Genomic DNA, 115,343 nt, shown 5'->3' with positions numbered 1-115,343 from the left:
GAAGAATGTTGCTTATGATGAAACAGATTACGTTTTTTATCTTGATGGGTACGATGTCACTATTTGCGAATGTTTATTCGCAAAATAATGTACTCGACCTGAAAATGGAGGATGCTTCATTAGTAGAAGTTTTTAAAGAGATCACCCGCAAAAGCGGATACGATTTTCTTTACAATTATGACTTGATGGCCTCGAAGGGAAAAGTTACCGTGAACGTGTCCAATGTCCAATTGAATGAGTTGTTGGAACAGGTGTTAAAACCTAGAAATCTAACATACGAGTTCCGAGGGGACTTGATTGTTGTGCGTTCGGAAGTGATTGTTGCCCAAGACTCGGTGAGAAAGAGTCATGTGATTGTGAAAGGTATTGTCCGGGATAAATTGGGAAATGAATTACCCGGTGTCACGATCATGTTCAAGGGAACGAAAACGGGGGTGTCTACGGATGCGAATGGTGTATTTGATTTCCGTTTGATACCGCCTGATACTTTGACCCTAGTATTTACTTTTGTCGGAATGTTGCCGAAAGAACTCCAGATTACAAAGTGGGAAAAGGAGCAGAAATTTATTGTTGTACTGGAAGAGGACAGGGTCGCTTTGGATAATGTCGTGGTAACCGGTTATGGTAACGTACGGAAGTCCAGCTTTACGGGTTCGGCAACGCGGGTCAGCAGGGAGGATATTTTAAAAATATCCGGGCGTAATCTGATTGGGGCTTTGCAGGTGTTCGAACCGTCGTTACGTATGGTACAGAATAATGAACGGGGTTCCGATCCGAATACCATGCCGGAATTTTACCTGCGGGGACGTTCCGGGGTGGCATCTGTCAAGGAATTGGATCAGTTGGGATCGACGGATATATCTCGTTTTGCCTTAACGAATAATCCGAACCTGCCTCTTTTTATCATGGATGGTTTTGAAGTGGGGGTGGAGAAAATTTATGATTTCGACATCAACCGTATCGAGAGTATCACGATATTGAAGGATGCGGCAGCCACGGCTATTTACGGTTCGCGGGCATCCAATGGGGTGATCGTGATCGAGACCGTTGCCCCGAAAGCGGGTGATTTGCAGGTACGTTATTCCGGAAACTTTGCCGTGACGGCTCCCGATCTGAGTAGCTATAATCTGACAAATGCGCGTCAAAAGTTGGCGGCAGAATGGGCGGCCGGTTTGTATGAACCTTGGGGGTATGGTGACCCGGTGATGGAGAAAAACGCATTGATGGGTATGTATCTTGAGAAGCAAGGCCGGGTGTTGAGGGGTGTTGATAATTATTGGTTATCGAAGCCACTGAAAACGGAATTCAATCAAATTCATAGCGTCTATGTTGACGGGGGAGCGGAACATGTCCGGTTCAGCGTGGACTTGCGTTATTCTTCTAACAACGGTGTGATGAAGGACTCTTATCGCGATAATATCGGGGCGGGGTTGACACTGGATTACCGCTATAAAGGATTGCAGATAAGGAATCAGATTTCTTACGAAACGATGAAATCCCAGCAATCGCCTTACGGTTCTTTCCGGGATTACACGAGCAAGCACCCGTATTCTTCCTGGCGGGACGAGGAAACGGGCGAGTTACTTGAGGAAATTGAGGGATGGGGCAACTACCAGCAAATGGCGAATAATCCTTTGTTCGAGGCTCGACTTGGAAGTTTCGACCGGAATCGCTACACGAATTTAACCAATAATTTGTCGTTGAACTGGTACGTGAATCATTATTGGCTCGTGAAAGGGCAATTTGCGTTGAGTTCGAAGGTTGATGATACATCGGTATTCACTGACCCGGAGTCAACTACTTATAAAAATAAAGACCTGACTTACGCCCAACTAGGCGATTTAATGTTGACGGAGACGAAGACTAACAGGTGGAATATGAACCTGTTTACCTCGTACAATCGTACGTTTGGGGTGCATAACGTGAATGCGACCGTCGGTATTAATGCCACGTCGACGAATGCTAAATATATGTCGTCTCACTATCGCGGATTCCCGGATGCGGACAGACATTCCCCCTCGTATGCCCACGAGATTGTGACGAAGCCTACGTGGACAGATAACAAGACCCGCCTGTTCGGGGGATTCTTCTCGGTGAATTATAGTTTGAACAATATTTACCTGTTCGACGTCTCCTACCGTTTTGACGGATCATCGGAATTCGGGAGCGAGAAGAAATGGGCTCCTTTCTGGTCTGTGGGTGCCGGGATAAACTTGCATAATTACGAGTTCTGGAATAATTATTTGCCTTTCATTTCATTGTTTAAACTGAAAGGGAATGTCGGGGAAACGGGAAAAGTGAATTTCAGTCCTTATATGGCAAAACACACGTATCGGGTATTGCTTGAAGAGTGGTACACGACGGGCATCGGTGCCGAGTTGATGTACATGGGGAATAATAACCTGACATGGGAGAAACAGTTGTCGTGGAACGTGGGGACGGAGATACAATTCTTACAGGGGAGGGTGTTGGTGGATTTCGAGGTGTACAATAAACGTACCCGGGATTTGGTGACGGATGTATCTATGCCTTCCTCGTCGGGATTCTCGACGTATAAAGATAATATCGGGGAGGTTGAGAACCGGGGATTTGATGCTGACGTGCAGTGGTATGTCATGAGGCGTTCGGATCTGGATGTCCGTGTTTTCGGGAATATAGCCCATAACAAGAACAAGATATTGAAGATTTCGGAATCCTTGAAACGGTATAACGAACGGGTAAACGAGCATTTTGATAAGTACGTGTACGTGAGTCACTCGATAGGGTCTATCTTAACCAGCGAGTACGAGAAAAATGCAAGTTTGGGAACCCCGGTGATGAAATACGAGGAAGGAGCTTCTCTGAACACGATTTACGGCATGAAGTCTTTGGGTATTAATCCCGCAAACGGGAAAGAAGTTTACCAGAGACGGAACGGCACGATCACGCAGGAGTGGGAAGCTGCCGAACAACAGCCGATCGGGGATGCCGATCCTTGGGCAAACGGGAGTTTCGGTTTCGACGTCAGATATAAGGGGTTCTACGTGAATACGGCGTTCCGCTACGAGTTCGGAGGTGACACGTACAACCACACGCTGGCATCGAACGTGGAGAATGCGAACGTGAGCCAGTATAATGTGGACAAACGGGTGATGACCGACCGCTGGCAGAAGATCGACGACGTGACACCCTTGAAGGCTCTTCAGGACAGGTATTATATCACTCGTCCGACTTCCCGGTTCGTGCAGAAGAATAATTTCGTCACGTTCCAGTCATTGACGGTCGGGTATGACTTTGATCCGCAATTGATTGCCCGTTTCGGGTTGAAAACACTATCGTTGCAGTTCAACATGGAGGATATTGCCACCATTTCAACGGTGAAACGGGAAATGGGGTTGAGTTACCCGTTCGCCCGGACTTTTAACTTTAAACTAACTACAAGTTTTTAAATACAGGAATTATGAGGAAGATATGGATATCGATATTTTGGTCTTTATTTTTACTCGTCTCGTGCGATAATTTTCTGGATGTATCTTCGGATAACGAGGTCGTCGAGGATGAGATGTTCGAGAATTATAAAGGCGTGCGGATGAGCGTGAACGGGATATATAATGCCCTGTCATCCACGGATCTTTACGGGAAAAACCTGACGTGGGGGTTCAGCAGTATTATCGGGCATAATTATGACGAGATGTATATGCCTCTGGATCTGAATGCGATTGCTCAATTTAACTGGGAATCCAGTTACGTGGAACCCATAACGGAAAGTATATGGAAAAAAGCGTATAATATTATTGCCTCTTGTAACAATATCATACGGCAGGTAGAGAAGAAAGATTCTACTTTTTTCGAGTACGGCGAGGTGGAGAAAAATATGGTGCTGGGAGAGATGTACGGCGTGAGGGCATTGTTGCATTTTGAGGTGTACCGCCTCTTTGCTCCGGCTCCCGTGAAAGGGTACAAGGGCAAAACGATCCCTTATTCTAGGGATTACCCGGATCACCAACCGGTACACCGGGATGCCGACGAGGTGTTGGATTTGATCGTGGGAGATATGGAGCGGGCAAAGGGCTTGCTGGCGGTGTGTGATACGGTTTTCTGTGTGTCATGGAATAAGACTTTTTCCGGTCGGACGCAATTGGAAAGTTCCGCCGTGAATAATTTCTTCGCTTGCCGGGGTACCCGCATGAACTTCTGGAGTGCCGCGGGACTGTTGGCACGGATCTATATGTACCGGGGGAACGAGACGAAAGCATACGAGAATGCGAATATCGTTTACCAGATGCATTTGGGAAGATGGTTTCAATGGACTGACTCGTTCTACCAGGGCGATATTGCAGATGTTGAATATATTCACCCGAAACGACCGGAGGAAATCCTGTTGTGTTTCTATAATACGAAAAACTATGACAATTGGGAGGCGTCGCTAGGTAACACGTCTTATTATTTCCGGATGAAGAATATGGCCGATTTGTTTCAGGATGATGAGGATGATTTCCGATTGGTCGGATGGTATGACTGGTATGGAAACGGGCGTTATCTGACATGGATCAGACCGACCGGAACTTCTTATCTGGCGGATGAGGTACGAAACCAGCAAGGACCTTTGCTCCCGGTGATCAGTTTCCCGGAAATGTATCACATTATGGCAGAGTGCCTGATGAACCAAGGGAACGTGAACGGTGCGGTAGGTTTGTTGAATACCTTGCGGGAGAATCGGGGAGTCAAATCCTGGATCGCTACAACGATAGATCCGGATAGTTTGAAGGAGATACTGATGAAAGATATTGTCCGGGAAACGTTGACTTCCGGGCAGACGTTCTTCCTGTTCAAAAGATGGGGGCGAAATATTTACAACGGGATGTCCGACATCGTGATGGATGCGAATAAATGGACGATTCCTTTACCCCAGAGTGAGGTGTCTTATCAATTATAAATTTGAATGTTATGAAAAAATTATACTTGTTTGTCGTATTGTTACTGTGGGTTGCGGCGGCGTGCCAGAGGGATGATATCATGACGTATCATGCTGTCGACTATATCCAGTTTGAACGGAATCTGGCGGATTCTTCGCTTTGTACATTTCTGCCTTGTCCCGACGTGGAGCAGTTGCGTTTTCCGGTTGTCGTGGAGGTCGTGGGACTTACTTCCGCGCAAGACCGGGAGTATAAAGTGGAAGTGATAGATGAATTCACGACCGTATCAGCCGGTAATTATGATTTACCCGAACGTTTTGTGATGAAGGCGAGGACGGTGAAAGACACGGTGTGGATTGTATTCAAGAATTCCCCGGAATTGAAGGAGAAACCCCGGCGACTGACTATCCGGTTGGCGGAAACAGATGGTTTTACCCTAGGGCAAATCGAACACCGGGGAAATATTATCAATGTATCCGATGTCGTGACGAAACCCGACTGGTGGAATGCAATAATAGATTACTATTTCTTGGGTACGTATTCCGATAAGAAATATCGTTTGTTTATCCAGGAAACGGGTATTCTGGATATGAATCCGAATGACTTGAATGAATGTCGCTACTACACATTAATCTTCAAGAATTATTTGAAGAAGAAAAAGGATGCGAACACTCCGGTTCTGGAAGATGATAATAGTGAAATGAACGTGGCATTATCTGCCGGATAACATTAAAAGATGTACGTTATGAAATCAATAATAAGAATTGTTTTGTTGCTGATCGGTGTCCTGTCGATTGGTTGCTACGAAGATAAAGGGAATTATGATCTGGTCGATTATAATAAAATCGAGGAGGTGGTTTTGATTCCATCGTTATCAAATACTGCCGTGTACTTGGGGGATACGGTGCGGATAGCGGTAAGTATGCAATATAAATATCCCGATCGGGATACGATTACCGGATTTGAATACGTGTGGAAAGAGAATTGGGAAGGCGATACGCTGGGAACGTCAAGGGTGTTGGAATATGTACCGGGAGAGGCAAAGTCGTACACGTTCTATTTACATGTTAGGGAAGTAGCTACGGGTATTACGACACGATTCAGTTTTAGCGCCCGGGTCTCCTCTCCATACTCGTCTGGTTGGTTGATTGCCAGCCAACGGGACGGGAAACCCTGTCTGACTTTTATACGGCGGGATTCCCGTAGAAATGAGAGTAACCAGTTGGTGTATTTCTGGACGGATTTCGTGAATATTTACGACGAACTGCACCCGGGAACCCCCTTGAATTCTAATGCACTGGTGGGAGTATCGACTTATCCGGTCAGTTATTCCGGTGATGAGGTTATTGTTTTTCATGAAAGGGGTGAAGGGGAGATTCTGAAGGGAACGGACTTTTCTAAAATGATGAATTTGAAAGATGATTTCATGGGCGGGGTGCTGCCGTCCGGCTTTGAGCCGGTTTCATTCGCTCGGGGTGGTTATTGTGATTATCTTTTGGGCAAGGATGGAGAGGTGTACTGGAGAAGTAATCTAAACGGTTCGTCGCTGGCTCACGAGACTTCTTTTATGGATGTTCCGCTTTATTTCCCGGGAGGATCGGTGATTGACTATTTTGTTGACATGAGGATTTACGAAGCCGAATTTACACTGATGCATGACAAATTAAAAAATCGGATAGTCGGTTGTGCCAATAGTTTTAGTAGCAGTGGAATGTGGAACGGTAAGATGTTGAATATCACGAATACCTATCGACCGGAGGAGTTTGTCAATATCCTGAATATGGAAGGATACAAGTTGATCTATTGCGGGGATTACACGAACGGGAAAAGTTTCGTGAATATATTGAAGGAAGAAAGTTCCGGGAATTATATTTACCAGAATTTTAAATTGATGGGATATACTGCGGATTTCTCGGTTACTGAGGCAAATAGAGAGATTTTTGCGGGAAGTGAATTAATCTCCGATAACACGGTATTCTTCCGGTTGCGCCGTTCCTCTTACCTCTATTTCGGGGAAGGAAGTAAACTGTATTTCTATGATGTGAACTCTAAAAAGGTGAAATTGTACACGGATTTCGGTTCGGGGAATATCACCCAAATTATACAGGATGCAGAAGGAACACGAGTGGGAATCACGCTGGATAACGGGAATTTTTACTTGTGCGAGGCCGTTTCAACAAATGTACTTGGGGCTGAGAATCCTGGGGCCGTTGGTATATTGCATCATCTCTCCGGTTTAGGTGATATTAAGAATATGGTCTGGAAATGGGGAACTTACTCCTCGATGATAGGAAATAGATATTAAAAGAAATTTAGAATTTAGAATGAAAGTTCTTTCCCGAAACTGGTGAGTAACTAAGCTCTCCCTCTGTTTATAGAGGGAGTACCCCGAAGGGGGGAGGGAGTTTTTTTACAATTGGAAATGCAGAATTGAAGATTGAAAATTGAAAATGAAAAGAAGCGTAAGCCTTGTACGGAGGGAATCTAAAATCTGCAATCGTTAAATCTAAAATTAATAAACTCCTCCATCGGCTTCGCCGCCACCTCCTCTATAAACAGAAGAGGAATTGGAATTTGAACTTGAAGCTTTGGGGCTTGTAGCCTGTAAACTTGTAACTCGCAAGTTGATAAATGATGAACTTAAAAAATAGAGGGGTTTCAAACTGATTTTGAAACTCTTGGGATGTTCTGTGCTTGTAAAAAGCAAAGTGTGTTAAAATTGCATGTAAAATTTAAACTGAAAGATTATGAACAAATCATTCTTGATCTCGTTGTTGTTTATCGTGTCGTTCGTACTCGTGTTCGAGAACGACGCTTTCGCGAGAAAAAAGAAAAAGAAAGTGGCAACGCAATCGGAAGTTACAAAACCGACGGTTAAAGAAACTCCTTACCAGAAATTATTCAAGGGAAAGGCTTGTGAAACGGTGAAGGGATTATTTACCATACACAAGACGGATAACAAAATCTATTTCGAGATCCCGTTGGTATTGCTGGAACGTGAACTGTTGTTGGGTTCCACGATTTCCGAAACAACGAATAACTTATTCGGTAGTGTGGGAGAAAAACCGAGCGATCCTTTTGCGGTGACATTTTTTAAGGTCGATTCAACCCTTCATTTGGGTCGGGTAAATACGCTTTACAAAACAGAATTGGAAAACGTGACGGAGCGTTTGAAAGAGAGTACCCGTCCGGCTGCGATATTCAGTAATAAGATACTGGCATATAATCCGGATAGCACGGCTGTCGTGATGGATGTGACCAACTTCTTTTTGGCTGACAATCCGTTGTTTCCGCCATTCTCTCCTTATGCCCCGATCACGGGTAATGGACAGAGGACGATCACAAAGATGTTTAAAAAGGATAAATCTCAGTTCGCTAAGGTAAAGGCTTTTGAAGATAACGCCAGTTTGCAGACGATGCTGACTTATGAAGTTGACGTGCGGGATAAACAGCAGTATTATATGTACAAGTTGCCCTTTTCCACGGTGATGACGTATAGTTTTATTCTTTTGCCGGAAGAACAGATGAGACCGCGTATTGCCGATCCGCGTATCGGGATATTTTATCAAGGGTACTATAATATTGAGAAAGAGCATGGGTTGACCCCTTTGTATTGTGCGCGTCGTTGGCGTTTGGAGCCTTCTGACGAGGCGGCATTCCGGGCGGGAAAGTTGGTGGAACCCAAAAAGCAGATTGTTTTTTACGTGGATAACGCTTTCCCGGAATTTTGGAAGGAGTATATTAAGGAAGGAATCGAGATGTGGCAAAGGGCTTTCGAGGAAATCGGTTTCAAGAATGCTATTGTTGCCCGGGACTTCCCGAAGGATGATCCGGAGTTTGATCCCGATAACTTGAAATACTCGTGTGTGCGTTATTCTCCATCGCCCGTACAGAATGCAATGGGACCTTCGTGGACAGATCCGCGCACGGGAGAGGTGTTGAATGCTTCCGTGTACCTGTATCACAATATGGTACAATTAGTACAGAACTGGCGTTTCTTGCAGACGTCACCTGCCGATCCGGATGTACGTAAAACCGTATTGGACGAGAAGACCACGGGAGAATGTATCCGTTACGTGGTGAGCCACGAGATCGGGCATTGCCTTTCGTTGATGCACAATATGGCTGCATCTGCGGCGATTCCGACCGATTCGTTGCGTTCACCTTCCTTCACGCAAAGGGTAGGGACAACGTATTCAATCATGGATTATGCTCGGAATAATTACGTGGCGCAACCCGGTGATAAGGAGAGAGGCGTGAGATTGACCCCACCGGATTTGGGACTGTATGATTATTTTACGATTAAATGGTTGTACACTCCTCTGCTAGATGTAAAAACATCCCGGGATGAGTTGCCGATATTAAGGGAATGGATCACGGAGAAGTCCGGAGACCCCATATATCGGTACGGAAAGCAACAGATATTTTCGAGGTTTGACCCGAGTTCGGTAGAAGAGGATTTGGGGGATGATCCGGTGAAATCTTCCACGTACGGGATAAAGAATTTGAAATATGTGTTAGCGAATATGAATACATGGGTAGGGAAAGACGATCCGGATTTCACCTTTCAGGATAACATGTATAATGAAGTGATTTACCAGTATATCCGTTATCTGAACAACGTGCTGGCGAATATCGGAGGTCTTTACCTGAGCGAACGTTATGATGGGGATCAACTCCCGAGTTATTCGGTTGTACCCCGGGAAAGACAGAGACAGTCATTGAAATTCGTGTTGAACGAGTTGGAGAATATGAACTGGTTGAACGTAACTGACTTACAGCAGAAAATGGCGGTGAGAAACAATATCTCGGATGTGTTGGAACCCATGGTGTTTAAGGCGTTGATGTATAAGACCGCTTTTGTTGCCTTGAGTGCGGATAAGGATGATAGTAAACGTCCATATACCCCTCAGGAGTTTTTAAAGGATATGGCAGATCATGTTTTTGCCCCGACACGTCAAGGACGGACGTTGACCGTGGCCCAGAAAAGAATGCAGAATGCGTTACTGGGAAGTTTTGTTATGGCTGCCGATATTGCTAGAGCCGGAGGGATGGGGGGATTGACCGCCTTGTCGAATATGATTGAGATTCCGGAAGAGGTGAAACAGAAGAGCCGGCAAACGTATGGAGTTCTTCCGATGGAGATGCTCGGTGCATACACGAATATGGAGCTCGCAATGCGAGCTGATGCATCAGAAGTGATGGGGTTCGATTTCCGGGTGAATCTTAATCCGCAGGTGATTCCGACCCCGGTGGATTATTTGTATTTCGATATGTTGAAACAATTACAATCTTTGGTGAAAAGTCAACTGAATAGCGGATCGACGGATACACGCCAGCATTATCGGTTGTTATTACATAAATTGGATAAAGCGTTGAAGTAGGTTTGAATATTATTAAATAATAGATTATGAGAAATATATTATATCTCTGTTTCCTCGCTTTCTTTTTGCTCGGAATATCGACTCAGGCGGAGGCAAGGAAGAAGAAAAAAAGCGGGAAAGAAATCGCTAAAGAAGAGAAAAAAACGGAATCGTTGACCCCTTATCAGAAACTTTTCGAGGGAAAGAAGGTTGAGACTGCTAAAGGAATAATGACAGTTCATAAGGTGGATGGGAAAGTGTATGTAGAGTTCCCTTTATCCTTGCAGAATAAGGATATGTTGCTCCTTTCTTCCATCGAGAGGACGAGTGATCACGGTGATGGTGCCGTGGGGCAATTCGGTGGTTACCAGATACCGTTTCGTTTTGTACAAAAGGATTCGGTTCTTTTAGCCCAAATGGATTTGCTTGGGCGTCCGATAAATTTTTCGGGGGAGAATAACATGGAATCGGTGCTAGAGAATTCTAATAAAGGAGGGGTTCACATGATGCTCAATGTGTTGGCTTACACGCCAGAACGGGATGCCATTGTGGTGGATATGACTCCCTTGTTTTTGGAAAATTCCAGATATACGACTCCTTTCCATCCGCAAAGTATGAATGCTTTCATGGGCTATATTGCCCGACAATTTGAATTGAAGAGCGAGTGGGCAAGTATAGCGAAAGTCCGTGCCTTTGATCGGAATATCACGGTTACCTGTAATTTGGATTTCGTGGCGAATGGAACCATGATGGGAGGGAAGGTCGGAGAGGCGGATCAGCCTTTATCGGTGACAGTGAACAAAATGTTGGTTTTATTGCCGGAGGAACCGATGCGTCCCCGGATAGCAGATTCCCGCGTGGGTACTTCTTTTTGGACAAAAGGACGAATCAAGAGCGGGAAACATGGGATGGATAACGTTTATTTGACCCGACGCTGGAGGTTGGAACCGGTGGATGAGGCTGCACACCGCCGGGGAGAGTTGGTTGAGGTGAAGAAACCTATCGTGTTTTACGTGGATTCCTTGATGCCGAAAGAATGGCGTCCCGCGATAAAGGATGCATTCGAGGCATGGAATGTTGCTTTTGAGCGAATTGGTTTTAAAAACGTGATTCGTGTAGTCGATTTTCCGAAAGACAATCCGGATTTTGACGCGAATAATATCGAGTACTCGACAATTCGCTATGCTCCCGGTTGGTTGACCGTAGCACCTACCATGCACTTTGATACGCGTACCGGCGAAATTTTGAATGCCTCTCTTTGCTTGTTCGATGGTTTTTTCAGTATGCAGAAAACAATGGAAATCTTATTTACAAGCGGGGCAGATCCGAATATACGGAAAAATCAATTCTCTCAGGAAGAGATAAACGATATGTTGCGGGGAGCTTTGATGCAGGTTGCCGGGATCAATTTGGGATTGGAGACCAATTTGAAGGCCTCCAGTGCTTACCCCACGGACTCTTTGCGTTCCCCTTCTTTCACGCGGAAATACGGTTTGAGTCCTTCTGTTATGGATAATCTGCCGTTTAATTACGTGGCGCAACCCGAGGACGTGAGGAGAGGGGTTTGTATGTCACAAAAACGCTTGGGCGAATGTGATTTTTATACCATCAAATGGCTGTATCAGCCTATTCCGGAGGCTACTTCATTCGAGGATGAAGTCGATGTGTTGGATCGTTGGATACGAGAAGGACGCCGAAACCCGTATCTCAAGTTCGGGCATCTGATGTCTCAGTTTTATGATCCGTCCAGCAATGCTCAGGATTTAGGAGATGATCCGTTGAAAACAACACGTTACTTTTTTGAAAACATGAAACGTCTGACGGGAGGATTCATGGATTGGTTCGGAGAAGATGATGCGGATTATGCCAAGCGGACGCTTTATTATAAAAATATGGTTCAGGTTTGCCAGCAACGTTTGATGGCGTTGGCTACAAATCTGGGAGGGGTATACCAGGAGAATACGTATGCTACCGAGGATATTCCTTCTTTTAGCGTGGTACCTCGTGAAAGGCAAAAAGCAATTGTCCGGTATTTCTTGGATTTGGAGAAGAATTTATCCTGGCTTTCGAACGAGAGGATTGAACGGGAATTGGAAGTCAGTAACCCCGCAAAATATGAAGTAGCCAACAGAATATTGCCCACGTTATTCGGGCGGTTGAATGCAATTGCTTTCACGGCTGAAAAAGGGAGTGAATACACGGTGGAAGAATGTATGGATGATATTTACCGGGATGTGTGGGAAGGAACATTGAAGAATCGGAAACTGACAAGCACGGAGATGTTACGACAGAAACAATTCCTGGTAATCGTCAATGATGCCTCAACCGTGCAAGGAGGGTTCATGGCTGCCGCACCTATGGCTTTTGCGGGAGAGAAACCGGAAATTTTACAGGGGAAGAATCCGTTGATGAACATGACGGATTTGCAGACTTTCGTATATCGGCACGGGACACAGCCATTCTCTCTCTCTACGGAAACCGGATCATGTGATTTTCGTGTTTTGCCGCATGGTGTTGCTAAAAAAGAGGCGATGCCGGCGGAACATTATTTCGCTATGTTATTCCGTGTGCAGGATTTATTGAAAGACGCCGTGGTGAAGAGTTCGGGAGATACAAAAATGCACTACGAGTATTTGTTATATAAGATTAAAAATGCGTTAGATAAAACGAAATAGGAAAGGTGCTATAATGTTTGGGCGGAAAGCCCGGAAAGAAAATTGGTTACCCTTATTTAATGTGTTTAGAAGGTTGTTCAAAATATTCAGGTATAAAATCTGATTTTTGAACGCCTTCTTTTTGTTTCCTGTAAGTTCGGTCAATATGATGTATTTCGTGAGTGTTGGAACTTGTGAATAGCATATCTAAGTGAAATTATGTAGTATGTTAAAATGGGGAAAAACTTTCCGTTTTTTATTCCTGTTCTTCGTATTAAAATGGAATTTTGAATTGTTACATTGAAAAAAAATTTATACCTTGTCAACTCATTTTGACAAGGAAAATTAATCATTAAATAAATAATAAATATGTTTGATAAAAGCGTGTATGTAAATAGAAGAAAGCAACTTATCGACAAGATGAGTGGCGGCTTGGTATTGATACTGGGTAATGAGGAAGCTCCTGCAAATTATCCGTCTAACACGTATAAATTCCGTCAGGATAGTTCTTTCCTTTATTTCTTTGGTTTGAACATGCCCGGGTTTGCCGGGTTGATGGACGTGGATTCCGGGGACGTTTGTCTGTACGGAAACGACGTGGACATGGACGATATTATTTGGATGGGACCGCAACCGAGCGTGAAGGATTTGGCTGCCAGCGTGGGTGTGACTTGTTCCGCTCCTTTCGGTAAATTGGCCGAGGCTTTGAAAGAGGCCATCAGCCAGGGACGCAAGATTCATTTCTTACCGCCTTATCGTTATCACAACATGTTATTGTTGGAGGATTTGTTGGGTATTCATCACTCGCTGATTAAGAATTATTCTTCTTTGGAATTGATCAAGGCCGTGGTGGCATTGCGTTCCGTGAAGGAGGCTTGCGAGATCGAGCAAATTAACTTGGCTTGTAATATTGGTTACGAGATGCACGTGGCTGCTATGAAACACGCGTTGCCGGGACAGAAAGAGCAATATATTGCCGGGTTGATCGAGGGAATTGCCGCCTCTTACGGAAGTCTGGTTTCTTTCCCCGTGATCCTTTCCCAGAATGGAGAGACGTTGCATAATCACGATCATAGCAAGACATTGACCGTGGGACGTATGATGCTGACGGATGCCGGGGCGGAGAATAATATGAATTATTGTTCCGATTTTACCCGTACGGTTCCGGTGGGAGGACGTTTCGATCAACGTCAGAAGGATGTATATAATATTGTATTGGCTTGTAACAACAAGGCGATGGAGATTGCCCGTCCGGGAGTGACGTACCAGTACGTGCATCTGGAAGTATGCAAGATTCTGGCTCAAGGATTGAAAGACCTTGGCTTGATGAAAGGCGATGTGAATGCTGCCGTGGCAGCCGGGGCTCACGCGTTATTCATGCCTCACGGTTTGGGTCACATGATGGGACTTGACGTGCATGACATGGAGGATTTGGGACAAATCTACGTGGGTTATGACGACGAGACTCGTCCGATTGATCAGTTCGGTACTTCTTCCTTGCGTATGGGACGTAAGTTGCAACCGGGATTCGTGGTTACCGATGAGCCGGGTTGTTATTTCATCCCCGCTTTGATCGACCAGTGGAGAGAACAAGGATTGCACAAGGAATTCTTGGTATATGACAAGATCGAGACGTACAAGGACTTCGGTGGAATCCGTCTGGAAGATGATATTTTGATCACGGAGAACGGGTGTAAATGTATGGGTGACCGTCGGGCGCCGATTACCGTGGAAGAGGTGGAAAATACGATAAATGGATAAAAATTATAAAGAACAGATATGAAATTCGTTGTATCAAGTAGTAGTTTTTTGATGCGGTTGCAGGCCGTGAGTAAGGTGATTAGTGGAAAACCTGCGCAACCGATTCTGGATAATATTTTGTTGGTAGCCAAGGACGATACGTTGTACGCCACGGCATCCGACAAAGAAACGACCATGGAGGCCAAGATCGAGTTGGATAACCTGGAAACTCCGGGAAGTATCACGATCCCGGCGAAGTTGTTGCTGGATATTTTGAAAGAGTTTCCGGAACAACCCTTGACGTTTGATATTAACACGGGGACGAACGAGGTAAAGATAATCTCGGATAAGGGAGAGTTTTCCGTGCCGGGAGAGAGTGCCGAGGATTACCCGGTACAATCCGGAATGGACGAGAGTGTGAATACGATTGCAACGAATTGCGGTATGTTGTTGGAGGGGATTACCCGTACGGTTTTTGCCACGGCAAATGATGATTTGCGTCCGGTGATGAACTGTATCCTGATGGAGATGGGACCGGAGAATTTCACGTTCGTGGCTTCGGATGCTCACAAGCTGGTACGTTACAAACGTTTTGACGCCAAGACGGACGGGGATCAGTTCGCGTTGATCCTGCCGAAGAAACCGTCTTTGTTGTTGAAGAATATATTACCGAAGGATGATAGCGAGTTGCGTTTGCAATTCAACGAGAAAATGGCTTGTTTCACTTTCGGAAATTACAAGATGGTTTGTACGCTGGTGGAGGGACGTTTCCCGAACTACAATTCCGTGATCCCGCAGAATAACCCGAAAAAGATCATTATCGAGAAAAAGGAGTTGTATAATTCATTAAGACGGGTTTCCGTGATGGCAAACCAAGCTAGTAACCTGGTGAAGTTTGATTTGAGTAACGGAACGATCGTGATTTCTGCTCAGGACGTGGATTATGCCATGTCAGGACACGAAACGATTACTTGCCAGTACGAGGGAGAAGAGATGGCCATCGGGTTCAAGTCTCCTTTCGTACAAGAGATATTATCTAATCTCAACACGGAATCTTTGGTATTGGAATTATCCGATCCAAGTCGTCCGGGATTGTTCTTGCCTTTCGAGAGCGATAACGAGAATGAGGATTTGTTGATGTTATTGATGCCGATGATGGTTTAATCAGTAAGGCGAATTTCGCCTTACTGATTAAACCGAATTTAAAATTTAGAGTGAAAAAGATTCCGTGATTGCCGATTCGATGATTGGGTGATTAAAATCACTTCATCGAAAATCATTAAATCACTTAATTGCTCAGCTCTAAAATCATTCAATCTAAAATTAGTAAGTTTTGGAATTAAAATTAACCAACCCGATTGTGTTCTTTGATTTGGAGACAACGGGTATTAATATTGCGAAGGACAAGATCGTGGAGATTTCTGTTTTGAAAGTGATGCCGAACGGGAAAGAGGAACAGAAAACGATCCGGGTGAATCCGGAAATGCATATACCGGAACAGGCGTCTGCAATCCACGGAATTTATGATGATGACGTGAAAGATTGTCCAACGTTTAAGGAGATTGCCAAGGATTTGGCACGTTATATCGAGGGGTGTGATTTGGGGGGATATAATTCGAATCGTTTTGATATTCCATTACTGGCGGAGGAATTTTTGCGTGTAGATGTGGATTTCGATATGCGGAAACGGAAGTTCGTGGACGTGCAGACAATTTTCCACAAGATGGAACAGCGTACGTTAAGTGCGGCATATCGTTTTTATTGTAACAAGAACTTGGAAGATGCCCACACGGCTGCTGCCGATACGACGGCCACTTACGAGGTGCTGAAAGCCCAGCTGGATCGTTATAATGACACGCTGGAGAACGACATCGCTTTCCTAAGCAAGTTCTCAACACAGAATAACACGGCGGATTTTGCCGGATTTATCATTTACAATGAAGAAGGGGTGGAGGTATTTAATTTCGGGAAGAACAAAGGGGTTCCCGTGGTGAAAGTACTGAAAGAGCAACCCGGTTATTTTGCGTGGATGTTGAACGGGGAGTTCCCCTTATACACGAAAAAGATTTTGACCGAGATCCGTCTGCGGACGGCAGGGTTAGTGAAGTGACCCGGGAAAGAGTATTCCCAGATAATTAATTATATTCCTGTTTCTCAAAGACGAGGTTTATGCATTCGTGCGTTGCCTGGTCTTTGGGAAACAGGAATTTGTATTTTCCTATTTCTCTCCCACTCCGGTTTGGTCTTCGTTGTATGTTGCGCTAATGATACGAGAGGATTTATGCAGAGTTCACGTGTATTTTCCATGTTGTTTGCTCGCAAGTGACACGGAGAAAGCATGGAGGAACCACGGAGAAACCTAGGCAGAACACTAGCGTAATAATGTATTACGAGCAGTGTGGAATCGGTCGATACATGCAGCCCACTTGTTTCAATATGGTACGCTTTTACTTATGGTGACGTTACAAGGTGTCGTAGTGACGGAAGTAGAAAAATATATTCTAAATGATAAAGTTTTCCTCGACGGTTCATGTCATGGAAAACTTTATCATTTTATTCCCGTATACGAGTCAGATTAAGTGATCAATAGATGGTTAGGGGGCGTATCAGGTCGAGGGGGGAAAACTCTAATTATAAAGTTATTTGTTTAAAATGTAAATATGGCATATTCATTGCTATTTAGCTGAGCAATGGAATGAGAATAATTTGTAATAAATAAGAAGGTTTGTTTTATGGGATTTAAATGGATGGTTTATATTGCGGTGACTCTTTTGTGGAGTGGCTGCAAAGGGAAAAAGGATAACACGTATCAGGATATTGTACGTCCTGTGAGAGTGGTAAATGTCGAGTCTTTGGGAGCTATCAATAAGTTGTATACGGGTGTCGTGGAGGCCGAAGAATACAGTAATCTGGCATTTAAGTTGTCCGGGCCGTTGATCGCAATGAACGTGGATGAGGGGCAGAAAGTGAAAAAAGGACAGGTGATTGCGGCGGTTGACCCGCTTGATTATCGCTTACAGTTCGAGGCGAATAAGGCGGCTTATTTAACGGCTAAATCCCAGTTGGAACGGAACAGAAGGTTGCTTTCCATGCAGGCGATCTCACAACAGGAGTACGAAATTGCGGAGGCTAATTATATAAAAGGTAAATCGGCTTACGAGACGTCAGCGAACACGCTGGAAGACACAAAACTGCGGGCCCCGTTTGACGGTTTTGTGGAGAAAAAATTCGTAGAGAATTACCAGAAGGTGAACCCGGGCGAGTCGATTATCAAGTTGGTTAACCCAAATAAGCTGGCGGTTGGTTTTACATTGCCGGAGACGAGTGTTGACTTAACTCGTACGCCCATGACGGTGACCGTGGAGTTTGATACCTACAAGGGGATATGGTTCAAGGCGAAAGTGAAAGAATTTATTGATGCCTCGCCCGACGGAACGGGTATTCCGGTGAAATTGGTGATAGATGATTCCCGGTTTTCGAGGGATAAGCATAATATATATCCCGGTTTTTCCTGTAAAGTAAATTTGAAGATTGAAACTCCGGTGGAGGATAGTTATATCGTGCCGATGAGTGCGTTGTTCAAGAACTCGACTTCGAACGAGACGTGTGTTTGGGTGTATGACCCGAAGACGGGAACGGTGACTAGCCGGATCGTGGAGATCGGACAGTTGTTTGGGAATGATAAGATCATGGTGCAGAAGGGACTCTCGAACGAGGACACGATTGTCGTGGCGGGAGCGAATTATATAACAGAAGGTCAAAAGGTGAAGTTGCTTAAATAGTTTGATATGATGAATATAGCTAAATATTCGCTGGAAAACACGAAGGTGGTTTATTTCTTTTTGGCCATATTGTTAGTCGGGGGAGTTTTATCTTTCGATCTGCTGGGGAAAAAGGAGGATTCGCCTTTCGTGATTAAAACGGCGGTCATTATAACGAGATACCCGGGGGCTACCCCTAATGAGGTCGAGCAGTTAATCACGGAGCCGATCGAACGGGAAATTCAATCCATGCGGCGGGTACACAAGATCAAATCGGATTCCTATTACGGGATGTCTAAAATACAAATCGAGTTGAGCCCGGCAACACCGCCGGAGGAGATGCCCCAGATGTGGGACGAGTTACGGCGTAAGGTGCTGAATATACAACCTTCACTGCCACAGGGGGCTTCGACGATCAGCGTGTCGGATGATTTCGGTGACGTGTTCGGGATATACTACGGGTTGACGGCCGGGGAGGGCTTTTCTTATCACGATTTGCGGGAGTGGGGACAGAAATTGAAGACTCAGCTTGTTTCCGTGGACGGGGTGCAGAAGGTGGCCTTGTACGGTGAACAGACGGAGGTGGTGAACGTGTTTATCTCCATGTCGAAGTTGGCGAATTCGGGGATTGATCTGAACTCTTTGATACAGACGATCAAGTCGCAGAATTCTCTGATTAACACGGGAGAGAAACGGGCGGGAAATTTGGAATTGAAGATATTGGCCGACGGGACGTACAAAACGCTGGATGATATTCGCAACCAGTTGATCGTGACCCAGACGGGACAACAGGTACGACTGGGGGATATTACCACGATTGAAAAGGGGTACATGGACCCGCCAAGCAGTTTGATGCGGGTGAATGGTAAACGGGCTATCGGCATCGGTATCTCGACCGATCCGGAGCGTGACGTGGTGAAGACGGGGGATAAGGTGAAGGAGCGATTGAGCCAGTTGGAGGAGTTGATGCCCGTGGGAATCGAACTCGTGACTCTTTACCCGGAGAACGAGATTGCACGGGAGGCAAACAATGGTTTTCTGTTGAATCTGGTGGAGTCCGTGGTGATCGTGATCTTTATTATTTTGCTGGTAATGGGTACCCGCGCCGGGTTATTGATTGGTTCCTCGTTGATTTTCTCGATCGGTGGTACGATGCTGATTATGCAGTTTATGGGAGTCGGGTTGAACCGGACGTCGCTGGCAGCCTTTATTATAGCAATGGGCATGCTGGTGGATAATGCCATCGTGGTGACGGATAATGCCCAGATATTGATTAAGAAGGGTATGCGTCGGCGGGATGCTTTGATCAGGGGAGCCACCGTCCCGCAGTGGGGATTGTTGGGGGCCACGCTGATTGCTATATTTTCTTTTTTACCCTTGTACTTGGCGCCTTCTTCCGTGGCGGAGATGGTAAAACCGTTATTTATCGTGCTGGCGGTTTCGCTGGGATTGAGTTGGATTCTGGCGTTGACGCAGACGACCGTGTTCGGTAATTTTATACTGAAGGAGAATTTCGGAGATTCGAGTAAAGATCCTTACGATACGAAGTTCTACCGCAGGTTTGTTTCCGTGTTACGGGGATTGATCAAGCATAAGGTGATCACGATTGTCTCGGTGGTCTGTTTGTTCTTGGTGTCCATGTATATCATGGGGATTATGCCACAAAATTTTTTCCCGAGTATGGATAAACCTTATTTCCGGGCAGATTGTTTCTTGCCGGAAGGGTTCAGTATTCGGGAATCGGAGGATATGATGTCGGATATTGAGGCTTATTTGCTGGAGCAGGATGAGGTGGTGAACGTGTCGGTAACGATTGGGGGATCGCCCTTGCGCTATTATCTGGCAAGCACGTCTTTCGGGCCAAAAGCGAACTTCGGAAATCTGTTGATCGAGGTGGAAAAAAAGGAACAATCTCCGATCGTGGAGGAGCGTTTGAATACTTACGTGCGGGAGAATTACCCGGATATGTTGATCCGTTCCTCTTTGTTCAAGTTGTCCCCGGCGGTGGAGGCCGCCATCGAGATCGGTTTTATCGGGGAGAATATCGACACGCTTGCTGCCTTGACGGAGCGGGCGATGAATATCATGCGAGAATGTGATATGGTGACGGATGTTAGAAGTAGTTGGGGAAATCAAGTTCCCGTTTGGGAACCGGCCTACTCGCAGGAACGAGGACAACGTCTCGGGATTACTCGCCAGTCGGTGGCTTACGCCTTGAAGATTGCCACGAACGGGTTGGCTATCGGGGATTTCCGAGAGAAGGATTTGTTTATGCCGATATTGCTGAAAGAGGATGGGTTTGATAGTAAGAATCTGGATAACATGAAGACGCTGCCCGTGTTTGCCACGCAGGGGTTCACGGTGCCTTTGGCGCAGGTGGTGGATAGTTTTGCCTACGATTATCATTATAACGTGATCAAACGGTATAACCGGGACCGGGTGATGATGGCGCAATGTGATCCCAAACGGGGTGCGAATACGAAAGCGGCTTTCTCGGAAGTGTGGAACAAGGTGAAAAGTATGGATATGCCGGAAGGCTACCGGATGAAAATATTCGGGGAGGACGAGAGTCAGGTGGAGTCCAACGAGGCTTTGGCTGCCAATATGCCGTTGACGTTTATCTTGATGTTTATCGTGTTGCTATTACTTTTTAGAACCTACCGGAAACCGACTATTATATTGCTGATGGTGCCGTTGATTTTTATCGGGGTGGTCTTCGGCTTGCTGGTGATGGGGAAAATGTTCGACTTTTTCGCTTTACTGGGCGTGTTGGGATTGGTGGGGATGAATATCAAGAATGCGATTGTGCTGGTAGACCAAATCGGTATCGAACAGGAGAACGGGTTGGCCCCGCTGGATGCTGTGTTGCAGGCCACGAAGTCAAGAATCGTTCCGGTGGCAATGGCTTCGGGTACGACGATATTGGGTATGCTGCCCCTGTTGTTCGACGCTATGTTTGGCGGCATGGCAGCTTGTATCATGGGGGGCTTGCTGGTAGCCAGTTTGTTGACTATCGTGGTGTTGCCCGTGACGTATTGTTTGATATTCAGGATAAAAGCGGAGTGATTTTGAATTTTAGATTTAATGATTTTAGATTGAACTCCTCCGGCCTTCGGCCACCTCCTCTATAAACAGAGGAGGAGCTGGAGACTCTTCCCGAAGACAGAGAGTATTTCAACTCTCCCTCTGTTTATAGAGGGAGTACCCCGAAGGGGGGAGGGAGTTTATTTTCAATATTCAATTTTTAATTGTATGAAGGTTTTTGTTATTACAATAGGAATTTTATGGATGGCGTTGGGGAGCGGAATAGCGCAGACCTTGACGGTCGAGGAGTACCGGGCGAAGGTGCTGGAGTATAATCAGGACATTAAGCAATCGAGGGAGGCTGTCAAGGCGGCGATATATGCGTTGAAAGGGGTAAAAACGGGATTCTTTCCGAAATTACAATTAAGCGGGAATTATTCGTATCAGATAGAAGACGTGGAATTTATGCAAGGGGTTGATCTGAAACACAATAATTATTCGGCAGAGGCGGCATTGTCGCAGAACGTGTACGCGGGGAGTATGGTACGCAAGCAGCAAGAGGCGGCGAAGTTACAGAAAGCGATTGCCCGTTTGGGGGAAGAGTTGACGACGGATAATATTGTTTACGCGGCTGACGTGAGTTATTGGACGTTGGCGGCTAACGAGAGTCTGCTTTATATTTCCCAAGAGTTCGTGTTGATCGTGAAGGAACTGGACGGGATTGTACAAAAACGTTTTGACGAGGGGGCGATCAGCAAGACGGACTTGCTGATGGTGAAGACCCGCCTGAAGGAGGCAGAGTTGCAAGAATCTACCCGGCAGATGAATTATCAGACAGCGATGCAGTCGTTTAAAATCATGATGGGGGTTCCTTTAGAGGAAAAGTGGGTTATTATTGACTCGATTCAGAAACCGGTGATCGTTCCGGGTTTACAACCGTTGGAAGTGGCTTTGAAACGGAGAGCCGATTACCAGATTGCCGTGCAGGATTTTAATTTGACCAAGCAACAGACCAAGATTATACGTTCCAAGTATCTGCCGCAGCTGGCCGTGGGGGTGAAGGAGACGTGGGGTACGCCATTGATTAATGTTTCCGGTGACGAGAAGTTCGCGACGGTGGCTTTCGCAAAGTTGAGTATGCCTATCTTCAACTGGGGAGAGAAACGCCAGTACGTGAAACAGAATCGTACGATGGAGACAAGTAAGGAGTTAGCCATGAGTAAAGTCGAGGATCAAGTGAAAGAGGAACTGGCAAATGCTTGGGTGAAGTTGAACGAGAACTGGAAACAGGTGGAGATTGCCAATTCCACGTTGGAGATTGCCCGGGAGAATTTGAAATTGAATACCTTTAGCTATAATGAAGGGAAGTTGCCTATTCTGGATGTGTTGTCTTCGCAGGCGACTTGGTTGCAAGCCTACACGAACGTGGTTTCGGCGAATTACCAGTATAAGGTGGCGTATGCGGAATATGTGAGAATTTTGGGAGGACGGTAGGATTTTAGATTTATGAATTATGATTTGTGATTGGTTTTTCACTATCTTTGCTTATGAAATTGGAATAAATAAGATAGAAGATGAATAAACAACTTCAAAATCGAGTAACTTATATCATTTATTGCATAAATGCTTTTGGCGAGCGTTATAGCTTGAGTGCCAAGCAGGCTTTTGCTTATTTGCAACGATTTAAGGGGCTGGCTTTCTTGGAGGAATGTTATGAGGCAGAGCATCAGCTTTCAATATATGATGCGGTAAATGATCTTTCGGTTATTTGTAAACGTAACGGGGGAGGGTTGGAATGATGATTTTGTTTCATGGTTCTAACGTACCGATTGAATCAATAAGATGAGTAATGAAACCCAATTCTTGATAGATTCTTTGGTGGAGCGTCTGACTTTACGGGTGATGGAGGAATATGGACTTTCTATCACGGAGGCTTTAAGTTTAGTTTATAATTCACAGCTTTACGAAAAGATCGTGGATGTAGAAACGGGGTTGTATTATCAAAGTGCATCATACAATTACAATTTACTTCGTCGTGAAATTATGCTGGGTAAAATAGCGTGATATATGCTTAGATAATAAGCTATTATTTTATAGTTTTTCCCTTGTTTTTGTGATTTTTTGGAGATCATGAGAATAGGGGAAAAATTATGCTGTTTTTTTTCGGGTTTAGCGGGGATTTATAGCAAGAAATTGTATTTTTGCAAATCAATGGATAATACGGTATTAAAAGTTTGAGAGATATGACGATAGAAAAAATGCTTACTCAGCAGGTGCTGGAGGCCGTAAAGGCTTGTTATGGGGTTGAATTAACCGAGAAAGACGTACAGTTGCAGGAAACCCGGAAAGAATTTGCCGGTGATTTGACGGTGGTCGTTTTCCCGTTTACCCGATATTCCAGAAAATCGCCCGAGGAAACGGCTAAAGAGCTGGGAGAGTATTTGAAACAAAATATTGAAGAGGTGGAAACCTACAACGTGATCAAGGGATTTTTGAACGTGGTGATTTCTTCCGCTTACTGGATCGAGGTGTTGAATGACGTGGCAAAAGAGGAAAAGTACGGTTATGCGAAGGTGCCTAGCGGGAAGACCTACATGATCGAGTACTCTTCACCGAACACGAATAAACCGTTGCATTTGGGACATATCCGGAATAATTTTCTGGGATGGTCGGTTTCTGAGATTCAGAAGGCAAACGGGCATAAGGTGATTATGGTGAACTTGGTGAATGACCGGGGAATTCATATCTGTAAAAGTATGATTGCGTGGGAGAAGTTTGCCAACGGTGCTACTCCGGAAAGTACAGGAACTAAGGGGGATCACTTCGTGGGAGATTATTATGTGCGTTTTGACAAGGAGTACAAGGCGCAGATCAAGGAGTTGATGGAGCAAGGCAAAACGGAAGAGGAGGCAAAGAAAGAGGCCCCGATATTGTTGGAGGCTCAGGAGATGTTGCGCAAGTGGGAAGCCGGGGACGAAAAGGTGGTTTCCTTGTGGCGGACCATGAACGATTGGGTATTGAAAGGTTTTGACGAGACCTATAAAATGATGGGTATCTCGTTTGACAAAGTATATTTCGAGTCACAGACATACAAGAAAGGACGTGACCTCGTGTTGAAAGGTTTGGCTGATGGCGTACTTTACCGGAAAGATACCGGAAGCGTGTGGGCCGATCTTACCGGTGATGGGTTGGATCACAAGTTGTTGTTGCGGGATGACGGGACTTCTGTTTACATGACGCAGGACATTGGTACAGCATACGATCGTTTCAACGAGTTTAACATGGATCAGGAGATATACGTGGTGGGTAACGAGCAGAATTACCATTTTCAGGTGTTGTCATTGGTTTGTAAGAAGTTGGGATTCGATTGGGCCGACAAGATCAAGCATCTTTCTTACGGTATGGTTGAATTACCGGAGGGGAAAATGAAATCCCGGGAGGGGACGGTGGTGGATGCCGATGATTTGATTGACGAGATGATTCACACGGCTCGTACGACTTCCGAGGAGTTGGGGAAACTGGACGGTTACACGAAGGAAGAGGCCGAGGACGTGTATCGTAAGGTTGCTTTGGGGGCGCTAAAGTATTTTATCTTGAAGGTCGATCCGAAGAAGACCATGATGTTTAATCCGAAGGAATCCATTGATTTTAATGGGAATACGGGTCCATTTATCCAGTATACCTATACTCGTATTAAGTCTGTTTTGCGTAAAGCGGAAGAGGCCGGGGTAAAGATTGTTCCGGGAGATATTCACACGGCATTAACCGAGAAAGAACAAAATCTGGTTAAGCTGATTGCTAAATTGCCCGCAGTCGTGAAGGAGGCAGGGGATAATTATAGCCCGGCGTTGATCGGGAATTATGCTTACGAGCTGGCGAAGGAGTTTAACCAGTTCTACCATGATTATTCTATCCTGAAGGAAGAAAACGAACAAGTGCGTAATTTACGTTTGCTACTGGCACAACAATGTAGCGTGGCAATAGAGAATGCCATGGGTATGTTGGGAATAGAGATGCCGGAGAGAATGTAATGATTTTAGATTTACGATTTTAGATTGTGTGATTCCGGCTACTTGAAACCGGTAGCCGGTAAAAAGATATAAAATATGAAAAAGATTGCACCGAAAGATATAGACAAGAACGTGATCAAGTTGATCGGTCAGGATTGGATGTTGGTGACGGCTGGGGATCAGGTGAAGTTCAACATGATGACGGCTAGTTGGGGATCGATGGGGTATTTGTGGAATAAACCCGTGGTGATGGTGTTCGTGCGGCCACAACGTTACACGTTCGAGTTTACGGAGAAAAAAGATGAGTTTACCTTGTCATTTTTTGACGAGAAGTACCGTCATGCATTGAATGTATGTGGTTCTGTTTCCGGGCGTGACGTGAACAAGGTGCAGGAAAGCGGGTTGACACCCTATTTCACGGAGGCCGGGAATCCGGCTTTTGAGGAAGCAACATTGGTGTTGGAGTGTAAGAAATTATATACTGACTTCTTGAAGGAAGAGGCTTTTCTGGATAAGAAGATCGTGGATAGCCAGTACGGCCAGAAGGATTTCCACAAAGTGTACGTGGCCGAAATTGTTCATGCTTGGGTGAAGGAGTAGCTGATGGATTTATGCACGTATCATAGTCATTGTAATTTTTGTGACGGGAAAGCCCCGGCGGAGAATTTCGTGAAGGCTGCCATCGAGGCGGGATTCCATAGTTACGGGATCTCTTCGCACTCACCACTTCCTTTCGAGACCCGTTGGTCTTTAAGCAAAGGAAACGTGGAGGCTTACCTGACGGAGATAAAACGTTTGCAGGAGAAATACGCGGGGCAGATCGAGCTTTACGTGGGGATGGAAATTGATTATCTGAATGATGATTGGGGACCGGCAGTAGAATATTTTCAGCGTATGCCGCTGGATTACCGCATTGGTTCCGTGCATCTCGTGACCGAGGAACAGACGGGTGAGATCATGGATATGGACGGGAAGTTCGAGGATTTTAGGGAGAATTTGCGTTTGATTTTTCATGATGATCTGAAATATCTCGTGGAGGCTTATTTCAAGGCGTCTTCCCGGATGGTAGAGTTGGGTGGTTTTGACTTTGTGGCGCATCTGGATAAAATATCCATGAACGGTTCACTGATGGATAGCACGTTGACGGAACAGGAGTGGTATAATCGGTTGTTGTGGGACTATATGTCCTTGATAGCGAAGAAAGGCGTCATGGTGGAGGTGAACACGAAAGCATACACGAAGAAGGGGATGATGTTCCCCAATGTGAAGTATTTCAAGTGGTTGAAAGAGTTGAATATTCCCGTGATGGTGAATTCTGACGCCCATTTGCCCCAGCTGGTAAATGACAACCGGGCGTTGGCATTCGAGTGGTTGCGGGAAGTCGGAATAAAAAGCACGATGCGCTTGCATCAAGGTGCGTGGGTAGAAGTACCAATAGATAATAAATAGTGTAATGAATAAATTTCTGATTCTATTAAGCAGTTTGTTTGCGTTGACTTTCTTCGGTTGTAATAACGATGAAGAGGAACTCGATTTGATTGATACATTGGAAAATGAGAAGATCGCTATTCACGAGTACCTGAGTCAAATTACCACGCCGATTCTTTATCTTGAGTATTATAGCGTGCATGGTATGTTAATTGATACGGTTTTTATTTTCAATTACGATAATAGTGGCGAGGTGGCAAAGGATTCGGGATGGGTGTTGATGGATTACGAGAAATTCTATCTGAATGGAGGTAAATTGGATACGACATCTCCCGAACAGGGTGATTCCACGTTTACTTATGCTTTTGGAGGACCGGTACTTTATCGTTATGACACGATCAAGAAATATGATTATGTGGCGGAAGCGTTTCGACATATTAGTGTTGGAAGTATGGGAGGAGAAATGATTGTACCCTCTATTTTGGCCGGAGATAAGAATAATTACGGGAAACCGTTACATTATAAGTTAAAGGCACATAAGCTCATTAACGATGTGAAAGTGAATGAATATGGGTTGATTCGAAGTTATCTAGTAGACATTATGGGCGTGGAGAATGCTTTTGTTGACTTTCCTACGCGAGAAATTTCATCTATTGGAGAGCGGGATACAGTTACTTATACAGCTATTTTGGAGAAAGGAACGGGCGATCGAGATATTCAAGTGGGGGATTCTGTTTTGTTGGAAATGGATTATGGCTTGCTGGATGATGTGGGATTACAGAATCGGGTGTTGAGAAGTATGGGACGTGATTCTATTTATTTCTTGTTTAATGAGACTTGGCAGAAAAATTATCCAACAGGGTTGGTGAAAGGATTACAGCATTTACAAGCTGGAGATTCTGCACATATTATTGTACCTTATGGAATGGCTTATGGTGCGGTAGGTACAACCCGGGAAATAACTTTCCGAGATCGTACTAAACTTAAACAATATTTAATTCCTCCATACTCAACGTTATGGTATTGGGTACGGATTCGTAAAGTGGTTCCACCTAAAACGGAAGAAGAATAGTTTGAAAAATAACAGCTAAATAGAAACGGAAAATGAAAAGTAATTATTGGGTAATGCTGCTTTGCCTTTTGGCAAGCGGATTCATCGGGTGTTCCGATGATGATGGTGACAACTGGAAGAAAACATTTGAGGATGAGCAGGCTAGGATTAAAGACTTTGTGTATAGTAAGGATTCTGATCCGAAGATCTTCAAGTATCAATATATTTACCTGAAAGAGAATATAGAGGATTACGCTTACTTGTTTAATTACCAGAAAGAAGGAAAGAAAGCAACGTATGGTGATTTCGTTTGGATTAATTACACGCAAAAGAGTTTGACGGGGAATATTATTGATTCTTCGGATCCGAGTGTTGCCGTCGGTGCCGGAGTTTCTCCTTATTATACTTTAGGAGGACCGATATTAGTGCAAATGAATACAGATGCGGAAAAATATATCGATCCGTTATCTGATATTTTAATGAATATTCCGGAAGGAACAACGGGAAGTTCAATTATTTCGAGTATTATGAGTCTTTCAACTGCTTTAGTTTATCGGGAATATACCGTGGAGGGTATCGTGAAGGAGGATAATCTACTTGCTTTTGAGAACGAAATGATCAAGCAGTATATCAAAGATAACGATTTAACAGTTTCTGAAACTGTTTATTTGCATGAAGGGGCAACCGACACGATTGCTTTAATTGTCAAGACAAAAGAGAATTTGAGTGGTAAGTCTATTCAAGCGACGGATAGTGTTACCGTGTGGGCGGAGGGAAAGATTTTAGATGAATATAATACTCCTTTACGACAATTCATGAAAATGGAGAGTGATGATGAGGTGAAATGGTTTTTACCGAATATGATAAAGGGAATCTCTTTGACTTTGCCCGAACTTAGAGTTGGGGAAGAGGCTATTATCCTTTTTTCATCTGGTATGGGATATAGCTATAGCGGATTGCGAGAGTATGATGGTTCTTATGTCATCCCGGCTTATTCTACTTTATTGTTTAAAGTAAAGATTATTGATACAAAGGAGAATCCTAAAAAGGAATAAATTATCATGAATATAGATTTGGAAAACACGTTGGCGCTTGCGGTGGCATGGGCGAAAGAAGTTGGGAAAATTCAATACTCTTATTTCAGAAGTGGACATTTGGAACTTGAAACGAAGTCAACGGTACATGATGTCGTGACGAAGGTGGATAAGCTAAGTGAGTCCATGCTGATCGAGCGTATCGGCAAGTGTTTTCCCGATCATAGTGTGTTGGGGGAAGAAAGTGGGGAACATGATGCTCATAGCGACTATCTGTGGGTGGTGGACCCTTTGGACGGGACAAATAATTATAGCCAGGGATTACCCGTATTTTGCGTGTCTATCGGGCTGCAATACCGGGGAGAGACGTTGTTAGGAGTTGTGTATGCTCCCTACTTGAACGAGCTGTACACGGCAATCCGAGGCAAAGGGGCTTTTCTAAACAATGCCCCGATCCACGTTTCCGACAAGACGGAACTCGATCGTTCCGTGCTAGCCACGGGTTTCCCTTACGACAAGGGAATACATCCTGTGAATAATATCGACAATTTAAGTCGTATTCTGCCACATCTGCGGGGAATACGGCGTATGGGATCTGCCGCTTACGATCTTTGTGGGGTTGCAGCCGGGTTTCTGGATGGGTACTGGGAACTGGGTTTGAAACTTTGGGACGTGTGTGCCGGAGTACTTATCGTGCAGGAGGCGGGCGGTCATGTTGAACCCTTCCGGGAGGACCGGGGGATAGCCATACTGGCCGGAAATGCAGGGATCGTGGAGAAAATGAAAGAGTATATAAGTTAAAGGGGACTGGAAAGTCCCTTTTATTTTAGTCTTTAAAATTTGTTCTACATTACTTTACCTCGAAAGTTCTATTTTGGCTCTCATATTTTTGATTTTCTCTCTTCGGATGAGGGAAAGTAGTTGTCTTAGATTGCCTCGCTTGACGGCGACGAAAGAGTGATGGTCTTTGACTTCGATTTTACCAATGTCTTCTTTTTTCAAGTTCCCTTTTTGGCAGAGGAAACCGACGATATCCATTTTGTTGACCTTGTCTTTTTTCCCTTTGCCAATGTAGAGGGTGGACCAGAATGGTTCTGCCGGGGCGGGGTATTTACCGACGGGGTGGTAGGTTTCCGGGATTTCGGTTAGGAAATCCGGGCGGGATTCATCCCTGTCGAGTAGGAGAAAAGCGGTACCGGAGGCATTCATCCGTGCAGTTCGACCGTTGCGATGGGTGAAGGATTCCGGCTTTTCGGGGAGGTGATAGTGGATGATGTATTTTATCTCCGGGATATCCAGACCGCGGGAGGCGAGGTCTGTCGAGATGAAAATGTACGTACTTCCATTGCGGAATTTACACAGCACTCGCTCGCGTTCTTCCTGTTCCATTCCCCCGTGAAAATATTCGTTATTGACACCTTTATCCCACAGGTAATTACTCACTTCTTCCGCCCGTTCCCGATAGTTACAAAAAATCAGGGTAGGACCTTCCTCTAGATCACACAGTAGCTTGTAGAGCGTGTCGAGTTTGTTGTTACCTTCGGTGTACACGCTTTTGAGTGTTAACTTGATCGGTGCGGCACCTTCAAGAAAATCCAACATGAGAGGGTTTCGTAGGCCCGTGAATTTTGGTATCTCGATGGCCGATGTTGCAGAGGTTAAGACTCGCTTTTGCAGGTGTGGCAAGTACGAGAAGATGGTTTCCATGTCTTCTTGAAAACCGAATTCCAGAGCCTTATCGAACTCATCGAGAATGATGGTGGAGATTGAGTTTGTGTCAATTGTCCCCCGGGTGACGTGATCGAGTATGCGTCCCGGAGTCCCGATGATAAGCGTGGGCGTATATGCCAGACTGCGACTTTCCACGTTGATGTCATGTCCCCCGTAACAGCATACCACTTTGAAACCGCTTTTCAGGGAACGGAATACTTGCTCTATCTGCAAGGCCAGTTCTCTTGATGGGGTTAGGATAATGGCCTGTGCTTTCGTGTTATCCGGGGCAAGGTTTTCCAGTAAGGGTAACAGAAAGGCCAGGGTTTTACCAGATCCAGTGGGAGAGAGCAGGATGATGTGATCGGTTTCCCGATGAGCTTTCAGTGAGGCTTCTTGCATCTCGTTCAACGAAGATATTCCAAGGGCTTGAAGGGAAGAAAACATGGTAATTTAGTAATTTTAGATTTTAAATTTTAGATTGGCCCCCTTCTGGTTTCCCCTTTCCAAGGGGGAGGATATGCTGCATTGAAACATTGTAGCGCTCCTTGCGTTCGTTTCTCCCCCTGTGTAAGGGGGAGTTAGAGGGGGGTAGTTTTTCATTCTACATTTTACATTTAAGTATCTAGTGATTTATAATCACCTAATCGGAAATCACTAAATCACTTCATCGATGGGATCACTGAATCATTAGGCAATTCAGTTTTTTCATGATTTTTGGGCGAGAGAATACGACTTTAGCCTGTCGGTAACCTTCGTCCACTATTTTTTCGATGTTATTAAGGTCGAACATGCTGTATCGGCTGATGTGTTTCGGCACGATAACGATGTCACACAAGCGGGTGTCGATATTCATGTTTGACAGAATACCCATGTGGAAGGAGCGTTCGGCTAAGTGGACCATGCTTTTGATGTGATTACAGGGCTCCAACGGGTCGATATGTACGCCGATAACTGTCTCGCATAACTCCCGGATCGGTCGCACGGGTAGGTTCATAAATACTCCACCGTCCGAGTACTGGTGGTGATTGATGGTGACGGGTACGAATACGATGGGTATAGAACAGGATGCTAACACGCAGGGGACTACTTTGCCCGTGCTGAAATGCGTAGGTATGCCCAAGTTCATGTTGGTGGCGGTGACTACCAACGGTATTTGTAGTTCCTCGAAAGTTTCAACATGAATGAACTCGGATAACCTTTTTTCCATTCCGGTCATGGTCATGATTCCGGTTTTGGAGACTAAAGGTCGTGCGAAGTCGAGTAGTTTTCTGTCTTGAAAGAATTTAAGCCCTTCCTCTGCCGAGTGACCGGATGCAAATATAAGCCCGGCTATTGCTCCTGCACTGGTTCCCGAAATGATGTCCGGTTTAATTCCCAGCTCCTGCATCGCCTTGTAAACGCCTAAATGGGCGAATCCTCTGGCTCCCCCTCCACTTAATACCAAACCTAGCTTGTATGGTCGTTTCTGTTGATTATTTTCCATGTGGTTAGTGTGTGTAATAGACTAAAAAAGGGGCTTATGCCCCTTTTTTTATTTTACTGTAGCCATGTGAGCGATTAACTCGATAACTTTGTTGGAATATCCCCACTCGTTGTCATACCAAGAAACGAGTTTCACGAAGTTAGAGTTTAATGCGATACCTGCTTTAGCATCGAAAATAGAAGTGCGGGCGTCACCCAAGAAGTCAGAAGAAACAACGTCTTCTTCGGTATAACCGAGGATGCCTTTCAGTTCGTTTTCAGAAGCCTCTTTCATGGCGGCTTTAATCTCTTCGTAAGTTGCAGCTTTTTCCAGACGGCAAGTCAAGTCAACAACAGATACGTCCAATGTCGGAACACGGAATGACATACCGGTTAATTTTCCGTTCAGTTCCGGGATTACTTTACCTACAGCTTTAGCAGCTCCGGTAGATGACGGAATGATGTTGCCAGCAGCGGCACGTCCACCTCTCCAGTCTTTCATAGAAGGACCGTCTACTGTTTTTTGGGTAGCGGTGGTAGCGTGTACGGTGGTCATCAAACCTTCAACAATGCCGAATTTATCATGCATTACTTTAGCCAGCGGGGCCAAGCAGTTTGTGGTACATGATGCGTTAGATACAATAGTTTGTCCGGCGTAGGTTTTGTGGTTTACACCCATCACGAACATCGGGGTATCATCTTTTGACGGGGCGGACATCACGACTCTTTTTGCCCCGGCTTTTAAGTGAGCTTCTGCTTTTTCTTTCGTTAAGAAAAGTCCGGTTGACTCAACTACATATTCTGCACCCACCTCGTTCCATTTCAGGTCTTCCGGGTTTCTCTCTGCTGTAACACGGATAGCGTGTCCGTTTACAACGAGTTTTCCATCTTTAGCCTCAACGGTTCCGTTGAAACGACCGTGCATGGTGTCATATTTCAACATGTAAACCATGTAGTCGACATCGATAAGGTCATTTATTCCAACGATTTCAATATCGTCTCTTGTCATTGCAGCTCTAAAAACCAGACGACCGATACGTCCGAATCCGTTGATACCAACTTTAATCTTTGACATTTGTTTTTTTATTATTTGGTTAATAATGATGTTAACTCTCTCGTTTAATGTCGTAAACTCACACAAAAGTATGGATAAAAAAATGAAAAACAAAGAACTTTTAGATTAGTTATACGCGAACGTTTTTTTTCTTAAAAAAGTTTGCGCAAACGTTTTAAATATTTATCTTTGCCCAGCAATTGAAGGAAATGTTTTTTGCTTTTATAAGTGTAGTAAATTTATTGTTAGTGTGTTAAAAGAGGCCGACGGGCCTCTTTTTCTATTTAGAGTATTGATCATTTAATGCGTATTAAATTCCTTTTATTTGTTTGATAATTAAAACTCTTTTGGTAGCAGGAGATACTTTGTAGCGATCGTCTATGCGATGGCCGACCACCCAAATGATGTCCTTGCCAGATTGTAAGAGAAGGCAGTCTTTTTTCTGCTTGGCGCTGAATTTCAAGTCTGTGAAAAAGTCGCTCAATTTCTTTTTACTACGTTTCATACCGAGAGGGCAGAACCAGTCACCCATGGACCAGTGGCGTAATACGAGGGGATAAGTGATTTTATCGAGGTCAAAACACCCTGTGTCAAGATCACGGGGAACGATAAAAGAGTCATCGATGTCTTGTTCTTCGAGCCGGAAGATGCTGTCATCAACGTGGTATTCTCCACTATCTGCCAAAAGAGTGCGTTTGTCTTCTTTTTCTAAGATATTGAATAGCCGCCAGTAGATCCTGCCTTTCGTAAGTAAGTATTCTTCGGCCTCGAATTGTTTTCCGGGAATGGCGTCGCTGCTTTCAAGAATATCCTCGATTTGCGTGGCGTTAAAACCATATGGCCGTAGGATCTCGAACAAGAGCGTGTAAGGGGCTGGGGCTGCCAGTGTCTTTTGTATGTCAATAAGGGTTTCCCCGTTTTCCTCGCTAATCACTTCTTCTTTCAAACGGTCGATGCCGTAACGGTAGATTTGCTCCACTTCCTTGAGGGTGTTACAGTTTTCCCGTACCGTGTTGAGGAATGAGGGATTGATGTCCTTGCATACGGGGATGATCATGTGGCGAATTTTGTTCCGCACGTAGTCGAGCGAGTTATTGGTGGAATCGGTACGATACCCCAGTTGGTTTTGCTCGATGTAAGTGATGATCTCCTCCCGGGAACGGGACAGGAGCGGGCGTAGAATGCGATCTTTGACGGGACGAATACCGGTGAGCCCCTTGATGCCGGTTCCGCGACATATATTAATAAAGAGAGTCTCGGCAAGATCGTCGGCATGGTGTCCCACTACAATGTAGTCCATTTTTTTCTTCTGGCGCATTTCTTCGAACCAGTCGTAGCGTAGTTCCCGAGCGGCCATCTCTATGCTGATGCCTTTTTTCTTGGCGTATTCTTGGGTGTCAAAGCGTTTCACGCTCATAGGGATACCGTAGGTTTCACAGAACCGTTTCACGAATTGTTCATCCATGTTTGATTCTTTGCCCCGCAGGTTGAAGTTGCAATGCAAGGCGTGTATGCGTAGATTCAAGTACTTGAATGCGTGGAGTAAAGTGATTGAATCGGCTCCCCCGCTAACGGCAATGATAAATCCCGCTTTCTCGTCAATCTCGTGTTCCTTGAGGAACTGTTTTATCGTATCCAACATAACCTCTCTCTTTAATGAATAGCCTAAATTAGCTATTTTTCCTGAAAGAAGAAGGGAAACACGAATAAAAATGATGATTTTATTTTACCAGAAACGTTGTTCTCCGTTTTGTATCGTGAATACGCGCTCTTCCTTGCCAGCCGTGTGATTGCGCAGCCAATAAACAGCGTTCGATGGAACATTTTCAAAATCAACGGAGTAGTCCGTGGCGATTTTACAACCGAGAGATTGCCAACCACCGAGGTCGAAGTATAATAGCTCGTACTCGTTTCCGGGGTACACGCCGTTCGCATCGTTGCGGGGCAGGTAGATAATTTCCGACACGCTGACGGGGTGATCGAAGTCCACGACGAGCCGATGGGATATTCTTCCATGGGAAAGCGGGTCATTGTCGAAAATGTTGGCGAGGCGGGCTCCTCTACCTTCGGGGTCAATGCTTTTTCCTGTTAGGTTTAGGCCTCGGTTGTCCTTGAATCTCCACTCGGCGAGTTCCACGATCTTGGTATGGTTAAATCGCCAGTAACGGTATTTTTGCGTGGTATCGACCGGAACGATTACGGGTTGCATATTAGGGTTGTGGGTGACACGGTGGATGGTTACGGGGTTTTGGAATGTTGGATCGTTCGATGCTTGAAACCTTGCCCCGACAAGGGCGTTGCCATGGTACACTTTGTTGTGATGTAAAGGATATTTACGAGTGAGGGTGAGTGTCTGTCGTCGTGTCGTGTCGGGACGTAATGTGACGGTTGTCCCGTTTGCCCGCAGGATGAAGGGATAGGCAAAGTTTCGCTGGTATTCCTTCTCGAAATAGACGGGAAAATACACGATGTTGGAACCCATGGCATGAAAGTGGGCTTTGCCTTGTTGCACGTCGCTCCAGTCGACGACCCGGAGTTCTCGCCCGTTGAATATGGCGAGATAAGCGTGTCGTGCCTGCACGGGGACAGTTGCGGTGACCGTAATATCCGAGGTGTGCAGGTATTTGTTGGTGACATCCCGGTTGAAGGGGTTTGTGAAGAACGGGGGAATGTATTCATCCTTTTCGGGAACGGGAATGGGGTTGATCGAGTACGTACGGCGATACACTTTCGGAGCGTTTTTCATCTCTATCTGCCCGGCGAGTATGTCCTTGTTTTTGGTATCCATGACGACCGTCCATTCGTGGAATCCGTTCATGTCGGCCCAATAGGGGACGTGGTCTATGGCTGCGGGAATACCTACCATGCGATATGCCAGTAGTTGTAGTTGGCTAGAAAAGACACATTCTTTAGCCGAGAAGGGGATTCCTGCCAGGTTGTCCTTTCCGGAATCAAGTCCTAGGGCGTGACCGTAAACGATCTGCGCCATGTTGTAGGGGGAGTGTTTTTGGTTATCAAAGTAGCGTCCTGCCTCTTGCAGGCGTTCCCTTAGCCGAGAATCTATGGAATCCCGCCAATAATCGAGGGGTTCATTACCAATCCGGTAAGGTAGTAAATATTCAAGGAAATTTTCAAGAGTGAGGTCTTCGAGCCAAGGACTGTTGGTCCATAGCCGGAAGGCTTGGTCAATTTGGTGAATGAGGTAGTCGGCTTTCACTTGTTCGAGGTCCGGTTCCGCCCTGAGTTGCTGGCGGGAACGGGGATAACGGAGGGGTTGCATGAGGATGACTTTCTTCATCAAGTAAGGGGTCTCCGTACTGTCGATGACTCGTTGGAGTTGCCGAAGGTAGGGGCCGTCGAGGGAATAGTGGCCTGGCATGTTCTCGATAAGGAAAATGGCCGCTTTTAGTTTGAGGCTGTCGCCGGCATAGTGGTCCAGCACTTTTTGGAGTTCCAGCTTGTTGTCCCCGGCAAGTTGCAGGGCTTGTTCAAGCCGGGAGTTAGCTTCCCGGCAGGAATGCAGGAGAGTGAATAAAAACAGATAAAAAATAAGGCGCACGGTCTATTTTTGTTTGCTGGTTAATACTATAATGCAAATGTATTTAATTTATTCAAGAATGATTATTGAAATTATTTTTTATCTTTGTCTAGAACCAAATAAAGAAAAGGTCATGAAAAGGGTATTTGTTTTTGTCGTTTCCTTGTTGGTACTGGGAAGTTTAGCAAGAGTTAACGCTCAGGAAAAGGAGACGCTGGTAAAGGTTGGGGATGATGTTCCCGAATTTGTTGTGGAGATGTTTGACGGGCAAAAGATCAATATTAAAGATTTAAAGGGGAAGATTGTATTAATTAATTTCTGGGCTACGTGGTGTCCTCCTTGTCAAGAGGAGTTGAAACGGGTGCAGAAGGAGATTCTTGATCGCTTTAAAGGGAAAGATTTCGTGTTCTTGGCTATTTCTCGTGAGGAGAGTAAGGAGCAGGTAAAGAAGTTTCGAGAAAGAAATGGATACACGTTCCCTATGGGACTTGATCCGGAACGTAAGATTTATTCGAAGTTTGCCACGGCAACCATTCCTCGAAATTTTATCATTGATAAGAAGGGAAAGATCGTGGAGATTGAGGTCGGTTATACTAAGGAGGCTTTTGCGAAGATGATCGAAAAACTGGAGAGATTGCTGAAGTAGGAATTTTGATTGATGATTTTTAATGGCTCTCGTACTAACTTATAATAATAATTTGTTAGTACGAGAGTTTTTCTTGTTACGTAGAAGTGTAAGTGGGTGGGGCTTGATTAAATGCTTTAAGGAAAGATTGGAATTCTTTTGAGAGGAAGTGGTATATTATTCGTTAAATGTAATATCTTTGTCTTTGAATATAAATAAAGGATCGTTTATTGCGCCCTCTAAATAGAGCTATTTTAACAATTTTATTCATATCTTCCAAAACAACTAGATATAAATCAAACTCATACATCAAAAGCCATCCTTGCAAATAATAATGCAATAAACGATCGTTTTTTGTTATCAAGGATGCAAAAAATAGAGAAGATAAATATACGAAAACAGGGGGTGTTTGATAGCTATTTTCGGCGTTATTATCAAACACTTTGTTACTTTGCATTTAATTATCTGAAAGAGCAAGATGAGGCGGAAGATGTGGTACAAGAGGTGTTTATGAAGCTTTTGGACTGGGATGAAAGTTTTGATAACGAGGAACATTTGAAACATTATCTTTATAAGGCTGTCCGTAATAGTTGTTTGAACCAAATAAAAATGACAGGAATTCGTGCTGATATATTGGAATCTATTCAGAAGAATACCCCGGAGGATGAGAATAATTTTTTCGTAAATGTGGTGCGAGCAGAGGTCTATCAAGAGATCATGGGAGCAATTCAAGACTTACCTACAGAATGTGGAAGGATTTTTAAATTAGCTTATGTGGAAGGTTTCAGTAATGATGAAATTGCCACCCAACTTTCAATTAGTGTAAATACCGTGAAGGCTCAAAAGAATAAGGCGAAAATTCAATTGCGGGAAAAGTTAAAAGGGGTGTATCCAGTGTTGTTATTTTTTGTATAAAAGAGATCGTCTTTTGCGTAATCCTTTTTTGTGAGTTATTTGTGATAGATAAAATTTCTAAAAAATAAAGTTTAGGAAAAAGAATTATTTCTTTTAGTATACATGTATATATAAAAAGGGAAATTCCGAATCGTGGAACCCACCCAAAAGTTTAGTTTATATGAGTACTTGACGAGGAAGGATTCCGTGTTTGACAAGTATGCAAACGTGAAACGGTTTGTGAAATTGGATGGGTGATCTTGGCTTACGTTAATTGAAAATAACGCTTATGGTCTGGTATATCGAAGTGTTGTTGTGCGTACCGGAGGGGGGAGAGGGAAAATCATGGGTAGAGTGGCGCACGAACTTGGAGCGGGTGGGAAAGTACAAGTTGTTTGTGCATATTCCCAGGTTTTCTGCTATGAATATAATGTGTAAAAGTAATTTGTTATCACAATGGGGACACAAGCATATACGAGTGTGTTACCGGAAGCTAGACATGAAATTTCAATCGACACTTCTGATTGCGGGTGGATTTCTTTGGGTGAGTATGAGAGTACCTCCGGAGAGTGTGTTGTCATGTTACATGATACGGGAGATTCGAATCATATTATTATTGGGGATGCGGTAAAATGGGTGTACGTGGGAGAGTGATGATGGATAAAAATGTATAATTTAAAATTATTGGTGTTGATTCTATGTGTAGAGAGACGATTTGTCAATTAAAATTAGCTTTTAGTATGAGTACTGATACGTAATAATCGCTAATTAATGATGTTGAAAAATAGATCAACTCAAAATAAATGTAGTGAGATTTTATGAAAAAAGTTGAGTTTTGCGTAATCCTTTTTTTAAAGTTATTTGTAATAGGGGAAATTTTACAAGAGAGATGAAGAATCCGTTTGAATGTACAAAAGAGTTATTGCGGTATACCCGAGGGGAACTTTCTAAGGAAGAGGAGAAAGAGATAGAACAGGTGTTGTCGGAAGTGAAGGAAATGAATACGTTGGTGGAGGAGCTAAAAGATAAGAACCGAATCGAGCATGAAATGCATGTTATTGCGAAGTTTGATACGGAAAGGGCTTTAAGTAAACTGAAAAATAGAAAACAGGTAAAAAGAAGAGGAATATTATCTTGGATTGCGGCAGCGTCTGTTGTGGTAATTGCAGGAGTTTCTGCTTGGATATTGTTAAGCCAAGAACCGGATGTAGACAATTTGTCCGTAACAGAAAAATTTGAACCGGGTAAGGCTATTGTGACATTAGAGATGGCATCCGGATTAAAATATCGTTTGGATACATTATCTTCTGTTGTTCGTAATAATCGGGTAAATGTTGCTTTTGATAATAATGATGGAGTACTGAAAATAAAAGAGCAAGATTCTTTAGCAGATGGTACTACAAAAGAAATTGGGTATAACACGATCAATGTACCATATGGAGGAACGTATACGGTGGAATTGTGTGATGGAACGAAGGTATACTTGAATTCGGGAACTACATTGGAATTTCCTTCTCGGTTTGACGGAAAAGTTCGCAGTGTAATTTTGAAAGGAGAGGCATACTTTGATGTAGCTCGGAATGTAAGTAAACCGTTTGTCGTGGAGGTGGATGAGATGAAAGTGAAGGTGTTGGGTACATCTTTTAACGTGAAATCGTATGTTGATGAACCAGGGGTTTACACGACATTAGTAGAGGGTAGTGTCGCTATTCTTCGGGATGGGCAACCGGAGAAGAAGATCAAACCGGGAGAACAAGCTTATTATAATAAGGGTGTCGGAACCTTGAGTATTGCTGAAGTTGATGTCAATGAATTCACGTCTTGGAAGGATGGGTTGTTTTATTTCAAAGACATTGCTTTAGAAGAAATTTTGAGAATCGTCTCAAGATGGTACGATCTGGAAGTATTTTACATGAATCAGGGAGCGAAGAGTGTGATATACAGTGGTAAATTGCCAATGTATTCTTCTGTGGAGGATGTGTTGCGGAAGTTCGAGATATCCGGAGATGTACGTTTTGAACTGAAAGGTAGAACTTTAACTGTTTTTGATAAATAAAAACGGGATTGGGCAATCCCGTTTTGTATACCGCTCGTTGGGCGACGAGCAGAATAAATGTTTAATTTAATTGAATTACAAATCTATGAAAAAAAATTGGGATTTGTTGCTGAATTTTTGGCAATATCGGAAATCTAAATTCTTTTTGCGCATGAAAATCTCGATGATTTTATTATTGGTGGGGGTGATGCACCTTTCCGCTAATACGTTTTCACAAACGAAAGTGTCGTTGAATATGAAAGATGCAACAGTGCAGGAGGTATTTTCCAATTTGGAAAAGATGACGAACTATACCTTCCTTTATAAGTTGGATCTTGTTAATAAATGTGGTAAAGTAAATGTTGATGCCACAGATCAGGATTTCAGTCAATTATTGCTGGAGTTATTAAATCCACTAGGCTTGTCTTTTACAATAGATGATCAAGTGGTTGTTATTACTGCAAGTAAGGCCAAAGATGATGTTAAAAAAGAGCTTACTATCAAGGGGCGTGTTTTCATGAAAGATAGTACGGGAGTTCCGGGAGCCACAGTTATTTTAAAAGGAACTTCGACAGGTGTAATTACAAATATGGCAGGGGAATTTACAATCACAATTCCTTATACAGAATCTCCTGTATTGATCTTTTCCTTTTTGGGAATGAAAACTCGTGAAGTTAGATATGTTGGACAAAAGGAGATGATGGTGTTGATGGAAGAAGATGTAAAAGCGATGGATGAGGTAATTGTAACAGGTTATCAACGTATTCGAAAGTCTGATATGGTAGGATCCACGAACTCCGTTAAACGTGAGGATTTGTTTTTTAATGGAACGAATTCAATTGAGCAGATGTTACAGGGAAAACTTCCGGGAATGGTAGTTATGAATACGAGTGGTTTGGTTGGTAAACGTCAGAAAGTTCGTGTTCGAGGAACTTCAACCTTATTAGGTAATCAGGAACCTGTTTGGGTTGTTGATGGAATTATTCAAGAGGATCCATTACCCTTTAAAACACGTGAATTAGATGCTTTGGGTAATATTTCTCAGGACAATTTTGATATGGTAAAAGATTTCGTTGGAAATGCTATTTCTTGGTTGAATCCCAATGATATAGAAGATATTACTGTGTTGAAAGATGCTTCGGCTACCGTTATGTATGGTGTGAAAGCGGCTAATGGGGTAATTTTGATAAAAACAAAACAGGGACAAGCGGGTAGAATGTCCGTTAATTATAGTGGAGATATATCCATTACCCCTCGGTTGACTTATGAAAAAATGAATTTAATGAATTCTAAAGAGCGTGTGGATGTTTCTCGAGAGATTTATGAAAGAGGATTAACATCTGATAACCGTCCGTTGGAATCAATCGGTTATGAAGGAGCTTTAGGGCGCTATTTGGCCAAAGAAATTTCTTATGATGAATTTAATGATGAAGTAAAAAAGTTAGAATCAACAAATACAGATTGGTTTAAATTATTATTTCGAAATAGTGTAAGTATGAATCATAGTTTAAGTATCTCTGGAGGAACAGATAAGATTAGTTATTATGGTTCAGTAAATGCTACAATCAATAGAGGAACATCAATAGGAAATGAAAGTACGTCATATAGTGCTGCTATTGGAATAAATGCAAAGTTTGGAGAGAAGGTTAATTTGGGGTTGAGAATAAACGGTTCGACTTCGGAAACAGATGGTTATTATCAAGTCGATCCTTATAATTATGCTTCAACAACAAGTAGAGTAATTCCTTGTTTCGAAAATGGTGAAAAGTTTTTTTATAAAGATAAGAGCGGTTATCTATATAATATATTGCATGAAATATCTATGACGGGAAATACAAATACCAATCGTAGTATGGGTGTTTCAGCTAGTTTCCGTTGGGATATTTTAACCGGTTTGCAATTTGAAAGTACTTTTGGATTGAATACCTCTAATATTGTAGGAGAATCCTATGCTGATGAACAAAGTCATTATATTACGGAAATCAGAAAGTATGAATTTGGTACGCAACGTCCTGCAGATAATTTGTATCAACGTTCTCCGTTACCTCATGGGGGTGAGTTGAATACTACGGAGGATCGTAATTTCAATTATACATGGAGGAATACATTATCTTATAACTATGTTCTTGCAGAAAAACATCGTTTTAGTTTGATGGTAGGTCAGGAATGTCGAAGTAATAAATATGATGGGGTTGCTTCTACTATTTATGGTTATTTCCCAGGACGAGGAAAATCAGTTTCTTTGCCTCCCACGATAATAAAAAATCAGAATGGAGAAGATCAACGTAATGATTTACTAGATAAATATACAACTGTAGTAACGGATCGTAAATCTAATTATATCGGTTATTTTGCTAGTTTCACTTATGGATTTGATGAAAGATATATATTAACAGCTAGCTTCCGTTCAGATGCTTCTAATAGATTTGGCCAAGATACAAGAAATCGTTTTTTACCTGTATGGTCTATTGGAGGACGTTGGAATGTACATTATGAACCTTGGATGCAAAATCAGCAAGTGATTAGCGATTTAAATTTTAGAGTTAGTTACGGTTGGCAAGGAAATGTGGCAGAAAATTATGGACCGGATTTAATTGCTCGGATCGGAAGTGGAACAGAGACGATAGATCAAAACCGAACAGGTGAATACATGATGTTTATTAAATCGTTGCCTTATGGTAATTTGCGCTGGGAAAAAACGAAAACAATTAATTTAGGTACAGACTTTGGATTATTCCAAAATAAAATTACATGGACAATAGAATACTATAATAAGAAAACCGAAGATATGATCGTAGAAAAAGAGGTCCCTTATGCTTATGGTGTTACCTCGATGCCAATTAATGGTGGAAGTATGACGAATCAAGGTATTGAGGTTTCTGTTGGATTTACTCCTGTTCGTACAAATAATTTTACATGGAGTATGTCTATAAACTCTTCTAAAAATTTTAATGAGGTAAAGTCAACTGTAAATGAAAATGAAAATTGGAGAGCGGCTGCTAGTGGAAGTCTAAACAAAGCCGGATATGCAGTATCTTCTTTCTGGGCATTTGATTTTAGTGGCTTAAATCCAAAGACAGGGTCGGCAGAGTTTAATATTCCTTCTGTGGAAGAAAATCCGGCAGGACAAACGGATGCTACTACTTTTATGAAATATATGGGAACGTTGGAACCTGACTTTACCGGAGGTGTTTCTATGTCATTCCGTTATAAGAGTTTATCACTATCTTCATCTTTTAATTTGCAAATAGGTGGAAAGAAGTTTTTGTATGAAGTGTTTGATGAATCAATCGTGACTTCAACTCCAAGTGCTTACGTTAATTTGCCTAAGGAATTGACCAAGAGATGGAGAAAGCCCGGTGATGAGGCGTTTACAGATATTCCAGCATTATCTTCAACGGAGGCTTCGTATTACAAATTGCCGAATGGTGCTTCTGAATATGCTCCTCGTTTATATAACTACTCGGATGTACGGGTTGTGAATGCTTCTTTTTTACGTTGTAATGCTTTATCTTTAAATTATACGCTTCCAGAGAAATGGGTGAAAAAGATGTATTTGAAAAATTTATCGTTTAGTGCTTCTGTAAGTAATCCGTTTATAATTGTTAGTAAAGAATTTAAAGGGATGGACCCGGAAGTTGCAACTGGTTCACAACCAATATCTCGTACGTATTCATTTGGTATTAATGTTAGTTTATAATGATAGACGATATGAAAAGTTTTTTTTATTGTTTGATTTTTATGGCTCTTAGCATCGGAATAATGGGATGTGGTGATTTTTTGGAAGAGTCTAGTCAAGATGAAGTACGCCCAAGTACAGTTTCAGATTTAGAACAATTATTATTAGGAGAGGGATATCTGAGAACCGATTGTATATATCCTTATTTAGAGCTTTTGACAGATAATGTACAAAATGCTTATAGTGACAATGAAAGCCATGTTACCGTATTGCAGCAAGGATTGCCTGTATTTACATGGGATGTTGATATGTTTGATAAGATGGAAGAGTTGTATACGACTGGAATAGATACTTGGGAAAAATTGTATTCCAAAATAAAAGGATGCAATGTTGTACTTGATATGCTGGATGATGTTACTGGAGATGAGAATGAAAAATTGAATCAGAGAGGTCAGGCATTGGCTTTAAGGGGATATTATTATTTTTTGTTGATAAATACGTTTGCACAGCCATATAATAAAAAAGGGATTGATCTAAATACAGCATTGGGAGTTCCTTTGATTGTGAGTTCTGCAGTAAAAGATGAATTCCCAGCAAGAGAGAGTATTGCAAAAGTATATCAACAAATTGAACGTGACTTGTTAGAAGCTGTGGATTTGATGGATAAATATGGGCAGAATAATATACAATACAAAGTTACCCCTTTATTCGTTTATAATTTGCTGTCACGTATGTATCTTTATATGGAAAATTGGGGAAAGGCTGCAGAATATGCTTCTGTTGTGATTACAAGAAATCCTCAATTGCGTCGCTTGTCTGATTTTGTAACAATAGAGGTTGATGAGTGGTTTGGTGATGAAACACTTACTTATGATGTAAATGGTGGTGTGTTAAATTATAACAGTCCTGAACTTATATGGGGATATGGAGATAAAAGGATTAGTGAAATTCTTTTCCAATTACCTGATATTTTTACATATCCTGGTTCTTCACCAATATTTTCAGTGTCTGATAAATTTTTGGCACAACATGATGTAAATGATTTAAGACCAGCTTGCTATTACCAACGGTATTTTAAGTCAATTTTCCCAATGGTATTTGGTTCGATATATGGGGCTAAGTCAAATTTAAATGATTTGTCGAATCCTCATAGAGGAATGAGGGTTGCTGAGGCCTACCTGAACAGGGCAGAGGCAAATATTCGATTATTTTTGGAAAATGGAAATGAAAATTTGCGTATAAGTGCATTGACTGATTTGAATTACTTACGAGAACATCGTTTCCGTCAGCCTTATGAAGATGTTAATATAACAGATGGTCAAACATTATTGGAATTTTGTTTGGATGAACGTCGTAAGGAGTTGGCTTTTGATGATCATCGTTGGTTTGATTTGCGGCGTTGTGGAATGCCAGAAATGATTCATGAGGTAACTATTAATAAAGGACAAGTACAAGAGTATCGCTTGGCAAAAGGGAGTGATCGTTACGTATTGCCAATTCCCAAGAAGGTATTGGATAAAAATCCGGCTTTAGTACAAAATCCATGATCGTATTTATTGGTAACGAATTAAATGAATGAAGAGTATGAAAAAGATATTATGCTTATTTTTAGGGTGTGTCTTATTTATCAGTTGTTATGATGAAGGTAAGATCAAACCATCAGAGGAGCCTGAGTTAATTTATGGAAAATATACTTTACCTCAAGGTGATCATGACTATGATGATGATATTGTAGCATTTTATAAAAAATATGGTTCTTTATTATTGTATAAATTCACTACAAAAGATTTTGGATGGTCTCCTACGGGTAATGTTGCTTGGGATATAACTACGGATACGATAATTATTCCTGGTGCAGGATCTAAATATGATGCTCAGCCGGCAGATGAATTGTATGTAAGTAATCAATTGGAATTATTGCAAGATAAATTATTTAATTATTTGTCTGATACATTGATGTCGTGCTTGCCTCAAAAAATATTACTATGCAGTACTTTAGATTTGGTTCCAATTGGATTAGGGTATAATCCTAAACCAGATGAACGTCAACCTTTAAATGTATATGCTGGTTTTTATCATATTGCTGTTAATTGGGGAAGTGATAAGATTTTGACAATGACGGCTGATGAACGAAATCAGTTTAAAAAAGATGTGTGTATTGCTTATTTCGGGTCTATTGTAAAGTCTTTGGGATCTCCTCAAGAGTTTTTCATGGTTTCAAATTATTCAGATAATATATCTGCAGATGATATTTATGCTAATGGGATATTAAATCATGACCATAGAACAAGTTTAGAGAATGACTGGTTTGACTATCTGAAGTTAGCTATCGAAAATTCCATTAATGATTTGGAAGCAGAGGGTGGAGTATTAAGCGAATCTGTGGATGTCAATGGGAAAATTCGAGAAAAGTATACGATTATGATAGACTTTTTTGAATCGAAATATGATTTTGATATTCAAGCAATAGGAAACGACGTGGAATAATATGAAATAAAAAGAGTGTGGTATATTTATCACACTCACTTAAAATCTGAATTAAATGAGAATTACATATACTGGTGTTGGGTTGTTCTGGATATGGTTATTCGTGAATGCGTTTACACTATCTGCGCAGGAAAAATTAGAGTTATCCGGTAAAATTCGGGTATTGGAGCCTGTGGAGATGAGGTTGGAAAATATAAAAGGAGAGGTTTTGCAAAAAACGGTAGTAAAAAATAATAGTCCATTTTCTCTACAAGCTTGTAAAATTGAACCGGACGTCTATTTGATTTGTTTTGGCGAGACAAAACAACCAATTTATTTAACCAATACCCAGGTAACAATAAAAGGCTTTTACAATTGTCGGGATGTGAAGAGTAGTTCCTTAAACTTTACAGGGATTGATATATATTATGAATTGTTGAAGTGGTTGCCTAAAGAGGAATTTTCACAAGACAAGACGATTGATCCTGAAATAAAGGGAAAGCTGAAAGGGAATATGTATAGTGCGTTAGCTTATATTTCGGATATGTCGACGTACGAATCGAACAAGTTATTATTGGATTGTATGTCAGAAGAAGCATTGAAAACGACTTCCGGCAAGTGGTTAAAGCATCGGACGGATAGCTTATATCATTATTCGATAGGAGCTCCGGCATATGATTTTACATTTCAAGATGCTCAGGGGAAAAAGGTGAGTTTAAGCGACTTTCGGGGGAAATTGGTGCTGGTAGATTTTTGGGCATCATGGTGTGGACCATGTCGACATGAGATGAAAAATCTGTTACCATTATATAACGAATTGAAAGGGGATGATTTGGAATTTATCAGCATATCTTTGGATTCGAAAGAAGAGAACTGGAGAAAGATGTTGGAGGAAGAGAAATTACCTTGGGTAATGTTATGGGATGAGGAAGGATTCGTGATTGGTAATGAGCCTAATAAAATTCAACGGGCATACGGTTTTTATAGTATTCCTTTCATTGTTCTGATTGATAAAGAAGGACGTTTGTTAGCCAAGGATCTGCGAGGAGAACGGGTGAAAGAAGAGATTTTGAAGGCCAGAGCTAATAAGTGATTTAAGATAAATAATTTATAATTAGGGGTTAACGATCAGTATGGATAGATCGTTCGGTAATGTATTGTAAAAAATAAAACTGTAAAGTATGAAAAAGTATTTCCTGTTATTGATGGCGAGTGCATGCATTAGTGTTGCAGATGCACAGTTAATAAAACAGAATGAAGAACAAAAGAAACAAGCCGATTTGGATTGGTATAATTGTTCTTTTGATAAAGATGGTGTGTATGGAGCCGAGGTGAATAAAGCGTATGATTTTCTGAAAGAGAAAAAAATAAAAAAAAGACCGGTAGTTGCTCTAATTGGCTCAGGAATGGATATTGAGCATGAAGATTTGAAACAGGCAATTTGGGTGAATCCGAAAGAAAAGGCAGACGGAAAGGATAATGATAAAAACGGTTTGATAGATGATATTAATGGTTGGAATTTTTTAGGGGGAAAAGATGGACAAGTGATGGAGAGTACAATGCGGGAAGGTGATCGAGAGTATTTACGTCTAAAGGATAAATATGCTGATTATATATTTGATGGGAAAAATTATAATAAGATTATTGATGGGAAATTGACAAAGGTTGCAGATCCGGAAAATATAGAAGAATATAATTATTTTTTTGAAAAGGTATTACCGGAGTCTCCGATGGCAGGAAGTTATTGTGGATGGCAGCTTGGTTATGTGATAAAATATTATGCAGAGAAGTTTGATCAAATGATGAAAGAACGTTTCCCCGGAAAAGAATTGACGGAAACGGAATTTGGTATTTGTTATGACCCTAAAGCTCCTCGAGACTCGTTGTCTGAAGTAGCATTTATGATGTGTGCTATGGGATTTGGCGTTTATAAAACTGATAAATGGGAAACCGTTTATGCTGGTATAAGAGATGGAGCTCAAATAGAATTATCTAAAATGGAGTATGAGAAAAAAGTGGAAAGATTTGGAGCCGATGGTCGAAAAGAAATAATTGGTGATAATTATTTGGACATAAATGATAACAAGTATGGAAATAATGTGTTATTAACAGTTGATGCTGCTATTGGTACGATGGAAGCCGGTATTATTGCGGCAAAGAGGGAGAATGGATTAGGTGGAAATGGTATTATGGATCAAGCAGAGATTATGACCTTAAGAGTGTCAGCTAATGGAGAACCTTATCTAAAAGATATTGCTTTGGCTATTCGTTATGCGGTAGATCATCAAGCCGATATTATTATGTTGCCTGTGCAAAATACACTTTATCCGGAAGATCAGAAAAAATGGATTAGTGAGGCATTAGAGTATGCAGAGAGCAAAGGCGTGTTTATTGTGACTCCAGCTTGGGAAGGAGCACAGGATTTAGCAGTGGAAACTTATTATCCGAATCGTTGGATGACGGGTAAAAAAGAATTGACGAATTTAATGGTAGTTTGCTCTTCCGACAAGAATGGTAATCCTTCTATGAATTCTAATTATGGAGCTAAAGAGGTAGATTTGTATGCCCCGGGGATGGAAATTTATTCTACTTACACGGGGGATACCTACCAGAGCGGAACTGGTCTAGGATTGGCGGCTGCAACGACAGTAGGGGTTGCTGCTTTAATTAAGGCTTATTATCCTCATTTGACAGGAACGCAAATCCGGAATATTTTACTGGAGACTGTTACTTCCAGAAAGGATGCAGAGGTTGAAAAGGGTATTATTGTAGATGGAAAACCGACTCAAGATTTATTCTTATTTGGAGATTTATGTCTTTCTGGTGGTATTATTAATGCTTATCAAGCTGTAGTTGCTGCAGATAAGATTGCTAAATAAGGAAAGGAATATGAGGATGAGGTTGATTTTTGGAATATTATTGTTTTTGATTGTTGTGCCACTTTCGGCACAACAAGTCAAAAGCGTGATCCCTTATCGTATGGTAGGGGGGAAAATGATCGTGGATATGACTATAAATGGACAAGTTCGTTCATTTATATTTGATACGGGAGGTCAGATGGCTTTAACCGGAGAACTTTGTGAAGAACTGAATATTCCGGTAGTGGATTCGGTGAAAGTAACGGATGTGAATGGTAAGGAAGTTGGGTTACCTAGAGTGGTTGTTTCCAGCTTGATGACTCCGGATGAACGAATTAACTTTTCAGGAGCCCCGGCGATGAGATTATCAACACCTTCTCCTTTTGAATGTTTTCATGCAGATGGGTTGATCGGAAGTGATTTGTTTAAGGATTTGATCGTAGAGATAGACGGTAAAGCGAAGACAATAACTGTAACTTCGGCTGAAAAGAGTTCAACGGTTTCTTTGCGTAAGATGCTGCCGTTTTCGGGAAAAGGTTTTATGCCGATCATAACCTTGCAGGCAGGAGCTGGAAACAGTTTGGTTGCGTTATTTGATACAGGATGCCCTAGTTTCTTATCTTTAAAGAATACAGATTACGAAAATTTGCGTTCTAGCGGGGCTTTTCAGGTGATGAGTGAAGGTGTAGGTGGAGGATCGATCGGCGTAGGGGGGATGACGGAAGCTGAAACCTCGTATCGGATAGAATTCCCGCTTTTGTCAGTAGGTCCGACGAAATTCAAACAAGTAACGGCAGAAACGGCAACTCCACCTTATACTTTACTAGGAGTGAAATTATTGGAATACGGTAAAGTTACGATTGATTATCCTCGTAAACGCTGGTATTTTGAGGCTTACGAGCAGGAATTTGATATGACTAGTAAGCATTATAACGTAAATTTGCAAGTAAAGGATGGGAATTTAGTAGTGGCAACCGTGTGGTCTGCCATGAAGGGTGTCGTTGAAGTGGGGGATAAAGTAGTAAAGATTAATGGAAAGCCCACTGGTAAATATGATTTTTGTGAGAGTATTATTTCGGGTATCTCGGAATTGAAAGCAAAGAAGAAAACAAAATTGACAATTCTCACGAAAGATGGTGAGAAAGTGATCGTTTACCAAAAAGAATAAGATATGTTGAGAATACAATTCAAAACGTTTTTGTGCGGTATTTTCATATTCTCTTTCATACATGGATTTGCTCAGCAACAACCGACAAAACGGATTTGTGATACTATTCATTATGAGTTTATCCAGGGAAAGATTGTTATACCGGTAGTTGTGAATGGGGTGAAGGTGAAGTATATTGTGGATACCGGAGGACAGACAGGAACGGACTGGGAGCATGTAAAAGCTATGGGGGGTGTTGCCACGGGAGCATCCAGATCAATATCGGATCACAATGATATGAAGGAGCTTTATCAGATTGCAGAAGTAGAAAATGTGCAATTGAGTCCGAATTACACGTTGAGTAAGATGAAAACGATGGTTCTCCCTATTATTGGAAGTTTTAGGGGAATAGGTGCTGTTGGGATCTTAGGTGGGGATGCTTTTGCCCAGTCTGTGGTTACTTTTGATGCGAGAGAACAGATCATGGTTATAAATTATCCTTATCGTCCGGATCGTCTGAAGATAACGGAGGGGGTAGAGATGTTTCTTGGAGATACACATCATTCTATCATTAATGTAAATTTAGGTGGGGTTGAAAAACAAGTATTGTTTGATACGGGAGCAGAAGGGTTTCTTATGTTGACGGCGAATGATTTTAAAGATATAGAAGCTGTGGGTAAAGGAGAAAAGACGGCTCATGGGTTTGGGATTAATGGTGTAGGATTAGAGGGTCTGAGTCATCCGGTGGATATGAACAAGGTTAACGTGAAAGAGATGACTGTTTTAGGCAAAAAGTTCACCAATGCTGGGAGCGTTATTTCCGACAAATCGACGACTCTTGTTGGGGTTGATTTACTGCAATACGGAAAAGTTGTTATTGACTATATGAGGAATCGATTCTATTTTTTCCCCTTTGATTCGGAAATTGTAGATATGGGTGGAGCTCCTAAAACTTGGAATGTAAGTATCTTACCGGCTAACGAACGTTTTGAGATCACTACCGTATGGGATAGTATGAAAGATGTTGTGAATTTTGGAGATCAAGTCGTTGATATTAATGGAACGGATATAACAAAATTTCCGATGAGTCAACCGGCAGTTGACAGTGTTATGAATGCCATAAAAGAGAATGTAGGGTATATTATTGTATTGAAGGATGGGCAAAAAAAGAAGATAGAGATTAGAAGAGAGTAAGGACGTTTACAATTTATGATTTACGATTATGATTAGGAAAAAAATAATAATGGTTTTGGGTTTATGTTTACTGACCCTGGGAACATGGGCTCAAACAAAGAACACCTCCGTGGAGGTGAAGGATTACCGAGAGGTGGATGGAAAGATTGTTTTAGAAATGGTTGTAAATGGGGTAATCGCTGATTTTGTGTTAGATTTGGCCGGGCATAATGCAATATTACCGGAGTATGTGGAAAAATTGAAAATAGATCCCAATGTTCCCGGAGATTTTCGTTATGATACATTTCAGTATAAAAAAGTTCCGGTAGAAAAGTCTGTGAAGATAGGAAGTATCTCTTTTGGAAATAGTGTATTTGGGAATGAAGTGGCTGCATTTGTGTTGAAAGATGAACCTTATTTGCGGAAACTGGGAGTTGCTGGGGTGGTTGGTAGTTCTCTGTTTAATAATGTTGTGTTGACAATCGATTCCAAGCGGAAGAAAATAACGATGAGTAATCCTTATCGCCCCTCTTATATGAAATTGGATCATCGTTCTAATATGGATTTGATTCCGGCTTCAGGTATTGTTTGTCCTGTTGTGCTAGATGGAGTAACTTATTCTTTATTATTGGATACATGGAATAACGGGATGATTACTTTGAATGCAGCAGATTTTGCCAAGTTAAATGGTAAGGATGGGGGAAATGTAAAGGTTAGTGAAGGATATGCGTCTGCGGAAATAGCAGCAAAAAGTAAAGTTGTTGCAGCATGCCACTTCGTGAAAGGTGATTTTTCGGACATTACTGTTGCTGAAAATGGATCATTACCTCGTTCTGTTATCGGGAATGAAATTTTGAAACAAGGTTTACTTTCTATTGATTACGGGAAAAGGAAAGTGTATTTTCAGCCATTTGATTTAGCCGAGGTGAAGGATGAAGTAATAGGTGCTGACGAGGTAAAAGTGGAATCCGGTAAATTGAATCCGATTACTAGGGAATATTTTTTAGAACATGTGTATGATTATCGGAAAAGTTCGGAATTCGTGTTTAAAGGAGACAAACCGGTTGTGATTGATTTTTGGGCAACTTGGTGTGGTCCTTGTATGCGTTTGATTCCGGAATTGGAGAAAATGGCTGAAAAGTATAAAGATCAAGTGATATTTCTGAAAGTAAATGCTGATAAAGAGAAAGAGTTGTGCGTAATGTTTAATATTGTTGCTTTACCGACAGTGTTCTTTATACCCGTGAATGGGAAACCGATTGTGGAGATGGGGGCTACTCCGGAGAAATACGTGGAGATCATAGAGAAGCAGTTGCTAAAGAAATAATTAACAACAATAGATTATGAAAATAGCAGGAATTATATTTTTGTTGTTCGTGTCTTTGAGTGGAATGGCACAACAGGCCGAATCACCAAAAGAGTACGTGATAAAAGCGTGGAATGAGTTCCAACTTCCGGAAAAAGGAGCGATCAAAGCAATCTTAGCTCAGCGGGATCAGATTATACGTTACCTAAAAGCAAATAATGCAGCTGTAGAGGCCGAACAGGAGAATGGTGCGCAGGCAATTCGCCGGGCTGCAGATCTGTATGATGAAGGAAAAGATGCTCAATTAAAATCTTCCGAGATTAAAAAACTATTGAAAGGAGTGGATTTATCGACGAAAGAGTTTGTGAACTGTACTAGTTTGGAATATGTGATTGAGGACTATTTCGGACTGAAGGCTGTTGCCGAAGGTGCTCCCGTGGATCAAGCTTGGGGAAGTATGTGGTTTAATACTACCGTGGAAACGATTGGTAATAAATATGATTATCAGAGATACCGTCAGATTCTTGAATTGAATAATCCGGAGTTGTCGTTAGCTTATTTGTCATGCCTGAGATCAGTTTTCCGTTATAACGGATACACGAAAGGTTTGGATGAGATTCGTCCGTTATTTGATAAAAATATGCCGGAAGGAGCATTAAAGGATGAGATTAATGGATTGTACAAGAGTTACGAACACTTGAAACAAGGAAATGTAGCTCCGGCATTTACATTGAAAGATTTTAGGGGTAAAGAATATTCTTTATCAGATTACAAAGGTAAAGTTTTAGTGATTGATGTGTGGGCAACCTGGTGTGGAGGATGTATTGCTAAACTACCCAAGTACATGGAAATGGCTGGAAAATATAAGGATCGTGATGATATTGTCTTTATTACCATTTCAATAGATGATAAAGGGGCTTATAATAGCTGGAAATATGCATTGCCTCGTTTGAAACTGATGGGTATGACAAATTTGTTGGCTTCCAAAGGAGAGTGTACCTTTCAGAAAGATTATAATATTACAGGGATACCTCGTTATTTCTTGATTGATAAAGAAGGAAAAATTGTTTCCGTCTATGCCCCGACTCCCGGTAAGGATTTTGAGGCATTGATTGATATGACCTTGCAAAAATAATAACGAACAAAAATAGTAACTGGTATGAAAAAAATTGTATGGTTTGTGTTTTTGTGTTGTATCATGGTAGGACAACCCGTTTGGGCTCAGAATAGGGTAACCGAACAGCAAAAAGTCGAGTATGATAAAGGTAATCGAGACCAAAAGTTCCTAAAAGAATATATCGAGGCGTTAAAGGCTGACGGACAGACCGAAATATTGAATGATGTAGTGGATGAGTATTTAATGGTATTACCATTAAATGAGCGTTACTCCGGTGGAAATTTATCGGATTTCGTGGAATATATAACTCACATGAATACGAAAACCATTGTCGATATTATTGAAAATTGGGACAAACTTTCTTTCACGGAAGAACAGGCTGATAAAATTGTGGAGAAAATAGATCATGTCTGTAAAATGGATTTGTTTCAAGTGATTATGAAGGAACGTGAAGATGGGAAAGGTCCCATTATGGATTGTAGTTCCCTACAAACAGCCTTAAGGAAGTCTGGTATTCCGGTTTCTAATGTAAGACGGCAAACCATTGAAATGTGGCAATACTGGCAGGTTAAGGATATAACGGGTATGATTGGTGCTTTTGAAAATATGTTTGTTGAATCGGAAGCTTCCCAAAAAGAAAAGGCTGGTAATGGCGTGCTTGATTTGGAAACGATGTTTGATGGGGTAATTCTTGGAAGTATGGTGAATTATATCTTGGAAGAGAGTAATTTAGAGCAATGTACCAAAATTCTTGATATCATGAATCTGGTTGTTGAGAAGAATGATAATAGTACCTTTGTTGACATGATTGCCAAATGGAAGGATAATTTTGAGGGGAAAAAGATGCTGATAGAGATGGGTGAAGAATAAGTGTTGAGGATTGGGTAAAATTAAAATGAATGAGTTATGAGATTATTTATTGCTTTTTTAGTAATTTGTTGCGTGGGTTGTTCTCAATCATCACGTTATCAATTTAGTCTGAAAGGAAACATCGAGGGCGTGAAATATGGTACCGTTTTCTTGATGACTCCAGGAGATAGTTCGATAGTTTTATACAAGACTAATTTGGAGGGGGGAAAATTTGAGTTGAAGGGAGAATTGGATGAACCTAGACAAGTTATATTGAAAGTGAACCGACGTCAGACTTATTTCTTTATGGATGGTACGAATATGGAAATTTATTGCCCTTATTCGGCGTTAAGTGATAAGCATATAAAAGGGTCTCCGGCAAATAATTTAGCTGCAGAATATGACAAACTTGTCCAAGAGGGATATTACAAAGAATTTAATCAATTGATTAATGAGTATAAAGAGTTGTTGGATGCGGGTGATCAAAAAGCAGCAGATGAAAAAATGACTCAAGCATTAAAAATGGATGATAAACGTTTTGAATTGACCCGTAATTTTGTTAAACAACATCCGGATAACATGTATTCTGCCTATATTTCGGGAATTGTGAAAGAAGAAAGTTACGAGAAGGGAAAGGAGTTGTATGACTTGCTTACTCCAAAAATTCAAGCTTCATTTTATGGGCGTTTGTTGAAACAACAGACAGAGGCGTTGGCTATTTCTGCATTAGGTGTTCCTTGTCCGGATTTCACGGCAACGGATGAGTCTGGTAATAAAGTTTCAATGGCTTCTCAGAAAGGTGGAATCATGGTTCTTGATTTCTGGGCTTCTTGGTGTGGTCCTTGTCGGCAAGAGATGAAAAATTTGCGGGAGCAATATGCTGAATTTAAAGATCAGGGAGTTCGCTTTATGAGTATCTCATTGGATGATTCTGTAGAAAAATGGAAAAAGGCTTGTGAAGAGGAGCAAATCCCATGGATCAGTGTTCGGGATGATAACGGTTGGTCTAAATCCGAAATTCGTAAGTTATTTGGTATTCAGGCGATACCATTTATCGTGTTACTGGATAAAGATGGTAATATTGTTGCCAAGAATATCCGTAGAAACAGTTTACGAGAGAAAATTTTGGAGTTGCTACAAAAATAAATAAGTTATGAAAGTTATAAATATAATTTTAGCTAGCATTATCATTTACTTGGGGGTAGGATCTACTTGTTTCGCACAAGAAAATGATAAGGCTTTACTGGAACGAGTAGATAAGGTATACCGTTTAATCCCGAGAGACTTGAATACGGATGAATTACTTCAGAAAATAAACGAGGTAGAAAAGTACGTTGGACTGGTTATAGATTCTATTGAAAGTAAAGAGGCGAAAGAAAAAGCTCGATTGATTCAAGCTAAAGGGTTGTTATGGAGTTTAGGAAGTTACGTGTTTGAAACTGGAGATAAAGGTTTAAAAGATGAGTTATCAAAAAGAATTAAGGGGGTGGATCTGGATTCTCCAAGTCTGGAATTGCTTGATGATATCGACGTGGCTAATTTGTTAAATGGTTATTTCCGATTATTTATGCCAGATTTATCAGAGTTAGATCGAGCTACTTATGTTTTGTATAATATAAAGAGTGAAAAAATTCGTAATCCTTATGTGCTGACAGCATTAGTGTCAACATTAAAACAAAATGGATACACGGATGCGATTCAAGGAGTGATAGAAGATATTGAGCTTTGTTCCAAAACTGAGTCAACAATTCAAAAGGCGCATGAATTAAAAGCACAATATTATCCGGTACGAGTGGGGGAGATGGCTCCCGATTTCGAGATGGAAGATGAATTTGGTAAAATGGTGAAACTTTCCGAGTTTAGGGGTAAAATGGTGTTTGTTGATGTTTGGGCTACTTGGTGTGGTGGATGTGTTGAGGGGTTGCCTTATTTCATGGCTTTGAGGGATCAATATAAGGATCAGAAGGATTTGGTGTTATTGACCATATCTGATGATGGAATAGAGGCTAAATCTCGTTGGTTAAAATTCTTAAAAGAGAAAAAATATTCCGGTAAGATTCCTCATTTGATCATCAATAAAGAGAAAGATAATTTCACGAAAGATTATTGTTTGACAGGAATTCCCCGGTATATTTTAATTGATAAGGAAGGAAAGATCGTGAATGCTTGGCATGTGGCTGCTAAACATGAATTGTTCTCTTGGGTTTTCAAGATGGAATTGGATAATATGAATCGAGAGTAATTTTTCTACTCAATACAAGGTTCCCGATTTGACGTAGGTTGAATCGGGAAATCTTATTTTATGATGTAAAATGTGTGTATAGCATGGGATATAAGAGAAATAGAATTCCCAGTTTATCTTGAAGGCGTTTCAGTGCAATTTGTTTTTGTTTCTTCACGGTATCCACGGCTAATCCTAATTCTCCTGCTATTTCAGAAGGTTTTTTGCCTTCTAATGTGAGCATACAAATTTTTTTGCATTGTGGCGGCAATTCATCAATAGAGGCGAGTAGTTGACGGTATACTTCTTCTTGAATGAGATTATTTAGTACGATAGGTTCTTCTTGTTCTTGCCAGTTATTCGTGATTTCTCTTTCGTGATGTTGTTGAATTTTAAGATTTCGGAGATAAGTAAAACATTTATTGCGAACAGAACGGTATAAATAGGTTCGAATAATTAGTTCATTTTCGAAATGAATTTGTTTTTCCCACAAGTAGACGAATATCTCTTGCACGATGTCTTCTGCTGCTTCGTGATTATTAATGTAATGGAAGGCAAATTGCACGAGTGATGGATAAAATTCTTTAAATAGAATTTTATATTCCTCTTCCTTGTATATGTTACGAATGTCATCCATATCAAATTATTCCACCACGAATCGGTTTAGTGTGAGACAAATTTAGAGTTTTTTTATATTTATGCAAGAGAACGCGTGATTTTTTCTGAATTCTTTTACCACTCTTTCCCGAGTTATGAGTCCTTATATAAACAGGGAACAAAAAGTATGGATAAAGGTTTTGAAATTGCGGATATTATTGTTGCATTCATAAAGGGGAATGCGACCCCGGAGCAAATTGTCCGGTTGGACGAGTGGCAAAATGAGTCTGATGAGAATAAACGTTTGTTTGTTTCATTGCTGGATGAAACAAATTTTGATTTGCAAGTACGGGTACGGAAGGAATTGAATATAGAGAAAGCGTTTAATCAGGTTAAATCTAGAAAACGGACGCATGATCGGAGGTTTAAACGAGTGTGGCAACTTTCTCTTGTCGCTTCTATTGCTGTTCTTGTTGTGGTGTGTAGTGTTATGCTGTATAAAGGCCAGGAGGCTGGTGTAAAATCAGAGATTGATCAAGGGGTTATTTCGGGCGGTACGAATAAGGCACTTTTGACGTTATCAACGGGAGAGCAAATACTGTTAGATAAACAAGATACATTATTACAAAGTGATATAACTCGTATTCGAGTTGCGAGTGATAAAGGAGTTACTTACGAGAGTATCGAGGGGGATTCGTCGATTCAGTTAGCATATAATACAATGGAAATTCCTCCTAGGGCAGAATTTCAACTGGTTCTATCAGACGGAACGAAAGTCTGGTTGAACGCGGGTTCTAAATTGCGTTATCCGGAAAGATTTGTTGGAGATGAACGACAGGTCGAATTGAGTGGTGAGGCTTATTTTGACGTGGTTCATGATGAAAAGGCCCCGTTTATAGTGAAAACTTCTCGATCGACAATAACCGTGTTGGGGACGGAGTTCGGAGTTCGGGATTACGAGGGGAAAGCTAATCTGACAACGTTGGTTCAGGGGCGCGTGGCCGTGTGTGACTCCATGAATAAATCGTATGTAATTTATCCGGGACAACAAGTTATTATTGATGAGCGAGGGACAACAGTGGAAGACGTGGAAACAGCCTATTTTACTTCATGGAAGGATGGTTATTTTACATTTAACCAAGCGACTTTGGGTGATATCATGGATGAATTGTCCCAATGGTATGATTTTGATTGTTTCTTTACTAATGCCACGGTGACGAACTTGCGATTGACAGCGAGATTAAAGAAGTATGATGATATTAATGTTCTCTTGGATATATTATCTGATACCGGAGATGTTTGTTTCTCTCGAAAAGGGCGAGCGATCACGGTGACAGAAATTAGCCGATAAAATACCACGGGGAATAGGCTCCACCCAAATTCCCCGAGAGTATTTATTAATTACTAAATAATTGAATTACAAATTTATGGAAAAAAATGGAAAATGCAGGTATTATCTGCCAGAAAAATGGAGATTTTTAAAAGGGCTCACGAGGCTCTTGATGTTAATCTGCCTTGTCAATATGCCGGTACACGTTTTCTCCCAAGAGAAAAGGTTCTCATTTGAGTTCACGAACGTACCCGTGAGTACTGTTTTTCTTAGTATCGAGAAAAATAGTGATTATTCTTTCGTGTATAATTCGCAAGAATTACAGAAGATTGGATTGAAAGATTACAAGTTCGAAAATACCACGGTTCGTGAGATTTTAGAAACTTGTCTGAAAGGATCGGATTTAGTGTATGAGATTCGAGATAAGCATATCGTTATCCGGCGTGCTAGTGGAAATGATCAAGGAAAGAAAATGGTTCTAGTCCGGGGACAAGTGTCCGGAGTTGACAGTGTGGGATTGCCCGGTGTGACCGTTTTGATAAAAGGAACAACTACGGGAGTGACAACTGACCACAAGGGCTACTACTCTATTTTTGTTCCTCAACAAGAAAAGGCGGTCTTGGTGTTTTCATTTATGGGGATGAAACAACAAGAAATTCGGTACACGGGGGAAGAGGTAATCAATGTAATGATGGAAGAGGATTTAAAAACCGTGGAAGAGGTTGTCGTTACCGGTTATCAAAATATTCGTAAAACCGATATGGTGGGATCTGCCCAGAGAATCAACCGGGATGAGTTGTTTTTCGATGGAACGAATAGTCTTGAACAAATGTTACAGGGAAAGCTTGCCGGCACGGTGGTGAACAACACGAGTGGATTGGTGGGATCTCGTCAAAAAGTTCGTGTCCGGGGGACATCCACGTTATTAGGGAATCAAGAGCCTGTCTGGGTAGTGGACGGGATTATTCAAGAGGATCCGTTACCTTTTAAAGCTCAGGAGTTTTCATCTACAGGGGCGATATCTAGTGATAATTTTGATATGGTTCGGGATTTTGTGGGTAATGCGATTAGTTGGTTGAATCCCAATGATATTGAAAATATCACCGTGTTGAAGGATGCCTCGGCAACAGTTCTTTATGGAGTAAAAGCGGCCAACGGGGTGATCGTGATTACAACAAGAAAGGGTACTCAAGGGCGGATGTCTGTAAATTACAGCGGTAATTTTTCAATCAGTTCGCGCTTGACGTATGATAAGATGCATTTGATGAACTCGAAAGAACGAATTGATGCGTCGCGGGAAATCTATAGTAATAGGGTTGTGTATAACGGGCGAACGTTGGAGGAAGTCGGGTATGAAGGCGTCTTGAAAAAATATTTGAATAAAGAGATCACGTATGACATGTTTGACGCGGAGGTGAAATACTTGGAGTCGGTAAACACGGATTGGTTTGATTTGCTGTATCGTAACCCTTTTAATCATAGTCATAGTTTGAGTATTTCCGGGGGGACGGATAAGGTGGATTATTATTGGTCTTTAAGTGTGAAAGATAATAAGGGGGCTGCCAAAGGGAATGACCTGCGTTCTTATAGTTCGTTGATGAAAATGACTTTTCGTTTGGGAGATAAAATTATTGTCAATGCACAATTAAACGGGGATTATACTAAAACAGATGGGTTTTATCAAGTGAATCCTTACCAGTATGCTAGAACAACGAGTCGGGCAATACCTTGTTTTAACGAGGATGGTACATATTTTTTCTATCCCTCTAAAACGAACACGAAGATGATGTCTTATAATGTCCTGAACGAGTTGGACAACACGGGAAATAAGAATCATAAAAAGAGTTTGGGGACCACGGTGGGCCTTCGTTATACGATTATGAGCGGGTTGAATTTCGAGACGCTTTTAGGGTTGGCATATAGTGGTACAACGGGAGAATCATACGCTTCGGAACGTAGTTTTTATATCGCGAATAAAAGAGGATATGATTATGGCCTTTTCGGGTCGGAATCCACGGAATATAAGTCTTCGCAATTACCTCATGGTGGAGAATTGAACACGACGAACGATCAAAATTTAACGTTGACGTGGAGAAATACGATTGCTTACGATCATGTGTTTGGGGAGAAGCATCGGTTGGGAGTGTTTGCCGGAGTCGAGTGTCGGAGTTCAAAATATGATGGTACGAGTGAAACGACTTACGGGTATTTTCCGGATAGGGGTAAAACGGTGACATTACCTCCGTTACAGTATACTTCAGGAACAGCGAAGTTCGATAATCCGATATATTTATCCATGAAAAAAAACATTGTTGATAAAAAGTCAAATTATATGTCTTATTTCGGATCGTTGACTTATTCTTTTTCAGAACGTTACGTGGTGACGGGTAGTATCCGGAGTGATGCGTCGAATCGTTTTGGGCAAGATACAAAACATCGTTTCCTACCAACATGGTCTATAGGGGGAGTGTGGCATGTGACGAATGAATCGTGGATGCAGACCCAGAATTTTTTTAATGAACTAAGTTTTCGTGCAACGTATGGTTGGCAAGGAAACGTGGCGGAAAATTATGGTCCTAATTTAGTGGCACAAATATCCGGGTTAGAGTATTACACGAAAGAGTACCAGTTGAAAGTGAAATCATTACCTTACGGGGATTTGAGATGGGAAAAAACAAAAACGGTAAATCTGGGAATTGATATTGGCTTATTGAAAAATCGATTGATGCTTACGGCCGAGTATTATAATAAGAAAACAGAAGATGTCATTCTAAATAAAGAAGTTGCTTATGAATATGGCGTGAGTTCAATGCCTATTAACGGGGGGGACTTGCATAATAAAGGTTGGGAATTAAATGTGAACATGACGCTTGTGAGAACCAAGAATTTCTTGTGGAATTTATCTTTTAACACGTCTAAGAATTACAACAAGATGGACTCGAAGACCGAACAAAATAAAAATTGGCGTTCGGCTGCCAGTGGACGTTTAGCGAAAGAGGGGTATGCGGTGTCTTCCATCTGGACGTTCGAATTTACAGGCTTGACGAATGAAGGACGTCCCACGTTTTATATCCCGACGATAGAAGAGTTGCCAGAAGGTATAAAAGATGCAACTGCTTTTATGAAATATTCCGGAACGCTGGAGCCTGATTTTGCAGGTGGAATATCAACCTCTTTGCGATACAAGACATTAACTTTGGCTGCTTCTTTTAACGTGAATATTGGAAGTAAACGTTTTCTGGAAGCGTTGTTCCCGGAATCTATGGTGAATGATGCTCCGAGTGCTTATTCAAATTTGTCAAAGGAATTACTAGGTCGTTGGAAAAATGCCGGGGATGAAGATAGAACAAATATTCCGACATTTCCTTCTGCCGGTTTGAGCAGTACCCCAAGGGATTGTGTCGTTGCATCTGAATATCTTTACCGGATGTATAATTACAGTGACATACGTGTTGTTGACGGTTCTTTTTTCCGTTGCAATAATATCTCCTTAAGTTATACTTTTCCGGAGAAAATAGTAAAACAATTGTACTTGACTCATTTGGCGCTAACGGCAGGTGTGAGCAATCCTTTTATTATTGTGAGTAAAGATTATAAAGGTGTGGATCCGGAAGTCGCGACGGGATCTCAACCGATCGTGAGGACGTATTCATTAGGCTTAAATATTAGTTTCTAAAATTTTGAATGATATGAAAAATATAAAATATTGTATAGTTATTTTGGGAATGATACTAGCTGTCGGGTGTGGTGATTTTTTGGATGAATATAGTCAGGATGAGATCATTCCGAGTACGGCTGATGACTTGGACCAGTTGTTGGTGGGGGAAGCGTACCCGATTGTATTACCAATTTTGTCTTATCTGGATTTATTGACAGATGATGTGGAAAGTAATTATCCTACGAATTCGACTCAGTATCAATGTTTGGTAACCGGAGCGGGTGTTTTTACTTGGGCTGAAGATATGTATGAGAGGTTGGAAGAAAATACAAAGACCCCGATAAATACGTGGGAATATTATTATGCTCGTATTATGGGGTGTAATGTCGTGTTGGATAATATCGATGCGGCGATAGGAGATGTGAGCAAAAAGGGTAATGTAAAAGGACAGGCCTTGACGATGAGAGCTTATTACCATTTTATGTTGGTCAATTTGTTTGCACGACCTTATAATATGGAAGGTATTGACCTTTCCAAAGAATCTGGGATTCCGTTAATGCTTTCGTCTGCTGTTAAAGATGAGGCACCTAAACGAGCCACTTTGGAACAGGTGTACAAGCAAATAGAGAATGATTTGCTTGAGGCTGCACCTTTGATGAAGCTATATGGTCAGAATAATAATTCGTTTAAAGCGAATGATCTATTTACTTATAATTTATTATCCCGTTTATATCTTTATGAAGAAAAGTGGGAGAAGGTAATAGAATATGCGGATTATGTGATCGAGCGTAAACCGGTGCTATTGAATTTGTCTGATATCGTAATGGCAAGCGGTTTGTTTAATTGGTCATTTGGTACGAAGAATGTTTTTGATGAGGCTAGTGAAGAACGAATCTGGAGATATTCAAGAAATAATGAATTTGGTCCTTTTTTTTATCTTTACAATGCTCCGGTTGCCTTCCAGGCATCGGAAGAATTAAAAGATTTATATGAAAAAGATAAAGGGGGTAATTCTGCGGATTTAAGATTAGGATGTTATTATCGCAGTTATTCACAATCGGGTTCAACAAGAATACAATACGGACAAAAAGCTATTACCGGCACTTCTAAAGGGATGAGAGTGGCAGAGGCTTATTTGAATCGGGCGGAGGCACAAATTCGGTTGTATTTGCAGAATGGTAATGACGAATTAAGAAAAGCGGCTTTAAAGGATTTGAATTACTTGCGGTCCCGTCGTTTTGATACACGTACGGAATTGTATAAGGATATAGACAAAAACGGGGAGGCGTTATTGGAATTTTGTTTGGATGAGCGTCGCCGGGAGCTGAGTTTTGAAGAACATCGCTGGTTTGATTTGCGTCGTAACGGGATGCCTGAAATTGTTCATATACTGACTCTTGAGGCAGGAATGCCCGTGACGTTTGTTTTGGAAGAGAAAAGTGACAAGTATGTTTTGCCAATACCTCGTAATGTTTCAGATAGAAATCCGAATTTAAAATAGATAAAGTATGAAAACAAGAATATGGATATTGATTGGAATGTTAATGGGAGTGATTGTAAGTTGTAGCGAGGATAGTATTTCTCCGTCAACAGATCCCGAAACATTTGATGGGTTGTATAGTTTACCTCAAGGAAATCATGATTATGATGCTCGTATCGTGGAGTTGTCAAATAAATACAACACTAGAATTTATTATAAATTCGTTGATAAAGATTATTATTGGGGAGTGAGTACGGATATTCGTTGGCGATTTGACACGGTGAATAATAGAATTGTAGCAGGGTATGATGCCTTGCCTGCCGATGAAAATTATGTAGGAGAACAGTTGGATTTATTGGAAAATCATTTCTTAAAATACTTTTCGGACACCTTGCTATTGCGAACCATGCCATATAGAGTATTATTGTCCAGTGTGTTTGATTATATAATATATTCAAGTACCGGGATGCCGGAAGTCTTGCCCCGTACGTTGGTAAACGCTTATTCCGGGTATGACTATCTTGCATTTAATTGGGGAAATGCAAACGTGAAGACGATGACTTCCGAACAGATTAATGCTTTTAAAAATGATGCGGTCTGTGTCTTTTTGCAGCGATTAGCAGATAAAGAATTGATAAAGCGTTCGACAGCATTTACTTCCGTAACAAATTATGGTGCTTCCATGACAGCTGCGAATATGTACGAGTTTGGTATTCTTCATTATAGTTATCGAACCATCGCGGGCGATTGGGAGCAATACGTGAAAGCCATTGTTTCAACCCCGTATGAACAATTGATTGCCCCGGGTGGAATCTTGCATCCGGATATTGATAAAAAGCAGATGATTCGTAAGAAATATGATTATATGATCAATCACTTTAAAGAGGAGTATAATATTGATTTGCAAGCTATAGGTGATGATGTACAAAATTGAAATGCTGGATATGAGAAAAGTTAGGAATTGGATTCTATTGTCTTTAACTCTTTTGTTGTCTTGTAATCGAGATGCTGTTTATACGGTATCTATTCAGGGAGAATTAGAGGGGGTAAAGTATGGAACGGCATATTTAAGGACTTTCGGGGAGAAAGATTCCTTTCTACTTTCTTCTGCGATAGAGAAAGGTCGATTTGTGTTAGAAGGAGTGTTGCCGGAGAAAGGTCGTTATACGTTACAGATCAACAGGAAAGTGTTATATCTTTTCCTCGATGGAGAGAAAATACAGTTAAAGGGTGATTACAAGCAGCTGAATAATTCTGATGTGAAAGGTTCTTTGGCTAATGAATTGGAACAAGAATTTTATTTATTACTAGAAGAAAATTATCAGAAAGAATTTCGGGAACTTCAGGCTATTTATCGAGAGATTATACAACAAGAAGACCAACATGCGGCCGATGACGTGATGAGTCAGATGTTGAAATTGGATGAAAAACGCTACGTGCTAGTAAGAGACTTTATAAAAACTCATCCGGATAATATTTTTTCAATATTTCTGGCAAACACGGAAATAAAAGGAAGTTATGAAAAGGGGAAAGAGCTATATGCTCTTCTCTCCCCTTCCATGCAACAAACAGCACAGGGCAGGGAGGTGAAACAACAGGTTGATGAGTTGGCTGTTTCTGCGTTGGGGGTGCCTTGTCCGGAGATTCAAGCCGAGACTGAGCAGGGAGAGTTAGTCGTGATAGATTCTTTGAAAGGGAATTTTGTCGTGCTGGATTTTTGGGCCTCTTGGTGTGGACCTTGTCGGCAAGAGATGAAAAATCTAAGAATATTGCACAAAGAGTTTGCCGTAAAGGGAGTCCGTTTCGTGAGTATATCGTTTGATGATTCTGTTGAGAAATGGAAAGAGGCGTGTGAAGAGGAGCAAATTCCTTGGATGAGCTTGCATGATAAAAATGGTTGGAAAAATTCGAAGATTCGGAAAGCGATGGGGATTCAGTTTATTCCTTTTATCGTTTTATTAGATCGGGATGGAAATATTATTGCCAAGAATATTCGGAGGAATCAATTGCGTGATAAACTTCTTGAGGTAACGGAGGAGTAGTGCAAGTTGGTTAGTTAGAAATATGAATAAAATAGAACGTATGAAAATCACAGGTGTAATTTTATTGTTTTTGTTCAATTTGTTAGGTGTTGTGCCGAGTATGGGGCAAACACAGGAAGAAAAGGTGTATTCGAAAATAGATTTGATGTATAATGTTCTAAATCAGAAAGACAAGGCAACACTTCCTGCAGAAGAGTATAGTAAATGTTTTGATGAGGTTGATCTAGCTGTTATGTTGATGATAGATTCTTTGCCAACAGATGCTCTTAAAGCTAAAGCTGAATTAGTTGCCTATAAAAATGTAATGAATACATTGGGACTATACGTGGATAGAGGAGGGACGGATTTGACAAAAAAATACAAGAAACGGCTTAAGGGATTGGATATGAAGTCTCCTTTTATAGACGAATTACCCTATATATATGAAGCCAACTTGTATGGAAGATACATGATGAATAACAAAATAGGAATGTCCATAAAAAGGGGAACTTATGTGCTTAAAAATTCTCGAAATGGTGAATTTCAGCGTAGATTCGTGCAACCTATCTTACAAGGATATATGGCGTATTATGGTTATTCGGATTCATTGCGTATGTTGATGAAAGATGTAAAACGTTATTCGAGAGATTCTCAGCTTTTAGCTTTTAGCGAAGAACTTAGGGCTAAATGTTTGGCTTTGAGTAAAGGAAAGGTTGCCCCTGCGTTTACCATGATGGATGAAGATGGGAAAACTTACCAATTATCTGATTTTAGGGGAAAATATGTGTTGATGGATATTTGGGCTACAACGTGTGGACCATGTATAAAGGCAATGCCCGGTCTGATAGAGACTTCGAAACAATATGAGAATTACGATCATATCGTTATCATGTCTTTTGCTTTGAATGTCGGTCAGGAGGGATGGGCTAAATTTTTGAGAGAAAAAGATTTTGCAGGTAAGATGGTTCATATGCGTTGTGAAAGTAATATCTCTCAATTTATGACAGATTATGCCGTTGGTGTCCTTTTGCGTTACGTGCTAATTGATCCGGAAGGAAAAATCGTGGATGCATGGCATATTGCTCCTTCTGAGAAAGAATTCACGAAAATATTTAATAAAGAAGTTGGTATAAGATGATGAAAAGATATGGTGTATTATGCATGTTATTATTCTTTACTATAGGAATAAGATTTATTACTGTCGGGCAAAATGGAACCGACCAAGACGGTAAGATATTGCAAAAACTTTATTCTTGTTATAATCTTTTGCAAGAACCGGAATATATGAATTTGTCACCCGAAAAATATATGCGTTATTTCGTGGATATAGAAAAGAAAGCTTGTTCCATGATAGATTCTCTATCGAGTGTAGATTCGAAGAAAAAAGCTATTTTGTATCATAAATTGGGGTATTTAAATTCTTTGGGGAAATATGTGAAACAAAAAGAGGTAAAAGGTGCTGCAACATTGGAGGATGAGTTGGAGAGGCGTTTGGATGATTTGGATATTGACTCTCCGGATTTGGATTTGTTGTCTGATATGGAGATTATGGGTTTGTTGGATAGTTATTACGCTTGGAAATCACCTCGGGCATCTGTGTGGGAGAGATCAATGGACGTTTTGTATAACGTGAAGAGTGAAAAGGTAAGGAGGGCTTATGCTTTCCAAAACTATAAAACAATGATACAATTGTATGGTTACACGATGTTTATAGAAAGTCTATCATGGGATTTTGAATTTTGTACCAGAGATTCCGTGATGCTCCGGGAGGTTTGGGAGTTGAAAGAAAAGTATAAAAATGATCATAAAAAATAGTCTTATTTGTAATTTTGTATATAAATCCCGGTGAAGCCGGGATTTATTGTTTTGTGGATGATAGGCTTAAAGGTGAATATAATTGATGGCATTCCGGATTAAATTATTATTTTTGTAATAATTATTAGATCCGAGGGAGCCGTTTATGAGAGTGATAAAGAAGGATATAGATATATTCATAGACCAACTACAGAAGGGTGATGAAGGTGCTTTTCGAGTTTTATTCGATGAGTTCTATACGGCTTTGTGTCTGTTTGCAGAACGTTTCCTTGGAGAGCGGGAAGCGGCGGCGGACGTGGTTCAGGAGGCTTTTTTGAAATATTGGGACAGGCACATGGATTTTGATAATTACTATAAGATAAAATCTTTTCTTTACGTGGTGGTTCGCCATGATTGTTTGAATTTACTTCGGAATAAGCGTGAGGATTTGCCGGTGACGGAGGATATTGCCATGGACTCGGATGAATTTTTTCATAATCAAGTCATGGAGGAAGAGGCATATCGTGTATTTTACCGGGCGATTGAGCATTTGCCGCCACAGATGCGGAACGTGATCAATTACGCCTTGGAAGGATTGAAGAATGCAGATATTGCTCAAAAAATGGGAGTGTCCGAGAATGCTGTGCATGCCTATAAGAAAGAGGCGTACAAGAGATTGAAAGAGAGTATGAAAGATTATTATTACCTGTTGGATATATTTTTCTTATATCTGTTTCTTTGATTAATAAATGTTAAATAATTGAATGCAACATACCCGATCTACCATTTCTTGTGTTGTAAGATTGAAAGAATTGATAAATATTCAATACAAGTAGTATGGATAAAGCGAAGTTTGATGTTGCGATTTTGGTGGGGAAGTATCTTGCCAACAATTTGACGGATGAAGAACAAAAGTATCTGTCCGATTGGCTTTCTTCGTCAGAAAAGAACCGCACGTGGTTTGAACGGGTAACATCGGAGTCTTATCAGATTGAAAAAGGGAAAGCAACTCGTTCCATTAACGTGGAGAAGGGGTGGAAAGCTTTGGAACTTAAACGTGAATCTCGGCTGGGGGGACGTCGCCGTCGGATCTATTGGATGCGTTACGTGGCGATGTTTGTCTTACCTCTGGCTATTGCCGTTTTATTACACCAAGTGTATTATTCCCGTAAAGATAAGGTGGAAATGGTGCAAACAATTACTTCTGGAACGAGTAAGGCAATTCTTATATTGGCAGACGGTTTACCCGTGGTGTTGGAACAGCAGCAAGAAAAGACACTGAAAGAATCGGATGGAACCAAGATTAACGTTCTGAAAGAACATATCAGTTACGAGAGTGGTGTTGATGATAAGCAAGAGAAGTCGGTATACCATGAGCTGGTTATTCCTCGCGGGGGAGAGTTTTCTTTGACTTTGTCTGACGGGACGGAGGTCTACATGAATGCAGATTCAAAATTGCGTTTCCCGACAAAGTTCGGGAAGGGGGAACGGGTGGTAGAGTTGGAAGGGGAGGCCTATTTTCAGGTTGTTCATAATGAGGATGCTCCTTTTATCGTGAAGACTTCCCAGATGGCGATAAAAGTTTTGGGAACGGAGTTTAATGTTTCCGCTTACGCGGAGGATTCTGTTATACGCACGACGTTGGTTCGGGGTTCCGTGAAGATTTCTTCGGAAGTCAGCGGGGAAAGCGTGGTTCTTCATCCCGGGGAACAGTCGGCTCTCAACCGGGGAGATCATTCCATGCTGGTGAGCGAGGTGGATGTGTCCTATGCGATGGCTTGGAAAGAAGGGCGTTTACGTTTTAAGGAGAAACCTTTGAAAGAGGTGATGAAAATTATATCCCGTTGGTATGATGTTGACGTGGTGTACGAGGACGAGGAGGTGAAGGATTATCCTTTCGGGTGTAATTTTAGTCGCCATGCAACGATAGAACCTTTATTGAAAGTATTCGAGGCGACGGGTACTATTGAAACGAGTATTCACGGTAGAAAAATATGGATTAGAAAGAGAAAATAAAACGGAAGATGGTGGTACATCTCCCGCTTGAATAAGTACTTTGTGGTAAAAGTACTATAAAGTTAAATAAATAAACACTCAAAGTTATGAAAAAAAATCATGGATTCCCCTATAAATGGGGAATAAAAATGAGGTATGTGTTGCTTGTAATACAAGTGGCTCTATTTCTTCCCCAATGGGGACATGCGAGCAATAATGTTTTATTGCCGGGACCTAAGATTAGCTTTTCGATGAAAGATGCTTTGATGAAAGATGTCATCTGGGAACTTGAAAAACGATCCGGGTTTGTATTCGCTTACAACGCGAATGATTTGTTGAAGGCGGGGAAAGTGAGCGTGGAGGTGAAGGACAAGGATGTCTATGAGGCGTTGGATATTTGCTTGAAAGGAACGGGTTTGACGTATGTCGTGCAACAAGATGTTATCGTGATCAAGCGGGCAGATGCTCCGGTGCAGGAAGTGAAAAAGGTCACGATTACGGGACGGGTTGTAGATAAGGATAGTCTGCCGTTGCCGGGGGTAACGATTTTATTAAAACACACGACAATGGGTGTGGTTACCGACCAGAACGGACGTTATAGCATCACGATTCCGGATGTGCAGGAGCCCGTGTTGATTTTTACTTTCGTGGGAATGAAATCCCGGGAGGTGAAGTACATGGGAAATAACGTGATTAATATCGTGTTGGAAGATGATGTGACGGAGGTGGAAGAGGTCGTGGTGACAGGAATGTTTACCCGTAAGGCCAGTAGTTTCACGGGATCGGCAACGACGATTAAGGGGGATGAATTGTTGAAGGTGGGGAATCAGAATGTATTCCAGAGTTTGAAAAGCATGGAACCCGGGTTGATGATTTTCGAGAGCCTTGAATTTGGTTCAGATCCTAACCGGATTCCGGATATGCAATTGCGGGGAACTTCCGTGATCACGATGGGTGACAATAGTGATTTGGATTTGCGGGGTAATTACGAGAACAATCCGAATATTCCTCTTTTTATATTGGATGGTTTTGAGGCGAGTGCGGTGAAAATCTTCGATTTGGATATTAATCGTGTTGAGTCGGTGACAATATTGAAAGATGCTGCGGCAAAAGCGATATATGGTTCGAAGGCAGCCAACGGGGTTGTGGTTATCGAGACGAAAAGGAATGTTTCCAAGAATCTCCGGGTAAGTTATTCCGGAAGCGTGGATGTTCAGGCTCCGGATTTGTCTTCTTATAATTTGTGTAATGCAGAGGAAAAGTTAGAAGCGGAGAGAATTTACGGGATGTACACTCCTTCGAGCCGGGAGAACGTGGACGATATTCTCCGGTTGGAAAAATTATACATGGAACGTCTTTCGAAAGTGAAAGCCGGGGTAGATACGGATTGGTTAGCCAAACCATTGAGAAATGGTGTCGGTCATAAACATTCGTTGATGATCGAATTGGGAGATAAGAACATTCAGCTCGTGGCGAACGTCTCGTACAATGATGTCGTGGGTGTTATGAAAGGCTCCGATCGGACGAATGTGGCCGGTTCTGTGTTTGCCTCTTATCGGAATAACAAATTTAAGTTTAGGAATGAGTTGTCTGTGAACATGAACAAGAGTAATGACTCTCCTTATGGTTCGTTTGCAGAATATTCTAAACTGAATCCTTATTGGAGTCCGGTGGATGAATATGGTCAGATTGCAAAAAATGCCGGAGATGAAGAGGCCTTTTACGGGAATCCGCTTTATAACGCCACGTTGAATACGAGTCTGAAAGATAAATATACGGAGGTTACCGATAATTTCGAGGGAGAATATGATATTTTACAAGGGTTTAAGGCGAAAGTGAGGATCGGTTTTAATCGTAAATTCAGTCGGTCGGATCAGTTTTATCCCGCTAATCATTTGAAATTTAATACAGAGCAAGAATTACAGAAGAAAGGTTCTTACCAGATTAACGAGGGAGAGAGTCAAACGATGAACTACGATTTCAGTTTGAATTTTTCCCGTCAAGTGAAAGAACTGCATTATTTGTTCGGTTTTTTGAGTTACAGTTTGGATGAAACGACTTACGAAGAGAATATTTACAAGGCAGAGGGATTTCCCAGTGACCGGATGAACAGTATCTTTTTTGCCCGTCAGTATGCAGAGGATACAAAACCACAGGGTGCGGAATCGACAACTCGTAATATTGGTGTGAATGCCGTGTTCAACTATTCATACGATGATCGGTTACTTTTTGATGCCACGTTCAGAACAAATGCGTCCAGCCAGTTTGGAGCAAATCAACGTTGGGGTAACTTCTGGAGTTTAGGTGCCGGATGGAATATGCACAATGAAAAATGGTTGAGAAGTAAGGAATGGTTTTCACGGTTGAAACTGAGAGCATCTGTCGGAAGTACGGGATCACAAGGAAATAATGCCTATCAGTCTTTGGCTACTTATAATTATAGCGAGAAAAACTATGAGAATAAGTTGGGAGCCTATTTGATGGGTATGGAGAATAAGGATTTGAAGTGGCAGAAGAAGATGGATTACAACGTGGGTATGGATATGTCAGTAAAAAATAATTTCAATCTCGTGTTTGATTATTACCAGAGTACGACGGAAAACTTGTTGGTCGCCTTCACCTTACCCCCATCTACCGGATTCACAACGGTACAAGAGAATGTGGGGAAAGTGAGGAACACGGGTATTGAGCTAAGTATGAGCTATATGGTGTTGTCGCATCCTCAAGACAGGACATTCTTAACGCTTTCCTTACGTGCGGCACACAATAAGAATCGGGTTGTCAAGATTTCCGATTCCATGAAGGCCTATAACGAGAAGATGGATGAGATGGCGGAAAGTGATAGTAAATTGGTCACCAAATATTACGACGGAGTTTCCATGAACGCTATTTGGGCTGTTCGCTCGTTAGGGATAGATCCGGCAACCGGGCGTGAGATTTATTTGACAAAAGATGGAGTATCCACGTATGAATACCGGGCGGAAGATATGGTCGTGTGTGGAGATAACTTGCCTAAATTGCGCGGGAGTTTCGGGATAAATCTCGGATACAAAGGATTTGGATTGAACGTGATGTGCATGTACGAATTGGGAGCTAAAATGTATAACGAGACTTTGGTGGATCGGGTAGAGAATGTAAATATGAGCTATGCCGTGGATAAACGGGTATTGGAGGGAAGATGGCAGAAACCGGGGGATAAGGTACGTTTCCGGTCGTTGAAACAGGTGTGGGACCCGGAGAAACAGGCCTATAAGGTGGACGAGAAGACTTATGCAACCTCTCGTTTTGTTCAAAAGAAGAATGAGTTGAATATATCTTCTATCAATTTCTCGTATGATTTCTTCCGTCATGCTTTCGTGAAGAAAATGGGTATGGAGCGTTTGAGTGTGGCGTTCTATATGAACGATGTGGCTAAGTTATCCACGATTAAGACAGAACGGGGATTGTCTTATCCTTTTGCAAGAAATTATAATTTTTCGTTGCAGATGACTTTTTAGGTCCTGTTATAGATTGAATGAATAAAATATAAAAATATGAGCGCTAGAATAAATACATACTGTTTGATAATTTGGATGAGCTTATTATCATTCGGAACCATATCTTGCTCTAATTGGTTGGACGTGGAACCCAAATCTGAAATAAAGGGTGACGTGTTGTTCGAGACGGAACAAGGTTTTGAAGACGCTATAACGGGTGTGTATATCCTGATGACGGATACCCGTTTATATGGAAAAGAGATGAGCTACGGTTTTATAGAGGCGGTGGCTCAACAATACGAGATTGATCCGCTGACAAACAATTATTTCGATTGTACCCAGTATCGTTACGATATGGATGCCGTGTTGACACGGATTGATGGTATTTGGAGTGCAGCTTATAATGCAATTGCCAATGTGAATAATATTTTGAAAAACTTAGAAACGAGTTCCTGTGTAACCCCACCTGTATATGCTCGGATTAAGGGAGAATGTTTGGGGTTACGTGCTTTTCTGCATTTTGATTTGTTGCGTCTGTTCGGTTGGGGTGATTTAAAGGAACGTCCGGAGATATTAAGTCGTTTGTCTATTCCTTACGTGACGGATTATAATAAAGAGATAACAAAACAATCTACAGTAAAAGATGTTTTAGCCTATATCGAGGCTGATTTGGCTGAGGCTGATAAGTTTTTGCCTCGTGAGGTGGCAACTTCCCGGTTGACGTTTAACTATTATGCTTTATTGGCAACACGGGCCCGGGTGGCCATGTGGCAGGGGAATAAGGATATGGCGTTGAAATATGCCGAAGAGTTGATTGCAATGGAGCAGCAATTCCCGTGGGTAGATAAGAATAGATTGGAAACGAATGATTTGCAGTTGCGTGATTTTACGTTTTCTTCCGAATATCTTTTCGGATTGAACGTGTACCAATTCTCGAAGATCACGGAGTTGAGTTTCGAGGCTAAAGTGGATATTACGAGAACGAATCCCCAATTCCTGTTTCATGCGGCACAGACGGGTAAAGATTTGTTTGAACTGGGAGATAACACGGGTGCAGGTGATTATCGCTATTTGTGGTTGTATGATAAATTGGGTACTCAATATGCTTTTCTGAAGTTGAAACAGGTGGATAAATCTACTTATGCCAATCGTCTTCCTTTGATCCGGAAAGCGGAGGTTTATTATATGGCAGCAGAGTGCTTGAACGAGACGGGAAGTGTTACCGATCGGCAGAAAGCAATTAATTATTTGAATATCGTGCGGGAGAAAAGAGGAATTCAACGCAAATTAGGAAATGATTTGTCTCAGAGTGTAGTTCAGCAGGAAATATTGAAAGAGTGGCGTAAAGAGATGTTGTTGGAAGGGCAAATGTTTTTCTATTACAAGAGAAGAGGAGTGACCAATATTCAAGGATCTACGGTTGTTATGAACGACAACACGTACGTGATGCCGTTACCGAAGACGGAGGTTGAGTTTGGAGGTCGAGAAACTTATTAAAAATGATGAATGATGAAAAAGAGTATATTATATAGTCTGGTTATATTCCTTTCTGTTTTTCTCGGTGGATGCGAGAAAGATGAACCGATGGGATACCGTGGACGTCCGGGTGTTTATTTTAACGGGAAGGAGTTTTCTTATACCTTCGCTGAAAATCCTTGGAAAGATGTCGATACGGTACTATTGCCTATTTTGCTTACCGGAGATTTGGAAGATTACGATCGAAAAGTGAAGGTGGTAGTTGTTGCAGATTCAACGACTGCAACGGGAGATATGTATGAATTACTGGAGGGAACTATAAGTGCCGGATCGGAATCAGGATTTGTTCCGGTGGTTGTGAATAGTGTGCAGGAGTTGGAACATAAGGTTGTGCGACTTCGGGTACAGATCGTGGAGAACGAAGATTTTAAAGAATTGGATTTGGTTTATCCGGCATGTAATTTCACGTTTACCGCTCAGATTATTAAACCTTATAACTGGTCTCAGTTAGAATACTTTTTCGGACCTTATTCGACAGGCTGGTGGAAGTTTATCATGGAGAAATTAGGACGTACTTCTTTGCCTTATTGGGATTTATTTTCTCCGATACCTAACCCGGATCCGGATAAGTACGATATGTCGTATTACGAGATGTCAAATATTCAGCAGATGATTCGTTTGGAATTAGCCGAATATAATAAACACTCGACAACTGGGCCGATGAAACATGATGATGGGGATTACGCTGGTAAAGAGATCGTTGTTCCTGCCCCGTGGTAATGGGTGGCGTGTTTAATGGAATTGTTTAATAAAAGATGAACAGATGAAAACAAAAATATTTTTAGGACTGGTGATGATTTGTTTCTTGCTTGGCTCTTGCTTTGATGACGAATCATCCAAGAATGTCGAGTTTTTGAAACCGATCCAGATTAATGATTTCTCGACGTCTATGGAACTATACGTGAGCCAGGGAGGACGTTTGAAAATAAAGACATTAGCTTATAAAGAGGGAATGGATGATGCCGCATTATCGTTCGAATGGAAACTTCAGGGACACGGGCAACATGAAACGTTGGGAAATACGATGATATTGGACACGGTGATCAACGTACCGATGAATCGGGAGGCTTATTCTTTATTGTACACGGTTACGGATACGGAGAATGAATTGACGGTAACCAAGCGTTATTACCTGTATGTTACAGGACAATACGAGGCCGGTTTGTTAGTGGCTGATACCAAAGATGAACAAACTTCCGATCTGCATTTGATTATCGGGAAGAACTTTAACCGGAATTATAGTAAACATGAAGATGATCGTATTTTTGAGAATATTTATAGTATCAATAACGGAGCGAAGATTGGCGAGCTTGTCACGGATATGAAATCTGTTGTTGCCGGGTATCTTGAAACAAGTATTGCAACGGAACATTCTGTCGAGGACCTTTCCCCGCTGGATAATTTTACCGTGATTCGGAGAAATAACGATATGTTTATTAAAGCTTTTGACGGGGAATTTGTTGTGGGAGGCTTGAATAATTGTGCCCGTGGTCCTTACGATGTGATTGCTGTAAACGGGCATATCCATAAGAGAACTCAATACGAGGAGGCGACAACTTACGGGGTGGGAATGTTATTAGAAGATTTGACAGACGATTATTATGTCACGCATTATTTGTACAGACCTTACAATCCGTATCCGGGAGAAGGAGATCTTTTCGGGATTGCGTATGATCAGAAACACCGTCGTTTTCTTGCCTTCCCGCATTTCCGTTCGGAAGATAATTTGCATATATTCCGAAATACTTCTGCAGATGGCAAACAGGACCCGAATCAGTTGGGAAATAAAGAGTGCATATATATAGGTTATGGTCCGAATGTTACAATGTATGCCGTATTGAAAGATAGCGATACCGGTTTGCATGAAATATGGACATTTAATATGAATGCAGATGATAAGAACCGTCCAGATGTGATTACGGGATATTATATTCTGGATGGATGTCCGGATATAGAGAAAGCCCACAAGTTTCAGTCACAGGCTATGGAAGAAGTCATGTATTATGCAACGGATGACAAAGTATATGCTGTTTTGCTAACGGCGTCACATCCCCAGGCATTACCTAAATATGAGGCAAATCCGGGAGAAAAGATTACGGGAATTCAAGTGGTTGAGTATTGTGAGGGAAAACTGGAAATTCCGAATACCGATAAACCGGGCGAATTGACGGATCTGGGAGCTAGTAATCACATGATGTTGGTTATGACTTATAACGAAACGACCCGGGAGGGAAAGGTAATTGCTGTTCCAATCTTATCTTTGGGAACTGGTGACTTGATTCAAGATAAGACCTATCATCGGGAATATGGTCCTTTCGGACGTATATTGAAAACAACTTGTTATCACACGCGTTAAATTGATGAATATGAAAATATTAATGAATATCGTATTATTGTCGTTATTAAGTATGACTATAATGTCTTGCCACGATAATGACGATGTGGAACCTTTGGTGCAATTGAATAAATACCGGGCCAAAGAGATCAAGGGGCATAATGCTTTGTGGGGAGATTTTAAAATTAGTCTGAACTATATTGATAATAGTCTGGATTTAGGATTTATTACAGATCGTAATCAAGATACAATTGGGAGGTTGAATAGTTCTCAAGTTCTTATGTTGGTTCCGTCTATCAGTCAGGAAGAGATTGATCAATTGGAGCCGGGAAGTACTATTCCGATGAAATATCAGGTTATTTTCCAGATACAAAGAAAGACGAATCAGGAGGTCATTTATCATTATGCAAAAGAGGATTTACAATACGTTCTCAAGTATTCGGAGAGTTATTTGTTCGAGTATGATGATACTTTAAGGATGGACCGTAAGATTATGAAATGGCGTCGTATCGGTGATTCGAAGACGGATGATCCGTTAATGCGTATGGTATATACTTATAATGGCGATCGGCTTACGGGCGGCGAATACGCCACGTATATCTCAAATTGGGAGCCTCGTTCTCACGTGGAATATAGTTATGATGGAAATCAATTGATTGGGATCAAAGAAACAACAATGGATGGACAGGTTGTCTTTACCAAAACTTTCATTTATTCAGGGAGTGATCGGTTGAAAGTCAAGACGGAGGATCATGGGGTTGTCCGGGAAGTGGACTATGTGTTGAATTCTGACGGGTATGTAACCCGGATTGACGAGGGAGACGGGAATTATATGGAGGTTGAATATGAACTGGGACATGGGGATTTGAGTACGTTGGTATCAAATATTGTAAAAATACAAGGTGAACCATTTATTAAATAGTGAATATGAAAATTATAGCATTAGTTATTTTATTTGTGACAACGATTATGGGTTGCCATTCTCCGAAAGTGAACACGATTCATTTGAAAGGACAGATGGCGGACATGGGTACACAAGAAGTGATTATGGAGTACACGGGAGTGACGGGAGATTTTGGTACGAGTTTGAATAGGATAATCAAAACGGATGCTTCCGGTTATTTTGATACGACTTTTGTGTTGGAGCAACCGATGTATTTCAATATCAGTCGTAACATTCTTTACCTTTCACCCGGTGATGATTTGGAAGTTTACTTGACACCGGATACCCGTCAAGCGACTTTTAAGGGAAAAGGGAGCGAGGCGCAGTTGTTTTTGAAAGATCGGCTTTATCCCAAGGGGGGCTCTTTTCTTTTGTCCGGACGGAATGTAAGGGAGAATTTTGAGAAAACGAAAGAGGTGGTGGATGCGCTTGCGGCTTCTAAATTGGCTCAACTGGATACTCTAAAGGGGATAACGGAGCTTTTTAAGGAGAATGAACGTATTCGGGTGAAGGCGAATTTGTTGAATAGTTATTTGACTTATGCTCTGTATAATAAAGAAAATGCAGGAGCGTCACGGGAGGAACAAAGGCAATGGTACGGGCGTTTTATTACTTCTGTTATCCCGGATGTAAATCAACTGATGCGAGAGATTACGAAAAACAAGTATCTGGATATTATAGATGTCAGGGATGTGATTGTGTATAACTTGGATCAAGCGGAATTTATGCAAGGGGTGGAGATTACCCCGGAAATGCGGGAAATCAAGGAAGCTTTACAAGTTTTGGCGAAATTGGATTCATCAACAGATCCGGAGGTGATTCTGAGCATGGAGGAAAAGACAAAATCTTTTCAGCACGTGGGAATTGTTTCCGAATTACGGGAGAAGATCCGTAATGTGAAAAGTCTGATGACGGGACAACCGGCCCACGAGATTATCATGACAGATGTTGATGGGAATGAAGTCTTGTTAAGTAGTTTTAAAGGCAAAAATATTTATTTGGATTGTTGGGCGACGTGGTGCGGTCCTTGTATTCAGGAATCCCCGGCATTTGCCGTGTTAAGTGAAAAATATAAAGATAAAGATATTGTCTTTATTCAATTGTCAACAGATAATTCCAGAAAGACTTGGTTGAGTTACTTGAAACAAAAGGAATCGGTAGTGCCTCAGTTTAATTCTGTCGATAACGAAGGATTGAGAGTGAATTGGCAAATCAAGTATATTCCTCGTTTTATCTTGATTGACAAGGAATTTAATATTGTTGAATCTTTTGCCCCGAGGCCTTCTGATCCGGAAATTACCGAACATTTGGATGCCTTGCTTGCAAAATGAATGATTATTGATAAGTAAAAGTAATTGTCGGAAGAAAATCCGGCAATTATTTTTTCCGGTTGATACTCGTACTTTCTCATAAGGAATGCTTTATTTGCGGATTTAGGGATGTTCAATAAATATTTAGTGCAAATTAATGTAAAATAATGTATTCAAAATGTGATAATACAGTTATCATATTGCGAGCCGCTCCCATTCCGCTCCCATTCCTCCCCTATCCCGCTCCTATAATAATAACAAATATTTGTATTACGATAGGATATATTAACATCTGGAAAAGTCGATTATAGCTATTTGAAAACAGGATAATAACCCTATCTGATAGAAATTTTATTTGAATGCCCGTTTTACAAGGATAAATCACTGTTTGTCCGGGTATACCTCGATGTGGAAACGATTGCTTGCATTTTTTCTTTTGGTGTATAGGCTTGATATTATATTTTTTGGAGGATAATTATATTGTTTTGTAATTATAAAGCCGTACTTTTGTTCACCCGTGGGTCGCAAAGTATGGAGAGGAAAAATGAAGATACCAGTTTATTGTTGAAGCACTTGCAAGAAGGTGACGAACGAGCTTTTCGGACGTTATTTGAGGAGTTTTATGCAGCATTGTGCTTGTTTGCGACCCGTTATTTGGGTGATCGGGAAGAGGCTGCGGATGTGGTGCAAGAGACGTTTTTAAAATATTGGAACAAACACACGGATTTTGATGATTACCGGAAGATAAAGTCTTTTCTTTATGTAGTTGTGCGTCATGCCTGTCTTAATTTATTGCGTGATCGTGAGTTACGTTCCCGTATCCCCGAGGAGTGGATTGAGGATTCTGAACAGGAGTTTCGAAATCAGGTGATGGAAGAGGAGGTACATCGTATTTTTAATCATGCGATAGATAAACTGCCCTTACAGATGCGAATGGTAATTAATCTTTCTTTAGATGGATTGAAGAATTCGGAGATTGCTGAAAAGATGAATCTTTCGGAAGGAACTGTTCACGCCTACAAAAAAGAAGCCTACAAAAAGTTGAGAATCAGCTTGAAGGATTACTATTATTTATTGCCTTTTCTTTTATTCATATCTCGTTAAATATTAATTAACGTTAAATACCGAATATCAGACACTCCCTAAAATCTATTTTTTGTGTTCTAGTTGTGAATTTAATCTAATAGTAGCATAAAATGGATGATGGTTTCTTTGATATTGTCGAGCTAGTTAGTAAATACATGACAGGAGAATTGACCGGGGCAGAACGGGAGAGTTTGGATAACTGGTTGAGTCTTTCCGAAGATAATCGTAAATGGTTTCATGAGGTTACCGAAAAAGAATTTATATACCGGAAACGTCAGGAGTTGAAATCCATTGATGTAAAGGGTGGATGGAAAGCTCTTTCTCGTAAACGAGCCAAGGAGAATAGGAGGCGATTGGGGATTCGTGCGTTGAAATATGCTTGTGTTTTTATTCTACTGGTTGTTTCTTCCATGTATTTTTTAATGCAGCGTGTTGATCGGGAAGAAATTATTCCAGTGGAGAGTGCCGAGATCCTTCCCGGAACTTCCAGGGCTATCCTTTACATGGCGAATGGTTCTATTATTGATCTAGCCAATCATGATCGGGATTCGTTGCGAGAATTAGATGGAACGATTATTGGCTTGGATGGCGAGAGTATTACTTATCCTAAAATCCGCAACTATCATCCAATACACGATTAAGGGTAGATTTATGAGTCGTTAGTAGTAGCTTTCAGTAAAAAGCAACAGCACAACATCAATATGTAGCCAACATCCCCTTACCCCACGATGCGACTTGAGGTAATACGCAGATTCTAACCGGAAAGAAAGGATTCTTATCCGAATTCTGTTTTGAAGGGTTTTGCATAAGCGCGGTTCTCTGTGTAGATATTCAGCACGTATTGCCTTGCAGTCATGATCCACTTGGCAGGTACGGAGATGAATCTGAAGACAAAAGCCTTTATGCGACTCGTTTTCTTGAGCCCAAAAGCCTTGGTGTCAAGCCTGCTCATGATGGTCTTGTAGAAATTGTGTATCAATGCAGTAAGCAGAAGAAAGACAGTATTCTCCGCCATGAATGACTTGGGGAGCCTGCTCCAACCGAATCCGTTGTTCATGTCGTCAAAGATACGTTCCTTGCCGCCACGCAGATTGTAGAATTCAACAATGTCCCTTGTCGATGACTTGTAATCGTTGGTCAGAATACAACGGTAAGTGTATTCGCCTTCCCACAGGTCAAGGTCGCCACTGTTGCGTCTTTGTCTCTGGATGACAAGACGATAGCACTTGCCTTCCCATTTCTCAACGAGAATGGAATTGAGTTCGAACTGGATGCCGTTAATCTCCTCCGTCTTCCATCCTCTCAGAGCAAAGATGTCATTGTAGAGCGAACTGCATCGGTTGGCACGGATGTAGAAATGTTTGCAATGCTTCTCTATCTCACTGACGATTTCCTTCGAGCAGGAACCGCAGTCTGCCCTGAAGCGATTTACACGGATGTTCTGGGATTCCAGAAGAGCGAAGAATCTCTTATGGGTGTCTGCCTGATGAAAACGCACATTCGTGTTGCCATCGCTGTTCTCGATATAGACTATCTTGTCACCGATAACATATACGCCAGGCCTGTAGCCGAGGAACTTTTTGTAGGTCGGTTTTGCATCATACTTCTCCGTTTCAAGAAACTGATGGTCAAAGTCAACATCGTATTCCTCAATTTCCTTCAACTCGCCTGTAGAAACCAAAGCGTTTATAAGCAATGTGTTGAGTTTGTCTGCAGTATTGAAATCATAGGTCTTGCCTTGGTCGGAAGTATAGGAGATGTTTTCCTTTGTCAGTTCCTTGATGGCTCTGAGGATGGTATCAGAGCTGCATGTACGAAGGGTAGGATGATACGAGAGATGGCGCATCAGTTGTGACGTTACGTCTTCCACGCATGAGCCGCCACAGAAATAAACGCTCATCAGCGAACGGACTATCTCGCTGAACTGATATCCGATGATACTGCGGCATCTCTGACCCAGTGTTGAGTCGATAACGGGTGAAAGCATGGAGTCAAATTTCTCCATGATTGAAAAAATTCCTCCAAAAGGTGTGAGTTTCTCAGATTTTATTTGTACCTTTGCCATGCCTTGTTACGATTTTCGCTTGTTTTCTAATTGCAACATACTACTGGTGCGATAAAATCGCATTAGTTTTAAATATCATCAAATAACGAGAGTTCTTTGACATTTTGGTTTGAAATGATTGATGAGTCTAGCTTGGTTATCAACGACCGCAGGTCAGTCCTTTCCAACGCGGATATTCTAATCAGGGTAGCCACCTCGGTGATTGAATAAGGGCTGTTGCTGGCAACCTTTATTCTTACTACTGTCAGATACGATATGATGGCAGCCCAAAGATGGATTTTGACAGCATTTTCCGAATATCCCCACAGAGTTTTTACGGTAATGTTCTGTTTAATCCACTTGAAGAATACCTCTATATCCCATCGATGGCGGTACAAGTTGGATATTTCCAAGGCACTGACTTCAAAGTTATTGGATATAAAGTCCACAATAGTATCATTATCAGGGTCATAAACGCGGACAAATCTCATGGCTTCGGGATACAGCTTGCTTGAGTTATACCCCGTTACCCTTATACGGGAGTCTTCCAGTACGCCAGACTTGACATCGGAAATATCCATCTGCTCGACAGTCTCGAATTTCATGTTCTCTTTTGGACGTGATACCCAAAATGCCTGAGCCTGATGAAATCTGAAAAGTGCTTTAAAGTCAACATAGGCCTTATCCATCACGTAGAAAGCATAAGGCTCCGGTGCCAGTGCATCAAGCTCGTTGCTGTCATGCCACTTGCCGTCCGTGATATGGATATTGGCAGGTATGCTGCCTCTCAAATCCAACAGGGCGTGCATCTTGACAGCTCCTTTGCTGTATTTCCCCAAAGCCCACGTTGCAAGCCTTATACTGGTTGATATGGTCGTGGAATCAAGCGCATATATCACGTTATCAATGGTAATTTGAGACAGTTGGATATTTGAGAACATCGGTCTGACCGTGGCAATCAAATAAAGGCCCAGCCCCTCAAAAATGCGATAATCCCTGCTTTCGTTTGCACGAGACAATGAGGTATGGTTCACGGCCTTACGAAAACCGAGATGATAAAGCATCTTGTTATGGGCTTCGAGGCATAGACAAATATCCCTCAGAGAATCACATCCTGTCAACTGTCCGAAAAGCAGATGAAGGAGGTGATTGTAACTGCTGAGATTTTTGGTATGCCAATCTCCTTTATATTGCTTTACGAGTTTATCAAACTGATAACGCGGTATATACTCGACAACTTGGGAAAATACAAACTTGCCTTGATTCATAATCCTGATGTGTTGAAACTACAGGACTAATAAATCATTTTCAAATCAAAAAATCAATGAACGCTTATATTTGACTAAAAATTAATCGTTTAACTACAGTGGTGTGGTTTTTATCGCACCACTAATAATTGCAACACTAAGATAAGTGAAAAATCTGACACAGCAAAATCCTGGGCAACTTTTTGTTGCTCAGGAACTTATAAATTAATTTAAATCAAAGTGTTGCGGAATTAAGGCTTATAAAAATGCGGTAGATTCGGTAGTCAGTTCAGATTTGTATAACGAGCTTGTGATTCCCCGGGGTGGTGAATACGTGTTGACGCTTGCGGATGGAACGTTGGTATGTTTGAATGCTGGATCTAAATTACGATTCCCCGTGCAATTTAGCGGAATCACGAGGAAAGTAGAATTGGAAGGGGAAGGGTATTTTCAAGTGGCACGTAATGAAGAAATGCCTTTTGTTGTAAGTGCATCCGGGGTGAATATCACGGTGTTGGGAACAGAGTTTAATGTATCGAATTATCCTGAAAATGAAGATGTACAGACGACATTGATCAAGGGTAAAGTACAAGTAACTCTTTCGGAAGATACGGGTGGTTATATCTTGCACCCGGGGGAACAAGCCGTGTATAACAAGGAAAGCGGGGAGGTTACGGTGGCAAATATTGACGTGTCATATGTTACGGCTTGGCGGGAAGGGCGTCTTCGTTTCCGGGATCGTCCTCTAAAAGAGATCATGGATTTTATTTCTCGTTGGTATGATGTGGATGTGGTATATGAAGATGAGAGCGTGAAAAATTATCTTTTCGGGTGTAATTTTAATCGTCACGTGACGGTGACTCCTTTGCTGGAATTATTCCAGAGTACGGGGACTGTCCGCTTTGAAGTGGTTGGAAAGAAAATCATCGTAAAAAAATAGCGAAGAATATGCAACTATTCTTCGCTTGTTAATAACACCTCTTGCTGGAGGCATTAAAAAATCGAATTTAATCAAATCAAAAGTATGAAAAAAAAACGTAGAAGTACTCGTTGGAAAGTAACAAATTTGTTTTTAGCTTTCCAGGTGGCTATTGTTTTGGTGTTGTCCGGAGGACACGTGTATGGAATGGCGGATGAACCGCTAATCAATTTATCGTTGAAAAATGTGGCGGTAAAAGATGCTCTTTGGGAGATAGAAAAACAATCCAAAATGGTTTTCGTGTATAATGCTGACGACTTGGGTAAGGCTGGCAAGATCTCTGTGGAGATCAAGGGTAAAACGGTACGGGAGGCTTTGGACATTTGTTTGAAGGATTCCGGATTTGAATACACGATAGAACAGAATACGGTTGTCATCAAACGTAAAGTAGTGGAAAAAGCGGCTAATGTGCAAAAAATCACGGTAAAAGGAAAGGTTGTTGATAAGAGTGAGACGGGGTTACCGGGAGTAACTATTGTACTAAAGGGAACGAGTGTAGGTGTGGTAACCGATATGAATGGTCATTATTCGATAACCATCCCTTTGATGGGTAATCCGGTACTCGTGTTCTCTTTTATCGGGATGAAAAAACAGGAGGTGGCGGTCAATGATCGACAAGAGATTAACGTGATATTAGAAGAGGACCAGACCGAGATGGAGGAAGTTGTGGTTACCGGTATTTATTCCCGTAAAAAAGAGAGTTTTACGGGGTCTTCTCAAACGTATAAAGCGGAAGAGTTGAAAATGATAGGTAATCAGAATATTTTGCAAAGTTTAAAAGCGTTAGACCCGGCATTTAATATCATGGAAAACAATCAATACGGTTCTGACCCTAACCGTACTCCGGATATTGAGATACGGGGAAAAACGAGTATCGTGGGGATGAAAGAGGAATTTGGTGAAGACCCGAATCAACCTTTGTTTATTCTGGACGGTTTTGAAACGACGTTGGAAACGATCATGGACTTGAGCTTGGATCGTGTCGCTTCCGTGACATTGTTGAAAGATGCGGCTTCTACGGCTATTTATGGAGCGAAAGCGGCTAATGGAGTGGTAGTCGTGGAGACGAAAGCGCCCGTGCAAGGGCGTTTGCGCTTGTCCTATAATGGTAGTTTTGAGGTATCTTTTGCCGATTTGACGGATTATAATTTAATGAATGCGGCAGAGAAGTTGGAGTTTGAATTATTAGCCGGGAACTTCAAGTCGAATTTGATCGCTTTCGAGGAAGCCAACAAGATACGTTATAATAACTTGTTATATAACGTGGACAGGGGTGTTAACACGTACTGGATGTCAGAACCGTTGCGGACAGGATTGACTCAACGTCACAATGTTTACGTGGAAGGTGGTGACTCGCAGATGCGTTACGGTTTAGGGATAAACTACACGAACATTCAGGGGGTAATGCAGGAATCCCGTCGTCAGGTGATGAGTGGAAATCTGGATTTGTTATATCGGAAAGGTAAGCTGAGTTATAGTAATAAATTGACTGTCGATTACACGAAGACGAATGATCCTGTCGTACCTTTTAGTGAGTATTCACGTGCTAACCCGTATTATACCAAGTATAACGAGAATGGGGGGATTGACAAGTGGTTGGAAAATAACGAGGAACTTGGAGTTTCGGTTCCCAATCCTTTGTGGAATGCATCTTTGAATAGTTATGACAAGGGAAATACGATAAGTATTCGGGATAATTTCCAGATGGAATATCGTCCGTGGAATTTCTTGTATGTTCGGGCTCGTTTCGGGATAACGAAATCTACTACGGATGATGAAACTTTCCGTTCACCCGAGGATACAAAGTTTGATGATAGCGTGGAGTCTTTAAAGGGATCTTATACGGATATGCGTAAAGAGAGTTTGTCGTATGAAGGTGATTTCACTGTAACTTACGGACAATTACTTGCCGACGTGCATCAGATCAATGCTGTGTTTGGAGCTTCTTGCAGTGAATCCAATAGTGATTACAAATCATTTTCTGCAGCGGGCTTCCCGGAAGGGAACTTCACGAAACCATCTTTCGCGAGTGGTTATGCTGCCAACGGAAAACCTTCTTATTCCGATTCTAAGAAAAGAACAGCAAATTTCTATTTTAACGGGGGATATTCTTACGATAACCGTTATCTGTTGGACGTGAACTTCCGTGCAGACGGTTCGTCCGTGTTTGGTTCCAACAAGCAATTCACGACGACTTGGGCTATCGGGTTGGCTTGGAACTTGCATAATGAGGGTTTCATCAAGAATAACACGGATTTTTTCTCGATGCTAAAGTTGAGGGCTTCAATCGGTAACCCGGGAAACCAGAATTTTGGTTCTTACAAGACAATCACGACTTATAAATTTAATAACTGGTTGTTGAATGACTTTGGAACCGGGCTATTGGTTGATGCATTCGGGGATCCGGATTTGGAATGGCAGAAGACAATTGATAAAAATATAGGTTTTGATGTGAGTATGTTTAATAATCGTTTTCACGTGAACTTCGATTATTATTACAAAGTGACCGATCCGTTGATGGCGTCAATCGGGATCCCTTTATCCGTGGGTGTTTCTCAACGGCTGGCTAACGTGGGTAAACAAGTAAGTAAGGGATATAACGGGACGATTAAATATGCTTTCATTTATCGCCCGAAAGAACGAATCAACTGGACAACGAGTTTTACTTTCCGTCATGGACATTCCTATTATGACAAGATCGGTAAAAACTTGGATCAGTATAATAAAGAAAATCGTTCCAATAGTTTGGCTCGTTATTATGATGGAGGAAGTCCTTCTGATTTATGGTCTGTTCGTTCGTTAGGAATTGATCCTGCAACGGGGAAAGAATTATTCCTTACAGAGAAAGGTAGAATAACATTCACTTATGACTATGCTGATGAGGTTGTCGTGGGAAATTCCGAACCGGACTTGGAAGGAGTGTTAGGGAATTCTTTTTACTATAAAGGTTTTTCTTGCAGTTTTTATTGGCGTTATAGCTTCGGTGCGGATGCGTTCAACCGGACTGTATATAGTAAAGTGGAAAACATATCCAAGGAAAGTTTGAAGCAAAATCAGGACAAGCGAGCCTTGTATGATCGTTGGAAAGAACCGGGAAATGGAGCAAAATATAAGGGAATTTCGTTGACTGAAAATACTCCGATTTCTTCCCGATTTGTACAGAAAAATAATTACTTGACCCTTGAGTCTGTCCGGGTGGCATACGAGTTTAGCCCGGAATGGATGCAGAAGATTCATTTTTCAGGGATGACGGTAAGTGCTTATATGAATGATATTTGTCGGTTCTCGACGATCGAGGATGAGCGTGGTATTGATTACCCGTTTGCCCGGAGTTTTTCGTTCGCGTTATCGATTAATTTTTAATGGGATAGAGACATGAAAAGATATATTTATTTGTTAGTGGTAACTTGTTTGTTCGGTTGTTCGGATTGGTTGAATGTTCAACCGAGTGACCGGGTGGCAGAGGAATCTGCATTTTCCACGATTGCGGGATTCAAACAAGCGTTGAATGGCGTGTATGTTGATTTAAATGCTACCGAGCTGTACGGACAGACCCTCACGTGTGAAATGCTTGAAATCTTAGCACAGCGTTATAATATAAACCAGGAAAACAAGGAGTGGTCAGCTTTCATGACGTATGATTTTGCCGGATCTTATATTTCGAATCGGGTAGAAAAGATTTGGGAAAAAGCCTATAACTTGATCGCCAATACGAACTTGATCATAAAGAATTGTGACGAGCGGCGGGAAGTGCTACCGGATGATTATTACCAGATGATAAAAGGTGAGGCTTTGGCGTTGAGAGGTTTTTTACATTTTGATTTATTTCGTTTGTTCGGGCCAGTTTATGGGGTAGATTCCACGTTAGAATCAATTCCTTATTACAAGGAATTTGCCTTGGATGTACAACCCACGCTGATTGGTACTGAATTCATGAAAAACGTGATCGTTGATTTACGGGCGGCGAAAGATTTATTGTCAACAGATCCGATTATCACGAATGGAGTAGCTGGAGATCCCTCGGATAAATTTAAGTCCAAGCGGAACTTGCGTTTGAATTACTATGCTGTCCAAGGATTGTTGTCCCGGGCTTATATGTATATCGGGGAATTGGATAGTGCTTTAGTATATGCCCAAAATGTGATTGATGTTCATGAACGTATTTTCCCATGGGTAACTAGAAATGAAGCCGTGGCGGGAACGGAGCCGGACAGGGTATTTTCATCTGAAGTTTTGTTTGCCTCGCAGAATCGAAATGTCGGAGGATTGTATAATTCTCTTTTTAACGGGGAATCCTTGAAGATTTCTTCATTGCTGGGAATACGTAATGATGTAGCCAAGTATAGATTCGATAATGCGGAGGAATCGGATATAAGAGTATTAAGTTTCATGAAAAATAAGGCAACCGTGAGTGGGGTGGATTATCGTTTGTTTAACAAGTTTGAATCTGTGGTTGGAGATTCTATTTATTCGCAGATGATGCCCCTTATACGAGTTAGCGAACTTTATTTGATGGTTTCTGAAATATATTATGAACAGGGACAGAAAAGTAAGGGGGCTCCTTATTTTAATGCTTTGAGAGAAAATCGGGGGCTTTCCGGTGTTTCGACTTCCTCTTACCCGAGTTATTTGCTTGATGAATGGTGGAGGGAGTTTATCGGGGAAGGACAATTATTCTATTATTACAAACGGACGATGGCGGAAGAGATGCATTCGGCGACAAACGCGTATAATGAAACATCCGTGAAATTGAGTAATTATGTTCTGCCGATACCTGATGGCGAAACGAAATATAATTAAGAAGAAAGGAGAGATTATGAAACAGATATGCTATATAATATTATTCTTCACGGCTTTCTTTTATGCTTGTGAAAAAGATGTGGATAGTTACGAGGGGGAAAGTGGTATTTATTTTGACACGGAAGGCAAGTTGAACGACACGGTTGTCGTGTCTTGGGGAATGAAAGCCGGGGACGTGGTAACCCGTAATCTGAAATTGCGTGTTATGCTCGTCGGTACGGTGGCGGATTATGACAGGAAGTTTACCGTGGATGTGATTTCTGATCAAACAGATACGTTGGCAGCTGAAGAGGGTGTTGATTTCGAGCCGTTTGATAAGGAATATACGATTCCCGCTAATGGAGCCTACGCGGATATAAATATCGTGCTAAAGCGTCGGGAGACGTTGAAACAGCGTAGTAGGCGTTTTACGGTGAAGTTGAATGAAACACCGGAATTACATTTCATGTACACGCGTCGTAGTCGGATAGACTCCCTTACTTCTTTGGACGTGGATTATCAACGAGTGGTTTTTATGAATGAAAATTTTCCTCGTCCGGGTTGGTGGACTCGTGAGGGGCAAAAACGATTCGGAGATTGGAGTCAAACAAAAGCCGGGTTAATTTGTGATGTGATGAATATAGATCGGGAAGTTTGGTTAGGTGTTTTGGGAGAAGGTACTTTCACGCAGGGTTATTTGTCCTACGTGGGAAAATATATGTATCGTTGGTTGCAGGAAAATCCGACGAAGGATGAGGATGGAGAATGGATGGAAATGGGACCGGATTCCCAAGATTAATTTAATTGTTTTATGAAGTATAAAATGAGAATTATGAAATATACAATATTCGGTTTATTATTCATCTTGATAGGATTTATTTGTTCTTGTGCGGATGATAAGGGCAATTACAATTATCAGGATATAAATAAATTATCAATTACAGGGATTGAAACGGGAAATGCGTATCGAAAAATCTCTCACGTGGATACCCTGAGGATTTATCCGGAAGTGAAAAGTTTGACGGGAGCTGAAGGAGAATATACTTATGAATGGAAGTTCATCCCGCAGAATGCGGATAAAGATAAAGGGGCGGATACGCTTGATTTCGTGGTGGCTACAACAAAGGATTTGGAGTTACCCATCACGTTAAAGGCGGATTCCTATACTTGTTTTTATCGGGTTGAAGATAAAGCGACCAAGGTAAGCTGGTATCAAAAGTTTTATTTGCAGGTGAGTAGCTTAACGAGCGAGGGATGGATGGTGCTGTGTGAACAGGATGGTCAATCTCGTATGGATATGGTCGTGAACGTGGATGCGAATACGGATATTATTTCCAGGGACATTTGGTCGGAAAGTGATTTGGTAACGGGAAAACCGGTAAAGCTGATGAGTAATTTTTCGGCTTCAGGAGGAAACATCTATTTATTTACCTGTGAAAACGGAACTTATCGTTTGGATCCGACGGATATGCACGCCGGGGAAGATAATAATATTAAATGGAATTTTGGTGACCAGCCGGATCACGTGCACGTGTTGGCATCCGGGGTTTCATTATACGATTATTATCAATATAACGGGAAATATGAGTTTATTGATTATTTGTATTGGATCGTTATCGATGAGAATGGTGATGTGTACTGTAATAATGTTGCTGTAAACGGGGGATTGTTTGAATTTCCGATTAATGAAATTAATGGTATGAAATTCAAGGCTGCGCCTTTCGTGGCGAATGCTTGCCGTTATCGGCGAGGTGGCGGTTCCTATACTTTAGGAGGTACTTCAACCATGTTGTATGACGAGGCAGGGCGTTTCATCGAGGTGAAGGCAAAATCCGGAGGAATTCCCTCTGTCATGAAATTTTCGGGGGATGAGATCCTTTTCCCGGCAGAACAAGCGGGAAAAGAAATGGTGCTTATGCAATCCACGGTAAATGATGGGTTGACCTATGTCGTGTTGAAAGATCGTGCCGGAGATTATTATTATTACGGGATCGTGTTGGGAACGGAAGGTGTGAACACGCAACGGTACTACGGGAAATTGTCCGGAACGGGAGTGGAGCAAGCGACTCTTTTTGCCTGTCATCCGTTATACGGGACTTTATTCTACGCGACGAAAGACAGGATATACGAGTTTGACATGAAAAATCCGAGTACTCCGGTGAAAGAAATTTGTCATTTCCCGGGAGAAACTATAAAAGTGTTGAAATTTAATCCGTTTTCGGCATTCCGTCAATATGCAGTTTGGGAGGATATGCGCAGTGAACATTTGGTGGTGGGAACCACGATTGATGGTGCTGATGAGAAAGGATGCGGTATTATGCGGACTTACGAGTTTGAACCGCAATGGGATAAAGCTCCTGTCTTGAAAAAGGTACACAAAGGTTTAGGAAAGATCGTGGATATTGCCTATAAAGAAATAAGATTGTGACGGTGAAAATGATATATAGTTGGTTCGTCATGGGGATTGCACTTTTGTGCGGGTGTCAATCGACTTCAAAATATGTCATTCAGGGAAACTTTGCAGGTTATTCGGGGAAAGTGTTTTTACTTTCCCCGAATATGGCCGACAAGCTGGATACGCTGGGAAGAGCAGAAGTCTTGAATGGTAATTTTCAACTGGCGGGAGTGGTTGAAAAACCTAGATTCGCTTGGCTGAGTGTGGAGAATACGAAATTGAAAGTTCCCGTGTTTCTTGAAAATACTTCCTATTCGGTTCTAGTGGATATGAAGGAACAACCAACGACATGGAGAGTTACCGGGGGAGAACTTCAACAGGTACGTGAACGCTTTAAACGTGAAGTGGAGGATATGATACTGGAAAAACGGGATTCGTTGGAAGGCGAGTATCAAACGTGTGCTGAAGAAAAGAATCTTTTCGGAAAATTCCATGTGCGGGCCTTGCTCGAAGGATTGGATTCTCTTTACGAGAAGAAGGAGGACGAGTTTATCCGGGAGAATGATAACCTCGTGTCCGCGAGTTTGATTTACGTGCGATTGTCTACCTTGAATAAAAACAAGATGCTGAGGGGAAAATATGAATTACTCGGTGATTCTGCCCGTAATTCTATTCTCGGGAAAATACTGGCACGATACGTTGAGTGTGAAGTTGATTTGAGAAAGGGTGCTTTATTTCCAGACTTCACTTTGCAAACGCCACAAGGTGAACCCGTATCTTTGTATTCCGTGAAAGCAAAAGTGAAAATCATTGATTTTTGGGCTTCTTGGTGTGGCCCGTGCCGGGCGGAGAATCCTCACGTGAAGGAGTTGTACGAGAAGTATCATGATGCAGGATTAGAGGTCATCAGCGTGTCGTTGGATGATAAAAAAGATAAATGGTTGAAGGCTATCGAACAGGACGGTTTACCTTGGATTCACGTGTCTGATTTACAGGCGTGGGGAAATCCGTTGGTGAAGATGTTGGGGATACAGGGAATCCCTTACTTGATTGTTTTGGATAAAGATAATCGGATTGTCGGGACCAGATTGCGAGGAGAGCAACTGGACCGGTGTGTAATGGAAACGATACGATAAGTTTCGTGGCATGAGTGTGAACGGGGGTGTTCGTGTAATGCGAATGTCCCCTTTTTTTCGAAAAATACATTCTTTAGGATCTTGTTGATACTTTTCTGTGATAATTTATTACTTTTATCACGTTGTGTTTTGTGTAAATATTATTTGTATGAGAAAAGTGTCTTATTGTTTCCTATTTGTTTTATTATTTTCGAATATCTATGCTCAACAGTCAAAAGATATTCAGTGGAATCCCTCAAACGGGATGAATTTTGTGGAATTTCTGGAGATTTGGGAACCGGGAATCCCGGTGAGTGAGGATGATAACTTCTTTATTTCCCGGGTGAAATTAAAAGAGCGTTTTGAAAACAAAAATACCCAGGTACATCCGGAACTTACCACAGCCCGGCAATTATGCTGGTGGACGCCGATGGGTGACGGGAAAAAAGAATGGAAATCGTTTCCCCGGAATCAGTTTGAGGCGGATAATTTTAATATGTGGCAATACGTGGATATACACGGGAATTGGGGAGACGGATGGTTTCGTGTGCCGGGAGTGTTTAACGACGTGGCTCATAAAAATGGGGTGCGAACGGGATGCGTGTTGTTTATCAACTGGGCGGAACCGGTGAAAAAGGCAGGTGACCGGGTGTACGATCTCTTTTCAAAACTCATGACAAAAGATGAATACGGGCGTTTCAAGTACGCGGAGAAGTTGATCCGTTTTTTGCGGTATTACGGGATTGATGGAATTGGGGTGAACCCGGAGGGGGAATGGGATGCGGATGTGGCCTCCGAAGTGCAGGATTTTTTCGTGGAGTTACACGTGCAGGCCGAGAAACTGGGATTGCGAGGATTCCATATCGACTGGTATGATAGTAATGATAGCCGGGGGCGTTTAAGTTTCGGGCAGAATGCATTACAGGAGCGTAACCGGAATTGGTTCCAAAAAGGAAATCGGAGGGTGACGGATATGTTTATGTTGAATTATAATATTGACGTGTGGGGAGGAAATAACGATCCGATGGGTGAATCGGCCAGGAATGCGGTGAAGTTCGGGCGGAGTTCGTATGACGTGTATGCCGGTTTTTATCTGCGGGGCCGGGGACTTTCGAGTTACGATTCTGAACCTCGTGCGGGGAAGGGCTGGGAGGTGTTGAAGGATAAACCCGTGTCCGTTTGCCTTTGGGGAGAACATGACCGGAATAACATTCATAATGCGTCTTACGAACATGGTAAGGAGCCGCTCGTTGTGCAACAAACTTACTTGAGAAAACTGGAATATTTTTTCACGAGTGGCACACGCAATCCGGTGAATGCTCCTGTCGTGACGAATACGATTACCACCGTGAATGAAGAGGATATGCGGCGTTTTCATGGGATCTCGACCTTTTTCCCGGCAAGAAGTACAATACAGGAGTTACCTTTCGTGACCCGGTTTAATCTCGGGAACGGGCTTTTCTTCAATCGGGAAGGGAAGACGGAGAACGGTTACCCGTGGTATAACGTGGGGGTACAGGACTGGATGCCTTCTTGGCGTTGGTGGGTTACGGGGCATGACGGGCGGGTGCCTGGTGATGCGATTCAATGTGATTTCGTGTTTGAAGATGCTTGGTTCGGTGGGTCATGCTTGAAACTACACGGGAGAACAACATATTCCAAGGTGCGTTTGTTTAAGACGAATATTCCGGTTCACGAAAAGGTGAAATTATCGTTTACGTGTAAAATGAAAATGGGTGAGTGCGGTAAATTGAAGCTTGTATTGTCCAAGGTCGGTGCAGAAGATCAGTTTATTGAAATTCCAGTGGAAGGGAAAAATATTTCACGGGAATGGCAGACGGTGACTTGTAAATTGGGGAATTTCGGTTGGAACGAGAATGATCATGTTGCTTGTATCGGTTTGGTCGTGGAGAATACGTCGGATGATTTCGAGATGTTCATCGGGGAGCTGGCGTTGACGGATGCCCGGATGAAATTTAAACCCGTGAAACCGGAGATCACGAAAGCGGAAATTATTCGGACGTACGCGGATTCTTTGGATTTCAAGTTGGTATGGAACGTGATTCCGTGGGTGAATCGTGAAAAGGATATGCCCGTGATGAATGAGGCTATCGACACATGGTATTTTGAGGTATACCTGAAAGATTCGTCAAAGGCGAGACCTCGTTTAATTACGACAACTACTTCTTGGGCAGCTTATGCTTGTGGGGTTAACGTGAAGGCTATGAGCGAGGTATTGTGGTTGGGAGTTCGGGCTGTTGCCCCGGATGGGAAACGATCATCCAAGATCGTGTGGCAGGAAGTAAAGAGGTAAATGGTATATTTTAACGTAAATTTAACCTAAAATGTCGGGTATTAAAATTGATTGATGCTTATATTTGAAAACTAATTAAGTTTGTGTTTTTATATATTATTTATTGCGAAATGAAACAAGTTTACCGATTATCAATTTTATTGTGTTTAATGATCTCGGTGATGTCTTCATTTGCTCAAAAGAAGAAAGCAAATGGACGTGCCGGAGGCGAGTATGTAGTGTTGGCATCCAAGGCTGTACAACAGGATGCAGCGTGGATGCAAGTAGTTAATGCGTTAAAAGAAAAGCATGGTGCGGAGGTCTTTTTTTACGAGAAAGCGCCTCGTGAGAATCTGGCGGATCTTCAACGGGTGAAACCGCGTTACGTGGCTATCGTGGAGAAACCGGAGAATTTGAACCGGGATTACGTGATTGATATGCATCACGTGAGCCGTGAGGTGGATGAGGACATTTTTGCCGATTTCCTTTGGGGGATTATTACCGGTTATGATGCAAATGGGGCGATGAAGATGTTGGACAACAGCACGGAACCTTTGGTTATTAAGAATGCCGTGGCTACGATTACAGAATTAAAGAGTGCCAAATGGTTTGACCGTTACGCTTGGGTGGATGATCAGACACTGGGATTGTGGGGCGAGAAGACAGACAAAGGGGAGGCCGTGAAAACGGGTAATGTTTCCGTGGATGGACGGTTGAAGAAACTCTCGGATATGTATGCTGCATGTGATCCGGACTTGGTGGTAACGGCATGGCACGCCACGGAAAAGGATTTGCAGGTGCGTTATTCCACGGGAGACATCCGGGCGAAAGACGGGAAGTTGTATTTCAATGATCATAAAACGAAAGCGACTTGGGATGTACCGGAAAGTGGAAAACGGAAAGTGTTTTTTGCCGTGGGTAACTGTTTGATCGGTAACGTGAATAACACGAAAGAAAGTATGGCTATCGCTTGGATGAATGGTAGTAATGCTGCCACGATGATCGGTTACGTTGTGACTACTTGGCACGGGCGTAACGGTTGGGGTGGTTTGAAATACTGGTTGACCAATCCGGGACGTTATTCTTTGGCAGAGGCTGTTTACATGAACCAACAGGATTTCTTGTACCAGCAAAATCAATGGTATCCTTCTTTGATCAAGGAAAACTATAATTTTGATGGAAACGAATTCCAAATTGCAGCCCGGAAAGTTGCTAAAGCGATGAATACTCAACAACCTACCCAAGACCAGATCGGTTTCTGGCATGACCGCGATGTGTTGGCTTATTATGGTGATCCGAAATGGAATGTGCGTTTGCAGGAGATTCCGGAAGAGACTGATTTTACGGTGACTTCCAAGGTAAAAGGTAAGAAATGTATCATCACGATCAAGACGAAAGAGAATTTCAGCTTGGAGCGTATGAAAGGGGATAAGTTCAAACAGGAACACGTGTTGGATTTGCCTTTCAGTTACTTCTTCCCTGAACGATTGAATAATCCTCGATTGGCTGCCGGACAAGACTGGAAGGCTGCCGTGGACGAGAACTTCCTGATTATTTATGATCCGGATTTCAAACCCAATATGACGTATGAAGTTGTACTGGATATAGATAAATAAAGTATTTATTTTATTATAAGAAAAGAGGTCGTTCCAAAAAACGACCTCTTTTTGTATATATATGGGCTGTCTTGTTTCGAATAAGAAAAATTGATGTAGATCAAGTCATCCAACGCATGGTGATGTTATCTTTGCTCGATTTTTTAAGATGGGATGTATGAAACCGACTAAAACACTACGTGGACAGCTATTTAGACTGACGGGACCGATATTCGTGGAGACGTTATTGATCATGTTGTTGGGGGCAATGGATACGTTTATGCTGAGTCATTATTCGGATGATACGGTGGCGGCCGTCGGGGTGGTGAATCAATTATTGAGTCTGGTATTTCTCGTGTTCGGGGTATCGACAGTCGGGACTTCCGTGCTTTGTTCCCAGTATTTGGGGGCATCGCAACAGGCAAACGTGCGGCAGGTGATTGGTGTATCGTTGTTTTTTAATACCCTGATCGGGGTGACCACGAGCGCTTTCCTGTATTTTCGGGCAGAGGCTTTGTTAAAGATAATGGATTTGGCCCCGGAACTGATCAATGAGGGGTTGGCCTATATGCAGATTGTGGGCGGTTTTGCCTTCTTGCAAGCTATCGCTCTAACCATGTCGGCTGTGCTGCGAAGTCACAACAAGGCGTACTATCCCATGCGGGTGACCTTGTTGATGAACGTGTTGAACATCATTGGAAACTATGCCTTGATTTTCGGTAAATTCGGGTTACCGCAAATGGGAGTCGTGGGGGCAGCAATTTCGACTTCTTCCTGCCGAGCGGTGGCGTTAGCGTTATTATTGTATATCACGTTTGGCAAGGTGGTTCCTCGCTTCTCGTTCTCGTGTCTGAGACCGTTCCCGTGGGATAAGTTGAAAAACTTGTTGCATATCGGTCTTCCGGCGGCAGGGGAACAGGTGTCATATAGTTTGTCGCAAGTGGTTATTACTTATTTCACGGTTATGTTGGGTACGGCGGCACTGACGGCACGTACTTACGCGATGAATATTATCCTGTTTTCATACGTGTTCTCCGTGGCCCTCGGACAAGGGGCCGCAATCCTGATCGGGCATCTGGTCGGGGGCGAACGTACTGATGCGGCTTTTATATTGCAGAAATATTGTCTGCGACTTTCGATCGTGGTTTCCCTTTGCGTGGCGGTGGTCACGGCGGTTTGCAGTAAGTTTATTTTCGGAATGTTGACTTCCAATCCGGAGATCGTGTACATGGGGGTGATGATTCTTTGTATTGACATTTTGCTGGAGGTGGGACGTGCGGTGAATATCCTGTCGGTAAACGTGCTGAATGCCGTGGGGGATGTGACTTATCCCTTTATCACCGGGTTGATTGTCATGTGGGGAGTGGCGACAGCGTTGAGTTACGTGTTCGGGATTTCTTTCGGTTGGGGGCTTGCCGGGATGTGGGTGGCTTTCACGTTGGACGAGAATATCCGGGCGATTATTTTCGTGCGCCGTTGGAATAGCCGGAAATGGGTGGGTAAGTCTTTTACCCGGGTGGAGAAATTGTTAAAGCAAACCAGCTCTCACTCGGCTTAACGTTTCGGGGGTCATACCAAGCCGGGAGGCAATGTGGATGAGGGGAGCCCGTTTGACTACTTCCGGGTGTTCCGTGGCGAGTCGGTGGTAACGTTCCCGGGCGGTCTCGAAACGACAGGCATCGGCTTTTTGCTGTGATTCGATCAGGGAGTTTTCCAGCATTTTGCAATACATGTGTTCCACCTCGTGATTCGTTCGCATAAGGTCTTGTAGTTGATCATGCGGGAAAGAATAGATAACGGTGGGTTCGAGAGCCTCGATCATCAAGTAACTCGGGGTTTGCCGAAAATAGCTTTCCAGCGAAACGAATATCCCTTTTTCATACGAGAAGTGTTCCGTGAGATCCCGCCCGTTTTTATCATAGAATAGGCGAATCATTCCTTGGGCGACCATGCTGTAATATTTACATATCTCACCTTCCCGGAGAAAAAGGTCTCCTTTGGCCAGTTCGAAACGGACGAGAATGTTGGCCAATTTCTCGTGAGTTTCCGGGCTGAGCGGGGCGGTTTGAGCCTCGAATTGCCTAATGATTTCTTCCTTCGTGTCCATGAGGCAAAAATAGTGAAAAAATCTGTTATATTTGTGACATAAAATATCATGATCATGAAACAAGTTTTATGGATACTGCTTGCTTTCGTGCTGTTATGTGCATGTGAGGAAAAGCATTTTATGACAGATCCGGGCTACCGGAAGATGGTGGAACAGGATTTTCAGAAAAAGAAGAAGGTGTTGGAAGGTAACCCGGGTAATTTGTTTGCCGTGTTCGATTCCCCGATGAGCGTGGAGGAACGAGAGGCGCTGATGTTTCTCTACGCTTATTCTCCGTTGATTGATCTATCTTTTTCGGGGGGAGATTTTCTGTTGAAGAATGTGCGTTGGGCATTCCAAGCGAGAGAGGCGATGCCTTGGGGAAAAGATATTCCGGAAGATATATTCCGTCATTTTGTACTTCCCGTGAGGGGTGGGAAAGAGAATCTGGACACGGCCCGTATCGTTTTCTACAAGGAACTGAAGGAACGGGTTGCGACCTGTGAGTCCATGGAAAAGGCGGCGCTGGAAGTGAATCACTGGTGTCATGAACACGTGATCTATAAACCGACCAATGCCCGGACCCGTTCACCGCTAGCCACGATGCTCACGGCTTACGGTCGCTGTGGTGAAGAGTCCATATTCACGCTGGCAGCTTTGCGGGCCGTGGGGATTCCGGCACGTCAGATATACACGCCTCGCTGGGCGCATTGTGATGATAATCACGCGTGGATTGAGGTCTGGGTGGATGGCGAGTGGAAGTACTTGGGGGCTTGTGAACCGGAACCTCGGTTGAATATCGCGTGGTTCACGTTGCCCGTGCAAAGGGCGATGTACGTGGAGTCGGAGGTGTTCGGGAAATATAATGGTCAGGAAGAGATTGTTTACGTGAATGAAAGTGGTTCAGGCGTGAACGTGACTTCCCATTATACACGGATCGTTCCGACAGTAGTTCAAGTTATTGACGAGAACGGGCAGCCTGTTGAGAATGCGAAGGTGGAATATAAGATATTTAATTACGGGGAGTTTTATCCCGTGGTGACCTTGTATTCCGACGTGAAGGGGGAGACTTCCCTGACGTTGGGGCAAGGAGATATTTTCGTTTTGGCAAGTAAGGGAAAGAAGTTGGGTTTTGGGGAATTGTCCGTGGAGCGGCAGGATACACTGACCGTCGTGTTGGATAAAACTGTCGGGGATTTGTTTTCAGGGGAGTGGGATTTGGTACCGCCAAGGCAACATGATATTACAGCTTTGTCAACTGATGAGGAACGGGCCGTGAATGACCGTCGTTTTGCCCGGGAAGATTCGTTACGGAATGTTTATGTGGCAACTTTCATGTCGAGGACGCAAGGCGGGGATGTAGCGATGGAGTTGGGTGTGGATACGGCACGTTTTGCCACGTATATGGTTACGTCACGGGGAAATTATTCCGAATTGCTGCGTTTTATGCGTGAAGTGTCGCCTGAACGTCGGACATTAGCCATGAATTTGTTGGGCGTGATCGCGGAGAAGGATTTGCAGGACACTCCGGCAGACGTGTTGTTGTCTCACGTGGAAGGGGATGGCCGTGATGTGGCGAATCCTTATTTCACGGAATACATACTGAACCCGAGAGTGCAGAACGAGTTACTTACGGCTTATCGGGAACCCGTTCGGGAATTTTTGAAGAGGCACGATATTACGGATGTTACCAGTTTGATCCAAGAAACCGGAAAAATCAAGGTTGTTGATTCCCTGTACCCCGCGAAGGTGGTAACTCCACCGGAGGGCGTGATCCGGGCAGGGGTGACGGATGTACTTTCCCGGAATGTTTTCTTCGTGGCAGCCTGTCGTACAATGGGAATTCCGGCTCGGTTAAGCCCGATTTCGGGTAAACCGGAGTATTATCAGAACGGAACGTGGCATACGGTTAATTTCATGACCGAAAAGGTAGTACCGAAAGGGGAGTTGATGTTGCATTATGCTCAAAAGACGGTGAGTGACCCAAAATATTTCCTGAACTTTACGATCGGAAAGTTGGAAGATGGTCGGGTACGGACGATTGACTTGGGAAGTAACGCGGCGGTGGATATGGGTGTTGGTGCGTCATATAAAACGATCTTCACGAAACCGGTCACGCTGGAAGAGGGGGATTATCTTCTTTCAACGGGAAATAGACGGAGTGATGGGGCTGTTTTGGCAGATTTGGTATCATTCCAAGTGGAGGCTGGTAAATTGACAAATATAGATATGCTTATCCGTCCTTGCGTGGAGAAAATGGAGATTCTGGGAGTGGTCCCGACGGCGCTATCCATTGTCCCGGAGGGCAAGACAAAACCGGAGGCAATCCGTTTGCCGGAGAAGGGGTACACGGCGATAGCCTTGATTGAGGCGAATAAGGAACCGACAAATCATTTGTTGCGGGATATGAGCGGGATGAAAGATGATTTCGAGAACTTGGGTGTTCCCTTGTATTTCGTGTTTAAGGATGCGGATCATCAGGCTAAGTTTAATCGTGCGGACTTCCGGGCTTTTCCTTCCGTGATGCGGTGGGGAACGGACTTGGACGGTCGTTTGCTAAAAGGTTTGGCAGAAGGATTACGCTTGACGAACACGGAGAGCCTGCCTTTGATCGTCCTGTTGAACGCGAAGGGGGAGGTTGTTTTTGTTTCCCAAGGGTATCGTGTCGGGTTGGGTACGCAGATCATGAATATAATAAGTAGAAAGTGATAGACATTATAATAAGAGAATTTGATGAACGTGACGCGGAAACCGTGTCACGTCTGATTAGGAATAACTTGACCTTCGTGAATAGCCGGGATTATGAACCTGCGGTGATAGACTATATGTGCCGTTTGTTCACGCCTGATTATCTGTGTGAAATATCGGCTACCCGGACGATGTTCGTGGCGGAGGAAAACGGGAAAGTGGTCGGGACGGTTGGACTGGAAGGGGATGAGGTCTGCGCCTTGTACGTGGACCCGGATGTACATGGCCGGCGGGTTGGGGAACGTTTGTTACAACGCATCGAGGATTTTGCCTTGAGTCGTCATGTCCATTTGTTGCATTTGTCGGCCAGCCTCACGGCAGTCGGTTTTTACGAAAAAATGGGGTATCGCTCCCAAGAGAAGGAGGAATCCGAACTTTTCGGTCCTGCTTATATTATGACTAAATTATTGTAATCTTATAAAATATTTCCACATGAAAAAGGTGTTGGTTTTCTTCGTTTGCTTGTTGTTGATACAGGTGAGAGTTATGGCTCAGGATATTAAAGTGCAACCTTCTCCCCGTCAGGTCAATGTCACGGGGAAGAGTATGACGATTCCGGTTGCTTTCCGGCTCGTGGGTGAACAGGAGGCTAATCCTCATGCAATAGCTTTGTTGAAACAATTTTTGGGTGACCGTCTCGGGACGGAAGGGTTTCCCTTGTACGTGGGCGAGAAAGGTGACCGGGCCGTGCGGGGGGCAAAACGGCTGATACCCGATCATCCGGAAGGATACTACCTGTCGATTACCGATAAGGCCATCATGCTGGCCGGGAATGACGAGCGGGGAACGTATTATGCCGTGCGTACTTTCATGCAGTTGTTCCACGAGGGGCATTTACCGTTTGTTGGGATTCAGGATTACCCGGACGTACGTTTCCGGGGCGTGGTCGAGGGATTTTACGGTACGCCTTGGAGCCACGAGGCCCGTTTGAGACAATTGCAGTTTTACGGGGAGAACAAATTAAACACGTATATTTACGGACCGAAAGACGATCCTTTCCATAGTTCGCCCAACTGGCGGAAACCTTATCCTGCCAAGGAGGCAGCTCGTCTTGCCGAGCTGGTGAAGGTAGCAAACGAGAACGAGGTGGATTTTGTATGGGCGATTCATCCGGGGTTAGACATTCGCTGGGAGACTTCCGACCGTGATTCATTGATGGCCAAGTTTGAGCATATGTACGATTTGGGCGTACGTTCTTTTGCTGTCTTTTTTGACGATATTTCCGGTGAGGGGGCGAAAGCCGACCGACAGGTGGAATTGTTGAATTATATTGATGACCATTTCGTGCAGGTAAAGCCCGACGTGACGCCTTTGATCGTGTGCCCGACCGAGTACAATAAAGGATGGGCCCGACCGGAAAGCGGGTATCTTGCCACGATAGGTGAGAAGTTGAACCCGTCCGTGGAGGTGATGTGGACGGGAGATCGGGTGATTTCCGAGATTACTAGGGAAGGCGTGGAGTGGATTCGGGAGCAAATCAAACGCCCCTCTTATATCTGGTGGAATTTCCCCGTGTCGGATTACGTGAGGGATCACCTGTTATTGGGCGAGGTGTATGGTAACGGGAAAGATATTGCCGGGAGCATTTCCGGTTTCGTGGCTAATCCCATGGAATGGGCGGAGGCATCCAAACTGGCAATATATTGCGTGGCAGACTACACGTGGAATATGCAATCGTACGATCGTTTCCGGTCATGGTACCGGGCTATTCGGGCCATCATGCCGGAGAACGTGGAGGCCTTTACCGTTTTCGCCCGTCATAATTCCGATCTGGGAGAGAACGTGCATCGTTTCCGTCGGGAAGAATCCGTGGAAATTCAACCCGTGGCCGAGCGTTTCATGAAGGGGTATCGGGAAGGGCATTATGATGAGCGGGATTTTCTTGCTTTGCAGGACGAGTTCGAGCGTGTGGCGGAGGCTGCCGATTTGTTGTTGATTGACCGGGAAAACGAGGCGTTGATTGAAGAAATTACCCCGTGGTTGCATCAGTTCAAGATATTGGGAGATGCCGGGCAGGAGGCCTTGGCCATGATTAAAGCCGGGGAACGTGGTGATCGTGAACTTTTCCTGCGGAAGTATAATCACGTTAAAGCCTTGCGCAAGAGAAGTTACGAGCTGGAAAGACAATTTAACCAGAATCCTTACCAGCCGGGCGTGAAGACCGGGACAACAGTACTTCAACCGTTGGTGCTGGATGTTTTCACGGAGGCCACGGAACGGTTTAATCGTCAGAACGGGACGGATTTGCCTTTGTTAGCCGATTATTCACCTTGTAAGTTGACCACGAACGTGCCTCAACTGGAACATCTGCCTTTACAAGTATATCCCAGTCGGGTTCATTTGACCCCTTTGCTGGAAGTCGTGAAATGGCCGGCCGGGGGGTACCTGCAATTGGAACTTGATGATGCCTACCGGATTCCCGGTACTCGTTTGAATTTTGACGTGAAGGGTGATCTTTCCTGGGGTGTCATGGAAGTATCTGCTGACGGTGAGACGTGGCAGACCGTGACGTTGACCCGTGACGCTCGCGGCCGTCTGAACGGCAAATGGGAGGATACTCCCGTGAAGTTCGTCCGTTTCACGAACACGGGAGAGGGAGAACAACAGGTGTATTTACGGGAGTTCTACGTGGTGTTCAGTTTGTGATGCTATATTTTCTTGCCTGCCCATTTTCCGCTTTTCATGTACATGAAACCGAGAATGAGCAGGATGCTCCAATAGGCGTGTTCTGTGGTCCAACAGATGGCGACATCCGCTTGGAGATAGAACACGATGTAGATGATGTAGAGAACGTAGAACGTGAGCGTGCCGAACTCCATAAATAGAGCCATACGTGTGTTTCCTGTTCCCGACACGGCGTTGAAAAGAATACTGCCGGGGGTGGAAAGAAGAACCGCGCTCATCATCACGAAAAGGGAAGGGATCGTGGCTCGGATGAGTTGGGGATCATCGGTGTATATTCTTAAAAATGTGGCGGGAGCCAGTAGTATGATGATGCCGATCGGGATGACAAAGAGGTAGCACATCTTGATTGTTTTGAGACAAGTACTCCAGACCTGGGAGGTGGCCTGCGCGCCAATCAGGTTACTCACAAGCGAGCTGGTCGTGGCAGCGAAGGCGGAAACCGGCATGAAGAAGAACATGGCGGCACTGCGCACGATGTTGGACACTGCCAGTGGGCGTTCACCGAGGTGTTCCACGGCAATAAAGAACAGAAACCAAGTGGCCATGGCCAGAAAGGACTGGATCATGGTCCAAATGGAGATGTTGAGTATGCCCGACAATAATTTCGGGTTGAAACTGGACAGGTTGAAAAGTGCGTATTTTTTCCAATCAACTTTTTTCCAAGTATATAGGATATAGAAAATCATGGAAACGAGTTCTGCCACGGACGAGCCGATGGCAGCCCCGCTGATGCCCAAGGCCGGGAACCCGAATTTACCGAAAATTAACAGGTAATTCAGCACGACATTGGTGCCGACCATGACAAGCGAATTGATCGTGAGTATGCGTGTCGTGGTGATTCCCACGAAAAAAGCCCGGAACATGACAGCGACAAACGAGAAAAAGAAACCGAATACTCGCCATTTCATGTAGTCGTTCGTGGCCACGTAGACTTGTTCCGAGTCAATGACGGAACGGAGAACCGAAGGCGTGTATATGCGGGAAACCGTGAACATGAGTGTGGCAAGTCCCAAGAGGAAAAGTACTCCTTGTATAAAAATGGGTCCGATATCCTTGTAGTTGCCTTCTCCATTACGTCGGCCGATGAGGATTTGAGCCCCGATGCTGAAACCGAAAGCGAGCATGTAGATTGCCATGTAGTACACGCCGGCTAAGGCAGATGCACCTAGTTCGACTTCTCCCACTCTGCCGAGAAATGCGGTATCGGTCATGTTAATCAAGTGTTCCATCAACAAACTGACCAGGATCGGGAAAGTGATCACCCATATTTGTTTGTGTGTAAATCTCATATTCGTTTCGTTTATCGGTTTGTTTTTTCGGGGCGCAAAGATACGTATTTTTATTGTTTTGTGGCTGTTCGATGGCAGATAAGGTGGAGAACGGGCTACATAAAGATGTCAGAGGTGTGGATTGTTGGTTGCAAACACGTTTCATTGATCGGCTTTAATTCGGACGGGGAACGTCTGTAACTGGTCTCTGCGGATGGTTCTCCCATCGATCTCGCCATCAAGTCGGGCGGGATTGTGAGTGTTATTCCGGAAAGTCCGTATGGTAGCCGTTCCGAGTATTTTATTGGGCGTGTATTTTAACGTTTCAAAGTTGAAATGAGGTGATTAATTGTTAGAAATATTAAATGAAATTGTTTACATTAGTCGCTCTTTTAATGTTCTTGTTTGTGTTAAATTTATATATTATGAAAGAAAGTTCTACAAGTATTAAGGCTTTACTGCCTGTGTTGTTTGGTTTTTTTATCATGGGATTCTGTGACGTGGTGGGGATTGCAACCAGTTACGTAAAAGCCGATTTCGGGTTAAGTGAAACTATTGCCGGATTCCTGCCTTCTATGGTATTTCTATGGTTTTTGTTACTGGCGGTCCCGGCGGCTATTTTTATGAACCGTATCGGTCGGAAGAAAACGGTATTGGTGAGTATGTTGGTGACCATTGTGGGGATGATTATTCCTTTTATTGATTATAACCTGTACACGTGTCTGATCGCTTTTGCCTTGCTGGGAATCGGTAATACCATTTTGCAGGTGTCGTTGAACCCGTTACTGACGAACGTGGTGAAGGGAAACGTGCTGGCAAGTTCGTTGACCGCGGGGCAGGTGCTGAAGGCCGTTTCGTCTTTCTGCGGTCCGTTTATCGCGGCATTCGCGGCGACCGTACTGGGAAATTGGCAATATCTTTTCCCGATTTTCGCCTTGTTGACCTTGATTTTCATGGGCTGGTTAATGCTCGTGCATATTCGTGAGGAATCGCCGGAACAGTCGACCTCTTCGTGGGGAGCGACGTTCGGGTTGTTGAAGGATAGGACGATCCTGTTGCTTTTCTTGGGTATCGTGTTTGTCGTGGGCGTTGATGTCGGGATTAACACGGTGGCTCCGAAGTTATTGATCGAGCGTTGTGGGTTTGATGTTACGGGAGCGGGTGTCGGATCGAGTGTTTATTTTGCCTTCCGCACGATCGGGGCTTTCGTGGGAACTTTCCTGTTAGCACGGGTTTCCGGTAGCAAGTATTTCCGGGTGAACATTCTGGTAGCTATTGCTGCCATGATTGTGTTGTTCTTCATGTCTGGGCAATACTCGATTTTGGTGTTGATCGCGTTGATCGGTTTCACGTGTTCCAGCATATTCTCCCTGATCTTCTCCATGGCCATTCAAGCCCGTCCGGAGAAAGCTAACGAGATTTCCGGTCTGATGGTGACAGGTATTTTCGGAGGTGCGGTAATCCCGCCATTGATGGGATATTGTACGGATTTGATCGGCACACAGGCCGGTTCACTTATCGTGATTCTCGGTTGTATGTGTTACTTGTTGTATTGCTCGGTGGGAATTAAAACCCGGAAGTGATTCTACATTCTCTTAAACTTTTAGTTTTTATCTTTTAACTTTTAGCTTATTATGTATCAGTTTGATAAAAGAATAGTGATGACGTTGGATGCCGGGGGAACGAATTTTGTATTCTCGGCTATCCGCTCTAATGAAGAGATCGTTGAACCGATTGTTTTACCTTCAAATGGCGATAATTTGGAGAAGTGCTTGGAGACGATGGTTACGGGTTTTTCTGCCATCAAATTGAAGTTGCCGGAAGACCCCGTGGCGATCAGTTTTGCATTTCCCGGGCCGGCAGATTACGTGAACGGGATTATCGGTGACTTGAAGAATTTACCGGCTTTTCAAGGGGGAGTGGCATTAGGTGCTTTTTTGAGAAATAAGTTTGGGATTCCGGTATTTATCAATAATGACGGGGACCTGTTCGCTTACGGGGAGGCATTGGCTGGAGCGTTGCCGGAAGTGAATCGTATGCTACGGGATGCGGGGAAAAATAAAATGTATAAAAATTTGATTGGCATTACGTTGGGGACCGGATTCGGTGGTGGGGTAGTTCGTGATGGGGAGCTTTTTCTGGGTGATAACGGTGCGGCTGCTGAAGTATGGGTGTTGCGGGATAAACGCCAGCCGATTTACGGGGTCGAGGAGGGAATTTCGATCCGGGCGATTAAGAGGGAATATGCCCGATTGTCCGGGGATACACGGCGGTTGACCCCGAAAGAGATTTTCGAGATTGCCGAAGGAAATCTCGAAGGGAATCCAGCGGCTGCCCGGGAAGCTTTTGATCATGCGGGAGAAGTGTTGGGAGAGGCTATTGCCTCGATGAATGCCGTGGTGGATGGAATTGTGGTGATTGGTGGAGGGATTATTGCTGCCCACAAATATTTGATGCCGGCCGTGATGCGGGAATTGAACGGAACTTTGGAAATGTACGAAGGGGCCCCGGCGGACCGGATGGAGATGAAGGCTTTTTTCCTGGATGATCCGGGAGATTGTGCGGCTTTCTTGGCTCCCACGTCCAGACGAATTGTCGTGCCTGGAACGACTGAAACGGTCGAATATGATCCCGTGAAAAGAATGGGGGTAATCACGACAAAGTTGGGAACAAGTAGGGCTATCGCTTTCGGAGCTTACGCTTTTGCTTTGAATGAGCTGGACAAATAGGAAAAGATAAAAGATAAAAGTTAAAAACTAAAAGATAAAAGTTGAGAGCTAAAAGCGTCGGCTTGTGTGGCTGGAATCTAAAATAATTAATCAGATTCAAAATTTAAAATCTAGAATCTAAAATTAACTAGGGATTATAACTCATTTTTTTTATTTTTAGAAGCTAAAAATTAATAGATCTAATAAATAAAGAAATATGAGTTCAAAATATGCACTAAATCCTCATGCTTTGGTCCGTTTTTTAGAAAAAGATGCTAAAGATTTTACCAAAGATGATATTATTCGTTATGTGACGGAAAATGAAATTGAGATGATCAATTTCAGGTATCCTGGTGCGGATGGACGATTAAAGACGTTAAATTTTATTATCAATAGTCTTGATCATCTGGATAATATACTGACGTGTGGTGAACGAGTGGATGGTTCCAGCCTGTTCCCGTATATAGAGGCCGGATCAAGTGACTTGTACGTGTTACCCCGTTATCGTACGGCTTTCCTGAACCCGTTCAGCGAGATTCCCGCGGTTGATATTCTTTGTAGTTTTTACACGAAGGACGGGAAACCATTGGAAATGTCACCGGAGTACACGATGCGAAAGGCGCACGAGGTATTAAAGCGAGTGACGGGAATGGAATACGAGGTGATGGGGGAGTTAGAGTATTACGTGGTGAGTGAAAAGGAGGATTTATTCTTGGCCTCCGATCAAAAAGGGTATCACGAGTCTACTCCTTTTAACAAGGGGCGGGATTTACGTGCGTTGGCCATGAAGTATATTGCCGGAACCGGAGGATTGATTAAATACGGACATTCCGAGGTAGGTAATTTCACGAAGGGAGATTTGATGTACGAACAGAACGAGATCGAATTTCTGCCCACGAAAATGGAAGATGCTGCTGATCAATTGATTATTGCCAAGTGGATTCTGAGGACGCTGGCTTACCAGTTTGGTGTAGATTTGACATTTGCCCCGAAGATCACGGTAGGCAAGGCCGGGAGCGGGTTGCATATTCATACCCGTTTGAAAAAAGGGGATAAGAATATGATGATCGAGAATGGCAAGTTGACGGATAGCGCGTTGAAAGCTATTGCCGGGTATCTGGATCTGGCACCCTCGTTGACGGCTTTCGGGAACACAAATCCGATGTCATATTTCCGCTTGGTTCCCCACCAAGAGGCTCCCACGAATATTTGTTGGGGAGATCGTAATCGTTCGGTTTTGGTACGTGTGCCGTTGGGATGGACGAGTGGTGCGGGAGATATGTTGCGTGATGCGAACCCGTTGGAAAAAGTGGAAGATCAGGATTTCAGTGGTAAACAAACCGTGGAATTCCGTTGTCCGGATGGTTCGGCCGATGTGTACCTGTTGATCGCGGGGTTGGCAGTTGCCGTGCGTCATGGATTTGAAATGAAGGACGCGTTGCAATATGCGAAGGAACGTTACGTGGATGTTAATATATTTGATGATGCGAACAAGGGGGTTGCTGATCGGTTAAGTCAGTTGCCGGCATCCTGTTATGATTCCGCGTTGTGTCTGGAAAAACAACGTGCTGATTTCGAAAAGTACGGGGTGTTTGCTCCCGGTCTGATTGATGGTTTAGTGGCCGGTTTGAAAAAGTTTGATGACAAAACGTTGCGTCAGGATTTAGGAAACGACGAGGTAAAAATAATGGAACTCGTGCAAAAATATTTCTATTGCGGATAAAAAGAAAGGTAATGGAAAATGGGCTATTCGATTTTATGATGTCGAATAGCTCATTTTTATTTAATCTGATAGTTTTTTCTATTCTTAGGAGGATATTTTTATCCTTTCATTCCTTTTTGAGGGGCTGGGAGCTTTTGTAGAGGAATCCTCTCCTTTCTTTCTTTTTTTATAAATCGAATATTCGACTATATAATGAATTGATTCTATGTGTTTTGTGTTAGAAAAATGATTTGTCTGATAAAATGTAAGAAGAGGGTAATTATTCCTTATGTATTTATTAAACGATCATTTTTTGATATACGTTCAAATGAGTTTTATTGTTTTAGGTGCAATAACGATAATTAATTGGTAATCAGCCTTGTCATTAACAAATAATTATTTGTATTTATCATTATTATTATTTATTTTTGCATATTATTAAATGATCGTTCTTTGCTATTCCTAAAGAGGATGTGGGGGATAAGAGGAACGAACGTGTATAACTAGGAATTAAATGAGTGTAAAGGTATTTTTATTGTTCTTTTCTCTCCTGTCTATCCCGGGAGTAGGAGCGACGAGATGTGTTCCCGTCGAAGAAGTATCGGATAGTGTACGTGTATTTCGTTTTGTTCCTTGTAGAGCAACGTTTTACGTGCATTTTGGATCCAATGATGTAGAGTTGGATAGTATTCTTTCTATGGCAAAACGCTATCAGGAAGATATAGAGGCAGGGCGTATCATGTTGCAGTTGGATAGTTACAGTACATCTCTTTCAACTGATGAGGAAAATCTGAATTTAGCGTTACTTCGTGCTAACGAAGTGAAAAAAGCTATTGCTTGGCGTAGAAGGTTAACAGATCGTTGTTTTGTGGTGCATACACACCCCACGTTATTGGAAAATACACGTGAGGTCGTGACCGTGCGTTTACTGGTAAAAGTAGGAGAAAAGCAAGGAAAGAATGTTGCTTTATCCGAGGTTCAAGATCCTAAAAAGGCTAAAGTTCGTGATCAAGAGAATTCATCTGTTTTGTCGGAGAATGATGTTGTCATGTTGCCTTTAGCCTCGGCGGAAGTATTACCTGTTGTGAAACTGTAGACTATTTGTCCGGTAGAATTCGAGTTTCTGGTTGTATTTTGATGATTTCCCGGTAAGGTATTGCTTATTATATTGTTATGGCGTGAGTCATGGTGATGCACAAGCAATATGTTACAGGGAAATTTCTGATTCTTGTTTATAATAAACCCTTTTACTGAGCTTGAAGGTTAATTGCTTCCCGTCATCATGGATGAAGGCCTCGTTCGTGAAACTCGTGAGGGGATTATTGGTGAATTGAATTTCGTTCTTGTTTAAAAGAAACCACTTTCCGGTAGCATTACGGGAGGAGTTTGCACTTAGATTATAAATACTGAACGTGTAGGTGTAGTCGGGATGTAATGAGAACGTGAACCGTTCTGTTGGTTTGATATTGTTGGGTACATAGGTTATGTAGTCTCCCGTGAGGTGTGTGCCACGTGGATTTGTTCCGGGGTGTAAGCCGATGATTTGAGTAACGGTAAGGCCGTTCATGGAAGTGTGTTCAACATCGTTCGCCGGGGAGAGGTGTCCGAGTAATTGAACGCTGACACCCTTCCCGCTAGAAAGCTTTAGCGCTAAATATTGTTCTGCCAATTGGGTTGCTATTTCCCCGTTATTGATGGTGAACGTGGAACCTGTGGCTTGATCTTTTAAGGTTGCTTTATCTGTTTGATACTGGTATTCTCCGGCGAAGTAATAATTATTGGTAATGGCAGGTGTTGCGGCAAACGTGCTGTCCGGTATGTTGGAAGCTTTACCTTGAGTTTTGTCCTTACATCCATTGAGAAGTGCCATGGGTAAAAGTAGCGTGATCAAAATCATTGTTTTCATATTCTCCTGTTTTTACCGTGTTAAACGGAAACGACAGAGGAATGTTCGGATAGGATGATTCTTACACGAGTTTCATTTTTTCAAGTAAGATGGATGCATTCATGTTTTGACTGATACCGGGTTTCAGTTTATAATCATAGGCAATGTCATCATCCGTGTGTGTAATCTCGAAACACCGGTTAAAGAAGTTGTCCGGTATCGTGTTGGCAAGTTCTCCGAGTTCGAGGTCATGCGTGGCAACAAGTCCGGCAACAGGTAACGTGAGTAATTTTTGAAGGAAACGACGGGAACCGTTCAACTTATCCCGGGAGTTAGTTCCTTTTAGAATTTCATCCAAAATGATAAACAAACGTTCTTCGTGTTGTGCCATGTTGACAAGTTGTTGTAAACGGAGTAATTCGGCATGGAAATAAGAGGTTCCTTTCGCCAGGTTATCAACGGTACGCATACTGGTAAAGAGGGCCATAGGCTGGAATTCAAAACTTTCAGCCCGAACGACAGCTCCGCAACAAGCAAGTATAAGATTCACCCCTATCGCACGTAGGAAGGTGGATTTCCCGGCCATGTTCGCTCCCGTGATGATATAGAATTCGTGTAACCGGGCTACTTCGAAATCATTGGTTACACATTCATTGGCGGGTAGGAGAGGGTGACCGATGGCTGTACCCCGTAAAAGTTGATTGTCTCCGGGAGTAGGATGGATAAAATCGGGGTGGTTGTACTTGTAGTTGGCCAGACTAACCAGAACGTCAAGTTCTCCCGTGATTTCCACCCAAGTCGGGATGGCCGCGGCATAACGGCGTTTCCAGGCAACAAGGCGCTGGATAAGGTGTAATTCCCGCATGAAAAGCCCGTTCATGAACATGGCAACCACCGCGTTAGAGCGCTGGTCGAAACTTTCCTGTATTTTATGCAGGGAACGCAGAGCCTCGTCTGCGTTGTATGTTTCGTTGAATAGTTGTTGACGCAATGTTTTTAATTTGGCGGAAGAACAGGTAAATGTAGAAAAATGTCCGATCAGTTCGTGAAGGTTACTGAACGAACGGGTGAATTCATCCAGACGCATATGAGTTCGCAATGTTTTTTGAGCCGGTAAATAGCTACAAAAAAGGGATACGCAGGAAAGGAATAATGGAATATTTAACGTGAGTATGGAGGCAATATACAATATCCAGGTAGAGACCGTCAGTATCGGAAGGATATACAGGAAAGGACGAGTCCAGCGTGGTAGCCCGACTTGTTCCCGCTGCCATTGTTCGATTTGTTGCATGGCCATGTGGGTAATGCGTTGGCTGTTGCCCTTGGCTCGGAAAACGTGACACCATTCCGGCTCGCGGGCAAATTCTTCGATGGCTTGTTGGCGCTCGATGATGGGTTGCCCGGATTTTAACGGGTAGAGCAACCATTCCCGCAATTTCTCCCTCCCGTGGGGCGTAACCGTACGGTTGACGGATTGGAAAAGGGAATCCTCCCCGAATATGTCAAGATCATGAGCGTAAGGGTGAGTCTGGTCTTTGTACTCCTCGCCTGTCGGGAGATTTTTAAAGTTTCCGGCAAGATATTCCAGTTCCACACGAGAACATTCTTCAAGTTTGTGCAGGAATTGTATCTCTTTTAATAATTTGGTTTCGAATATATTCGTGATGATAAATAGTGCTATGGCAGCAATAAAAGCGATTAGATAAGGCGTGTACCCTGTGTTGGCGAAGGTATATATGAAATATATGGCTAACAGGAATAAGAAGACTTTTGTGAGGGTGATACCGTTACGCCGTTGTCTGTGTTTTTTTAAGAGGATCGTAAGGCGTGATATTTGTGCTTGATAGTATTCTTTTGGCTGCTGCATAGTATGAATGTTATTTATTGCAAATATAGTTTTTAACCTTGATATATTAAAGTGACGGGAGAAAAATGGTTTATCGTGAATTTTTTGTATAAAAATCATTGTAGAATTAAAAACAAAGGCTATATTTGCACCCGCAATCAGAAACAATAGAGGTTGTTTTTAAATCTGGTTCGGTAGTTCAGCTGGTTAGAATACATGCCTGTCACGCATGGGGTCGCGGGTTCGAGTCCCGTCCGAACCGCAGAGATGCCTGTTAGTCGATCGATTAACAGGCATCTCTCTTTTTATTGTGTTGCCTCTTCAATATACTCATTTGGTCGATTGTGGGTAGTGTATCTGTCCGATATGTGCTTTAAAAAGAATGGAAATAAAAAAAGAGTTCCGAATATTTACTCGAAACTCTTTTTCTTGGCGGTCTGGACGGGACTCGAACCCGCGACCCCATGCGTGACAGGCATGTATTCTAACCAGCTGAACTACCAGACCAAAGTGTTTTCAAAAAAGGCGGTTCGGACGGGACTCGAACCCGCGACCCCATGCGTGACAGGCATGTATTCTAACCAGCTGAACTACCGAACCTTTTTTGCATCGAACAACCGCTGTTGTTCTCAATTGCGGTGCAAAGATAGATAGTTTTTCTTATTATGCAATATTTCTAGATCGAAAAAATGGAAAAAATTGCGTTTTTCTTACGAAGAAAAATATTCTTGAGCGCCCGAAAACAAAGGGATGCGGATGATTTGTATTGAGGATGAACGGGTTATTAATAAAAGTAATAAAGTGTAGGCTAAAATTTCAATTAACAGTTTTGGAGTTTAAATTTTTCCTTATATTTGTGCCACATAATAGTTGTCAAATTTAATTTAACTTATAAGATAATGAACGTACCTGCAGAATTAAAGTACACTAAAGAACACGAATGGATTCGTGTTGAGGGTGAGGAAGCATATGTTGGTATCACTGACTATGCACAAAGTCAATTAGGTGACATCGTGTTTGTTGAGGTTGAGACCGAAGGTGACAACCTGGAGGCTGGAGATACTTTCGGTAGTATCGAGGCTGTAAAGACTGTTTCTGATTTGTATATGCCGATTTCCGGAGAGGTATTGGAATTCAACTCAGAACTGGAAGATCAACCTGACTTGGTAAACAAAGATCCTTATGGAAAAGGTTGGATTATCAAGGTAAAAGTTGAAGACGAAGCACAATTAGACGGATTGTTAAGCGCTGACGCTTACAAGGCATCTATCTAATTTTATTGATAAAGGGGACTGTACGTGTTATCTCGAT

Annotated in this window: 82 protein-coding genes and 3 tRNA genes (1 of these 85 cut by a window edge); 71 read left to right on the top strand and 14 right to left on the bottom strand. The window is 42.5% G+C overall.

The genetic code is table 11. The annotated features are described in order from the left end of the window. The 20 genes from F1644_RS04490 to F1644_RS04395 form a co-directional block, all read left to right on the top strand. A protein-coding gene (locus F1644_RS04490) for a SusC/RagA family TonB-linked outer membrane protein (RefSeq protein ID WP_229782465.1) crosses the window boundary here: on the top strand, positions 1–3,428 show its 3' portion. The gene continues 49 nt to the left of window position 1, outside the view; 3,428 of the gene's 3,477 nt are visible here — the last part of the coding sequence; its start codon lies beyond the left edge, outside the window; it ends in the stop codon at positions 3,426–3,428. 11 nt (positions 3,429–3,439) lie between these two features. Continuing rightward, positions 3,440–4,915 carry a RagB/SusD family nutrient uptake outer membrane protein gene (locus tag F1644_RS04485; protein ID WP_118301966.1) on the top strand — a complete coding sequence of 492 codons (1,476 nt, stop codon included), beginning with the start codon at positions 3,440–3,442 and terminating at the stop codon, positions 4,913–4,915. 11 nt (positions 4,916–4,926) lie between these two features. Further along, entirely contained in the window at positions 4,927–5,622 is a 696-nt protein-coding gene (locus F1644_RS04480) for a DUF4843 domain-containing protein (protein WP_118301967.1), read from the top strand. A gap of 18 nt (positions 5,623–5,640) precedes the next feature. Continuing rightward, the gene (locus F1644_RS04475; protein WP_158571864.1) at positions 5,641–7,200 is read left to right on the top strand and encodes a PKD-like family lipoprotein; all 1,560 of its coding nucleotides are present in this window, start codon (positions 5,641–5,643) and stop codon (positions 7,198–7,200) included. A 442-nt stretch (positions 7,201–7,642) separates the two neighbouring features. After that, positions 7,643–10,279 carry a zinc-dependent metalloprotease gene (locus F1644_RS04470; RefSeq protein ID WP_118301969.1) on the top strand — a complete coding sequence of 879 codons (2,637 nt, stop codon included), beginning with the start codon at positions 7,643–7,645 and terminating at the stop codon, positions 10,277–10,279. 26 nt (positions 10,280–10,305) lie between these two features. After that, complete coding sequence (locus F1644_RS04465) at positions 10,306–12,933, top strand: zinc-dependent metalloprotease (protein WP_118301970.1); 2,628 nt, start codon at positions 10,306–10,308, stop codon at positions 12,931–12,933. Positions 12,934–13,281: 348 nt separating this feature from the next. Then, on the top strand, positions 13,282–14,673 hold the full coding sequence (locus F1644_RS04460) for an aminopeptidase P family protein (RefSeq protein ID WP_118301971.1): 1,392 nt from the start codon (positions 13,282–13,284) through the stop codon (positions 14,671–14,673). 18 nt (positions 14,674–14,691) lie between these two features. Beyond that, entirely contained in the window at positions 14,692–15,816 is a 1,125-nt protein-coding gene (dnaN, locus tag F1644_RS04455) for a DNA polymerase III subunit beta (protein WP_087422168.1), read from the top strand. A 169-nt stretch (positions 15,817–15,985) separates the two neighbouring features. After that, positions 15,986–16,762 (top strand): 3'-5' exonuclease, encoded by a 777-nt coding sequence (locus F1644_RS04450; RefSeq protein WP_027199774.1) that lies wholly within the window; start codon positions 15,986–15,988, stop codon positions 16,760–16,762. A 622-nt stretch (positions 16,763–17,384) separates the two neighbouring features. Continuing rightward, a complete protein-coding gene (locus F1644_RS04445; protein WP_229782466.1) occupies positions 17,385–18,434 on the top strand; it encodes an efflux RND transporter periplasmic adaptor subunit in 1,050 nt (349 codons plus the stop codon). Between the two features lie 9 nt (positions 18,435–18,443). Next, entirely contained in the window at positions 18,444–21,479 is a 3,036-nt protein-coding gene (locus tag F1644_RS04440; RefSeq protein ID WP_118301972.1) for an efflux RND transporter permease subunit, read from the top strand. 186 nt (positions 21,480–21,665) lie between these two features. Beyond that, positions 21,666–22,931, top strand: a complete 1,266-nt coding sequence (locus tag F1644_RS04435; RefSeq protein WP_118301973.1) for a TolC family protein — start codon at positions 21,666–21,668, stop codon at positions 22,929–22,931. Between the two features lie 80 nt (positions 22,932–23,011). Beyond that, on the top strand, positions 23,012–23,236 hold the full coding sequence (locus tag F1644_RS04430) for a DUF3791 domain-containing protein (protein ID WP_118301974.1): 225 nt from the start codon (positions 23,012–23,014) through the stop codon (positions 23,234–23,236). 43 nt (positions 23,237–23,279) lie between these two features. After that, positions 23,280–23,501 carry a hypothetical protein gene (locus F1644_RS04425; RefSeq protein ID WP_229782467.1) on the top strand — a complete coding sequence of 74 codons (222 nt, stop codon included), beginning with the start codon at positions 23,280–23,282 and terminating at the stop codon, positions 23,499–23,501. Positions 23,502–23,680: 179 nt separating this feature from the next. Beyond that, positions 23,681–25,468, top strand: a complete 1,788-nt coding sequence (argS, locus tag F1644_RS04420) for an arginine--tRNA ligase (RefSeq protein ID WP_118301975.1) — start codon at positions 23,681–23,683, stop codon at positions 25,466–25,468. 75 nt (positions 25,469–25,543) lie between these two features. Continuing rightward, positions 25,544–26,047: a flavin reductase family protein gene (locus F1644_RS04415; RefSeq protein WP_118301976.1), complete on the top strand. Its 504-nt coding sequence runs from the start codon at positions 25,544–25,546 to the stop codon at positions 26,045–26,047. 3 nt (positions 26,048–26,050) lie between these two features. After that, positions 26,051–26,896, top strand: a complete 846-nt coding sequence (locus tag F1644_RS04410; RefSeq protein WP_118301977.1) for a histidinol-phosphatase — start codon at positions 26,051–26,053, stop codon at positions 26,894–26,896. A 4-nt stretch (positions 26,897–26,900) separates the two neighbouring features. Further along, positions 26,901–27,947 carry an FKBP-type peptidyl-prolyl cis-trans isomerase gene (locus tag F1644_RS04405; protein ID WP_087422175.1) on the top strand — a complete coding sequence of 349 codons (1,047 nt, stop codon included), beginning with the start codon at positions 26,901–26,903 and terminating at the stop codon, positions 27,945–27,947. A 32-nt stretch (positions 27,948–27,979) separates the two neighbouring features. After that, positions 27,980–28,981, top strand: coding sequence for an FKBP-type peptidyl-prolyl cis-trans isomerase (locus tag F1644_RS04400; protein ID WP_118301978.1), 1,002 nt, complete (start codon positions 27,980–27,982; stop codon positions 28,979–28,981). 6 nt (positions 28,982–28,987) lie between these two features. Beyond that, on the top strand, positions 28,988–29,761 hold the full coding sequence (locus F1644_RS04395; RefSeq protein ID WP_118301979.1) for an inositol monophosphatase family protein: 774 nt from the start codon (positions 28,988–28,990) through the stop codon (positions 29,759–29,761). 54 nt (positions 29,762–29,815) lie between these two features. Here the strand turns inward: F1644_RS04395 and F1644_RS04390 are convergent, their stop codons facing one another. From F1644_RS04390 to F1644_RS04370, 5 genes are all read right to left on the bottom strand, one after another. Then, positions 29,816–31,117, bottom strand: a complete 1,302-nt coding sequence (locus F1644_RS04390; RefSeq protein ID WP_118301980.1) for a DEAD/DEAH box helicase — start codon at positions 31,115–31,117, stop codon at positions 29,816–29,818. A 232-nt stretch (positions 31,118–31,349) separates the two neighbouring features. Further along, positions 31,350–32,156 (bottom strand): patatin-like phospholipase family protein, encoded by an 807-nt coding sequence (locus tag F1644_RS04385; protein ID WP_118301981.1) that lies wholly within the window; start codon positions 32,154–32,156, stop codon positions 31,350–31,352. Between the two features lie 48 nt (positions 32,157–32,204). Beyond that, the gene (gene gap / locus F1644_RS04380; RefSeq protein WP_118301982.1) at positions 32,205–33,209 is read right to left on the bottom strand and encodes a type I glyceraldehyde-3-phosphate dehydrogenase; all 1,005 of its coding nucleotides are present in this window, start codon (positions 33,207–33,209) and stop codon (positions 32,205–32,207) included. Positions 33,210–33,498: 289 nt separating this feature from the next. After that, entirely contained in the window at positions 33,499–34,830 is a 1,332-nt protein-coding gene (gene tilS / locus F1644_RS04375) for a tRNA lysidine(34) synthetase TilS (protein ID WP_087422180.1), read from the bottom strand. Between the two features lie 84 nt (positions 34,831–34,914). Next, positions 34,915–36,567 carry a hypothetical protein gene (locus tag F1644_RS04370; RefSeq protein ID WP_147344462.1) on the bottom strand — a complete coding sequence of 551 codons (1,653 nt, stop codon included), beginning with the start codon at positions 36,565–36,567 and terminating at the stop codon, positions 34,915–34,917. A 292-nt stretch (positions 36,568–36,859) separates the two neighbouring features. Between F1644_RS04370 and F1644_RS04365 the strand changes: the two genes are divergently transcribed. The 16 genes from F1644_RS04365 (at position 36,860) to F1644_RS04290 (ending at position 57,117) form a co-directional block, all read left to right on the top strand. Further along, positions 36,860–37,372, top strand: a complete 513-nt coding sequence (locus F1644_RS04365) for a TlpA family protein disulfide reductase (RefSeq protein WP_118302800.1) — start codon at positions 36,860–36,862, stop codon at positions 37,370–37,372. A gap of 345 nt (positions 37,373–37,717) precedes the next feature. After that, entirely contained in the window at positions 37,718–38,266 is a 549-nt protein-coding gene (locus F1644_RS04360) for an RNA polymerase sigma factor (protein ID WP_118301984.1), read from the top strand. A 268-nt stretch (positions 38,267–38,534) separates the two neighbouring features. Continuing rightward, the gene (locus F1644_RS04355) at positions 38,535–38,876 is read left to right on the top strand and encodes a hypothetical protein (protein WP_118301985.1); all 342 of its coding nucleotides are present in this window, start codon (positions 38,535–38,537) and stop codon (positions 38,874–38,876) included. A gap of 258 nt (positions 38,877–39,134) precedes the next feature. Then, on the top strand, positions 39,135–40,301 hold the full coding sequence (locus F1644_RS04350; protein WP_118301986.1) for a FecR family protein: 1,167 nt from the start codon (positions 39,135–39,137) through the stop codon (positions 40,299–40,301). Positions 40,302–40,386: 85 nt separating this feature from the next. Then, positions 40,387–43,980: a SusC/RagA family TonB-linked outer membrane protein gene (locus F1644_RS04345; protein ID WP_118301987.1), complete on the top strand. Its 3,594-nt coding sequence runs from the start codon at positions 40,387–40,389 to the stop codon at positions 43,978–43,980. An 11-nt stretch (positions 43,981–43,991) separates the two neighbouring features. Then, positions 43,992–45,506 carry a RagB/SusD family nutrient uptake outer membrane protein gene (locus tag F1644_RS04340; protein ID WP_158571863.1) on the top strand — a complete coding sequence of 505 codons (1,515 nt, stop codon included), beginning with the start codon at positions 43,992–43,994 and terminating at the stop codon, positions 45,504–45,506. Between the two features lie 37 nt (positions 45,507–45,543). Continuing rightward, positions 45,544–46,446 (top strand): hypothetical protein, encoded by a 903-nt coding sequence (locus tag F1644_RS04335; protein WP_124318005.1) that lies wholly within the window; start codon positions 45,544–45,546, stop codon positions 46,444–46,446. A 55-nt stretch (positions 46,447–46,501) separates the two neighbouring features. Next, positions 46,502–47,518: a TlpA family protein disulfide reductase gene (locus tag F1644_RS04330; protein WP_118301990.1), complete on the top strand. Its 1,017-nt coding sequence runs from the start codon at positions 46,502–46,504 to the stop codon at positions 47,516–47,518. 88 nt (positions 47,519–47,606) lie between these two features. Beyond that, complete coding sequence (locus tag F1644_RS04325) at positions 47,607–49,304, top strand: S8 family serine peptidase (protein WP_118301991.1); 1,698 nt, start codon at positions 47,607–47,609, stop codon at positions 49,302–49,304. Positions 49,305–49,314: 10 nt separating this feature from the next. Then, a complete protein-coding gene (locus F1644_RS04320) occupies positions 49,315–50,451 on the top strand; it encodes an aspartyl protease family protein (protein WP_118301992.1) in 1,137 nt (378 codons plus the stop codon). A 3-nt stretch (positions 50,452–50,454) separates the two neighbouring features. Then, positions 50,455–51,624 carry a hypothetical protein gene (locus tag F1644_RS04315; protein WP_118301993.1) on the top strand — a complete coding sequence of 390 codons (1,170 nt, stop codon included), beginning with the start codon at positions 50,455–50,457 and terminating at the stop codon, positions 51,622–51,624. Positions 51,625–51,673: 49 nt separating this feature from the next. Further along, positions 51,674–52,930, top strand: a complete 1,257-nt coding sequence (locus F1644_RS04310) for a thioredoxin domain-containing protein (RefSeq protein WP_229782468.1) — start codon at positions 51,674–51,676, stop codon at positions 52,928–52,930. Positions 52,931–52,946: 16 nt separating this feature from the next. Further along, positions 52,947–54,044 carry a TlpA family protein disulfide reductase gene (locus F1644_RS04305; protein WP_118301995.1) on the top strand — a complete coding sequence of 366 codons (1,098 nt, stop codon included), beginning with the start codon at positions 52,947–52,949 and terminating at the stop codon, positions 54,042–54,044. Between the two features lie 24 nt (positions 54,045–54,068). Continuing rightward, complete coding sequence (locus F1644_RS04300; RefSeq protein ID WP_118301996.1) at positions 54,069–54,896, top strand: hypothetical protein; 828 nt, start codon at positions 54,069–54,071, stop codon at positions 54,894–54,896. 36 nt (positions 54,897–54,932) lie between these two features. Beyond that, complete coding sequence (locus tag F1644_RS04295) at positions 54,933–56,021, top strand: TlpA disulfide reductase family protein (protein WP_118301997.1); 1,089 nt, start codon at positions 54,933–54,935, stop codon at positions 56,019–56,021. Positions 56,022–56,028: 7 nt separating this feature from the next. Further along, a complete protein-coding gene (locus F1644_RS04290; RefSeq protein WP_118301998.1) occupies positions 56,029–57,117 on the top strand; it encodes a TlpA family protein disulfide reductase in 1,089 nt (362 codons plus the stop codon). Between the two features lie 58 nt (positions 57,118–57,175). Here the strand turns inward: F1644_RS04290 and F1644_RS04285 are convergent, their stop codons facing one another. Continuing rightward, positions 57,176–57,733 carry an RNA polymerase sigma-70 factor gene (locus F1644_RS04285; RefSeq protein WP_118301999.1) on the bottom strand — a complete coding sequence of 186 codons (558 nt, stop codon included), beginning with the start codon at positions 57,731–57,733 and terminating at the stop codon, positions 57,176–57,178. A gap of 147 nt (positions 57,734–57,880) precedes the next feature. Between F1644_RS04285 and F1644_RS04280 the strand changes: the two genes are divergently transcribed. The 17 genes from F1644_RS04280 to F1644_RS04200 all read left to right on the top strand — a co-directional run bounded on the left by F1644_RS04280 (position 57,881) and on the right by F1644_RS04200 (position 81,298). Next, positions 57,881–59,044 (top strand): FecR family protein, encoded by a 1,164-nt coding sequence (locus F1644_RS04280; protein ID WP_118302000.1) that lies wholly within the window; start codon positions 57,881–57,883, stop codon positions 59,042–59,044. Between the two features lie 76 nt (positions 59,045–59,120). After that, positions 59,121–62,699 carry a SusC/RagA family TonB-linked outer membrane protein gene (locus F1644_RS04275; protein WP_168044470.1) on the top strand — a complete coding sequence of 1,193 codons (3,579 nt, stop codon included), beginning with the start codon at positions 59,121–59,123 and terminating at the stop codon, positions 62,697–62,699. Positions 62,700–62,712: 13 nt separating this feature from the next. Next, a complete protein-coding gene (locus F1644_RS04270; RefSeq protein WP_118302002.1) occupies positions 62,713–64,182 on the top strand; it encodes a RagB/SusD family nutrient uptake outer membrane protein in 1,470 nt (489 codons plus the stop codon). A 7-nt stretch (positions 64,183–64,189) separates the two neighbouring features. Continuing rightward, complete coding sequence (locus F1644_RS04265) at positions 64,190–65,095, top strand: hypothetical protein (RefSeq protein WP_118302003.1); 906 nt, start codon at positions 64,190–64,192, stop codon at positions 65,093–65,095. Between the two features lie 10 nt (positions 65,096–65,105). Then, positions 65,106–66,203: a TlpA disulfide reductase family protein gene (locus F1644_RS04260; RefSeq protein WP_158571862.1), complete on the top strand. Its 1,098-nt coding sequence runs from the start codon at positions 65,106–65,108 to the stop codon at positions 66,201–66,203. Between the two features lie 40 nt (positions 66,204–66,243). Further along, complete coding sequence (locus F1644_RS04255; protein ID WP_158571861.1) at positions 66,244–67,320, top strand: TlpA family protein disulfide reductase; 1,077 nt, start codon at positions 66,244–66,246, stop codon at positions 67,318–67,320. After that, positions 67,317–67,997, top strand: a complete 681-nt coding sequence (locus F1644_RS04250) for a hypothetical protein (protein WP_147344461.1) — start codon at positions 67,317–67,319, stop codon at positions 67,995–67,997. The genes F1644_RS04255 and F1644_RS04250 overlap by 4 nt, the downstream gene beginning before the upstream one ends. Positions 67,998–68,142: 145 nt before the next feature. Further along, a complete protein-coding gene (locus F1644_RS04245; RefSeq protein ID WP_209279549.1) occupies positions 68,143–68,718 on the top strand; it encodes an RNA polymerase sigma factor in 576 nt (191 codons plus the stop codon). Between the two features lie 95 nt (positions 68,719–68,813). Beyond that, the gene (locus tag F1644_RS04240) at positions 68,814–69,992 is read left to right on the top strand and encodes a FecR family protein (protein ID WP_118302007.1); all 1,179 of its coding nucleotides are present in this window, start codon (positions 68,814–68,816) and stop codon (positions 69,990–69,992) included. 86 nt (positions 69,993–70,078) lie between these two features. Further along, a complete protein-coding gene (locus tag F1644_RS04235) occupies positions 70,079–73,468 on the top strand; it encodes a SusC/RagA family TonB-linked outer membrane protein (RefSeq protein ID WP_118302008.1) in 3,390 nt (1,129 codons plus the stop codon). A 36-nt stretch (positions 73,469–73,504) separates the two neighbouring features. After that, positions 73,505–74,944 (top strand): RagB/SusD family nutrient uptake outer membrane protein, encoded by a 1,440-nt coding sequence (locus F1644_RS04230; RefSeq protein ID WP_118302009.1) that lies wholly within the window; start codon positions 73,505–73,507, stop codon positions 74,942–74,944. A gap of 12 nt (positions 74,945–74,956) precedes the next feature. Continuing rightward, positions 74,957–75,703: a DUF4843 domain-containing protein gene (locus tag F1644_RS04225; RefSeq protein WP_027199741.1), complete on the top strand. Its 747-nt coding sequence runs from the start codon at positions 74,957–74,959 to the stop codon at positions 75,701–75,703. 43 nt (positions 75,704–75,746) lie between these two features. Further along, positions 75,747–77,339, top strand: coding sequence for a PKD-like family lipoprotein (locus F1644_RS04220; protein WP_118302011.1), 1,593 nt, complete (start codon positions 75,747–75,749; stop codon positions 77,337–77,339). Between the two features lie 10 nt (positions 77,340–77,349). Next, entirely contained in the window at positions 77,350–78,240 is an 891-nt protein-coding gene (locus F1644_RS04215; RefSeq protein WP_147344460.1) for a hypothetical protein, read from the top strand. Positions 78,241–78,245: 5 nt separating this feature from the next. Continuing rightward, the gene (locus tag F1644_RS04210) at positions 78,246–79,592 is read left to right on the top strand and encodes a TlpA family protein disulfide reductase (protein ID WP_118302013.1); all 1,347 of its coding nucleotides are present in this window, start codon (positions 78,246–78,248) and stop codon (positions 79,590–79,592) included. 510 nt (positions 79,593–80,102) lie between these two features. Beyond that, positions 80,103–80,675, top strand: a complete 573-nt coding sequence (locus F1644_RS04205) for an RNA polymerase sigma factor (protein ID WP_118302014.1) — start codon at positions 80,103–80,105, stop codon at positions 80,673–80,675. A 92-nt stretch (positions 80,676–80,767) separates the two neighbouring features. Further along, positions 80,768–81,298, top strand: a complete 531-nt coding sequence (locus F1644_RS04200) for a hypothetical protein (protein ID WP_168044469.1) — start codon at positions 80,768–80,770, stop codon at positions 81,296–81,298. A 134-nt stretch (positions 81,299–81,432) separates the two neighbouring features. On the opposite strand, the gene F1644_RS04195 is transcribed toward F1644_RS04200, so the two are convergent. Together F1644_RS04195 and F1644_RS04190 are read right to left on the bottom strand one after the other, a co-directional pair. Next, the gene (locus F1644_RS04195; RefSeq protein WP_008766692.1) at positions 81,433–82,722 is read right to left on the bottom strand and encodes an IS1380-like element IS612 family transposase; all 1,290 of its coding nucleotides are present in this window, start codon (positions 82,720–82,722) and stop codon (positions 81,433–81,435) included. 68 nt (positions 82,723–82,790) lie between these two features. Beyond that, positions 82,791–83,969, bottom strand: a complete 1,179-nt coding sequence (locus F1644_RS04190; protein ID WP_168044627.1) for an IS4 family transposase — start codon at positions 83,967–83,969, stop codon at positions 82,791–82,793. Positions 83,970–84,243: 274 nt separating this feature from the next. On the opposite strand from F1644_RS04190, the gene F1644_RS04185 reads away from it, so the two are divergent. The 9 genes from F1644_RS04185 to F1644_RS04145 all read left to right on the top strand — a co-directional run bounded on the left by F1644_RS04185 (position 84,244) and on the right by F1644_RS04145 (position 98,662). Beyond that, the gene (locus F1644_RS04185; RefSeq protein WP_168044565.1) at positions 84,244–84,888 is read left to right on the top strand and encodes a FecR family protein; all 645 of its coding nucleotides are present in this window, start codon (positions 84,244–84,246) and stop codon (positions 84,886–84,888) included. An 84-nt stretch (positions 84,889–84,972) separates the two neighbouring features. Then, on the top strand, positions 84,973–88,290 hold the full coding sequence (locus tag F1644_RS04180; RefSeq protein WP_118302016.1) for a SusC/RagA family TonB-linked outer membrane protein: 3,318 nt from the start codon (positions 84,973–84,975) through the stop codon (positions 88,288–88,290). A gap of 12 nt (positions 88,291–88,302) precedes the next feature. Next, complete coding sequence (locus tag F1644_RS04175; protein ID WP_118302017.1) at positions 88,303–89,727, top strand: RagB/SusD family nutrient uptake outer membrane protein; 1,425 nt, start codon at positions 88,303–88,305, stop codon at positions 89,725–89,727. Positions 89,728–89,743: 16 nt separating this feature from the next. Further along, entirely contained in the window at positions 89,744–90,505 is a 762-nt protein-coding gene (locus F1644_RS04170) for a DUF4843 domain-containing protein (protein WP_158571860.1), read from the top strand. A 33-nt stretch (positions 90,506–90,538) separates the two neighbouring features. Beyond that, entirely contained in the window at positions 90,539–92,134 is a 1,596-nt protein-coding gene (locus F1644_RS04165) for a PKD-like family lipoprotein (RefSeq protein WP_158571859.1), read from the top strand. An 8-nt stretch (positions 92,135–92,142) separates the two neighbouring features. After that, positions 92,143–93,237 carry a TlpA disulfide reductase family protein gene (locus F1644_RS04160; RefSeq protein WP_229782486.1) on the top strand — a complete coding sequence of 365 codons (1,095 nt, stop codon included), beginning with the start codon at positions 92,143–92,145 and terminating at the stop codon, positions 93,235–93,237. A gap of 148 nt (positions 93,238–93,385) precedes the next feature. Beyond that, complete coding sequence (locus tag F1644_RS04155) at positions 93,386–95,530, top strand: endo-beta-N-acetylglucosaminidase (protein ID WP_118302021.1); 2,145 nt, start codon at positions 93,386–93,388, stop codon at positions 95,528–95,530. A gap of 161 nt (positions 95,531–95,691) precedes the next feature. Beyond that, on the top strand, positions 95,692–97,125 hold the full coding sequence (locus F1644_RS04150) for a hypothetical protein (protein WP_229782485.1): 1,434 nt from the start codon (positions 95,692–95,694) through the stop codon (positions 97,123–97,125). Between the two features lie 148 nt (positions 97,126–97,273). Next, on the top strand, positions 97,274–98,662 hold the full coding sequence (locus F1644_RS04145; protein WP_087422258.1) for an MATE family efflux transporter: 1,389 nt from the start codon (positions 97,274–97,276) through the stop codon (positions 98,660–98,662). Here the strand turns inward: F1644_RS04145 and F1644_RS04140 are convergent. Then, entirely contained in the window at positions 98,633–99,211 is a 579-nt protein-coding gene (locus F1644_RS04140; RefSeq protein WP_118302022.1) for a Crp/Fnr family transcriptional regulator, read from the bottom strand. The genes F1644_RS04145 and F1644_RS04140 overlap by 30 nt on opposite strands. Positions 99,212–99,265: 54 nt before the next feature. On the opposite strand from F1644_RS04140, the gene F1644_RS04135 reads away from it, so the two are divergent. The 3 genes from F1644_RS04135 to F1644_RS04125 are packed head-to-tail and all read left to right on the top strand — an operon-like array spanning position 99,266 to position 104,584. Continuing rightward, a complete protein-coding gene (locus F1644_RS04135) occupies positions 99,266–101,899 on the top strand; it encodes a transglutaminase-like domain-containing protein (RefSeq protein WP_118302804.1) in 2,634 nt (877 codons plus the stop codon). Then, on the top strand, positions 101,896–102,351 hold the full coding sequence (locus tag F1644_RS04130; protein ID WP_118302023.1) for a GNAT family N-acetyltransferase: 456 nt from the start codon (positions 101,896–101,898) through the stop codon (positions 102,349–102,351). Before F1644_RS04135 ends, F1644_RS04130 begins: the two co-directional genes overlap by 4 nt. A gap of 19 nt (positions 102,352–102,370) precedes the next feature. Then, entirely contained in the window at positions 102,371–104,584 is a 2,214-nt protein-coding gene (locus tag F1644_RS04125) for a beta-N-acetylglucosaminidase (RefSeq protein WP_118302024.1), read from the top strand. Between the two features lie 2 nt (positions 104,585–104,586). On the opposite strand, the gene F1644_RS04120 is transcribed toward F1644_RS04125, so the two are convergent. Further along, the gene (locus F1644_RS04120) at positions 104,587–105,912 is read right to left on the bottom strand and encodes an MATE family efflux transporter (protein WP_118302025.1); all 1,326 of its coding nucleotides are present in this window, start codon (positions 105,910–105,912) and stop codon (positions 104,587–104,589) included. Positions 105,913–106,316: 404 nt separating this feature from the next. Here F1644_RS04120 and F1644_RS04115 point away from each other — a divergent pair, with 404 nt between their 5' ends. The 4 genes from F1644_RS04115 (at position 106,317) to F1644_RS04100 (ending at position 111,397) form a co-directional block, all read left to right on the top strand. Beyond that, a complete protein-coding gene (locus F1644_RS04115; RefSeq protein WP_118302806.1) occupies positions 106,317–107,474 on the top strand; it encodes an MFS transporter in 1,158 nt (385 codons plus the stop codon). 51 nt (positions 107,475–107,525) lie between these two features. Continuing rightward, positions 107,526–108,620 carry an ROK family protein gene (locus F1644_RS04110; protein ID WP_189021511.1) on the top strand — a complete coding sequence of 365 codons (1,095 nt, stop codon included), beginning with the start codon at positions 107,526–107,528 and terminating at the stop codon, positions 108,618–108,620. Between the two features lie 196 nt (positions 108,621–108,816). Next, the gene (locus F1644_RS04105; RefSeq protein ID WP_087422221.1) at positions 108,817–110,322 is read left to right on the top strand and encodes a glutamine synthetase family protein; all 1,506 of its coding nucleotides are present in this window, start codon (positions 108,817–108,819) and stop codon (positions 110,320–110,322) included. A 493-nt stretch (positions 110,323–110,815) separates the two neighbouring features. Continuing rightward, positions 110,816–111,397: a hypothetical protein gene (locus tag F1644_RS04100; RefSeq protein WP_087422708.1), complete on the top strand. Its 582-nt coding sequence runs from the start codon at positions 110,816–110,818 to the stop codon at positions 111,395–111,397. A gap of 111 nt (positions 111,398–111,508) precedes the next feature. On the opposite strand, the gene F1644_RS04095 is transcribed toward F1644_RS04100, so the two are convergent. Both F1644_RS04095 and F1644_RS04090 read right to left on the bottom strand, forming a co-directional pair. Beyond that, on the bottom strand, positions 111,509–112,207 hold the full coding sequence (locus tag F1644_RS04095) for a hypothetical protein (protein ID WP_118302027.1): 699 nt from the start codon (positions 112,205–112,207) through the stop codon (positions 111,509–111,511). 61 nt (positions 112,208–112,268) lie between these two features. Next, positions 112,269–114,053, bottom strand: coding sequence for a MutS-related protein (locus F1644_RS04090; protein ID WP_158571858.1), 1,785 nt, complete (start codon positions 114,051–114,053; stop codon positions 112,269–112,271). Between the two features lie 167 nt (positions 114,054–114,220). Here F1644_RS04090 and F1644_RS04085 point away from each other — a divergent pair. Next, positions 114,221–114,294: transfer RNA gene (locus F1644_RS04085), tRNA-Asp, on the top strand. A 168-nt stretch (positions 114,295–114,462) separates the two neighbouring features. Here the strand turns inward: F1644_RS04085 and F1644_RS04080 are convergent. Continuing rightward, a tRNA-Asp gene (locus tag F1644_RS04080) sits at positions 114,463–114,539 on the bottom strand. 19 nt (positions 114,540–114,558) lie between these two features. Further along, a tRNA-Asp gene (locus F1644_RS04075) sits at positions 114,559–114,632 on the bottom strand. Between the two features lie 299 nt (positions 114,633–114,931). Here F1644_RS04075 and gcvH point away from each other — a divergent pair. Further along, positions 114,932–115,306: a glycine cleavage system protein GcvH gene (gcvH, locus tag F1644_RS04070; protein ID WP_087422705.1), complete on the top strand. Its 375-nt coding sequence runs from the start codon at positions 114,932–114,934 to the stop codon at positions 115,304–115,306. Positions 115,307–115,343: the final 37 nt, after the last annotated feature.

Source organism: Butyricimonas paravirosa (genome assembly GCF_032878955.1).
GTDB classification, from domain to species: domain Bacteria; phylum Bacteroidota; class Bacteroidia; order Bacteroidales; family Marinifilaceae; genus Butyricimonas; species Butyricimonas paravirosa.
Note: the sequence above shows the minus strand (reverse complement) of the source record. Positions and strands in the feature narration are given on the sequence as shown.

Excerpts from the sequence above, each read along its gene's own strand:
- F1644_RS04485 (WP_118301966.1), top strand. The coding sequence starts at position 3,440 with ATGAGGAAGATATGGATATCGATATTTTGGTCTTTATTTTTACTCGTC.
- F1644_RS04480 (WP_118301967.1), top strand. The coding sequence starts at position 4,927 with ATGAAAAAATTATACTTGTTTGTCGTATTGTTACTGTGGGTTGCGGCG.
- F1644_RS04475 (WP_158571864.1), top strand. The coding sequence starts at position 5,641 with ATGAAATCAATAATAAGAATTGTTTTGTTGCTGATCGGTGTCCTGTCG.
- F1644_RS04470 (WP_118301969.1), top strand. The coding sequence starts at position 7,643 with ATGAACAAATCATTCTTGATCTCGTTGTTGTTTATCGTGTCGTTCGTA.
- F1644_RS04465 (WP_118301970.1), top strand. The coding sequence starts at position 10,306 with ATGAGAAATATATTATATCTCTGTTTCCTCGCTTTCTTTTTGCTCGGA.
- F1644_RS04460 (WP_118301971.1), top strand. The coding sequence starts at position 13,282 with ATGTTTGATAAAAGCGTGTATGTAAATAGAAGAAAGCAACTTATCGAC.
- dnaN (WP_087422168.1), top strand. The coding sequence starts at position 14,692 with ATGAAATTCGTTGTATCAAGTAGTAGTTTTTTGATGCGGTTGCAGGCC.
- F1644_RS04445 (WP_229782466.1), top strand. The coding sequence starts at position 17,385 with ATGGGATTTAAATGGATGGTTTATATTGCGGTGACTCTTTTGTGGAGT.
- F1644_RS04440 (WP_118301972.1), top strand. The coding sequence starts at position 18,444 with ATGAATATAGCTAAATATTCGCTGGAAAACACGAAGGTGGTTTATTTC.
- F1644_RS04435 (WP_118301973.1), top strand. The coding sequence starts at position 21,666 with ATGAAGGTTTTTGTTATTACAATAGGAATTTTATGGATGGCGTTGGGG.
- F1644_RS04430 (WP_118301974.1), top strand. The coding sequence starts at position 23,012 with ATGAATAAACAACTTCAAAATCGAGTAACTTATATCATTTATTGCATA.
- F1644_RS04425 (WP_229782467.1), top strand. The coding sequence starts at position 23,280 with ATGAGTAATGAAACCCAATTCTTGATAGATTCTTTGGTGGAGCGTCTG.
- argS (WP_118301975.1), top strand. The coding sequence starts at position 23,681 with ATGACGATAGAAAAAATGCTTACTCAGCAGGTGCTGGAGGCCGTAAAG.
- F1644_RS04415 (WP_118301976.1), top strand. The coding sequence starts at position 25,544 with ATGAAAAAGATTGCACCGAAAGATATAGACAAGAACGTGATCAAGTTG.
- F1644_RS04410 (WP_118301977.1), top strand. The coding sequence starts at position 26,051 with ATGGATTTATGCACGTATCATAGTCATTGTAATTTTTGTGACGGGAAA.
- F1644_RS04405 (WP_087422175.1), top strand. The coding sequence starts at position 26,901 with ATGAATAAATTTCTGATTCTATTAAGCAGTTTGTTTGCGTTGACTTTC.
- F1644_RS04400 (WP_118301978.1), top strand. The coding sequence starts at position 27,980 with ATGAAAAGTAATTATTGGGTAATGCTGCTTTGCCTTTTGGCAAGCGGA.
- F1644_RS04395 (WP_118301979.1), top strand. The coding sequence starts at position 28,988 with ATGAATATAGATTTGGAAAACACGTTGGCGCTTGCGGTGGCATGGGCG.
- F1644_RS04390 (WP_118301980.1), bottom strand. The coding sequence starts at position 31,117 with ATGTTTTCTTCCCTTCAAGCCCTTGGAATATCTTCGTTGAACGAGATG.
- F1644_RS04385 (WP_118301981.1), bottom strand. The coding sequence starts at position 32,156 with ATGGAAAATAATCAACAGAAACGACCATACAAGCTAGGTTTGGTATTA.
- gap (WP_118301982.1), bottom strand. The coding sequence starts at position 33,209 with ATGTCAAAGATTAAAGTTGGTATCAACGGATTCGGACGTATCGGTCGT.
- tilS (WP_087422180.1), bottom strand. The coding sequence starts at position 34,830 with ATGTTGGATACGATAAAACAGTTCCTCAAGGAACACGAGATTGACGAG.
- F1644_RS04370 (WP_147344462.1), bottom strand. The coding sequence starts at position 36,567 with ATGCCAGGCCACTATTCCCTCGACGGCCCCTACCTTCGGCAACTCCAA.
- F1644_RS04365 (WP_118302800.1), top strand. The coding sequence starts at position 36,860 with ATGAAAAGGGTATTTGTTTTTGTCGTTTCCTTGTTGGTACTGGGAAGT.
- F1644_RS04360 (WP_118301984.1), top strand. The coding sequence starts at position 37,718 with ATGCAAAAAATAGAGAAGATAAATATACGAAAACAGGGGGTGTTTGAT.
- F1644_RS04355 (WP_118301985.1), top strand. The coding sequence starts at position 38,535 with ATGGTCTGGTATATCGAAGTGTTGTTGTGCGTACCGGAGGGGGGAGAG.
- F1644_RS04350 (WP_118301986.1), top strand. The coding sequence starts at position 39,135 with ATGAAGAATCCGTTTGAATGTACAAAAGAGTTATTGCGGTATACCCGA.
- F1644_RS04345 (WP_118301987.1), top strand. The coding sequence starts at position 40,387 with ATGAAAAAAAATTGGGATTTGTTGCTGAATTTTTGGCAATATCGGAAA.
- F1644_RS04340 (WP_158571863.1), top strand. The coding sequence starts at position 43,992 with ATGAAAAGTTTTTTTTATTGTTTGATTTTTATGGCTCTTAGCATCGGA.
- F1644_RS04335 (WP_124318005.1), top strand. The coding sequence starts at position 45,544 with ATGAAAAAGATATTATGCTTATTTTTAGGGTGTGTCTTATTTATCAGT.
- F1644_RS04330 (WP_118301990.1), top strand. The coding sequence starts at position 46,502 with ATGAGAATTACATATACTGGTGTTGGGTTGTTCTGGATATGGTTATTC.
- F1644_RS04325 (WP_118301991.1), top strand. The coding sequence starts at position 47,607 with ATGAAAAAGTATTTCCTGTTATTGATGGCGAGTGCATGCATTAGTGTT.
- F1644_RS04320 (WP_118301992.1), top strand. The coding sequence starts at position 49,315 with ATGAGGATGAGGTTGATTTTTGGAATATTATTGTTTTTGATTGTTGTG.
- F1644_RS04315 (WP_118301993.1), top strand. The coding sequence starts at position 50,455 with ATGTTGAGAATACAATTCAAAACGTTTTTGTGCGGTATTTTCATATTC.
- F1644_RS04310 (WP_229782468.1), top strand. The coding sequence starts at position 51,674 with ATGGTTTTGGGTTTATGTTTACTGACCCTGGGAACATGGGCTCAAACA.
- F1644_RS04305 (WP_118301995.1), top strand. The coding sequence starts at position 52,947 with ATGAAAATAGCAGGAATTATATTTTTGTTGTTCGTGTCTTTGAGTGGA.
- F1644_RS04300 (WP_118301996.1), top strand. The coding sequence starts at position 54,069 with ATGAAAAAAATTGTATGGTTTGTGTTTTTGTGTTGTATCATGGTAGGA.
- F1644_RS04295 (WP_118301997.1), top strand. The coding sequence starts at position 54,933 with ATGAGATTATTTATTGCTTTTTTAGTAATTTGTTGCGTGGGTTGTTCT.
- F1644_RS04290 (WP_118301998.1), top strand. The coding sequence starts at position 56,029 with ATGAAAGTTATAAATATAATTTTAGCTAGCATTATCATTTACTTGGGG.
- F1644_RS04285 (WP_118301999.1), bottom strand. The coding sequence starts at position 57,733 with ATGGATGACATTCGTAACATATACAAGGAAGAGGAATATAAAATTCTA.
- F1644_RS04280 (WP_118302000.1), top strand. The coding sequence starts at position 57,881 with ATGGATAAAGGTTTTGAAATTGCGGATATTATTGTTGCATTCATAAAG.
- F1644_RS04275 (WP_168044470.1), top strand. The coding sequence starts at position 59,121 with ATGGAAAAAAATGGAAAATGCAGGTATTATCTGCCAGAAAAATGGAGA.
- F1644_RS04270 (WP_118302002.1), top strand. The coding sequence starts at position 62,713 with ATGAAAAATATAAAATATTGTATAGTTATTTTGGGAATGATACTAGCT.
- F1644_RS04265 (WP_118302003.1), top strand. The coding sequence starts at position 64,190 with ATGAAAACAAGAATATGGATATTGATTGGAATGTTAATGGGAGTGATT.
- F1644_RS04260 (WP_158571862.1), top strand. The coding sequence starts at position 65,106 with ATGAGAAAAGTTAGGAATTGGATTCTATTGTCTTTAACTCTTTTGTTG.
- F1644_RS04255 (WP_158571861.1), top strand. The coding sequence starts at position 66,244 with ATGAAAATCACAGGTGTAATTTTATTGTTTTTGTTCAATTTGTTAGGT.
- F1644_RS04250 (WP_147344461.1), top strand. The coding sequence starts at position 67,317 with ATGATGAAAAGATATGGTGTATTATGCATGTTATTATTCTTTACTATA.
- F1644_RS04245 (WP_209279549.1), top strand. The coding sequence starts at position 68,143 with ATGAGAGTGATAAAGAAGGATATAGATATATTCATAGACCAACTACAG.
- F1644_RS04240 (WP_118302007.1), top strand. The coding sequence starts at position 68,814 with ATGGATAAAGCGAAGTTTGATGTTGCGATTTTGGTGGGGAAGTATCTT.
- F1644_RS04235 (WP_118302008.1), top strand. The coding sequence starts at position 70,079 with ATGAAAAAAAATCATGGATTCCCCTATAAATGGGGAATAAAAATGAGG.
- F1644_RS04230 (WP_118302009.1), top strand. The coding sequence starts at position 73,505 with ATGAGCGCTAGAATAAATACATACTGTTTGATAATTTGGATGAGCTTA.
- F1644_RS04225 (WP_027199741.1), top strand. The coding sequence starts at position 74,957 with ATGAAAAAGAGTATATTATATAGTCTGGTTATATTCCTTTCTGTTTTT.
- F1644_RS04220 (WP_118302011.1), top strand. The coding sequence starts at position 75,747 with ATGAAAACAAAAATATTTTTAGGACTGGTGATGATTTGTTTCTTGCTT.
- F1644_RS04215 (WP_147344460.1), top strand. The coding sequence starts at position 77,350 with ATGAAAATATTAATGAATATCGTATTATTGTCGTTATTAAGTATGACT.
- F1644_RS04210 (WP_118302013.1), top strand. The coding sequence starts at position 78,246 with ATGAAAATTATAGCATTAGTTATTTTATTTGTGACAACGATTATGGGT.
- F1644_RS04205 (WP_118302014.1), top strand. The coding sequence starts at position 80,103 with ATGGAGAGGAAAAATGAAGATACCAGTTTATTGTTGAAGCACTTGCAA.
- F1644_RS04200 (WP_168044469.1), top strand. The coding sequence starts at position 80,768 with ATGGATGATGGTTTCTTTGATATTGTCGAGCTAGTTAGTAAATACATG.
- F1644_RS04195 (WP_008766692.1), bottom strand. The coding sequence starts at position 82,722 with ATGGCAAAGGTACAAATAAAATCTGAGAAACTCACACCTTTTGGAGGA.
- F1644_RS04190 (WP_168044627.1), bottom strand. The coding sequence starts at position 83,969 with ATGAATCAAGGCAAGTTTGTATTTTCCCAAGTTGTCGAGTATATACCG.
- F1644_RS04180 (WP_118302016.1), top strand. The coding sequence starts at position 84,973 with ATGAAAAAAAAACGTAGAAGTACTCGTTGGAAAGTAACAAATTTGTTT.
- F1644_RS04175 (WP_118302017.1), top strand. The coding sequence starts at position 88,303 with ATGAAAAGATATATTTATTTGTTAGTGGTAACTTGTTTGTTCGGTTGT.
- F1644_RS04170 (WP_158571860.1), top strand. The coding sequence starts at position 89,744 with ATGAAACAGATATGCTATATAATATTATTCTTCACGGCTTTCTTTTAT.
- F1644_RS04165 (WP_158571859.1), top strand. The coding sequence starts at position 90,539 with ATGAAATATACAATATTCGGTTTATTATTCATCTTGATAGGATTTATT.
- F1644_RS04160 (WP_229782486.1), top strand. The coding sequence starts at position 92,143 with ATGATATATAGTTGGTTCGTCATGGGGATTGCACTTTTGTGCGGGTGT.
- F1644_RS04155 (WP_118302021.1), top strand. The coding sequence starts at position 93,386 with ATGAGAAAAGTGTCTTATTGTTTCCTATTTGTTTTATTATTTTCGAAT.
- F1644_RS04150 (WP_229782485.1), top strand. The coding sequence starts at position 95,692 with ATGTCTTCATTTGCTCAAAAGAAGAAAGCAAATGGACGTGCCGGAGGC.
- F1644_RS04145 (WP_087422258.1), top strand. The coding sequence starts at position 97,274 with ATGGGATGTATGAAACCGACTAAAACACTACGTGGACAGCTATTTAGA.
- F1644_RS04140 (WP_118302022.1), bottom strand. The coding sequence starts at position 99,211 with ATGGACACGAAGGAAGAAATCATTAGGCAATTCGAGGCTCAAACCGCC.
- F1644_RS04135 (WP_118302804.1), top strand. The coding sequence starts at position 99,266 with ATGAAACAAGTTTTATGGATACTGCTTGCTTTCGTGCTGTTATGTGCA.
- F1644_RS04125 (WP_118302024.1), top strand. The coding sequence starts at position 102,371 with ATGAAAAAGGTGTTGGTTTTCTTCGTTTGCTTGTTGTTGATACAGGTG.
- F1644_RS04120 (WP_118302025.1), bottom strand. The coding sequence starts at position 105,912 with ATGAGATTTACACACAAACAAATATGGGTGATCACTTTCCCGATCCTG.
- F1644_RS04115 (WP_118302806.1), top strand. The coding sequence starts at position 106,317 with ATGAAAGAAAGTTCTACAAGTATTAAGGCTTTACTGCCTGTGTTGTTT.
- F1644_RS04110 (WP_189021511.1), top strand. The coding sequence starts at position 107,526 with ATGTATCAGTTTGATAAAAGAATAGTGATGACGTTGGATGCCGGGGGA.
- F1644_RS04105 (WP_087422221.1), top strand. The coding sequence starts at position 108,817 with ATGAGTTCAAAATATGCACTAAATCCTCATGCTTTGGTCCGTTTTTTA.
- F1644_RS04100 (WP_087422708.1), top strand. The coding sequence starts at position 110,816 with ATGAGTGTAAAGGTATTTTTATTGTTCTTTTCTCTCCTGTCTATCCCG.
- F1644_RS04095 (WP_118302027.1), bottom strand. The coding sequence starts at position 112,207 with ATGAAAACAATGATTTTGATCACGCTACTTTTACCCATGGCACTTCTC.
- F1644_RS04090 (WP_158571858.1), bottom strand. The coding sequence starts at position 114,053 with ATGCAGCAGCCAAAAGAATACTATCAAGCACAAATATCACGCCTTACG.
- gcvH (WP_087422705.1), top strand. The coding sequence starts at position 114,932 with ATGAACGTACCTGCAGAATTAAAGTACACTAAAGAACACGAATGGATT.